This window comes from Rhizobium sp. TH2, assembly GCF_024707525.1.
Taxonomy (GTDB): domain Bacteria; phylum Pseudomonadota; class Alphaproteobacteria; order Rhizobiales; family Rhizobiaceae; genus Rhizobium_E.
Genome location: NZ_CP062231.1, coordinates 4,290,021 through 4,405,363, shown reverse-complemented (window position 1 = coordinate 4,405,363; position 115,343 = coordinate 4,290,021). Strand labels below are relative to the sequence as shown.

The following is a 115,343-nucleotide window of genomic DNA, read 5'->3' as shown; positions in this document are numbered from 1 at the left end:
TGATCTCGCCGGGCGCGATGGCCGTACTCAAGGGCAATCCGGGCGGCAAGGAAAATGCGATGAAGTTCATCGCTTCCGCGCAGGACCCGAAGAAGCAGCTCGTGATGTTCGAGAAGCTCGGACAGGGCCCGGCAAACCCGGCAGCCGATGCGCTGGTTCCGGCGGACCAGAAGCGGCTCAACCCGGTCGATCCGGAGAACATGGGCAAGCAGATCGCGCTGGATATGGCCTGGTACGAGACCAATTACGGTCCCGCGCTGGACGAGTATACGAAGATCATCGCGGCTTGATGTGATTTAAGACCCCGCCCCAAACCCCTCCCCACAAGGGGGAGGGGCTTAACCTGCGGCACCGCCTTGCCTTCACCCGACTTTTGCCACTTGCAGCAAGCGTTGGAGGAGTCGCGGAGGGGGCTATGGATTGGCCCCTCCCCCTTGTGGGGAGGGGTGCGGGGCGGGGTCTTTTTGAACCAAAAGAAAGGAGGCCAAGACATGCGATCGGACTATCTCAAGCCAGCGCTGCTGCTCGGCCCCCTGATGCTGTTCCTGCTGCTCGCCTATGCCATTCCCTTTCTCGGTGTCGTGCGCTGGAGTGTGACGCTACCCGAACTTGGTGTCTCTAACTATGGCCGGGCGGTTACCGATCCGCTGATCATCTCGGTCTTCATCCGCACCTTCCGGATCTGCTTCTTCGTCACCGTGCTCGCCGTGGCCATGGCCTACATGATCGCGCTCGTCTGGGTGCGGGGTTCGCCGACGCAGCGGCTGATCGCCGAGCTTTGCATCCTGATCCCGTTCTGGATCTCGGTCCTGACGCGCGCTTTCGGCTGGGTGGCGCTGCTTTCCAATCGCGGGTTGATCAACACCTGGTTGACGCAGCTGGGGGTGATTGCCGAGCCGCTGACCATGGTGCGCAACGAACTCGGCGTCGTGCTTGGCATGACGCATTTCCTCATTCCCTTCGCGGTGTTCCCGATCGCGTCAGCCATGCGCAGCCTCGACGAGCGCGTACTGCTCGCCGCGCGCGGCATGGGGGCATCGCGGATGCGGACGTTCTGGCAGATATTCCTGCCGATGACCGCGCCGGGCATTCTCGGCGCCGCGATCATGGTCTTCGTCTTTTCACTAGGCTTCTTCATCACGCCCGCCATTCTCGGTGGCGGCCGCAGCGTCATGGCGGCGGAACTCATCTATCTCCGGCTGTTCCAGAGCCCAGACTGGGGCCTGGGCGCTGCGATCAGCGTGCTGATGATGCTGATTGTCGGGCTGCTGCTGGCATTGCTGATGCGCTATGCCAAGCCGGGCGGGATGGTGAAATAATGGAAAAGCCGAGCCCGATCGCCATTCTGCTTGCCGCCGTGGTTGCCATCTTCCTGCTGCTGCCGCTGTTTGCCGTCATTCCGGTGTCCTTCACGCCGGCACGGTTCCTGTCGATGCCATCAGGCAACTGGTCGGTTCGCCACTATATGGCGCTGATCGAGAACCCAGCCTGGCTGCAGGCGACCTGGCTGTCGATCAGGATCGCTGTCCTGAGTTCGGCGATCTCGACGGCCTTGGCCTTGGCTTTCAGCCTGGGCATGTGGATGTACCGGCCGCTTTATCCCGGCGCCTTTTACGGTTTCGTGCTGCTGCCGATGGTGGCGCCGCCGGTGGTTTCCGCTATCACGCTGTATTTCTTCCTGACCTCGCTTTCCAAGGTCAACGACGTGATCGGCTACGACACGGTGGTCGGAGTGGCGATCGCGCATGCCGTGATGATCGCACCCTTCGCGGTGGTGCTGATCACGGTGGCGCTGGCCCAGGTCGATCGCCGGATCGATCTTGCCGCACGCGGCTTCGGCGCCAGCATGACGCAGCGGATTTTCCGGGTGATCCTGCCCAATATCAAGTTCGGGGTCTTCACCGCGGCGTTCCTCGCTTTCGTTCTCTCCTGGGAGGAGATCGGCGTGACGCTGTTCATAACCTCGGTCAATGCAGTGACGCTGCCGCGCATGATGTGGATGGGGCTGCGTGACAATATCGATCCGGCGATTGCCGCCATCTCGGTGGTGCTGATCGTGCTTGTGATCGCCGCGATCGTCGGCAAGACGGTGATTTCCACCCTGGCTTCGAAAAAGGCCTGACGCGGCGCTGGACAATTCCCAGATAAATTATACGTTTGTAGAATTAAAAGAATCGACGGGAGCGGGACGTGATCAGCACGGGCATGTATCTGACGAAATTGCTGGAAGCCTATGGCGTGGATACCGTGTTCGGTATCCCCGGCGTGCACACGGTGGAGCTCTATCGTGGGCTGGCGGGGAGCTCGATCCGCCACATCACGCCACGGCATGAGCAGGGTGCCGGGTTCATGGCGGATGGCTATGCGCGCGTGTCGGGCAAGCCGGGTGTCTGCTTCATCATCACCGGGCCGGGCATGACCAATATCGTCACGGCCATGGGCCAGGCCTATGGCGATTCGATTCCGATGCTGGTGATTTCGACCGTCAACAGCCATGGCCGCATGGGTTCGGGCGAGGGCTGGCTGCACGAGCTTCCCAACCAGCAGGCACTGGTGAGCCAGGTCTCCGCTTCCAGCTATACGGTCAACCGCCCGGAAGAACTGGCGCCGGCGCTGGCACGTGCCTTTGCCGTGTTCGACAGTGCCCGGCCGCGCCCCGTCCATATCGAACTGCCGATCAATGTGATGCTCGCCGATGCCGGGCATCTCAGCGTGCCCGAGAATCCGGCGCGAGTCGCGCTGCCGGTGCCTTCGGCGGAAGAGCTCGGGAAGGCCGCGGCGCTGCTCAATGCGGCCAAGGCTCCGATCATTCTCGTTGGCGGAGGCGCCAAATGGGCAGCCACGGAAATCGCTGAACTCGCCGAAAAACTCGATGCGCCGGTGGCGATGACCACCAACGGACGCGGCATCCTGCCGCCGGGTCATCCCTTGGGCATTTCGATCTCCCCAAGCTTCAAGGCAACACGGGAACTCATCGAGTCCTCGGACGTGGTTCTTGCCATCGGCACCGAACTTGGGCCGACGGACTACGACATGTATGAGGACGGCTTCTTCGAAATCCCCGGCAAGCTGATCCGCATCGACATCGACCCGACCCAGATCATGCGCACATGGTTGCCGGAAATCGGCGTTGCTGGCGATGCGAGGGCAAGCGCGGCCCTGCTCCTCGATCTCGTGGATCGCACCGGGCGGCGTGGCGAGGCCCGCGCCGCTAGTGCACGCGAGAAGGGCGAAACTCAGGACCTGACCGAGCAGATGCGCGGTGACCTGCACATCCTCGACATGGTGCGCGACGCGCTGCCCGGCGTGATTTTCGCCGGCGACTCGACCCAGTTGGTCTATGCCGGAAATCTCGGATTCTCGTCCGCCGCCCCTGCGCAATATTTCAATTCCGCCACCGGCTACGGCACGCTGGGCTATGGCCTGCCGGCCGGCATCGGCGCCAAGGTCGCGGCTCCGGATGCGCCCGTCGTGATCCTCGCCGGCGACGGCGGCGTGCAGTTCGCGATCGCAGAGCTTGCCTCGGCGAAGGAAGCGAAACTACCCGTCATCATGCTGCTCTTCGACAACAAGGGCTATGGCGAGATCAAGTCCTACATGGTGTCGAAGAATATCCCGCCGCTCGGCGTCGATCTCTACACGCCGGATTTCATCGGCATTGGCCGCGCTTATGGCTGGCATGCGGAGATGGTGAATGATCTCGACGGATTGCGGGCGGCGCTGCTCGAGGCGAACGAGCGCGGCGAGCCGAGCATGATCGTGTTCGGGGATTCGGTCAGGGACGAGGCGGTGAAGGTGGCGGCGGCGGGTTAGTTGTTTCTCCGATAGAATTCACCCCTCACCAACTTCGGCTAAGGGCTCGCGTAGCTCGCCCGGCCTTCGTATCCTCTCCCACAAGGGGAGAGGTAAATCGCAACAGCCGTCTCGCCCTGCTGCGGCGCCGAGGTTTTGGTGATGCGGTGCGACGTGATTACCTCGCCCCTTGTGGGAGAGGATAGCAAGTCCGCACGAAACGAAGTTGAGTGCCTGGACGCGCTTGGTGAGGGGTAAAACCCAGACGCTATTTAGCAATGAGGTTGACGCAATGTCCGAACACAATTTCAACCAGCCGCTCGGCGGCAACGAAATGCCCCGTTTCGCCGGTCCCGGTACGATGATGCGGCTGCCGACTCAGCCGACGGCCGAGGGCCTCGATGCCTGCTTTGTCGGCATCCCGCTCGATGTCGGCACGTCGAACCGGCCGGGCACACGGCTGGGGCCGCGTCAGATCCGGCAGGAAAGCTGCATGCTGCGGCCTTACAATATGGCAACGGGTGCCGCGCCATTCGATTCCATCCAGGTGGCGGATATCGGCGATGTGCCGATCAATACGTTCGATCTGAAGAAGTCGGTCGATATCATCACCGCCTTTTACAACGATATCCTCAAGCACCCCTGCATTCCGCTGACGCTCGGTGGCGATCACACACTGACCTATCCGATCCTGCGCGCGATAGCCAAGAAGCACGGGCCGGTGGCGCTGATCCATATCGATGCCCATGCCGATATCAATGACGAGATGTTCGGCGAGAAGATTGCGCATGGCACGCCGTTCCGCCGCGCCTATGACGACGGGCTGCTGCAGAACGACAAGGTGTTCCAGATCGGCCTGCGTGGCACCGGCTATTCGCCGGAGGACTTCAACTGGGCGCGCGGCAAGGGCTGGACCGTGGTGCAGGCCGAGGAGTGCTGGGGCAAATCGATGAAGCCGTTGATGGAGGAGGTGCGGGCCAGGATCGGCAACGCGCCGGTTTACCTGACCTATGACATCGACAGCCTCGATCCCGCCTTCGCGCCGGGCACCGGCACCGTCGAGATCGGTGGGCTGACGACATGGCAGGCGCTGGAAATCATTCGTGGCTGCGCGGGGCTCAATCTGGTAGGCGGCGATCTGGTCGAGGTCTCGCCGCCCTTCGACCCCTCCGGCAATACGGCACTGATCGGCGCCAACCTGCTTTACGAGATGCTCTGCGTGCTGCCCGGCGTCAAGCGCGGCTGATAGCCGGAACCCAGGAGAGGGGGTCGGCGTTCCTACGGCCATGGATGCCATTCTCGCCGACATGTTCCCCGCCAGCCGCATCGGCTATCCCGTCATCTTCGCCCGCTTCGTGGGCGCGATCCTGCTCGGCGGGATCATCGGCTTCGAGCGCGAGGCCAAAAACCGGCCGGCGGGTTTGAAAACGCACATCATGGTGGCCCTTGCCGCCGCGGTTTTCTCGATCATCTCGATCGAAGCCATTCATACGGCAGCTCTTGCCTCGGATAATTTCAAGCCCGATCCACTGCGCGTGATCGAAGCGGTGACGGCCGGCGTTGCTTTTCTCGCAGCCGGCACGATCGTGCTCTCGCGTGGGGAGATTCATGGCATCACGACGGGCGCCAGCCTATGGCTGGCGGGTGCGATCGGCCTCTGCCTCGGCTTCGGCCATTGGGTGATTGGATTTGCGGCGGTCGTCGCGGGCATTTCCATTCTGTTTCTCGTCGGCAAGATGGAGGACCGGCTCGATATGACCGGCAGCATGCCGGTGGACGACGACACGCCTCCAAAAGGCGATCCGCCGAAGGGCGAGTAGACCGCTACGTTCGGTAGTGACTGCCCAGCTTTCCGGAGTGACGCGCGGAGGAACCTCGACCCTTCTCCGACGTCGATATACGACCGTATAAAGAGCCTTTGCCCCGGTCACGAATTGGGCTAGTAAGATACGGTTCGCAATTGCCGCGGGCGCCTCTCACGCTCGTCGGAGCATTCATGTCCAAAACCGTTCTTGCCGGCGTGCTGTCCACCGTGGCAGCCTATTTCCTGTTCTCGCTGCAGGATGCATCGGTGAAATGGCTGGTCGTGTCCATCCCGGTCATCCAGATCCTGTTTGTGCGGTCGGTGACGATCCTCGCGATCTGCCTGGCGATTGGCCGAGGGCAGGTGGTGCGAGAGGCAATCCATTCGCCCATAGTGAAGCCGATGCTTCTCAGGACATTGCTGCTACTCGCGGCCTGGCTTTCTTATTACAACGCCGCGCGAACGCTGGGCCTCGCTGAACTGACGACGCTCTATTACGCAGCACCGATTCTGATCACGATTCTGGCCGTGCCGATCCTCAAGGAAGAGGTGCCGCCCGTACGCTGGATGGCCGTCGTGATCGGCTTTGTCGGGGTGCTGGTGGCGACCGACATGATCAGCACCGGGCTGAAGCTCTCCTGGCCGGTATGGCTGGCGCTACAGGCGGCTATCTTCTGGGCGATTTCCACGGTTCTATTGCGCAAGACGGCGCTGAGCGAGCGGACGATCGTGCAGATGACGATATCGAATTTCCTGCTCGGATTGTTCACCGGCATGGGGCTGGTGTTTTATTGGGTGCCGGTCACATCAGGCCAATTGCTGCTGACGTCGCTGACCGGCGTGATCGCGGCGCTCGGCCAGTTCGCGATGTTCGAGGGCATGCGGCGCGCGCCGGTGTCGATCCTGGCGCCGTTCGAATATACGTCGCTCGTCTGGGCGTTCATCCTGGGCTTCGCCATCTGGGGCGACATCCCCGATCACAATATTGTCTTCGGCGCGGCACTGATATTCGCGGCGGGCGTGACGATCGTGCTTGGCGAGCGCTTTGGCCCGCGCTCGGCCTGAACCTTAAGACGTCAGTTCGCCGGGGTGAACGGATCCGAAAGTGCTGCTTCCGGCCGGCTGACTGGATATTTCCGCGTCGAAGTCTTCGCGGAGAAGCTCTTGGCACCGTAGCGCTTGAGCTGTTCGCGGAACTGTGGATGCATGCCGCCATCGACATAGGAATGCTCGGTGATGCGGGTTTGCATCACGATCTCGCGGGTCGCGGGGACCGCGTCGGCGACCATATCGGACTGACCCACAACGGCCGGGCAGGCACCGAGCGGGCTTTCCGGGTCTTCGACAAAGTTCTTGTTGAATTGATATTTGCCGTTACAGACCGAGACGCTCGGCTCGCGCTTCGTCGATTGGAAACTGTCATAGCCCTGCTTCAGGTTCTGCCAGAAGGCCATGTTGGGGTCGCCCGCATGCTCAGCCATGTTGGCTGATGTCATGCGAAAGGGATAGGCCTGGACTTGGAAGGAGCGCTGGCCGCTCTGCATCGCCTTGAGTATGACCGGGTAGAGTTCCGCCATCTGCGCATCCGTCATGGCGTAGCAGCCCGATGACGAGCAGGCGCCATGCACCATCAGGGCTTCGCCGGTATAGCCGAGTGCGCTTTCCAGCCGGTTGGGATAGCCGAGATTGAAGCTGAGATAATATTGGGACTTCGGATTGAGCAGGCCCATATCGACCTGGTAGAAGCCCTCGGGCGCCTGGCGGTCGCCGATCTTCTTCTTGGGACCGAGCTTTCCCGACCAGCGGCAGATCGGATAGGTTTTGAACAGCGCGTACTGGCCCGACGCCTTCTTCTTCCAGACTTCGAGTTCGCTCTCTTCCTTGAAGATGCGGACCAGAACCGCGTCCTGCTGATTGAAGCCCTTGGATTTGATCTCGCGGGCGAGCTTCGGCGTGATATCCGTCGAAGGCGCGAGTGCATCGAGGCCGCCGGAGCAGCCGGCAAGCAGCACGGTCGCACTCACGAATGCGCCTAAGGACAGGCGGCTCATCGTTTTGGAAAAGTACATCAAGTTGGTGGTCATGTGCGAGGCTCTAGGGATCCCTGATGCGTGTGTCATGCGCCCGTCTCCTTGCGACACGCTTGTGTCGTCAATTTGGCGCAGGCCAAAGAGATTGAGGCTTCCGTATCACAATGCGACATCAGGGTTAAGAGAGGGTTAGAAAATCTCTCACGCCCGGCTCAATGGTCCCTTGTAGATATAGCCGTCGCTGCGCACGGTCTGGATGATGTCGGCCTCCAGGCCCTGCTTTTCCAGCTTGCGGCGCAGCCGCTCGATGCGCTTGTCGATCGAGCGGTCGATCGGGTCGGAGCCATTGCCGGGCGCGAGCTTCAGAAGTTCGTCGCGGCTCATCAGCTTGCCCTGGTTGGTGACGAAGGCGGCGACCAGGTCGATCTCGGTCGGGAAAAGCTGTATCTGCTCGCCCTTCGTGTCGAAAAGCGCCCAGCGTTTGAGATCGAGGGAGAAGGCGCCGAACGGCATGACATTGGCGCCGCGCGCGCGGCGGCGTCGGAGGATGGCTTCGATGCGGGCCGACATTTCGGCCAGTGAGAAAGGCTTGGTGACGTAGTCGTCGGCGCCGATTTCGAGTCCGACGACGCGATCGACCATTTCGCCGGCGCCGGTCAGCATGATGATGCCGATATCGGCCAACTGGCGCATGCGGCGAGCGATGCTGAAGCCATCTTCGCCCGGCAGGCTGACATCCAGAATGAGGAGTTCGGCGGGTGCAGCGGCGAACAAGGTATCGAGTTCGACGGCGCTCCCGGCGACACGAACGGAATGTCCCGACATCGTCAGGTAATCCATCAACATGCCGCTCAAGCCCTGATCGTCATCGACAACAATGAGTTCCGCCATCTGATCCCCGGACTTCTGTTCCCGCTACAAAGCCGCGAAGTGAAATATCGTCCAGACGCCTAGGAAAAGCAATGAGTTGCGCCTGATCCGGATGTCATTTCGCGGCCGGTGTCACAATTCTGCTTGCCGGCGCCCCAATTGCGCCGCGCTTGGCGACATCCTGATGAAACATTCGGCGAATAATGGGAGAAAATGATTGAATTCCGCCCCGCGCATGGAGTTGTATTGGAGAAACTTGCGACAAGCGTGCGGGAGCGTGAAGACGTCATGGCAACCAAGATCGCCGGCATCGGCCCTTCTCCTCGGCTTCTGTTCCTTTGTTTCCTGCCGCTCGCCGTCCTGATCATCGGCCTGGCGGCGGACCAATACGTTCGTCAGCGCGCAGCGCTGCTCAACGATCTCGCCGGCAAGGCCAATGAACAGCATGGGCTTGTCAGTTCCTCGCTCGAGGGTGCGGGGCCGCAACTGGCACGGCTTCGGCTTTCCATGGGGCTTGATCTGTTCAAGCCGGAGATCGGTCTCGCGGCCATTCTCGACACGCACAACAATGTCGTCAGCATCAATGGCGAGATGCACGATGAGGATCGTGTTCGCCTCAAGCAACACATCGCGAGCCTTGATGCCACGGATTTCGGATTGACCGATACGCCAGGCCTCAATTTCGAGCGGCGGGACGATTTCAGGGTGCTGACCCGCAGGTTCGGGATCACGGGCTACAAGCTTGTCTATCTGGTTCCAAACGAGGAACTGCGGATCTTCCTGCTGCCGCGCTTCGCACCGTTTCTCTTCATCCTGGCAGGCTTGGTGGCGACGGTTTTCGGCATCTTCTATTTCCTGCACCGCACCTACATTGTCCCGAGCCTGCGGCTGGCGCGCTATATCAGCGATCACGCGTCGGGCTCGCAGGCGATCCCGCCCGCCTTGCCGTCGATCTGGCGCAAGCAATTCAGCGTCGTCTCCAACGCTTTCGCCAGCAGCCGGCGGTATCAGGCGCAACTCGAGGAGAGCGAAGCTCGCTTCCTGGCGGCGACCGCGAGTCTTCGCGACGGGTTTGCCATTATCGGGCCGGACGGAAAGCTGGCCTTCTTCAACGAGGCGCTGACCTGGCACCTGTCCGAAGAGCAGCGCGAAAAGCTGTTTGTCGGGCGCGACGTGCGCGATTTCGTCGATAGCATCTGGGCCGGCAGCAATGGCGTTGATATCGAGCGGCAGCTCGACAACGGACGATGGGTCGCGGCGAGGCAGAGCGTCATGCCGGATGGCGGGCGCGTCATTCTTCTGCGCGACATCACGGATTCCAAAACCGCCGAGATGAAGCTGCGCGAGAGTGAGGAGCGCTATCGCAACGTCGTCGAAACCCAGACCGAGCTGGTGGTCCGTTATGATGGGGAGGGTTACCCGACCTTCGCCAACGATGCCTATTGCCGTTATCTCGGCGTGACGCTCGAGGAAATGCTGGACCGCAGCCGGAGCGACTTCGAACTCGTCGTGCCCGAGGACAGGGAGCGCCACCGCGCCTATATCGCGTCGCTTACGCCCGGCCATCCCTCGGAGACGATCGTGATCCGCTGCCGGACGCTGAAAAACGATGCCATTCACTGGGAGGAATGGACGGATACCGGTATTTTCGACGCTGATGGAAAGCTCGTCGAGATCCAGGCGATCGGTCGCGATGTGACCGAGAAGAGAGAGGCCCAGGAGGCACTCAGCATCAGCGAGGCACGAATGTCCGCCTTCCTGAATTATGCGCCCGTGGCGATGCTGGCCAAGGACCTGGACGGTCATTTCACCATGGCCAATCCCGAGGCCTTGAAGCGGCTCAAGAAACGGGCGGACGAGGTGATCGGCAAGAAGACGATAGACCTCTTGCCGCCGGAGGAAGCCGAAGCCATGGACCGGTCCATCGCGCGGGTGCTAGAAACTGGCACGATGCAGCTGGAAGAACAGCATCATCCCTCGCTCGATCCGTTCCTCTACAGCCTCTTCATCCGCTTTCCACTGCGCGCGCATACCGGCGAGATCACCGGGGCGGGCGTCTTCGTCGTCGACCAGACGCGCGAGAAGCTCGCCGAGCTCGAACTCGACCAGCAGCGCGGCGCGCTGCATCAAAGCGAGAAACTCGCGGCCCTTGGCTCGCTGCTGGCTGGCGTGGCGCACGAACTCAACAATCCCTTGTCGATCGTGGTCGGCTATGCCGGCATGCTCAATGAAATGGCGACCGACGAAGCGACGAAACGCAGGACGCGCGAGCTTCATTCGGCAGCCGAACGTTGCGGACGCATCGTCAAGACCTTCCTTTCCATGGCCCGGTCCAAGCCGATCGAAAAACGCAGCGTGGATATGGATACGGTCATCGACGACGTGCTGGAACTCGCGGCCTATGGCCTGCGCAGCAATGGCGTGACGGTGGTGCGGAAGAGGGCGGACAAGCTGCCGGCGACGCTCGCCGATCCCGACCAGATGCACCAGGTGTTCATGAACATCGTGCTCAATGCACAGCAGGCGATGATGGGCATAGATGGCGCCCGCACGCTCGACGTCGAAAGCCGGTTCGAAGGCGAACAGATCGCGATCGACCTCAGGGACAGCGGCCACGGTATTCCCGAGGACATCAGGAAGCGGGTGTTCGAGCCGTTCTTCACCACCAAGCCGCAGGGCGTCGGCACGGGCATCGGTCTTTCCGTCTGCCTTCGTATCGTCCAGGCACATGGCGGCACCATCTTCCTCGACAACGCCGATAGCGGCGGCACGATCTGCCGGATCCGGCTGCCCGTCACCGCTGTGGGCTTACGGCCCGATGCGGGCCTCGAAGAGGCGACGTTCCGGCTCTCGGGCAAGCTCCTCGTCGTCGATGACGAGCCTGCCATCGGCCGCTATGTCAGCGAATATCTGACGGTCGAGGGTGTCGAGGTGACGGCTGTTTCGAGCGGACGGGAGGCGCAGACCCTGTTGCGCAAGGGCACGCCTTTCGATGCCGTGCTGACCGATCTGCGCATGCCCGATGTCAGTGGCGACAAGCTCATGGCCTTCATTGCGGCAAAGCGCCCGGATCTGGCTGACCGTGTTGTGATCATGACCGGCGATGCGCTGGGCCCGGAGATCAACACCAATTCGAGCGATGTCCCGGTGATCGTCAAGCCACTGGAATTATCGGCCCTGCGTTCGGCGCTGCGGCCGATGCTGGACAAAAACGAAAGATTACTTGCTGCGGCCGAAGAGGGCGCGGCGGAAGACCAAAGAGAGAATGTGTAAATGTCAGACGTGAATATCATAGTCGTCGATGACGAGGCGGGCCTTCGCGGCATGATCGAGGACTATCTGTCCATGCAGGGTTTCGCCGTCAGTGCCGCCGAGAATGGCGCGGCGCTCGACCGGCTGCTGGTGAGTACCAGTCCGGATATCATCCTGATGGATGTGAACATGCCAGGCGAAGACGGCCTGTCGATCGTCAAGCGGCTCCGCAATGCCGGCGAGCGCATGGGAATCATCATGCTGACCGCGAATGCCGACGAAAACAGCAAGGTGAGCGGACTTTCGAACGGGGCCGACGATTACCTGTCCAAGCCTTTCGAAGTGCGGGAATTGCTGGCCCGCGTGCGCAGCGTGCTGCGCCGCATGCCGGCGAAGGTGGAGAAGCCATCCCGAACCCGGCAGGTTCTCAATCTCGGCCCGTATGAACTTGATATGGATGGCCGGCGTGTGTTCGGGCCCGAGGGGATAGAGATCGAAGTGTCCAGCATGGATTTCGACCTGCTCGAGACATTCGCCCGGCATCCAAGGCAGATCCTGTCGCGCGACCGGCTCTGCGAGCTGGCCTTCGGACGGCCCCTGTCACAGGCGGATCGCAGCCTCGACATCAGGATCGCGCGTCTGCGCAAGAAGATCGAGACCGATCCCTCCATGCCCCCGGTCCTCAAGACAGTGCGTGGCGAAGGTTACGTCTTCGAACCGGCCAACTGAAACCTGGTCTTCAAGAATGAGAAAAGGCGCGCTGGGTGCAGCGCGCCTTTTCCGTGGCCCGGTCCTTGGGAGGATGTGGCACTTTATTCTAGCGGATATATCCTGCGTCGCGGTCGGAGACCGAGGTTTCAACCGGGATCCCGTTCCCACGCACATTGTTGACGCTCGCAAAGGCGGTTTCGCTGTCATCGAATTTTACAGCAGCGGTGCGGATCGTGACGCCGCTTGCCGGAGCGGCTGGCATGGCCGCAGGGGCGATGGCGGCAGTCTCGATGAATTTGACCGACAGGCTTTCCAAGTTGACCGAACGCGTGACGATGGGATCGACGTTTGCTGCGGCGACAACGATGTTGGTGTCGGTGGTGGAGACTGTTTTTGCTTCGGACAGGAAGTCATGAGCGACAAAACCCGACAGGGTGGCTACGACGGCTACGATCTGATTTCCGATGTTGCTCATCTGATTGTCCCCGGCTAGACCGTCTCCCCGGCCGCCTTGTTGAGAACATAATTAAGAAGAGTTTGTTTCACCATGATGTCGCGAGCCGCAGCCAATTGATACAGAAACGTTCATTGATGTGGGTTTCTGTGGTTTTATGTGAGGAAAATCCCCAAGATGGCACCGTGAAGCCATGTGGTAGCGCTGCCATATAGGAATTTCACGCGCCGCTTTGGCCCGCATTTCCCGATTTTGTAACGATCGTGTCAGAAATTTGGCTCTATATGGTGAGATGTTCGCAGGTGTCAGCTACGCAGGCGGCTCTCGATCAACAGCCCGCTTTCGTCGAGAATCGGATGAGCGACCGAGACGATATGGGCATTGATGCGCTTGAGGTCGCGCAGCATGTCGAGGTGCAGCGAACTGGTCTGGAGGCTGTCGGCACGGCCGTCGCGAAGACGTTCAAGATGACGACCGGAAGATTGCTTCTCCAGCCGGCGGACATGCACCTTCACTTCCATCAGTTGACGGGCAAGGGCTTCGTCGCCGGTGACGAATATCGTCTGGGCAATGCGAAGATTGTCGATCGTCATATCGAAAAGGCTTTTCAGTTCCTGGTAGCCATCCTCGGAAAAGGTCAGCCCCTTGGAGATCTTCTTGGTGACCTGGTCGTTCAGGCCTTTTTCGATAATATCGCCGATATGTTCGAGATTGATCGCATATTCGATGATGACGATCGAGCGCCGGTCGTTGGCCTGATCGATCTTGGCGCGGCCGAGGCGCGAGAGATAGATCTTCACCTCCTGCTGCAGCCGGTCGACCTTCTTCTCCAGCGCGGCGACCTCGCGCATCGGCGCCAGATCGTTCTGCGCGAAGGACTTCTGGCACTGGATCAGCATCTTTTCGATCAGGTCGCCGATGCCGAGCACTTCGCGGGTGGCATTGGCAAGCGCCACGACGGGTGATTCGAGCGCCTGCACATCGAGAAACTTCGGGCCGTCGTCGCCCTTCGGGTCATCCGGCACAATCCGCGTCATCATCCGGCTGAGCACCGGCGACAGTGGCCAGGCGACTGCGGCCAGCAGGAGATTGAAGGCGAGATGGGCATCGACGGGCATCTTGGCCGGCGAGAACGGCAGGTCGTGAAGGAAGGTACCGAGATAGCCCGCGAGCGGAAGCGTGATCAGGCATCCGGCTGCCCTGACGATCAGATTGCCATAGGTCACGCGCCGCGTGGTGGCCGGCGCCGAGAGCGTTGAGAGAACCGGTGGCACGGCGCCACCGAGATTGGCTCCGAGAACGAGCGCCACTGTCAAGCCCGGAGACAGAGCGCCGGTTGATGCGATCGACATGATCAGGACGACCACCGCGAGGCTCGATGACGACAGCGCGGCGAGTACGGCGGCGAAGATCATCGCCACGACCCAGGCATTGTCGAGAAGCTCGATGAAGGCCGCGAGCGCCGGCGAATGGCGGATTGGGCCGGTCGCCAGGCCCAGCAGCTGCAGCGAGAGCAGCATCAGTCCTACGCCGACAAGTGCAGTGCCCATGCCTTTCTGCGCCGTCGACGAGCGCCGGTACAAGACAATGCCAACAAGAATAATGAGTGGCGACAGCCATTCGATGCCGGTGGAGACAATCCACGCCGTGACGGCGGTACCGACATTGGCGCCAAGAAGAACGATCTGCGCCATCGCCGGCGCCACCAGATCGCGCTCGACGAAGGAGGCGACCATCAGCGCGGTCGCGGTGGAACTCTGAAGTACGATCGTCGCGATGAAACCCGACGAGAATGACCGGAAACTGCCGCGTGTGCCGCTGGCGAGCCCGGTGCGCAGCCGGGCGCCGAAGGCACGCGTCGCGCCGTCTCGAACCTGGGCCAGGCCGAAGAGCAGCAGCGCAACCGCGCCGAACAGGTTGATCATGACGATCGTCGATTCCATCTGCTGGCGAATGTCTCCTCAAAATTCTGCATGCTGTCGAATCTAACCGCAAAAACAAGGTTACATTCATTCGCCGGCGAAATAAATCGGTCTATCGGCGTCAATCATCATAGAGCGATCTCGGATCGGCAATTTTCATCTGTCCCACAAGGTTTTGAAAGCGCCCTTTCCCCTCGCGCATTCGTCATTTATGACAGATTTATGACATTAACACAGTGGCCGCACCGATGATCAGCCTGTTCAAGAAACTCATGCCGCGCGAGGACAAGTTCTTCGATCTGTTCGAGCAGCATTCCCGCACGGTCAACGCTGCCGCCAACGCCATGCGTGACCTGCTTGCGGGCGAGGGCGATCTCGAAGCCCATTGCCAGACGATCATCGATCTCGAGCACAAGGCCGACGACATTACGCGCGACGTATTGTTGGCTGTTCGCCGCAGCTTCATCACGCCCTTCGATCGCGGCGACATCAAGGATCTCATCCAGTCTATGGATGATGCGATCGACATGATGCACAAGACGGTCAAGACCATTCGCCGCTTCGAACGGAAGACGTTCGACCCCGGCATGCGGGAAATGGGCGAACTGATCGCTGAAGCCGCCCGGCTGATCTCCGAGGCGATACCGCTTCTCGACAAGATGGGCGCCAATGCCACACGGCTGAGCGCGATTGCCGAAGAGGTGACGCGCGTCGAGGGCCGGTCGGACGAGCTCTATGAACAAGGACTCAAGAACCTGTTCCGCGACCATGGTGCCGGCAACGCCATGGCCTATCTCATCGGCAGCGAGATCTATTCGGAACTCGAAAAGGTGATCGACCGGTTCGAGGACGTGGCCAATGAGATCAGTGGCATCGTGATCGAGAATGTATGATGGATGCCACGCTCGCGCTTCCCCTGCTGATCGGCCTTATCGCCATCGCGCTGTTCTTCGATTTCCTGAACGGCCTGCATGATGCGGCAAATTCGATTGCGACGATCGTATCGACCCGGGTGCTGAGGCCGCAATATGCGGTGGCATGGGCGGCGTTCTTCAATTTCATCGCCTTTCTCTTCTTCGGCCTGCATGTGGCGGAAACGCTCGGTACCGGCATCATCGATCCGGCAATCGTCTCGCCGCAGGTGATTTTCGCTGCGCTGATGGGGGCAATCATCTGGAATATCGTGACCTGGATCTACGGCATTCCATCGAGTTCGTCGCATGCGCTGATCGGCGGGCTGGTGGGCGCGGGGCTTGCCAAGACGGGCGGTTCGGCCATCGTCTTCGCGGGCCTGTTCAAGACAGTCCTGGCGATCTTCATGTCGCCGATGATCGGTTTCCTGCTGGCGCTGTTCCTGGTGCTGGTCGTTTCCTGGCTGTTCGTGCGGCAGACGCCGTTCGCCGTGGACAAGACGTTCCGCGTCATGCAGTTCGTCTCCGCCTCGCTTTATTCCCTCGGTCATGGCGGCAACGATGCGCAGAAGACGATGGGAATCATCGCCGTGCTTCTGTTCTCGCAAGGTTATCTCGGCAGCACCTTCTTCGTGCCGTTCTGGGTGGTGATCACCTGCCAGACGGCGATGGCGCTTGGCACCCTGTTCGGCGGCTGGCGGATCGTGCACACGATGGGATCGAAGATCACGAAGTTGAATCCGATGCAGGGTTTCTGCGCCGAGACCGGCGGCGCGTTGACGTTGTTCGGCGCCACCTGGCTGGGCATTCCTGTCTCCACGACGCACACGATTACCGGTGCCATCGTCGGCGTGGGCGCCGCCCGCCGCGTCACCGCCGTAAGGTGGGGATTGGCGAGCAACATCCTGATCGCCTGGATCATCACGCTGCCAGCGGCGGCGATCGTCTCGGCTACGTTCTATCTGGTGACGTCGGTCTTCTAGAGGAAAGGCACGCCCATCGCGGCCTGGATGAATGTCGCGGCGACGACCAAGACACCCGCGGCGGCTCCGGCCCAGATGCCGATGCGCGCCCGACTCGGCGCAAAGCGATCGAGCAGCAGCCCGAGAATCGGCAGGCCTTGCATGATATGGGTGGCGAAGAAATGCGGCACCCGCAGATCGCCGCCGATGCGGGACCAGCCGACCAGGAACAGCCCATTGGCATCGCTGCGGATGCCGCCGACCCAGTGGCCGGGTTCGGCGATGGCGCCGCTGGACATCACGCCGGCGGTGATCACCGTCAGGACCGCTCCGATCATCAGACCCCAGGCCGCACCCGATCGCAGGCCCGCGCCCATATCGGTCCGCCCGTGGCGCCAGATCACCCAGCCGATGACGAAGGCCCCGGCCACGATGGAGACTGCGCCGACGCCCATCACCGGGTAGAGCATCGCTTCGAGAGGCGTGGCTTCGTTGAAGTGGGACGCGCGGCCGCGTGCGGCCTGGATAACGATGTACATGATCTCCAGCGTCGACGAGATGGCCATGGCGAAGCTGGCACCACGGACGGTCCGGGTCGCTCGCGCTCCTTCATCAAGCAGTGGAAGCAGCAATGCCACTGTGCCGAGCGTAAGGATGATCGACAGTTGGAACTTGACCGGCTTGCTCCAGACGCTCACGTCATTGAGCAGGCGGTCATCCGCGGCATAGGCGATCGCGCTTGGGATCAGGAAGGCGATCTGGACGCCGATTGCGAGAAGCAGCAGGTCGCGGGCGCGGTCGCTCAGGGAAGGAAACCTGTATTCCGTCCCAGCGCTGAGAGAGAAATCTGTCGAGGCAATAGTCATCGAATCAGCTCCTTGCGGTTGACGGCAGCAATGTCAGCGTCGTGCGACTGGCGAGATAGATGAGAAGGCCGATCGGCCCGAACATGAAGGTGGCGATCAGAATGGGGGCCTGAAGCAGGCGGCTCATCCCGATTCGGTCGGCTTCCTGAGCGATCCACATGCCGACGAAGAGATCGAAGGCGAGATAGTGGATCCATCCGGCCAGCAGGCCGCCGTCCGACATGAAGAGCGCACGCACCTCGCCGATCGTGTTGAAGCCACCGCCTTCGACGCGAAAGAAGAAGATCATGATGAGCACGGCGTATGCCACCGACAGCGCGCCGATGAGGCCGTAGCGCAACGCAGACACGAGGACCGGCCAACGCGGCAGGAGCAGTAGTGCGAGCCATCCCGCCATGGCGGCGGTGCTCGCGATCGAGAATCCCTGGGCGAACGACATCGGCAAACTCTCCCAATCTTGTCAGTGTCAGGATTATATGGATCTACATCTTGTCAGTGTCAAGATTTTTTTGACTTGTCGCGTATCCCGCGCTAATGAAATGCCATGGCACCCAAGAAAACCTATCATCATGGCGACCTCAGAAATGCGCTTCTCGCGGCCGCACTCGCGCTGATCGAGGAAAACGGGCTGGAAGGCTTGTCACTGCGGAAAGTCGCTGCCCGCGTCGGCGTGTCCCATGCCGCCCCCGAACACCATTTCCCGACCATGCGCCATTTGATGAACGCCATGGCCACGGCAGGGTTCGAGATGTTCGCGCGGTCCATGGCGGAGGAGCGGGCTCAAGCGCTGCCGACCCCCGTCGAGCAGATTCGTGCGGCCTTCCGGGGGTACCTTTCCTATGCGCGCCAGCATCCCGGCCTGTTCCGGCTCATGTTCACGGCAAATCTTCTCGACTGGACGGACGAGGCCCTGCGCGAGCACGCCCGTCTCGGGTACCGGCAGCTGGAAGAGATCTGCGCCCCGGCGGCGGCGTTCATGGGCCTCCAGAGCGAAGCGGAGCGACGGTCGCTGGAGAGCCTTCTCTGGTCCCAGGTTCATGGCCATGCGCATCTGGTCATCGACCAGAAACTGCCCGATGCCGCCGATGCGGATTGCCCGTTCCCGGGCAAACCGCTCGACATTGCAGGGCTGATTTTTGGTGTTGGTCGCTGTTGAGGGTGTCCGCCGCCGACGACTGGGGCATGCCCTGCCGTGCCACATCAACCTCCGTCAACGGTCGCATTGTAGGCAGGCCCTGAATATGCCACCATCGCTTCGGGAGGAGCGGTCGATGGTGTCGTCGCTTTCGCATATTCCCCGTTTGCCGCGCGCATTTCGGGATCTGAGTTTCGTCGACCCCGTGATGGAGAAGCTGCAGGCGCGCGCCGCGAAGCTCGCCGTCCTCGCGATACCATTCTCATCCAGGGCGAAACAGGAAGGGGCGGTCGAGGAGCCGCCGAACGTGCAGTGAGCAGGAGGAGAAAAGATGCTCGACCAGACCCCGACGATCCGAATTCAGGCCCTGCTCGACAAGTTCGGCAACGCCCTTGCAGCCGGCAATATCGGCGAGGCAGTCGGCATGTTCGCCGATGAGTGCTATTGGCGCGACCTCGTCGCCTTTACCTGGAACATCAAGACCGTGGAAGGCCGCGACCAGGTGCGGGATATGCTGCAAGCGCAGCTTGCGACAGCGAAGCCATCGAACTGGCGCGTCGCGGCGGGCGAAACGGCGACGGAAGCCGATGGTGTGCTCGAGAGCTGGATCTCTTTCGAAACCGGGGTCGGGCGCGGCTATGGCCTTGTTCGCTTCAAGAACGGCCTGATCTGGACCCTGCTCACCACGCTTGTCGAACTGAAAGGCCATGAGGAGAAGTCCGGCTTCACCCGGCCACTGGGTGCAAAACACGGCCAGAATCCCGGCGCCAGGACCTGGAAGGAAGAGCGCGAAGACGAGGTCAGGACGCTGGGTTACGAGACCCAGCCCTATGTCGTGATCATCGGCGGTGGCCAGGGAGGCATTGCGCTCGGTGCCCGGCTTCGGCAGCTCGGCGTACCGACGATCATTCTTGAAAAGAACGACCGGCCTGGCGATTCGTGGCGCAAGCGTTACAAGTCGCTCTGCCTACACGACCCGATCTGGTACGACCATCTGCCCTATATCGATTTCCCGAAGAACTGGCCGATCTTCTCGCCCAAGGACAAAGTTGGCGACTGGCTGGAGTTCTACACGAAGGTGATGGAGCTGAATTACTGGACCCGATCCGCCGCCAAGTCGGCGAAATGGGATGAAACCAGCCAGGAATGGGCCGTCATCGTCGATCGCGACGGCGAGGAAGTCATTCTCAAGCCGAAGCAGCTGGTATTTGCCACCGGCATGTCGGCCAAGGCGAACATGCCCGATTTCAAGGGCCGCGAAAGGTTCAAGGGCGAGCAACATCACTCCTCGCAGCATCCCGGACCGGATGGCTACAAGGACAAGAAGGTCGTGGTCATCGGCTCCAACAACTCGGCGCATGACATTTGCGCCGCGCTCTACGAAGCCGGCGTCGATGTCACGATGGTCCAGCGTTCGAGCACGCATATCGTGAAGTCCGAAACGCTGATGGATATCGGGCTGGGCTCGCTCTACTCGGAGCAGGCGCTGGCGAACGGGGTCACGACGGCCAAGGCCGATCTGATCTTTGCTTCGCTGCCCTATCGGATCCTGCACGAATTCCAGATTCCGCTCTACAATCAGATGCGGGAACGCGACGCGGATTTCTATGCCGCTCTCGAAAAGGCGGGCTTCCAGCTCGACTGGGGTGCCGACGGCTCGGGGCTGTTCATGAAATACCTGCGTCGTGGCTCGGGCTACTACATCGATATCGGCGCCTCCCAGTTGATCATCGATGGCAAGATCAAGCTCGCGGCCGGCCAGGTGGAAGAGATCACGGAGAATTCGGTCAAGCTGTCCGGCGGCAAGCAAATTCCCGCCGATGTCATCGTGTTTGCCACGGGCTACGGATCGATGAATGGTTGGGTGGCCGATCTTGTCGATCAGGCGACGGCCGACAAGGTTGGAAAATGCTGGGGGCTCGGTTCCGATACGCCGAAGGACCCGGGTCCATGGGAAGGCGAGCAACGCAACATGTGGAAGCCGACCCAGCAGCAAGCGCTGTGGTTTCACGGTGGCAACCTCCACCAGTCGCGACACTACTCGCAATTTCTCTCCCTGCAACTCAAGGCGCGGATGGAGGGCATTCCAACACCGGTCTACGGTCTCCAGACCGTGCATCACGAGCGGTGAGGCCTGTCGGCGTGAGCGCTGTGGTTCGTCCACGGAAACGAGTTCAACAAGCGAGGGGCGAAGCAATCCGCCCCGCCCGTCACATGGCTCCGTTTGGAGGCGCCAGCAATCCCGACGATCTCAGGGGGTCACCAAGCCACAGGCTGGCGTTTCAAATCGACGATTCGAGTTCCCGGCAGTTCCCGCTCATGCCCCTGCTATTTGCCCGCTTTTGAAAATCGGGCAGCAAAAAGGCGCCTCGCGGCGCCCTTGCTAAGCTTCTGTAAAAGCCTGGGGATCGAATGGTGGGCGTGACAGGGATTGAACCTGTGACCCCTACGATGTCAACAGAGGGTTTCCCCTCTCAAACCCCTGGAACTCTCGGGGATGGATCACTTCGTATCCTGGTGATTATGGAAGCAAATGACCTTTATGGTCGCCTCCCAGGTTCGGTTGAACCTGGGAGCACTACGCAAACTGGCCATAAGGTGGTCGATCAGCCAGGCTTATCAATGGCCATGGCTTCGCACCTCCCCTGATAAGAGAAGTCGAGTACCTTGACCTTCAGCGAGAACTGGCAAGGATTGGTGAGATAAATCATGACAAAGAGGGTCGCCAAGATAGCTGTGAAGGCGAAATTCACCTTCAACACAACCCAGCGACCCCAGCGGAACAATGGTTCCATGGGTGTCTCCGTGCGGTTAAGTTGAGACTGTCGTTTCGCTATCCGACGAACATCGTGGGCACTGGCCACAGGGGGCTCGTTTTGCCGGAGGTGATGGCCACCTCCCGCAGGAGGCGCGACCCCATAAGCTGGCATCACCTTATTCTATGGTATCGAGGGGGAACAAACAAGTGCCTCCACCACCCTCACGCCCTCTGCAAAAACTCAAGCGATGCGCCAAATGTAAACCTTGGTGTGGCATATTCAAGATCGAGGTGGATTATTTTCTGAGCTGGTCGTCGCGAGCGATGAGGCGTCGAGCGGGATTGCCATCGCAAGTCTGCAGCAATGATGGTTTCGTTTTACGCTGACGAACTGGTGCAACGTGAGCGTGAGCCAAAAGGCGAGGAACCGAGTGGAGGCTAGAGCACGTCCGGCTTAACCCGGGTCATAACCCGCTGCCTTGAAGTAGTTTGCGCATTCGGCTGGCGTGAAGAGTTCGACGATAGGGCCGACAGCGCTCCAGAGTGCGGCAATGGTTCTCTCGGCCTTTGCGCGCATCATCGCCTTGAGTTTGGCGAATGCGTTTTCACTGGGGTTGAAGTCTGGACTGTAGGGCGGCAGGAACAGTAGCGATGCTCTCGCCGCCTTGATGGCGTCTCGGACACCGGCGGCCTTGTGAGCGGGCAAATTGTCCATGACGACAATGTCGCCTGGTTCGAGCGTGGGAACCAGCACCTGCTCGACATAGGCAAGGAACACATTGCCGTTCATCGCGCCGTCGTACACGAAGGGCGCGGTCATGCCGGAGAGTCTGAGCGCACCGGTGAAGGTGGTAGTCTTCCAGTGTCCGTGCGGCACGCCAGCCCGGCAACGCTCTCCGCGTGGTGCGCGCCCGCGCAGGCGCGCCATCTTGGTGGACAGACCGGTTTCATCGATGAAGACCAGCTTCGCCGGATCGAGGTCGCGTTGGCCGTCGAACCAGGCGTGGCGCCGCTTCAGGATGTCGGGGCGCTCCTGCTCCAGTGCATGCGCGGACTTTTTTTAAACGTCCAGCCATGCCCGCGAAGCCAGTCGTTCAAGGTGCTCCGACCGACCCGTATCGAGCACTGAGCTTCGAGACGCTCAACCATCTCATTGAGTGTGATGTCCTTGCGGTCATCGATCATTCCGAAGACGAAGTCCGCATAACCGTCGAGGCGAGAGCCGTGCCGTCGCCCCTGCGGTCGGGGCGATAACTCACCGATCTTCGCTCGCGCAATCCACCGGATCGCGCTCGATACCCCGACGCCAAACCGTGCTGCCGCCTGACGCGCCGAGGCTCCTTCATCTGCAGCCTTCAAAACGCGAAACCGTAAATCCTCACCGAGTGCTCTGGCCATCGTCAATCTCCACCAAGGTGGATGTTGAATCAGAACAAACCCATCGCGTCACTTCACAATCGATTCATCGATAGCCGAAAGTGCTCTAGCTCACCATCGCCCGCGACGTGCTACGCGCCCGCCCCCACAGGTCGATCTCAGTTTCGCGCAACCTCCTTGCGGTAGCGTCGAGGCATATCTGGGGGATCGACATGCCTAAAAGAACATCGGAAATCGAAGCTGAAATACTCCGGGTGCTCATACGTGAGGGAGCGCTCTATCCCATGCAGATTGTTCATGCCTCACCCAAAATAAAAATTGGCTCGGTCTATGCCTATCTTGGCCGCTTGAAGAGGAAGAAGTGGGTTAGCTCGTTCGCCGAGGGGGTGTTCGCGCCCTCCGGGGTGGTGATGCATAGATATAGGGTCACCGGAATTGGTGCGAAGCGGCATAATTCCTTCAAAGACGTCGAGATAGGCTTTCCTCAGAGTTTCCATGAGACTGTGACCGCTTAGCGCCACTTCTGTTCGTCGAACCGGCCCTGCCCAGCTTCGTTTTGTTTCGCTAATTGCAGGGTGGTTTGCCGCGAGCGATTTTTCCACTCGCCGTCGTATTTGGCCTATTCGCCTCCAAAGCCGTTGAGCTTCTCGCCCGCTGTTTCGTGCGTTCATCCAAGGGGCGCGATCCGGACCAACGCTCGACTTCATACTCCTTAAGGCCAAGTTGATCCTCCCGCTGCGTTGGAACATTCTGTCACCTAGACGCTGCCAAGGTGGTTACGAGTCGACCAGTTGGGGTCTAGCAGTTGCGAAATCAGCGACCGCAAACCCTGGCAGGGATAAGAACCCGAAGCGTCGTCGCGTGCTTACAAAGATCTAGCTGAGATCGTCGTATTTGAGCCGACGATACGGTGCCAAGTCCAAAATGGGGACTCCATGGAGCGCTTCGACGCAATCGTTCTCGGTGCCGGCATTTCGGGGATGACGGCGGCCTCTGTAATCAAGGAGAAGGGTGCGAGGAGGATACTTGTCCTCGACGAATATGCTCATCTGGGCGGGAACCATGTAAGCCTCGACATAGGGCCTTACACCTATGATATCGGCAGCTTCATTTTCCACGACGACGCCCCGTTCATCCAAAAATTTCCCGGCATTCGAGAGAAGTACCATCCTTATGACGGCGCCACGGGGCGTCTCGATTTTCATGGCAACCTCGTACGATATCCATTCGATTATCAGTCGGACTTGCTAAAGGCGGGGCTCGTGGAAGTAGCCTGGACCTTGGCCTCACTGTTAAGAGGACGCCTGACTCGCAATCCGGATCGCAGCGCCCGCGATTTCGTATGCTACTGGCTGGGCGAGAGGTTCGCAAAGCGCACCGGTCTGCTCTCCTATCTGACACGCTTTTACGGCACCGGCCCCGAACGTATCGAGGGCGAGTTTGCGCGCAAGCGCATGCGGTGGATCTCGCAAAATGCGAGCTTTGCGGGGCAATTGCGGCGCCTTGTTGCTCCTCGGCGCTCGCACGCACGCTCATTGGTGAGACCGAGGGGCGGGTTCTCCGAGCTCTACGAGCCGGCGGGAGACGCACTGCGCGCCACCGGCGTGGACATACGTCTCGGCGAGCACGTTCAATCCATCCACCGCGACGGGAGTGGCGCGCTGGTCATCCAGACGGATTCCGGAATCTTCTCGAGTTCGACCGTCTTTTCGACCGTGCCACTCGATGTCGTGTCGAATTGGTGCGGGCTTCCGGCAAATCCGAGCATCCGCTATGCAACGTTGACAAGCCTATTTTACAGCTTTCGTGGCCAGCGAAACTTCCCCTTTCATATCCTCTATAACTTTTCTGACGAGGGGGGATGGAAGCGTCTGACCATGCATTCGGATTGTTACGGCCAGGCCAACGGACGGGAGTACTTTTCGGTTGAAGTCATCGCGGGCGACCCATCGCCGGGAAGCGACGTCCTTGCTGCGTCGTTTCAAGACCATGTGCGGAGGCGTGGCATCCTTCTGGGCGACTTGACGCTGGAGGGCGCGAGGGAGACTACGTCCGCCTATCCCATCTATCTCAAAGGCGCTGGGGCGGCGGCAGCGCAAGCCATCAGCGACCTGAAGGCGATCGGCATTTTGTCCTTCGGCCGCCAAGGCGGGTTCGATTATCAGCCGACATCGCATATCTCCGCGATAACTGCCGAGCATAATGTGCTGGAGTTTGAAGCAGAGCGTCGCGGGCGTTTGGAATCAAAAGCTCAATGCGCGGGCGACGCGATCGCTGAACCGGATAATACTGGCTTGATTGGTTCCTTGTCCGCGCGCACGCCGTGATCCGCCGCGCTTGCCTGATGTCCTCTCAGATGATCGGCGAGCCGCAGCGCCAGCGCAATGATCATCAGCGTCGGGTTCGCATGCCCGGCTGTCGGAAATACAGAGCTTCCCGCTATGAACAGGCCTTCGACGCCGTGCACCATACAATTGGCATCGACTACGCTGCTCTTCACATCGCTACCCATTCTCGTCGTTCCCGAGGGATGAGCCATGTCTGCGAAGGGGACCTCCTTCGTCGCTTGTTGAATGACCCAATCCGGTAACAGCGGCTCTGGTAAGCCCGCACGGCTGAATGCGATTGCTGTCAGTTCGGCAAACCGGCGGATGGAGTGCACTTCGTGATCACTGATACGCCAGTTCACTTTCGGTAGCGGCACCTGATGGGCATCCTTCGTGCGCGACAGCATCACCCGGCTTTGCGGATTTGGCCGCTGCTCGACCATCACATCGAATCGGAGCTCCGATGCCTTGCGCGGCAGGCCCCGCCGATGGACGAACCGCTCGATAAGTCCGTTTGCCAATGTGACAGGAGAACGCAATATACTGGAAAGATCTGCCAACGACGCGCGGCCTGGCGTGCTCGCCAGACGTCTGAGCGCCAGCCAGGGATCATCGTGCGAGAGCGTTTGAACGGGATAGGCCGCACAATTCAGCAGCCCCTCACGGCGCTGTACCGCCGGGCTCAACGTGAGACCGTGCAGATAGAAGTTGGTGCTATGACGATCCGCCAGTCCGTAGAATGTAAATATCTCCGAGACCCGTTGGATTGCATGGGCCGGAAAGCGCGCGAGAACGGTTCGCGGATGATCGGCCAGATAGCGCCCCACGACGCCATGATCGTTGCCCAGCCCCTTCTTGGCGATCGCGTTCGATATCAGCAGGAGACGCGCATTTTCGATGCCGCCCGAACAGAGGACCACCACGGATGGGTAGACTATAGCGTGCCCGCCTTCATCGTTGCGAACGGTGACGGAATGAACGCGCGTCCCATTGGGAACGGTGTCGATCCGCGTTGCGGTTGCATGCGTGAGGAAGTCGATATTCGGCCCATCGATCCGCCGGGCAATGCGCCGGAAGCGCATAGGCTCGCCGCGGGATCCTGGCTCGTGGCTGAACTGCCAGAAGAAGGGCCGCACCATGTCGTCGTCGGAGATGTCGAGCCTCGGCGCCGAACGCAGCAGATTGTAGAGACTTCGATCGTAGACGTTCGGACCGAGGTTGAGAAGTTCCGCCGCTCGATCGAGATGGGGCTTTAGCTCTGCAAGAGAAACAGGCCAACCCGAACCGGGAACCCAGCTTCGCTTCTCGAAGTCGATCTCGTCGAAGGCGGCGCATTTGCCAATCCAGGTCCTAGTGCTGCCACCAAGGCCCCTGTGACGCAGTTCAAATGGAGGCACATCATTGAGCCAGGTCAGCGGCCCCGAATAGCCTCGGCCGATCTTGTTGGACGAATTCGTTGCTCCGACGTTTTCGACGCGATTAAGGGTATCGAGACTGTCTTCGACCTCGAAGCCGCCGCTGTCTATCACCATGACGCGGATGCGCGTTCCCGAGAGCTCCCGGGCGATGGCCAGCCCTGCAGGCCCTCCGCCGACGATGGCGATGTCGGTGTGAAGCTCCAGCCCACGCGGCGCATTCCGCAAGTTGGTGATCGCCAAGCTTAATTCCCCGATTTCGGCTAGTGTTTTTGATACCAGATTCTCCAATGGCATCGAAATCGGTCTTTATGTGTAGCACTGGTACCATCGCTACTGCTTCGGAGTACCTGCGGCTAGTTACTAAGATACTGATGTTAAGTCACAAGTCCATTTTGAACCGCCGACGGCTCGGGGCTAGAGTGTGTCCTGTCACAATCGCCTGGATTGGCAGGAACGGAGGGGTTCAGTGGCACGTGTTGGATTGCGGGAGTGGCTCGCTTTGGCGCCCGTCATAGCTTCCGGGCGGTTGGCCCGCTACAACGGCGCCGAGGGTGGTCCCCTGGCGCGGTTCGAGGCGGCCTTTTCCAACCAGTTCGGAGTGAAGCACACGTTGACGACGAGCAACGGGACCGGCGCACTGATAGCCGCTCTTGTGGCTGCGGGGATCGGGCCTGGCGATGAGGTGCTGGTGCCCGCTTACACCTGGATCGCCACGGCGGCTGCGCCGCTTGCGGTGGGCGCGGTTCCTGTTATCGTAGATATCGACGCCACACTGACGATTTCCCCGAACGATATCCTTCGCAAGATCACACCAAACACCAAGGCCATCATTCCGGTGCATATGGCCAACAAGGTGTGCGAGATGGACACGATAATGGGCATCGCGCGCAAGCATCGGCTGCTCGTGATCGAAGATGCGTGCCAGGCTGTGGGCGTGTCCTACAAAGGGCGGCGGGTGGGGACGATCGGGGACCTGGGCGCGTTCAGTTTCAACCAGTTCAAAAACATCAGCATCGGAGAGGGCGGCGCGGTCGTTACGAACAACGACGAGTATTTCGCGCGGGCCAGAATGTACCATGACGTCGGTGCGGTGTTCCGCGGCCATCTCGACAATGCCAACATGCCTCTCATTCCGGGGGTCAACCTCAAGGCCAGCCAGATCCAGGGTGCGATGCTGAACGTTCAGTTGAAAAAGCTGGATCCGATGATTGGCAGAATGCGGCGTCGTTACGACATCATGAGCAGCATTCTTCTGAAAAGCAGGCACTTGCAGATTGGCCCGCACAATGACCTGCCGAACGCGGCTGGAATGCACGTGCTCTTCGATACGCCGGATGAGGCGGTTGCCTTTGCCCGAGAGCATAAGCGCGGCGTCCAGAGGATTTATGATTCGAGCCGCCACATCTTTTCGTTCTGGCAACCGATTTTGCAGCAGAGCGTGGTGCATCCCCGCATGAACCCCTATGACTGGGCCGCGCGCGAGATCGAATATGAACCCAATATGTGTGCCGCGTCGCTCGACATTCTCAAACGGACCTGCCGCATAAGTCTCGGCGAAAACTACCCGATGCCGCTCATGCGATACCTGACCCGGCGCATGGTCGGACCGGCTGCCACGGACATCGGACATCTGGTTCCCAACACAAGCTACCGGAACAGTTAGAATGGCTTGTGTACCGAGCGTTGGAAAAGGGATCATCGATATCTGGAGCTGGTCTCTAGACCGTTCCATTCCAGAGGTCTCCCGGCTATGGGATACCCTTTCACCGGAGGAAACCTTACGGGCCACGCGGTTCGTCAGAGAGCGTGATGCCATTCGTTTCAGCACCGCCCGCGGACTTATGCGGATGGTTCTCAGCCAATATCTGGGTGTCCAGGCGAGCGCCGTGATCCTCGTCACGAATACCCACGGCAAGCCGCAAATTGGTCCCTCGATGCAGGTACCGCTTCAGTTCAATCTCAGCCACTCCGCCGATCGTGCCGTGCTCGCCGTTTGCGATATGTTTCCCATCGGTATTGACATAGAACAGATCAGGCCGATTAACGAGGATGTCGCGGGACGGTTCTTTTCACGTCGTGAATGCGCCGCCATCAAAGGCCTGCAGCAGCAGGATTACCTGCATGCCTTCTATCGTTGCTGGACGCGAAAAGAGGCGTTCGTGAAGGCGCACGGGATGGGATTGTTGCTGCCGCTCGATTCCTTCGACGTAACCGTCGAAGACAAACTTCCGCCGCGCCTTGAACGTTTGGACGGCGATGAGCAGGCGAGCGAGAGTTGGAAGCTCTTCAACGTCGATGCGCCGCCCGGATTTGTCGGGGCCGTTGCAGCCATGACCGGAGGCGAAGCCGTCCGGCTGCGCTACCAGTCCCTTGCCAGAATATTTATCCAGGATGCTGGTCTAGTCACCTAATCGTGCATCAATGACGAACCGGCCGCCCGTCGCATCGAAATGATGACAACCCATGAGCCCCGGTTTGAAGTCCGGCACAATGGTCCTCGCACAGCGCTCTTCATAGGCGTCAAGGTTGAGACGGTCGATTTCCATGATGTTGAGGCCGTAGCCGTAGATGCCGTGCTCGTTGCGCTGGGATGGCCTGTAGAGCTTGCCATTGGTCGAGAACAGGCGCCCCGCGTTGCGCGCGGTCGTACCGTCGATAACCACCGGGTTACATCTATGTGGCACGACTTCCCTGAGCGTAGGACCATCGACCTTGAAGACATGGAGCTCGCTGCAGTGGTCCTCATAGGCATGAAAGTCCGAGAGGTTTGTAAACAGCCACCACTCGCCGGCATGCTCGATGAGTGCGCTGTCGGCAGGAGACTGACCTTCGAGCGCGGTCGAATAAAGTTCCCACTTGTGCGGGAACTCGACACATCGCCAAATCTCGATCCGCCGCGCCTGGTTGGTCTCAGGCATCATGAAAATCTGCCCGTCGTGGCGGAAGATGAAAGGATATGAGAGGTGGTGCTCCTTCTCTAGAGCAATGCCCATGGGAGTTAGTTCGTTCCCCTCCAATCGGCCCACCGCGATGTGGGCTTTGCGGGCGCCGGCGGCGTAGGCTTCATAGAACAGGTAAGTTTCGCCCTCATGGTCGAACAGGAACGGATCCGCCCGGATCTCGTCGCGTGACGACGGGATCTCGACTGCGCGACTTGGATCGAAGTTGGTGATATCACCGTCTCCGATAAACAGTGTCCAGACGGTTGATCCGATCCCGGTTCTGGCCTTGAATGCTTTCGTGAAGCGTCGCAACAGATTCGTTGCCAAACCCGCTGAATAGCGAACGATATCCATGCCGCTGGGAGGCTCCGTATCCACTTGCGGAGGTGCTTCAACGGCATGAAGGGCGCCGGTGGCGTGCAGCCGGCCGAGTTCCCGCATCAGCATCGTAACGGCCCGTTCCTTGACGAAGCCCGCGTTTCTCGCAGCTGAGAATTTCAGATTGAATGCGCCGGCCGCGATCGGAATTTCTTTGCCGGCAAGTCTCACATTCAAACTGATGGCCGTCGAGGGCTGGCGGTTCACGATGTCGCTGAACCCTGTCCAGTCTGCAGTCGGTGTCTGTTGTGCGGAGTATGAAAATGACCATTCGCCCAACGGCAGCAGAGCGACGACACTTTCCGGCAGTGGCTCTGGCACCATCCGAATAACGAGATCCAGCCCAAGTCTGGTGATCGCATTCTGGGCCAAACCTGCGTCAAAGAGTTCGTGATTGCCCGCTTGATATAGCCCTTGAACCTGGAGCGTCTTGTCGTCAAATTGAGCCGTCTCAAGCTCAGGCTCCCTTGCGAGGATGGCTCGTTCGAGCCGGCTGAGGACGCCAAACAAGCGCGGCTCGCGCCGCTGTGGAAAGCCTCGAGGGTAAACGAGTTCCGCCGCCAGCAGATATCGTGGATCGTCTCTCAGACGGTTGACTATCCTGATTTGCCAATTTTCACGGCGCGTGTCTTGCGCGAACACGATCCCAATGCGGAGGCGATGCGTCAATGCTGGCGCCTGGACGGTCCTATCGAGCATCGTCCCGAAGACCTTGGCCGCCGAGCCGGCGGGAGACGAGCGCCGCCAGTTTGCTGATGCCCCCGTGTGTCAGGGAGTCTTCATGCCACCCCTCCAGATCGCAAACTTCGGTATCGCTGGAGACGGCATCCTTCCATCCGAATAGCAGCTTTTTCGCCCGGCTGTGATTGGCCTGGCTTCGGAAGAGTGCGACCGGCGCACCGATGGTCTTCACCGTGTAACGTCGCGCCGCCTTCACCAGCATGTCCGTGACCGTCGAATTGGTCTCCTCTTCATCGGATGGCTGCGCGGCCTGGAGGCGGAGCATTCTCATCAAAGCCAGCGTGGCGTTGAACTCTTTGAGATAGGCGGCGACGCCCATGCTACCTGTCAGGAGTCTTCCGGTGAAGTAGCCCACGCGCTTCACTCTGCGCTCGGTGTTCCAGCGCATCTGGCGAAGCTTCGGAAGGGATCGGAAATAACCCGGCGCCCAGGCGTCAATGGCCGCCACCAGGCGAAGATCGACACCGCTCGCATGCAGTTGACGGCCGATTTCCATCGCCAGCACGCCGTTAACACAGAGCCCCATGATCGCCACGGGGCCGGTGTCAGGCGTTATCTTCATCGCCTCGATCGCCTGTGCGGCGAAGTCTTCGAGGGCCAGAGATTGGGATGCCTCCATTCTCGGTGCGTTGAAGAGATGGGCGTTGTAGACCGAGATGTCGTCGCGAAGTTCGCCGGCGAGGCGATAAAACAGGAAGGGATGGTTGAGCGTGTAGATCGACAACGATCCTGTCCCGGACTTGTAGGTCGTAAGTTCCCACGGATTCGGTGCAGATACCCGGGCTTCGGCCGAAGACGCGGGCGAGGCGGCTATTGGTGAGCCGAAGATTGCCTCGGCAAAGTCCTTGAGAACGGGCTTACGGAACAGAAGTTCAAGATCGGGCTTCAGGCCAAAAACTTCATGCACCTTCGAAATCATTCTCAGAGCCAGAAGGGAATGTCCGCCGGAATAGAAGAAATCGGTATCGGGCTGTGCACTTTCCACCGGAAGAATCTCGCTCCAGATGTCCGACAGCATCTTCAGCCGCTGCCCGAATGTTGCAGCAGCCGGGTCGGAGGTCGAGCTGCCGAGATCGACGCTGGATAGCGGCCGTTGCTCCGTCTCTGCGGGCTTTGACTTTCCGAGGCGGCCGGCGGACGCCGCCAGGCTCGCGAAGCCGGACAATGCTGTGCTCGGTGCGGTCAGTGCAAGTTCATAGGCATCCTGCCAGAGTTGCAGGAAGAGCTCGATCGTTTCCTGCTCGAAGAGATCCGCATTGTATTCGATCGACATGCGCCAGCCAGAGGGTCTGCCGATTATGATGAAGCTCAGATCGTAGATTACGCCCGGCGATTGCGAAGGCGCGCTGATGAGCTGGAAGCCGCCGTATTGGGTGTCCTCGAGAAAAGCCTTCTGGCAATTGAAATTGATCGATATCAGCGGGTTGCGGGAGGGATCCCGCACCGGGTTGACGACCTCGACGAGCTTGTTGAACGGCATGTTCTGATTGTTGAGCGCCTCGGTGACGATCCGGCCGGTATTCCGAAGGTGATCATTGAAACCAGTGTCGGCCCCAAGGTCGAAACGCATGACCACGTTGTTGATGAAAACGCCGATCATGTCCTCGAGTTCACTCATTTCGCGCCCGGCGACCTGGGTGCCAAACATGACCGGCGTGTTCTGGGACAATCCATGCAACATGGCGCTCGTCACCGCGGCGCCATACGCATAGAGCGAGACCTTGTTTTCCCGTGCCGCATTCTCCATGCGGTCCCCGAAATCACCGCCTTTAAGCAACGACAGGATGTTGCCACGGTTGGATTTGACCGCGCCACGCGGCTTGTCCGTGGGGATTTCGAAATAGGGTGCGTCCTTCAGCTGTTTGAGCCAGAACGCCCTCTCCGCCTCGAAGCCATAGCTTGCGAGATATTCCTCCTGCCACATGGCGAAGTCGCCGTATTGCAGCGGCAGATCCGGCAACGTGGGCTGCCGGCCGGCATCGATTGCCGCAGCGATCTCGCCCACTTCGCGGCCGAGCACCCGAATCGAATATCCATCGAAGCAGCTTTGATGCGCGGTGATCAACAGGAAGGCGCTGTCGTTGCTCACCATCAGCAGCGATACGCGAAACAGGCACGGCTTGCTGAGGTCGAAGGGCTCGCTGGCCGTTTCCTCGCCGATCTCCAGAATGCGTTGCTGACGCTGGTCGGACGGTACGTTTCTGATATCGATCACCGACATCCTGAAGTCGACATTGTCGACGACCTGCTGCCGTGGCTCTCCATTTCTCTCGACGAAAGAGGTTCTCAGAATTTCGTGCCGCTGGATGACCTTTCGCAGGGCGGCTTCAATCGTCGACGTCTTGAACGTACCTCTGATCTCCCAGCGAACAGCGACGTTGAGCGCCGGATTGCCGGGCTTGAGCTGATCGAGGATCCAGCAACGAATCTGGGTCTGCGTGCAGGGAAATTCGCCGACGATGATCTTGGCGCTCTGAGCGGTTGTCGTGTTTTCTATGCTGCTCATGAAGTCACCTCGACGCGGCGACGGGCGCCATTCCGAAAATCCTTTAGGGAAGGGACCTGATATGCTGGAGTCATGGTCTCCTCCTCCCGGTTTTCAGCGAACTCCGCCAGTTCCGCGATCGAGGGGTGACGAAGCAGGTGCTTGGCTTCTAGGGACAGCCCAGCGTCCATCATGCGGGCGGCGATGCGGAAGATGGACAGCGAATCCGCGCCCAGCGAATAGATATTGTCTTCGACGCCGATGCGGTCGATGTGAAGCACCTCTTTCCAGATCGAGGAAAGCTTTTCCTCCAGCGCCGTTCGCGGCGGCACAGAGATAAGGTCGACCTTCCGCTCCGGCATGCCGCGGTTGACGAGCGCCTTGCGGTCCAATTTGCCATTGGCCGTCTGGGGCAGTTCGCCGATCATCGTCCAGAAAGCTGGGATCATATGGGCGGGCAGATGGCCCTGGGCATACTTTGCCAGCGTCGCGGATGTCGGCTCAGTAGCGCCGGTGTCGGCGACGAAATAGCAGACCAGGGTGGTTTCGCCCCCGGCTTCACGCACCGGCACAACGGCACATTGCTTCACGCCCTCAATCTGCGAGACGACCGCCTCGATGTCCCCGAGTTCGATTCTGAAGCCGCGCAGCTTGATCTGGTTATCGCGCCGGCCCAGCAACTGCAGAGATCCGTCCGGCAAGCGGCGGCCGACGTCGCCGGTCCGGTAGAGCCGCTCTGCGGTACCAGTGCCGATGTCGCGGGAAACGAATGCCGCCTCGGTCAGGTCGGGCCGTTCGAAGTAGCCATTGGCCAAACCATCACCGCCGATGCAGAGCTCACCGATGACGCCGATGGGGGCGACATGGTCGGTATGATCGAGGATGTAGAGTTGCGTATTGGCGATGGGATGACCGATCGTGATCGGGGCATCGTCGTCGGTGATTTCTTGCATGGACGACCAGATCGTCGTCTCGGTCGGTCCGTACATGTTCCATAGTTCGCGCCCCGACTTGACGAGCGTCCGCGCCAGGTCTTTCGGCAGCGGCTCGCCACCGCAGAGCATCTTGAGGCCCTGATACCGACCGATGCCGGCTTCGACGAGGAGCTGCCAGAGCGTCGGCGTGGCCTGAAGGACGGTCGCCTTCGTCTGCTCGACCAGCTTCACGAGAGCAAAACCATCCTGCACATCGGTCCGGTTGGCGATGACGACCTGGCCGCCGGCGATGAGAGGCAGATAAAGTTCCAGCCCCGCGATGTCGAATGTGATCGTGGTGACCGCCACGAGAACGTCATCGTCGGAAAATCCGGGCTCCTTCTTCATCGACAGGAGGAAATTGAGCAGCGCGCTGTGAGAGACCTCGACGCCCTTGGGCACGCCGGTCGAACCGGATGTGAAGATGACGTAGGCATTTTTTCTCGGATCAGTCGGAAGGTCATCCAGTGTGCCGCCGCTCTGTCCATCGATAGAAGTCTGTTCGAGGTCGAAGCGGATCACGGTCCTGTTCTCTGTATCGAGGCCTGGGGTGATCGAGCCGTCTCCAAGGATAGCGACCGGCTTTGCAATCTCGAGCGTCTGCTGCAGCCGCGCCTCAGGATGGGCGGGGTCGAGCGGGACGTAGGCATGACCTGATTTCATGATCGCGATCAGCGCGACAAGCATGTCGAGCGACCGTTCGCAGAGAAGGGCGATGCGCTCTCCCGTGCCATCGACCCGTGCCTTGATGTGGCGGGCGAGGCGGTTGGATCTGGCTTCGAGATCTCCATAGGTGATCGTCTTGCCGTCGTGTGACGCGGCGACTTTCTCCGGATGTTCCACCGCCTTCCGGGCGAAAAGCGAGAACATGAACTGGTTGCGCTCGTATTCGGCCGAGGTCTCGTTCAGGTTGTCGATGATCCAGTGTCGTTCGGTTTCCGACAATAGCGAGAGCGACCGGATGGGGTGCGCCATGTCTTCCGCGAGGCTCGCCGCGAGCGTCGCGAAATGACCGATCCATCTTTCGACAGTGCGACGATCCAGGACGTCTGCATTATAGTCGACATCGATGCGGATACCCTCCGGGCTTTCGATCATGTTGAGGAACATATCGAAATTGGAGAAGAGCTTGCCGTTCGGCTCGATACGGCTGGAGAGCCCGTCGAACTGGGCGCCCGCAGCCATGCGCTCCAGGTTGAACTGGATGCCGGTCAGGGGCAGCCGCCGCGGGTCCCGCTTGAGATCAAGTTTCCGCACCAGGGTGCCGTATGTGTAGTCCTGGTGCTCGAAAGCCTGCAGCACCACCTGTTGGGTAGCCTTCAGATGGTCCGCGAAACTCGTTTCGAGTGCCACGGTTTGGCGCAGCGGAAGGAGGTTCACGCAGTGGCCGACAAGGATCTTGTCTTCCAGCAGGCTCTGACCGGCGGAGGGCACCGCGATCACGATGTCGGACTGTGCCGAGAGGCGGGCGACCAGAACCTGCAGCGTTGCCAGAAGCGTCGAAAATAGGGTGGCACCTGCCTTGGCGCCGCTCCTTTTCAGCGCTTTGTAGGTCGTGGCGTCGATCCATCCAGTGCACGTTCCACCAGCAAAGGTACGCCGATCCGGATGTTGCCGATCATAGGGCATGTCGACCGGCTCGGGCGTCTCGCGGAACTGGTCGATCCAGAACTGTTCGGTGCCGTCGCCGGGCTTCGCCTTCGGCGCATAGGACGACGCATAGTCCGCGAATGACAGGGCGGGTTCGAGAACCGGCTCATCGCCGCGTTTGAAGCTCGAATAGGCCGACGCCAGCTCTTCCATGATGATGTTCATGGAGTAGCCGTCACAAACGATGTGATGCGCGGTAAAGATCAGCACGTTCTTGGTCGCCGACAGTCGCACCAGCGTCGCCCGCGCAAGCGGACCGTCGACGAGGTCGAACGGCGTGATGGCTTCCGATGCGATGAGTTCGCGAAGCTCCGTCTCCTGTTCCGATACCTCGACGAGGTCGAGGAGATCTGGGTCGAGGCGGAAATTCGGGAGGAACGTGAAATTCTGTCCGGTCCGGTCGAAACGGATATGCAGTGCGTCATGACGGCCGATTACGAACTCCAGGGCTCGGCGGAACGCCGCTTCGTCCAGTTCGCCATCAAGTGTCAGTGAGCAGGATTCGTTGAACGAGCAGGAGGCTTCATCACCAGCCTGTGCTGCGAGCCAAATCTCGGACTGCGCCTCCGTCAGTTCGGATTTTCGCGCCGGGTCGACCGGGCTTGCGAGCGCTTGATTGCCGGACTTGGCGCCCAGCGTGATGCCGGCAGATTGCAGCATGTCGACGCTGTCACGGAAAGCTCGAGCGATCTGGCGGAAGTCATCTTCCGAATGTGCGGTGGTCAGGAAGCACGGGTAACCCTCCTGGATATAGATCCCGTTCAGGCGTAGCTGAACGTAGAGCAGGCTGCCCAAGGGATCCGCACTGCCGAAATCGGTGTAGAACCAACTCTTATAGGAATTGAGCTGCTGACTTATGCCGCGGGTGCGCAGATCCGCATTGATTTCGGCGACCAGTGCCTCGGTTCTCGCCGCTACACGGCCATAGAGCTCGGATCCCGACCCTTTGATATGCTGCAAGGTTGCGCGCACGGCCGCGAGTACCAAGGGGTGCCGCACGAACGTGCCGGCAAAGAAAGTCGGCGCAGTCATCGGCATCGAGTCATCGCCGTAATTCCAGTGGCCGCCGTCGAGAGCGTCCATGAATCTCTTGTCGCCTGCCAGGACGCCGACCGGCATTCCGCCGCCCAGGACCTTGCCGTAGGTCGCCATGTCGCCCTTGATTCCCCACACGGCCTGCATGCCGCCCGGATCGACGCGGAAGCCCGTCACGACCTCGTCGAAGACCAAGGCAAAGCCGGACTGCGTGGCAATCTCGCGGATCTCGCGCACAAAGGACATCGGGCGGATTTCGGGATGACGGCTCTGTACCGGCTCGATGATGACTGCAGCGATGCTGTCCGCGTTGTCGCGAATCCAGGCGATGCTCGAGTCGGCGCCATATTGAAGAACGATCATGTTGGCGACGGACTCGCGCGGAATACCGGAAGCAATCGGCAGGGCGACGGGATTGGCTGCGTTGTTCCGCCCCTTGACCAGCACTTCATCGAACTGGCCATGGTAGTCGTTCGCGAAGATCACGATCTTGTCGTTGCCGGTCACTGAGCGCGCGACGCGCATGGCGGCCATCACCGCCTCGGAGCCCGTATTGCAGAACGTCACACGCTCGTGGCCGATCATACCTGTCATCAGTTCGGCGACCTCGCCCGCCATCGGCGTCTGCGGCCCGATCGCAAAACCCATGTCGATCTGGGCCTTGACAGCCTCCACGACGAATTCCGGCGCATGGCCGAAGGCCGTCTGGCCGAAGCCATTGACGAGATCGATATACTCGTTGCCGTCAATGTCCCAGATCCGTGAGCCCTTGGAACGCTCGGCCACGATCGGGAAGACGATTTCCTTCAGATCCGCCCTGAAACCGGAAGCGGTACGCGGATCCGCAAGGCGCGAACGATTGGCACTCGTGAAATCCTTGGATTTCTTGTGCTTGGCCTCATAGGTCGTCACGAGATCATTGATGAACTGCCTGGTCTGTTGGGACAGCTCGACGGTCTTGGCCTGTCCGGGCTTATAGAGCTTGATACGGTCGGTGCCGATTTCGACGTCCGCGGCTGGGGCGTCAGCAATCTTGTCCACCGTGACTACAGCCGGCGCGGGAGCGGGTGCTGAAACAGCAGAGACGACGGCGCTCGGAGCGACAGGGGCTGGTTGCAGGTTGCCCGCCGTGGCGGATTGCATGATCTGGAGCTGTTGGGCGAAAAGCGTCTGGGTCATCTGGATCTGCGACTGCAGGAGCGCCTGCAGCGGTGAGAGCCCCGTCATATCCAGTTGCCGCATCGGTTGCGGCGCAATCGCGATTTGCTGCGCGATCGCAGCGGCCGGTGGTGGGACCACGACCGTTTCGGTGTTGGCCGGCGCTGCCGCTGCCGGAGCGGAGGCGACGGCTGCCGGCTCCGGCGGCATCTGAGCGTCCAGGTGGCGCGCCAGGGCCGCTATGGAGGGAATATTGCTGAGCAACTCACGGAATGAGAGCTTCACGCCATATTGCTTTTCCAGCTTCTGGGCGAACTGGCCCACGAAGAGAGAGTCGAATCCCAATTCCAGGAAGGTTGCTGTGCGCATATCAGGAGTGAGACTTTCTCCAGACATTTCGCTGAGCAGCGCGAGAAGCGCAGCCTCGAGGCTGGCGGCACGATTGGAGGTTTCCTGGGAGGTCGAGGTTGACATGGAACGAACTTCTTCTGATTGGATGACTGGAAAACTTTCAGCTATGACCGTTTGGGCCGGGGCCGGCAGCCCGGACGAGACCTGCGCCTGGCGGCGGGCGATTGGCGGGGCTTCAATCCAGTGGCGCTGGCGCTCGAAGGGATAGGTCGGCAGAGTTGCGCGCTGGTTCGTCGTCTTGGGCAATTTCGGCCAGTCGATGCTAGCGCCGGCTGCCCACAAATGGCCGTGTGCCTCGAGCAGAACTTCCACGGCTTCGGACGCCCGATTGTGTTCCGGCATGGACTGGATGATGGCCGTGGTCCCATCTCTGCCAACCGTCTGGGCGGCGAATACCGACAGCGTTCTTCCCGGTCCCACTTCCACCAGAATCGGCTTGCCCTGCGCGCAAATCGTTTGGATGCCACGCGCGAACTGGACTGGCTTGCGACAATGTGCTGCCCAATATTGCGGCGACATTCCAGCATCGTTGTCCTGCCAGTCGCCGGTGACACTGGATATATAGGGCAGGCTTGCTGTGCCGTAGGTCAACTTGGCAGCCTCGCCGCTGAGCGCCTCGATTACGGGGTCCATCATGCGAGAATGGAAGGCATGCGAGGTATGCAGGTGCGAAAAGGCGATCTCGGCGCCCTCCAGACGTTTGCAAACGGCGTCTATGCCATCGAACTGGCCGGCGATGACGCAGAGATTGGGCGCGTTGACCGCAGCGATCTCCGCGTCGTTGTGCAAATAACCTTCAATCTTCTCGGCACTTGCCCGGACCGAGACCATGCTGCCCGGCGGTTGACTCTGCATGAAGCGCCCGCGTGCAGTCACCAATCGCAGTCCGTCTTCGAATGACATGACGTTGGAAAGCGTCGCGGCGGCGAATTCTCCCACGCTGTGGCCAATCAGTCCATCGGGTCTCAATCCGTGCATCAGCCAGAGGCGCGCGAGAGCATATTCGGTCAGATAGAGGCAGGGTTGTGCAATACGGGTTTCGCGCAGTTCATGATGCATCGCCTCGCTGACATTTCCATTGTGGCAAATGTAATCGCGTGGGTCGAAGCCGTAGGACATCTTGACGATTTCGGCTCCCCGATCGATCCACCGGGCAAACTCTGGCTCGCTGTTGTATAGGCCGAAACCCATGCCGACATACTGCGCGCCCTGTCCCGGAAACATGAAGACGACAGGCGCCGAGGCATCCGCCGCGAAAGCACGGAAGCTCTCTTTTCTCAACAGGCCCGCAGCCTGCAGTGGTGAACTCGCGACGATGGAGCCACGAAAGCCAAATTCCCGTCGGCCCGTCTGCAAGGTTCGCGCCACGCTCGCCAAGGAGACATCCGGATGTTCTTCCAGATGCAATGCAAGATTGCTTCGGAGGTTGGCGAGCGCGCTTTCAGATCGCGCGGCGAGTGGCAGAATGTAATTGCGTCCTGCGGATTCGTTTTTTTCGGTGGCTCCAGAGACGCCTTCCTCCAAGACAACGTGGACGTTCGTTCCTCCAACGCCGAAGGAGCTCACGCCTGCACGGCGCGGTGCTTCGCTGGTTGGCCACTCCGTTACTTCAGTCGGAACGTAGAAGGGACTGCTTTCGAGGTCGATGTGACGATTGGGCGATGAGAAATTCGGCATCGGCGGAATCTTTGCCGACTGCAGCGCGAGTGTCGCCTTGATGAGGCCGCCAACGCCGGCTGCGGCATCCATGTGTCCGACATTGCCCTTGAGCGACCCGAGGGCACAGGTGCCCCGGCCTCCCGCCGCGCCGAAGACGCTTCTCAAGCCTTCGAACTCGATTGGGTCACCCAGCGGCGTGGCAGTGCCGTGACACTCGACATAGCCCACGGTGGCCGGATCGAATCCTGCACTCGACAGGGCTGCCGAAATGGCTTCGGCTTGGCCGTTGATGCTTGGCGCAGTGAAGCCGACTTTGTCGGCGCCGTCATTGTTGATGCCGTATCCGCAGATGACGGCGAGAACGCGATCGCCATCCCGCCGCGCATCGGCAAGGCGCTTGAGAAGCACGACGCCGGCGCCGTTCGCGAAAACCGTTCCGGATGCCTCGCTGTCGAAGGGACGGCATATGCCGTCACGCGACGCCATGCCGCCTTCCTGGTACATGTACCCACGCTTGAGCGGCAACGTTATCGACACGCCACCGGCCAGCGCCATGTCGCAGATCTGTAGCCGAAGATTATTGCAGGCCTGCGTGACGGCGAGAAGCGATGTGGAGCACGCCGACTGCAAACTGAATGCAGGGCCGCGAAGCTTGAGCTTATACGCAACACGGGTCGCGAGCGTATCGTTGATCGAACCGACCACTTCGGCAAAGGAGCCGATCTGGTAGTTGGTGGTGAGCTCTTCGACCTTAGCCCTGCTCTGCAAGACATTGTTGAGCAGGTAGCTCGGCATCGAGCAGCCGGCAAAAACACCGATCGCACCTTCGTATCGCTCCGTGTCGTAGCCTGCCTTCTCTATCGCTTCCCAGCAGATCTCAAGAAAGATGCGATGCTGCGGATCCGTAACAGCGGCCTCGCGCGGAAACATGCCGAAGAACTCCGCATCGAACATATCGACGCCGTCCATCTGCGGTCTTGCCGACACGTAATTCGATGCGGCCCGCTCCTCGTCGGTGAACGCATCGTCACTGTCGTCCTTGTCAAATCTCGAAAACGAGTTGCCGCCTCTGAGCACCAGATCCCATAACGCATCGACATCGGCTGCTCCGGGAAAACGTCCAGACATAGCGATGATGGCGATCTTATCGTGCTCATCTGCGGCGGCGGCCTTTTCTGCCCTTTCCGGTCCATTCAATTTAGTCATTAGCTTTCCCCACCCAACTCTGGAACCCTGCATTGCCCTGTTCCAGCGAACCGGTCCGGACCCATCCTTCGAACCGGTGCGCCCGTCCGGTTCCCGAGATAGCGAACGAGTTCCTGAATGGTCGTATGTTGGAAGAGTGCCAGCACATCGATGGATCGACCCAGCTCGGCCTCGAGCGCCACGTGGGCCCGCAAAAGCTGCAGTGACGTGCCGCCGAGATCAAAAAAGTTGCGATCGGCAGCTATCCGTTCAACGCCCAGTGCCTCCCGCCAGATCCTCATCACGATTTCTTCGTCTCGGCTCTGTGGCGCGACGAGTGGTGACTTGACGACGGGCGGTGGCTGCAGCTTGGAGCGCTCGACCTTGCCAGCGGTAGTAAGTGGCAACTCCTTGAGCACCACCGCCGCGCTAGGGATCATGTATGGCGGCAGGATCATCCGCAGCGCGGACATGACCAGTCGGGGAAATTCCGGATCCGTCAGATCGCTCGGCCTTTTCGGGCAGAGATAGGCGACGATATGCCTCACGCCGGGCGCCTGTTCGTGGCAAACAACGACGCCGTCCAATAGGCGATGATCTCTCCGAAGCGCTGCCTCGATCTCGTCCAGCTCAATTCGCTTGCCGTTGATCTTGACCTGCCGGTCGTGCCGTCCTTTGAAAGCAATGGTTCCGTCGTCCTTCATGACCGCCATGTCGCCTGTCAGGTAGGCACGCACGGGCCCGTCGGCGCTTCGGACGATGCGGAAGCGTTCTTCCGTCAGATCAGGTCGCTGCACATATCCATCGGCCAGCCCGTCGCCGGTTATCGCCAATTGTCCCTCGGTTCCTGCTGGGACCTCGGCGAGCTCGTCGTCGAGGATCAGAATTCCGGTGTGGGCTATCGGACGGCCTATCGGCATTTCATGCCCGTTGAAGGAGTGCGGTATTTCGAAGTAGGTGGCGATGCAGGTCGCCTCTGTCGGGCCGTAACAGTTCGTAAGGCGACAATTGGCATGGGCCCTGAGAAAGCGGCGGGCGTGCTCCGGGGAAGCGACTTCGCCACCGAACAATACATGGCGAAGGCTGGGAAGGCGGGCGTCTCCAAAGTCCGCGAAAAGGTTGAACAGGCCCGTGGTCAGCAGGGTTATCGTGATGCCGCGGTTACGGATGACGTCGCAGAGGAGCGGAACCGAGAACACCTCATCCGGCATGCCAGCGAGCGTGCATCCGTTGAGCAAAGCGCTCCATATCTCGAACGTTGTGAGATCGAACGAGAGCGATCCGCCGTGCAAGACCACATCATCGCGGCGGAAGTCGATATAGTTTTGGTCCATCACGAGGCGAAGTATGCCGCGATGCGTGACGGAAACGCCCTTTGGCCGGCCGGTCGATCCCGACGTGTACATGAGGTAGGCGGTGTCTCCCCCATCGACACGGGGACCATTGAAGACGGCATTCCTGGGAAGCTGGCCAACCAAGTGAAAGAGATCGACGAACGCGCCTCGGAGCCTCGGCACAGCTTCTATCTTTTGCCGGTTCTCCGCAGTGACGAAGACTACCTTCGGCCGACACTCTGAAATCATGTGGTCGAGAATTTCCGTCGGCAGGGCGACATCTATTGGCAGGTATGCCGCTCCCGCCTTCAGGATCGCCAATTGGGCAATCACCGTTTCCATCGACCGCGGGACGAAAAGAGCCACGATGTCGTTTTTTTGGACTCCCAGCGCAACCAGCCGTTCGGCAAGGGCATCCGACAGCTTGTCGAGATCACCATACGTCATGGACCTATCGCCGAATACCAGGGCAGTTGCGCCCGGCGATAACTCGGCCTGTTGGCGTACCACATCGTGGACGCTGCTATCCCGCTGATAGTGCAGCCTTTCAACAACTGCTCTTGCCGCAAGATGATCCGAATAGTTCATGTCGAACTCCGTAGGCAGCGTTAAGTCCAATCACGTCGGATCGGAACTCTTCATCAGTATCGCCAGGCTTCGCTATTTCCCCCCTGCGACAGCGCACAGAATTTCATGACGCCGCGAAATAAAAAGATGCTCATTGGGCTTTCCCGGCTATCCGATGGTACCGACGCCCTAATCCATTTGGCTGAACCCCTGCCGGATTGGCTCGAAAAGGCCGGGCGAGACCTCTCATCGTACTAGAGACTGTGACCTGATGGGTTCGGCACAACTCTCGAGCGAATGTTCATTATTTCAGATGGTTAACGCGTACGATGATCGTGGTTGGAACCGTCTGACATAAGGGCTATGTGCTCAGGGGCGAGCCGTGTTGTCTGCCTCAAGGGCGTAAGCGCGCACGTAGTCTACAAACATGTGGGACGGGTCTGGTGTCATGATATTACTGGTTCCGTCGACGAGCGCCAGGTTCAACAAAATGAACAATGGTTGGCGATGTTCAGGCTGCGTTGGGGTTGTCCAGACCAGTTTCCGATCGAAATACATGCGGATGAATTCCTTATCGACCTTCACACCATAGGTATGAAAGTCGGAAGGCTGGGCTTCGGCGAATACTTCGTTGCGGTTGCCCTTCGAGTAATGCTCACCATTCTTGTGCCAGACATGAACGACTGACGAATAGGCCCCCGGCTTGTCGCCGTAATATTCCAGGATGTCGATCTCAGCAGTTGCCTTGCTGCGGTCCCTGCCGACCAGCCAGAAGGCAGGCCACACGCCTGCTCCCTCGGGAAGCTGCGCCCGCATTTCGAAATAGCCATACTTTTGCGAGAAGCCTACTCCCTTCCGATCGACAGAAGCCAGCAGGCCCGATCGCCAATTGCCCGCTTCATCGCGTGTCGCCTCGATTCGCAGGATGCCGCTATCCGTAGAGAAGGGCGAGTTTTCGCCGGGATCGCCAAATCTCGCGCCGCCGTAGTCACCTGACCAGGGTGTATGCGCAATCCACCGCGTTCCCGGCCCCCAAGCCGAGACGTCCAACGTGTCGAACTCTTCACTGAACGTCAGCTTCAATTTCTCTGGATCGATGGGCGTGCCCGTGCTGTCGGCAATGACTGTCGCCGAGGAAAGTAGGCCACATATCGCAACGGCGGCACACAGTCCGAGAACGCGTTGCAGCGTTCCGGAGCTGGATAAGTGTTGCGCGCAAAATCTTGCCGAGAGGAGGTCTGAATACTGCATGCTATATTCATAACTCTACTCAGATGCGGCGTATACTGCTGAAAATGTGCTGAAATCTACCTAAAAAGACTTACCCGGGCGGTAAATACAGCAGTGCGTCGGCATGGTAGGATCAGGTGTTGGTTAGGGCTCAGTATTGAGAGTTTTCGGATGCAGATCGAGTTGATGGGTTTCGTGACGGTCGTGGTGGGTGCGGCGATCTTCCTGCTGCCCATCTCCGTCGCGTTCATCCTTTTGGTCGTTTGCACGGTGTTCGGCGCGGCGTCGGCGATCAGCCTGCCGGTTCTCGGCGGTGCCTCCATTCTCGTTCCAAATCTCTTCCTCGTGTTTTTTGTCCTGCGTTGCTTGGTCGCCCATGGTCCGGGACCTGCCATCGAGGCCATCCATGTCCATCGTGTTGGCTTCCTCCTCCTCGTAATCACCGTATTCGGATTGTGGACCGCATTCACGTATCCCTACCTGTTTCAGGGTGATGCGGAGACGATGATCGTGCAAAGGACGGCCGGTGCGCGAAACGTCATCACGCTGGCGCCCCTTAGGTTCTCATCAAACAACATTACGCAATCGGTTTATGCTTTGGGCAGCCTGCTTTGCTTCATCTTCACCTTCGCGCATTTCCTTCGTACTAATGATCAGGGACTGTTCGTCAAAGCTATGCTGGTGGTCGGAGGGATCAATCTGGCGTTCGCGCTGGCCGACATCGTAACCCATTTCACCGGCACCAATTATCTGCTCGGCTTCGTGCGGACGGCAAATTATGCGCTGCTGACGGGGGCGGAGAAGGGTGGTCTGAAACGAATTTCCGGGACATTTCCAGAGGCATCGGCATTCGCCGACTATACCGTCGCAATATTCGCCGTGACCGCTACCCTGTGGCTGGCGCGAATTCGGTCGCGCATGACCGGCATCGTCGCCGGCTTGTCCCTGGTCTTTCTTGTTCTTTCGACATCGGCAACCGCGCTGGTGTGTCTTGCGATCATCGTGCCCGTGATCCTGCTCCAATCCTTCGCGGCGAGCGCTGTCGCGCCCGGCCGCGGCAGGCCCGCGGCCTTGGTCGCGATTGCAGCCGGGCTGCCGTTCCTTGTCGTCGTCGTGATGGTAATATTTCCCGATATCGCCGCTGCCGTTTACGATTTCGTAGATGAAATCGTTCTGTCCAAGGGCGATAGCCAATCTGGTCGCGAGCGATCGGCGTGGAACAGCGTCGCCTATCAGACATACATCGACACATCCTGGCTGGGCGCCGGACTTGGTAGCGCGCGCGCCTCAAGTTACATTCTTGTCCTCTTGTCCAACATAGGCCTGCCAGGTCTTGTCTTGTTTTGCGCGTTTGTGGTCGCTCTTCTCGCAAGAACAACCGGGGCACGCCATGATCAATCCGACAGCATCGTGAGCGCCGCCAAGAATGGAATCTTCGCATTGTTGGTCACAGCGGTGATCTCGGGCACCGGATACGACCTCGGTCTCGTCTTCTATCTGCTGGCGGGGTTCATCGCATCTCAAAACATACCGACCATGAGAACGACGGCAGGACCCTACGCGGCGTTTGGCGGCACGCCGGACGAATTCGGAGCGGAGGCCTTACGCCAGTGAAGGTACTGGTTTTCAACGTCAAATATAGTGACAACCTCGGCGATGGGCTGTTGGCCCTGTGCCTCGAGAAGGCACTTGCTGGGAGCAGAGCTGACGTCAAGGTCGAGACGCTCGACATCGCCGGTCGTACCGAGTTCGGTTCCACCAATTCACGGCGAGCGGGCGTTCTTCGGGTTCTCCAGATGTTACCTGCAGCCGCTCGACGAATTGTGATCTCGGTTCTCCTGCAGCGATCGCTTCGTCGCTTGCGACAGCGGTTCGACCGATCTCTAAGGTCGGCCGATCTGGTCGTCATAGGCGGAGGCAATCTCTTTCAGGACGACGATTTGAACTTTCCTCTCAAAGTCGGACTTGTCCTCGATTGCGTGGCGCGGTCGAGCAAGCCGCTCGCCATTCACGCCGTCGGCGTCAGCGCGCATTGGTCGAAGACGGCGCTAAAACTTTTCGGCAGGATGCGCGGCGCCAATGTGATATCGGTGTCGGTCCGGGATCAGGTGTCACTAGCCAACTGGCAGTCGCATTTCCCGGCGGGGCCGTTGGCCACTATTGCACCCGATCCGGGATTGCTGGCACGAGAGTTGAGCCTTCCGGAAGTCTACCCTGCCAGCCATGCCAACACAAAGACGGTGGCGGTCTGCGTGACTGCGCCGTTCATCTTGCGGCGCCACGCAAGTATCTCCGCCTCCGCGATACCGCTGGCTGACGCCTCGCAATATGCTTGCCTCATCCAGGGCGCGGTTGATCTCGGCTTCAAGGTCAAGCTCTTCTGCAATGGCGCGCGAGAAGATCAATTCTTCCTGGCGCAGATCGCGCGGCTTCCAGAACTTTCAAATCTCATTCGCGAGGGTCGGCTTACAACGGCACCTCGGCCGAAGAGACCGGAGGAGCTCGTCCTGATACTCAAAGGCGCCTCGGTAATTCTTGCTCACAGGCTGCACGCCTGTATCGCTGCCTATTCCCTCGGAATTCCGCACGTTGGGCTCAGTTGGGATAGCAAACTACCGGGCTTTTTCGACTATACCGGACGAGGCAAATATTGTTTGAGTGGATCAGAGATTACGCAAGCTCGTATCCTTTCAGCGCTGGTTGAGGCTCACATCGAGGGGATTGAACCGCAGACGAGTTCACCCATTCTGGAGGCCGCCAGGCTCAAGGCCTCAAATCTAGTCGATCTTGCAAGTGCAATGCATGCATTGGATCCACCAGCCGCGAAAGCAGACAGCAAGAAGACTCGCATTAAACTCTACGTCGAGGCTGACGAAGCGGACTAGAATCTTAATCGCAGTGAGCCTTAGCTTTCTTCAGTTGCAAAATTAGTTTCTAATATATAATTTAATTTTTGCGAGCATAATGAATTCTTGACCATCACACGGTTGCGCAAGGAATTGTCATGACGGGTATCGAGCATACTGCGGCCGGCGAAGCGATCAGCGCCAGATCGATCGACCCGGTACTTGACGCGAAAGGGGCAGTAACTCGGCGATTTGCCGAGCGCACAACAATGTTCGAGCACGGCGATGTGGTTGGGCATGCCCTCTACATAAAGTCGGGCTGGGCAATGACATGCAAAGTATTGCCCAGTGGGACACGCATTGTTACTGATTTCCTGCTCCATGGCGACATGATTTCGATGACGGCAGCAGAAATGGGCCAAGAGGTGCTTTTGGCGCTCACCGATGTCGTTTGCTGCGAAATCCACGACCCACTGACCCATTCATCAAGTGGTGGGGCGCAGCTCGCCCATGTTCTTTATATGGAATCGCTGAAGCGCCAGGCTCGGATGTCGGAGCGGCTGGCCAATATGGGGGGCAGGGACGGCCTTGAGCGAACAGGACACTTGCTCCTCGAACTCGCGGAGCGGGCTCGACACCTTGCCAAGCCCGGCTTCGACGGCTTCATATGTCCGTTGCGGCAGGCAGATATCGGCGATGCCGTGGGCCTCTCGACAGTGCATGCCAACCGTGTCCTCAAGGAGATGAGGCTGAAGGGGCTAGTCTGGTTCCGCAACGGGATTGTCGAGTTCCTCAATCGGCAACGCTTGATAGATATTGTTGGATTTGAACCGGCCTATTTGTCGCCGTCAATTGCGCGTCAAGGCAACAGGCCTCCACTTATCAACAGCTAATTCATTATAAGTACAAGAGTTGGCCCTTGCTTACCAAGGTGCGAATCTGAGACGATGGTTTTTTTGCTTTTTTTAAGCTTTGATTAACCTGTGTTAATGCAATTGATTCAAAACATAGATAGATTTTACATGCCGGCGTAATTTCCAGTCGAACTTAAACAAAGAAGTATCGACCAATTTAACTTGGCGTCGAATATCTTGGGACAGTAGTTCGCGTCTTGATATCTGTCAGGGAGACTGACTAAATGGAAACTGTAGCAACTGAGAGAATGGCGGCTTACAATTCAATACATAGGTTTCGCCCTAGTGATATTGATGAACTTACCGAGGAAGTGACCGCAGCAGAGACAGCCGATGCAGACGAGTATGTACTTATCGTCGACCCAAGAGCACTCGACAGAGAGTGTCTGTCCAAGAGCCTTACATCGTATAATCCATCTTTGAACATCTTTACTGCCGGATCGCTGGAGGAGTGGCGGGCCAAGGGAACGGTCGCCGAACCTTCGGCAGTGATTTTGATCCTGGGCAGTCGGACACTCGCTGAGACGGGCATCAGCGAACGGATTTCGGATCTGTGCGCTTCGCTGAAAACTTGCCCGGTGATCCTCATCGCGGAAAGCGACGACTTGCATCAAGTGCTCAAGGCGGTGGAATGCGGCGTGCGGGGATACATTCCCAGCAGCGTCGGGATCAACGTCGCTGCCGAGGCAATTTCCCTCGCTCGTGCCGGCGGAGTCTTCATTCCGGCCAGCAGCATCCTGTCGATGAAGGAATTCATCAATTCGATGGCCCAGGGCAACCGGTGCTTCACCGATCTCTTCACGCCCCGTGAAATACAAATTTCGGAGGCGTTGCGGCGAGGCAAAGCCAACAAGATCATCGCCTACGAGATGGAGCTTTGCGAAAGCACCGTAAAGGTTCACATTCGCAACATCATGAAGAAGCTGCACGCAAGCAACCGTACCGAAGTCGCGTTCAAGCTTCGTGGCCTCATGAAGTAATCATGCTTCCGATAATCGATAAGTGGACTCTCATGTTATGGCATGAGAGTCCACTGAACTTAGCTGTAGGCTGAGATCTGCGCAATTAGTCTGCCGGTTCAGCGGGAATACTAACGCGCATGCGTTGGTGTGTTGATCGTCTTGGAGATGTACGGCGCTAGGTTCTAGGGATGTTTCGAGGCAAGCGGGGGCTTAGGCTACTTCCTGTGTCCTACCTCAATCTGACTAGCCTTCATCCACTAGGATCAATTGCAATTGCGGTAGGCGGCTGGCAGCTTTGGTACGGGCTGGAGTTTCCATATGTCATTGATAAGTGATCAGTTTTCTCATGAGGTGGAATCTCATCTCAAGCGCCGCAGCGCCGGACGCGGCAATTGGCACAAGCGCGCTCTGGATCTCGTCGTAGTGATTCCGGCCATCCTTTTTCTTTTCCCCGCCCTTCTGCTGATTTGCCTCGGCCTGTTGATCGCCGACGGTCGTCCGATCTTCTTCCGGCACAGACGCATCGGCAAGGACGGCAAGTCTTTCGATTGTCTCAAGTTCCGGACCATGAGGAAGAATTCTGATGAAATTCTTGCTTATATTCTGGCTACCGACCCATTGAGGGCGGCTGAATGGCAGGCAACTCAGAAGCTGCAGGGTGATCCTCGGGTACACCTTCTCGGCAAATACCTTCGCATCACGAGCGCCGACGAGTTGCCGCAGTTCCTGAATGTCCTCAAAGGGGAAATGAGCCTCGTCGGCCCACGGCCCGTAACACAAGCGGAGCTGGCGAAATATGAATCCAGCCTCAGCTGCTATCTGTCGATGAAGCCAGGCGTCACAGGTCTCTGGCAGGTGTCTCGACGGCCGGGCATGACCTACGAAGAACGGGTTGATCTCGATGTTGAGTACTTCAATACGCGCTCATTGCGCCAGGATCTGCTTATTTTATGCAAGACGGTCGGTGTCGTGCTCTTCGCCACGAATGAGGGCTAGCCGTTCTACCGAAGGAACAACAGAATGGCGCAAAACCATACGACGGCGCAAAAAACCAACAAAAGCCACCGAAGCGCATATTTGGGTTTCCGCAAGCGCCAGTTCTGCATGTTCGTTTCTTCGCTCATATCTAGGCTTCTGAAGGAGTATTCGACATATCGACCGGTTTCAAGCCTTGTGGGTCTTGTGACGATCGGACCATCTCGGCGTGCTCGCATTCGTGTGCCCGAGGGCTGTGACGATTCCATGAACGTCAGTCTCATAGCAGCTTTCGTCGAAGTTTCACCCATGCGCGTTGCGCCGGGCTTGTCGTCAGTGGCGATGAAGACTTCTCAACGTGGTCAGGTTGAGGACTTATGATAATCCTTCGTCAAGCACAGTCTCATCTCTCTCGGCCGCCCGAGCAAACGGCGCTTCGATCGGCCCTCAACGCCGGTTTGGGCGCCGGCGTCTGGACACTCACACCGAAGATCGCATCCCAGGTCGCACAACTGGCCGCATTCATTCTTGCCGCACGTGTGCTAACATCTACCGAGTTCGGCTTTTACGCATACAGTTCGGCATTCGCGCTGCTGTTCGTGGCCATCGCGGAAGGTGGCTGGGGCGAATTCGTTCTGAAATCACCGGATTATCGGGGCAAGCTTTCACAGATTGCAACCGCGGCGATGATCGCCGGCACGTTGATCACCATATTGGGATTGGCGGCGACGGCATTAATCGCTCTCTATTTCGATTGGTGGGAAGAGGCAGCGATAATTGCCTTATTCAGCTGCTGGTTCCTGCCGTCGGCGATGTCGACGGTCTACGACGCCATCCTGGTTGCCGAGGGACGCCTCCGCGACTTGGCACTCATTCGCATCGTTTCGGAACTGGTGGGGTTCGGAATCGTACTTTACGGCATACATGCGGGTTGGGGGGTCGTCTTCTTCGTCGCGGGCCGACTTGGAGCACAACTCACGAACCTTAGTTTGTCGATCGCGGTGACACGTTGGCTGCCGCGCCTTCAATTGAGTTGGGAATTCTGCAAAGAGCTTCTGGAGTTTTCTCGTCACATCGTTGCCAACAGGATCATCATCTTCTTCCGTTCGTATTCCGCCACGCTGCTGGTCGGGAGCTTTCTTGGCCTCGCCGAGGCGGGCTACTATCGCGCTGCCGAGAGGATCATTGCTGCGGTATCCGAACTGATAGGTGAGCCGGCGCGAATTCTGACATGGACCAGGCTGCGCAAAGTAGCCCATCTGGCGAGCCACGAAAGACGTGCGAAAGCCGATGTCGGCCGCTCGGCGACGACAATCATGTCCGTGCTATTGACGATTGCATTGCCGGTCTATGTAGGTCTTGCTCTCGTTTCCGAGCCTCTCGTCCGGATCGTTCTGGGCGATGCCTGGGCGCCGACTTCGATGTTGATCACGTTGCTGGCGCTGAAGCAGGTGCTATTGGTTCCGGGCTATGTAACAGAGCCGCTGCTGTCGCTGTCCGGGAACATCAGGAAAATGCCTCGGACCATCTTGCTCAACAGCCTGGTCGGTGTCGGATTTCTCCTCGTTCTTGCGCCTTTCGGCATGCTGGCCGCCGCCTATGGGCAATGCGCGGCTTCCCTCGTCTCGTTTTGCATCTCCATTCGCCTGCAGAGCGCTTATGGAGGCATGAACTGGGGGCGCGTGCTGCGAGACTGCAGCCTACCGATGATCGCACTGGCTGTCATGGTCGGTGCCGTGATCGCCTCGAGCAATCTCGCCCAGTTCTTGTCGATGAGCGGCGCGCCGTCGGTCGTTCTGCAAGTGCTGGTCGGGGCCTTGATCTACTTCATGGCGCTGGCGGCGGGACATAAGTTCGGCGGCGTTGCGTTGCCGATATTTGGCATTCCACATCGGTCGGATCCATCGTGAGATCGAATGAAAGGACGCGGGTCGAGCACGGCAGGCTGATCTGAGTGTCGGAGGGCAATATGAGTACAAGAAACCTGACAAGACAAAGTCTGATGCTTCGCAACCTCGCCGAGACGATGGTCCAGGCGTTGGCGCCACTCAAAGCTGCCAGCGGGCGCCTAAAGTATCTCTCACCGTTCCCCCGCCGTTTCAACGGCGCCTATGAAAGCTACGAGAAGGCGATGGAGGCGGCGGGTCGCACCGCCCTGGCCGGCTATGATAATGACGAAGTCACCGATGTCTCGTTCGACCAGATGTGCAAGATCGCGCCCTGGGATTATCCGGTGCTGTTCTGGTTGAACAAGCTCGAGGCCGAACTTGACGGGCTTGTCGATGCAGGCGGTCATATGGGGACCAAGTACCGTGCTTTTCGCAATCACTTGAGTCCGAAACCCTCCTTTCGATGGATCGTCTATGACGTGGCGGCCGTGGTGCGTGCCGGCCGGGCTAGGGCGCAGCGTGAAGATTGTCCCGGGCTCGAATTCGTCGACGATATTTCCCTGGCCGATGACGTGCAGCTCTTTCTCGGTTCCGGGCTGTTGCAATATCTCGACAAGCCGCTCTCGCAACTGATCAGTTCCATGAGGACCCGGCCCCGACATCTTCTTCTTAACAAGGTGGCGCTGCGTAAGGGTCCTGAAGTGGTGACGCTCGAACGTATCGGGCCGGCGCTTGTCCCCTATCGGATGCGAAACGAAGCGGCGTTCATGCGCAATGTTTGCCAACTCGGCTATAAATTGGTCGACCGATGGTCGATTCCGTCGCTCTCTCACGTCGTCGAAACGCACCCCGAGCTCGGCGCAAGCGAGAGCGCCGGCTTCTATTTCCGCCTGGACAGCTGAAATACGTCTGCGACCGCCGGTTTGGGGCTTTGCTAACCGGTCTTTTGCAGATCGGCCGATGCCAGCACGGACTGATAGAGATCCAGCAGTGCTTGGTTCCAGGTCGCCGTGGTGTGGGTGAGACTGGGACCTTCCCGAAGGCAGTTCATCGCCATCTGCCGGACGAGAGTATCGTCCGCGTGCAGTGTGCGGATCGCCTCGCTCAACGACAGGATATCCCCGCTCTTGAAGGTCAGGCCGCAATTGCGCTCGAAGATTTCTTGGCCGATCAGAGCTTCGCTCGGCATGATGACGGGAATTCCGCTGGCCACCGCCTCGACGGCCGCAAGCGAGAAAGGCTCAGGCACGCGTGAGGAGACGATCACGGCGCGCGCATCCTGAATGAGACGGGCGACTCCGTCCCGGTTTTGCCAGCCGTGAATGATCACATCAGGGAAGTCTCGCTCGAGCAACGCGCGCCCGGCGCCATCTCCGATGATTTGCAAGGGCGCGCCGGCGGCTCTCGCGGCCGAGGCCGCATCGGCGAAGCCTTTTTCAGGCTCCAGCCGTCCGATGAAGAAGAAGCTCTTTTTGAGCCACGGCGCGGTACCGGATGACGAGAACGCATCGACGGGATTCCGTATAGTGTGCGTCCGTCCGACGTTGATGCCGGACTTGACGAGATAGTCCTTCATTCTCTCGTGCACGACGACGATGTTGGGTGCCTCCGCACCGGTGGGAAACAACTGCTGGCGGATGACGTGCCTGAGCGAGCGCCATAGCTTTTCGTGATAGCCGCGCTTATCGCACTGCGTCCCAAGACACCGCGCCGACATCGGCGTCAGCGTGCAGATACTGTTGGTTCTGAAATTGGCAAAGCCTCCATTGGGACATGCCAGAAAGTAGTCATGGGCGTGAAGGATCACCCTTGAGCGCACCGGCGCGAGCGCGCGAAAGATCGAGGGCGACAAGATCTTCGACCAGCCGTGAACATGGTAGATGGTGGACGGGGTATCCTCAGCGATAAGTGTTTTCAACGCGCTGTATGCCTTGGCGTTGTAGAGCCCCCCAACAAACGCTGCGGCCTTTCCCTGAAGTGTGAGCGGTGGGCAGCCCAGATTGATTGTACGGGCTACCGGTGCGGGAGCGGTTATTTCATCGCCGGCGAAAAAGACAACGTCGACACCATGGGAGGCGAGAAATCGCGCCGAGAGGATTGCAAGATTGGATGCGCCGCCCACCATCGCGGACCGATCGTTGATGATGACTGCCCTTTGGAGCGTCGCCGACATCACGATCTACAGCTTGGTTACGTTGCTTGGTGTCAACCTGCCCAGAGACAGATCGACAATGGCTCGCATGTTTCCCTTCAATCGCCCGCGACGATCCACCCAGGGCTCGGGGCGCCACATGCGAACGAAGTTCGCGAGGATGTTCCGGCCCATCTGTGAGACCGCGTGTCTGGAGCTCATGGTGTGCTTGCGCATGAGATAGATCGGATTCGCTACTTGGGAATAGCCCAGGCGCACGCCCGGCGATCTTGCAATCTTGATGCCGAGATGCACGCCCTGCAATCCATCGGCCGAAACGATCTGGCCGAAAGCTGCCGCCAGGCGGCTGAAGTCTACGTCCTCAAGCCAGCCATAAAGCGGCAAGTTTTCGTCGAAGCGGATGTTGCCTTGTCTCACGGCTGCCATGCGAACGGCCATATTGCAGCCATAGGCATTGTAGATTGGGCGGAAACCGGTCAATTGCGACATGCCGATGTCTTTGCCGGTTTCAAGCAGGCGTTCGCCGTCCGAAACAGAAATGCCGGGACCCAGAATGCCATCCGCAAGGACCCTGCCGGTTGCGATGACGATATCGGGGTTATCGAGGAACAGTTCCTCCGTATGTGCGAGATAGGACGGCTCCATCAGGAAATCGTCATCGAGAAACACGATGACATCCGACGTCGAATTGTCGATGATATGGTTTCTCTGTCTGCAACTGCCCGGCTCAGATATCAGTACGCGCACTGGAAACGGCATGGCGGCGATGCTCGCCCATTCGAAATCCGTCTCGGAAGTCACACAAATGACGACCTCATCCGGCTGACGTGTCTGGCAGGCGATCCGGGGCAGGGCGGCGCTCAGAATCTCCTTGCGGCCCATGGTCGGGATTCCCACCGACAGATGAATTCTACCCTTGCGCATGAGCGTAGTTTCCGACTGACCCAACACCATTGCCAACAAATGAAACATGTCCTTCGATCCGCGATTGCCGATCAATAATTGCTCCGGTTTGATATCGAACCGAGTATTGTCAGCCTTGATTTGCCGAACCTGGCCAGAGCCGCAGATAGCCGTTCGATTGTCATTTTCTTCGAGCGCCCAAGAACGACGATGATGCCGTCAAGATAGTTGCAGACGGCGCGTGTATCGGCAGAATCCTCGAACGCCGACATATCGACGATCATGACCTCGTACTGCTCGCGAAGCTTTTCAATTGCATTCTTCAGGGCCGGCAAATGGCTATAGTGCTGATGAGGAATCTTTCGCTCCTTTATCTGTGCAGAGGTAAAGACGGGTACAGCGACCCCTGCTGGCCCGATGTCGAGCTTCGGCCGACTGACGGGCCGGCTCTTCTTGACTGACAGCACTTGTCCTTCCCGGACGAAATGTGGAATGTCTTCGTTGACGTGAATCGGTTCGTCCACTGAAGGCAGGCGTTCCAGTGCCAGATCCTTCGGGAAGGTAGTCGCCATCCTGCTCAGCCGGGAGCTGGCAAAATCGGCGTCGATCAGGACGACCGACCTGCCTTCGTTGCGATAGAGTTGCGCCAGATTGATCGATATCGTTGTCTTGCCCTCGCCTGGGCCGACTGACGTGATGCCGACGACCATAGGGACGCCTTCGGGGAAAGTGGAATCGATCGAGTTCTTGACGCTTCGCAGCGCTTCGGAGAACGACGAATAGGGTGCCTGCATTACGCTGCGCAATGGCGCAAGCGACTCAGGGAAGTTCGCGTCGTCCAAGACCTTGCTCTTGGGTGCCTTCCAAACCGGTACGTGACCGAGGGAGTTGATACCAAGTTCGCGACGGAGATGGCCTGCTGAGCTCGTCCGATGATTCAGGTTCTGCCTGAGCATTGCGATCGTCAGCCCGATCGCGAGACCGATCATTCCCGAGAAGGGTACGATGACCGACGTCTTTGGCCAGGTCTTGCTCATGGGAGCCATGGCCGCCGTCACCACACGCGCCTTGCCGAGCGGGAAGGACTGGGTCTGTACGGTGCCCACCAACTGCTGGAGGAGGCTTTCATAGATGCGTTTGTAAGTGTTGGCACGGCTCTCGATTTCCGAAAGCTCGGCGATCGCCTCATTCTTCTCGGCGGCCGACTTGCTGAGTACAGTAAGGCGTTCCTCCGATAGATGCTCGCGGGTCCGCGCCGCCGACAGGCTCGAGCGGCGTACGGCCTCGACGCGATCGTATTCCTGTTTGACGGCATCCTTCAGTCGCGAGATTTCCGCCTCGGCCGCGGTAATTGCTGGATTGCCTGGGTCATATCTGCTTCGCAGAATTTCCAGCCGGGACTCGGCGGCGCGCATGTCGTCCCTCAGCTTCTGGAAGGTTCCGTCCAAGCCAAGTCCGCTAAGTTCGACGCCATCACCGAGCTTCACTGCTTGCTGCAGGCTTTCCAGGCTGGCAATTTCCGACGCGGTCGCCGCGCGCGCGGCAAGAAGCTGGCTGCTGACCTCGGACAATTGCTGCTGGTCGAGCGTGAATTGATTGCTGACAATGGTGATATTGTTCTTGGCACGAAATTCCTGGGCGGAGATCGATGCCTCGCGCGCTTTTTCGCCGACCTCAAGAAGGCGGCTCTCGAGCCATTTCGCGCCACTCCTCGCCATGTCTGCGCGATCATTCATGCCCACGCGAATGTATGCCTGCGCCAGGGTGTTGGCGACGAGGGCCGCCTTCTTGGGATTCGTGGACGTGTATCCGATCTCCAGCACATAGGACTGGCCCACTCGCTGAACGGACACTCTCCCGAGAAAGGCGCCCATGGTGCGGCGCATCATCTCGGTTTCCGAGTCGACTTCTTCGTCGCGGACTGCCTCGGGCGCTGGATCGAACCACTGAGCAATGGATGCCAGGGTGCCCCTGACCAGAGAATATAAGGATCTTGACTCGAGCAATTCGGGATCTTTTGTCAGATCGAGTTTGTGTATGACCGTCTGGGCCACCATTTCGGACTTCACGATTTCAACCTGGCTCGCAATCTCCGCGGTTTCGATGATGATCGCCCCAGTGGCGGCGTCCTGCCACGAGACGCGTCCCTGCTCGGGGTCCATCACGAGCCTGGTCGTGGCTTGAAATGTCGGTTGGGTATTGACAACGTAGAGAATTCCTACGGCAACGCCGGCAATTGCGAAAATGGCAAGCGTCGGGAAGTAGCGGGTGATGAACCCCCAGACATCTCGAAAGGAGAGGTATTCACGCTCAGGTGGTTTGCGCCCGTAGTGTGGATCGCTGCTGGCGCTGTTCGGAAGCGTATGTACCACCATTGTATTTCATCCAATCGCGAATGTGGCTTGGCCTGTCAGTCGGTTGTCCCATCGAGCGATGCGGTTCGTTCGGTATCGACGGAAATCCCCAGGCGAACGTCCAGGACATCGCCTGGCTGCAAAAAGGTCGAGTCGGATACCTTGATAGCTTCGCTCCCTCCGTCGTTCCGGGTAATCCAGAACTCCATGGGCTGCACTTCGATCGCCTTGAGGTCATCGACTTTTGCCAACGACGTCCCGGTGATCTGCAGCACCTGCAGGAGGGTGTCCCGCTTCATCTTGATATCATTGATATCGGCCTCGACCGCTTGGAGGTCGCGCCTCGCTTCGATCTTGAACTGACCCTTCAACGTCAATGTGTCACGCTCGGTCTCGCTAAGCTTCTGCTGGGCTCGCATCGAGAACACGGTGAGGTCGAGCAGGCTGCTCCGCAGTTCGGCGACTATTCTTTCAGAGGTGGACTCCCTGGTCTTGGCGAGGGTCTTGGAGTTCACCAGCCCGGAGATCATCTTGAGTTCGTCCTCGGCGATCTTGACCTGTCTTTCCTGAACCGTGCGCTTCTTTTCCAGGACGTCTATTTCGCCCTTCAGCAGCCGGCCGAGCTCTGCCAGGGAATCGAGATGATGTTGGAGGGCTTCGGTGCGGGCGACGAACAATGCGCGCTCGCTCTTCAATATCTGCTTATCGACTGAGGCTGAGCCCGAAAGTACATCGGGTGTCTTGAAAGTATCCAGACCAGTTGCCTCCGCCTCGAGCCGGACGCGTCGAGCGATCAACTGTTTGAGCGAGAGTTGATAACGGTTGAGTTCACCCAGGTTCCGGACCTGGTCCGCCTCCGAGTAGCCGCCAGTCGGAATCTGGCGCCGCTCGCGGCCGCCGGCTAGTGCAACGGCCTGCAAAATGGTCAACCCTGGACGAAACTCGTATTCGCCCGACCGGTCCACGGCTCCGGTGACATAGATCATGGGATAACGCGTCACTTCGACCGTGGCGACAGGTACTTCCGCAAGGCCGGTCCGGCGCTGCAGTGCCGTTCCAATTGCGGCTTCCACTTCGCTGACGGCCTTGTCGATAACCGCGATTTCACCAACCATCGGAAGTGAGATTTTGCCTTCGGGCGTAACGACGAACTCGCCGTTGAGAGGCGTCCACTCCTTGTATTCGCCGGTTGGCCGTATCCACTCGACGACGGTGATCTTGAGCTTCGTCTGCGGCTTGATGCGATAATTGCCGGCGGCATCTTCTCCGGCATTAGCCACGGGCGCTATCAGTGCGCAGGCGACCAAAAGCAGAGTAGCCAGCGCGTGCGAAGCAAAACTGGAAGGTCCGGCGATTGGTGACATCATCTGCGGCAGCCTCGGATAAATTCACTCTGTGCTGGCGTATGCAGCGAATGCGCTCACTACCAACGTCATGATCATCCTTCGCAAACGCTTGCGGGTAAATTCACCCCCTCTAATCACGGCATACCGATTTCTGGCGCGCCATCTAAACTAAAAGCCAAGCACCCGTATCCATGATTTAGAAATGGCCGATTAGGGGGGAGAGACCCTACCCTGGCGGGGAGAGACTTAGGAATGCATCCGTCGAACTGATCCCTATACGAACGAAGCGAAAGCCATTTAATTCTGGGTCAGACCTGGAGGGAAACCATGCGCGTAGCGATCGTTCATTATTGGCTCGTGGATATGCGCGGCGGCGAAAAGGTCGTCGAGGCGCTGTGCGACATGTATCCGGATGCCGACATTTTCACGCTGGTGCATGACAAGGGCAAGGTGTCGGAGAAAATCAACCGGCACAGGATATTCACGTCGTTCCTTCAGAAACTGCCGGGGGCCGTGCGGCACTATCAGTCTTATCTGCCGCTGATGCCGTTCGCGATAGAGAGCTTCGATCTCTCCGGCTACGATCTCATAATTTCGAGTGAGTCGGGCCCGGCGAAGGGCATAATTCCGCCACCGCACGCTACGCATGTCTGCTACTGCCACTCGCCGATGCGCTATCTCTGGGATCACTATCACGGTTATCGTGCTGCTTCCGGCAGGTTGACGAGGATGGTCATGCCTCTCATCGCCCCGCTTCTTCGCTCCTGGGATGTAAGCACAAGTCTTCGTGTCGACCGGTTCGTGGCTAATTCCAGCCATGTCGCCGCACGGATATCAAAATACTACCGGCGAACGGCCACTGTGGTCTATCCCCCGGTCATCGTCGACGATTTCGCGCTATCGTCTAATGTCGGCGACTTCTACCTGTGCGCCGGACAGATCGTTCCTTACAAGCGCATCGATCTCGCCGTGCGCGTCTTCAACCGGCTGGGAAAACCGCTCGTGATCATCGGTGGAGGAAAAGAGAAAGAGATCGAAGAGCTGAAACGAATAGCCGGCCCCAACATCAAGTTTCTCGGCAAGGTTTCATTCGGAGAGCTCAAAAAGCATCTGGCGACATGCAAGGCACTGGTCTTTCCAGGAGAGGAAGACTTCGGCATGGTCCCGGTGGAGACGATGGCCAGCGGCCGCCCTGTGATCGCCTATGCGAGCGGCGGCGCACTCGAGACAGTGGTCCACGGAAAGACCGGCATCCTTTTCCGGGAACAGTCGGAGCAGTCGCTGTGCGACGCCGTTGAGAGTTTTGAAGCCGCCCAGCACGTTTTTGATCCTACGGAGATCCGTTCCCATGCTGCTGCCTTCGGCGCCCAAAGATTCCGTCAGGCGATGGAGGAGATCATCGAAGGCGAGTTGAGCCAAAGGAGAGAAACACGCCTCGACTTTGGTATCCCGCAGCCGTCATCTCGCCATGCAAATGGCAGGCCGGCGATGCCCGTGCACTGAATGGCATCGGCAACCTTGACCGGATCGCCCAGCGGGTGAGCTTCGGCCCGACGATGGGAGAGTTGACAAAATTCAAGTCCGGCAACTGGCAACCCTGACCGCACTTCGCTTCTACGCATATTGGCCGAATTGCTGGCCCTGCGCGGATTCTGTAAAAAGGCATCACATCCGGGGGTCAAGTCATGTCGTTACCGCACTCTTCGAACAAGGACACTGGACAGCGAGAAGGCGCCGATCGTAAGGACGACCAGCTCAATCAGCGTCTGAACAACCATCTGATGGCAAATGCGGTTAAGGCTCAAAGGCCTCCGGCGTATCGTCGCGTCCGGCTTGCCACCGAGGCACTCGCACTTGCCGGCGTCATCGGTCTGATGGTCGCCGCGTGGCTTCACGCAGCTCTTTTCGAGCGAGATAGAAGCAAGAATATTTAGTATTTTTCCATAGTCTAATTCATTGTATTAACGTCATTCGAGGCGTCTATTTTGGCGTTTTCCCCAGATAAAGAAGCCGATGTCGCATTCAACTTCACGAATTGGCAGTGCTAACTTCTGGTATCCTGAATACTCAAAAGGATTATACGATCGTTTGTTCTTTTGATGACGTTTATCCGAATTATGCTCCCCCATTGGACAAGTTGTTCTATTTCTGCACTCGCTGATAATCCGCTCCACCAGTTTAGCGGAGGATGCAATGGGGCTCGTTATCAGCAACGAATATCGTGTCAACACTCACACCACGAATGTACAGGATAGCGCTCAAGTCACTGTGCTTGATAACGGTGGATGGGTCGTCACCTGGCGATCCTACGCTCAGGACCATGTAAGCGGCAGCGGTGTTTATCAGCAGATCTACAATCCAGATGGCACGCCGCAGGGTGGGGAAGTCCGCGTCAACACCTTTCTCGTCGGTCATCAGTCCTTGCCGCAAATTGCAACCTTGAGCGACGGTGGCTGGATCATAACCTGGCGTTCCGATGGGCAGGATGGCAGCAGCTACGGCGTGTACCAGCAAGCGTTCAACGCCGACGGCACGCCCCAGGGCGTCGAGCAGCATGTGAGCGCTCACACCGCGAGCGATCAGAACACGCCGTCCGTGGTTGCGCTCGAAGATGGTGGCTGGGTCGTGACCTGGCAATCGAATCTGCAGGACGGAAGCGGCTACGGCATCTACCAGCAGGCCTATAACGCGGATGGTACCACGCGGGGCACCGAAACACGCGTCAATACCTATGTGACGAACAGCCAGGAACTCCAGCAGATCATCGCATTGCCGGACGGTGGCTGGGTCATCGCATGGCGTTCTGACGGCCAGGACGGCAGCAGCTACGGCGTGTATCAGCAGGTTTACAATGCAAATGGCTCGGCTCGAGGTGTGGAGACGCAAGTCAATACCTACACCAGCGGCGGTCAGGAGCAGCCCCAGTTCACGCTGCTTCCGGATGGCGGGTGGGTTGTCACCTGGCAATCCGATCTGCAGGACGGCAGCAATTACGGAATCTATCAGCAGGTTTTCAACGCCGACGGCACGAAGGACGGCGGCGAGATACAGGTCAACACCAATACCGGGAATTATCAGTACAATGCGCAGGTCACCACGTTGCTCGACGGTGGGTGGGTCGTCAGCTGGCAATCCTACACGCAGGACGGCAGCGGCAATGGTGTCTATCAGCAAGCATACAATCCGGATGGGACTCCCCAGGGAGGGGAGGTCCGGGTCAACTCCTCGATAACCGACTCGCAGGAATTGCCGCAGGTAGCAGCTCTGAGCACCGGCGGTTGGGTCGTGGCGTGGCAGTCCTACCTGCAGGATGGCAGCAATGGCGGCATTTACCTGCAGGCCTATAAGGCCGATGGAACGCCCGATGGCGTTGAGACACGTGTCAACGAGTACACGACCGGCAACCAGTACAATCCGCAGCTTACGGCTCTTTCAGATGGAGGATGGCTTGTCACCTGGTGGTCGACTGGCCAGGATGGGGATCTGGATGGCGTCTACCAGCGCTCTTACCGCACGGGTAACAATGCGCCGACGGGGTCGCCGACTGCGTCCTTGTCCAACGGTACGGAAGACACCGCCTATATCGTCAGCGCCGCCAACCTGCTGGCCGGCTTCTCTGACATCGACGGCGACACGCTCTCCGTCAGCAATCTCACCGCCAGCAATGGCGCCACCGTCGTCAACAACGGCAATGGCACCTATACGATCACGCTTGCTGCCAACTTCAACGGTACCCTGACGCTGAACTACAATGTCGTGGATGGCCACGGTGGAACGAAGGCCGCAACGCAGACAGTCAGCGTAACCCCAGTCAACGACGCCCCGGCCGGCTCGGCCTCGGCAAGCCTCGCCCACGGCACAGAGGACAGCGCCTATGTTGTCAGCGCCGCGAATTTGTTGGCCGGATTCTCCGACATCGACGGCGATACGCTGTCGGTCTCCGGCCTCTCGGCCAATGGCGGCGCCACCGTCGTCGACAACGGCAATGGCACCTACACGATCACGCCGGTGGCCAACTTCAACGGCACGGTGACGCTGAGCTACACTGTCATCGACGGCAACGGCGGCACCAAGCCGGCGACGCAGTCGGTGGTGTTCGATGCGGTCAATGACGCACCGACCGGCTCGGCCTCGGCGAGCCTCGCCCATGGCACCGAGGACACCGCCTATATCGTCAGCGCCGCAAATTTGCTGGCCGGTTTCTCCGACATCGACGGCGACACGCTGTCGGTCTCCGGCCTCTCGGCCAATGGCGGTGCGACGGTCGTCGACAATGGCGACGGCACCTATACGATCACGCCGGTGGCGAACTTCAACGGCACGGTGACGCTGAGCTACAATCTCATCGACGGCAATGGCGGCACCAAGCCGGCGACGCAGTCGGTGGTGTTCGATGCGGTCAATGACGACCCGACCGGCTCGGCCTCGGCAAGCCCGGCCCATGGCAGCGAAGACACCGCCTATATCGTCAGTGCCGCCAATCTGCTGGCCGGCTTCAGCGACATCGACGGCGATACGCTGTCGGTCTCCGGGCTCTCGGCCAATGGCGGCGCCACCGTCGTCGACAATGGCGACGGCACCTACACGATCACGCCGGCCGCCAATTCCAACGGCACGGTGACGCTGAGCTACAGCGTCATCGACGGCAATGGCGGCAGCAAGGCGGCGACGCAAGCGATCGTGTTCGATGCGGTCAACGATGCCCCGACCGGTGCGGCCTCGGCGAGCCTCGCCCATGGCACGGAGGACACCGCCTATACGGTGAGCGCTGCCGACCTCTTGGCCGGCTTCAGCGACATCGACGGCGATACGCTGTCGGTCTCAGGCCTCTCGGCCAATGGTGGTGCCACCGTCGTCGACAATGGCGACGGCACCTATACGATCACGCCGGTGGCCAACTTCAACGGCACGGTGACGCTGAGCTACACTGTCATCGACGGCAACGGCGGCACCAAGCCGGCGACGCAGTCGGTGGTGTTCGATGCGGTCAATGACGCACCGACCGGCTCGGCCTCGGCGAGCCTCGCCCATGGCACCGAGGACACCGCCTATATCGTCAGCGCCGCAAATTTGCTGGCCGGTTTCTCCGACATCGACGGCGACACGCTGTCGGTCTCCGGCCTCTCGGCCAATGGCGGTGCGACGGTCGTCGACAATGGCGACGGCACCTATACGATCACGCCGGTGGCGAACTTCAACGGCACGGTGACGCTGAGCTACAATCTCATCGACGGCAATGGCGGCACCAAGCCGGCGACGCAGTCGGTGGTGTTCGATGCGGTCAATGACGACCCGACCGGCTCGGCCTCGGCAAGCCCGGCCCATGGCAGCGAAGACACCGCCTATATCGTCAGTGCCGCCAATCTGCTGGCCGGCTTCAGCGACATCGACGGCGATACGCTGTCGGTCTCCGGGCTCTCGGCCAATGGCGGCGCCACCGTCGTCGACAATGGCGACGGCACCTACACGATCACGCCGGCCGCCAATTCCAACGGCACGGTGACGCTGAGCTACAGCGTCATCGACGGCAATGGCGGCAGCAAGGCGGCGACGCAAGCGATCGTGTTCGATGCGGTCAACGATGCCCCGACCGGCTCGGCCTCGGCAAGCCTCGCCCATGGCACGGAGGACACCGCCTATACGGTGAGCGCTGCCGACCTCTTGGCCGGCTTCAGCGACATCGACGGCGATACGCTGTCGGTCTCCGGGCTCTCGGCCAATGGTGGTGCCACCGTCGTCGACAATGGCGACGGCACCTATACGATCACGCCGGTGGCCAACTTCAACGGCACGGTGACGCTGAGCTACAATCTCATCGACGGCAACGGCGGCACCAAGCCGGCGACGCAGTCGGTGGTGTTCGATGCGGTCAATGACGCACCGACCGGCTCGGCCTCGGCGAGCCTCGCCCATGGCACCGAGGACACCGCCTATATCGTCAGCGCCGCAAATTTGCTGGCCGGTTTCTCCGACATCGACGACGACACGCTGTCGGTCTCCGGCCTCTCGGCCAATGGCGGTGCGACGGTCGTCGACAATGGCGACGGCACCTATACGATCACGCCGGTGGCGAACTTCAACGGCACGGTGACGCTGAGCTACAATGTCATCGACGGCAATGGCGGCACCAAGCCGGCGACCCAGTCGGTGGTGTTCGATGCGGTCAATGACGACCCGACCGGCTCGGCCTCGGCAAGCCCGGCCCATGGCAGCGAAGACACCGCCTATATCGTCAGCGCCGCCAACCTGCTGGCCGGCTTCTCTGACATCGACGGCGACACGCTCTCCGTCAGCAATCTCACCGCCAGCAATGGCGCCACCGTCGTCAACAACGGCAATGGCACCTATACGATCACGCTTGCTGCCAACTTCAACGGTACCCTGACGCTGAACTACAATGTCGTGGATGGCCACGGTGGAACGAAGGCCGCAACGCAGACAGTCAGCGTAACCCCAGTCAACGACGCCCCGGCCGGCTCGGCCTCGGCAAGCCTCGCCCACGGCACAGAGGACAGCGCCTATGTTGTCAGCGCCGCGAATTTGTTGGCCGGATTCTCCGACATCGACGGCGATACGCTGTCGGTCTCCGGCCTCTCGGCCAATGGCGGCGCCACCGTCGTCGACAACGGCAATGGCACCTACACGATCACGCCGGTGGCCAACTTCAACGGCACGGTGACGCTGAGCTACACTGTCATCGACGGCAACGGCGGCACCAAGCCGGCGACGCAGTCGGTGGTGTTCGATGCGGTCAATGACGACCCGACCGGCTCGGCCTCGGCAAGCCCGGCCCATGGCAGCGAAGACACCGCCTATATCGTCAGTGCCGCCAATCTGCTGGCCGGCTTCAGCGACATCGACGGCGATACGCTGTCGGTCTCCGGGCTCTCGGCCAATGGCGGCGCCACCGTCGTCGACAATGGCGACGGCACCTACACGATCACGCCGGCCGCCAATTCCAACGGCACGGTGACGCTGAGCTACAGCGTCATCGACGGCAATGGCGGCAGCAAGGCGGCGACGCAAGCGATCGTGTTCGATGCGGTCAACGATGCCCCGACCGGTGCGGCCTCGGCGAGCCTCGCCCATGGCACGGAGGACACCGCCTATACGGTGAGCGCTGCCGACCTCTTGGCCGGCTTCAGCGACATCGACGGCGATACGCTGTCGGTCTCAGGCCTCTCGGCCAATGGTGGTGCCACCGTCGTCGACAATGGCGACGGCACCTATACGATCACGCCGGTGGCCAACTTCAACGGCACGGTGACGCTGAGCTACACTGTCATCGACGGCAACGGCGGCACCAAGCCGGCGACGCAGTCGGTGGTGTTCGATGCGGTCAATGACGCACCGACCGGCTCGGCCTCGGCGAGCCTCGCCCATGGCACCGAGGACACCGCCTATATCGTCAGCGCCGCAAATTTGCTGGCCGGTTTCTCCGACATCGACGGCGACACGCTGTCGGTCTCCGGCCTCTCGGCCAATGGCGGTGCGACGGTCGTCGACAATGGCGACGGCACCTATACGATCACGCCGGTGGCGAACTTCAACGGCACGGTGACGCTGAGCTACAATCTCATCGACGGCAATGGCGGCACCAAGCCGGCGACGCAGTCGGTGGTGTTCGATGCGGTCAATGACGACCCGACCGGCTCGGCCTCGGCAAGCCCGGCCCATGGCAGCGAAGACACCGCCTATATCGTCAGTGCCGCCAATCTGCTGGCCGGCTTCAGCGACATCGACGGCGATACGCTGTCGGTCTCCGGGCTCTCGGCCAATGGCGGCGCCACCGTCGTCGACAATGGCGACGGCACCTACACGATCACGCCGGCCGCCAATTCCAACGGCACGGTGACGCTGAGCTACAGCGTCATCGACGGCAATGGCGGCAGCAAGGCGGCGACGCAAGCGATCGTGTTCGATGCGGTCAACGATGCCCCTACGGGCAGCGACAAGACGATCTCAATCCTGGAGGACACGTCCTACTCGTTCACTGTCGGCGATTTCGGCTTCACGGACATCGATGGCGATGCCTTCGCATCGATAACGATCACGTCCCTGGCGACATCAGGTGAACTTACCCTTGATGGAACGGCGGTGACGATCGGCCAGGTCGTAGATGCCGATGATCTGGCTGATCTGGTCTGGAAACCGGCCGGAAACGCGTTCGGTGACAATCTCGGTTCCTTCGCCTTCAATGTCACGGACGATGGCGGCGTCGCGGGCGGCGGCGAGGACACGGACGACGTGGCGCGCACGATCACATTCGATGTCACCGATGTCGCCGAGAACATCACCGGCACCAAACGAAAGAACAATCTTGTCGGAGGTGAAGGCAAGGATGACATATTCGGCCTGGGCGACAAGGACACCCTGACCGGCAACGGCGGGGACGACACTCTCAGTGGTGGGCGAGGGCGAGATATCTTCGTTTTCGGCAGCAATCATGGATCGGACGTCATCACCGACTTCTCGGCCAAAGGGAGCAAACACGACATGCTTGATCTTTCGGCCATTACTGACATCGATAATTGGCGCGACCTCAAGCAGAACCATATGACCGAAGTGGATGGCGACGTTGTAATCACCACCGAAGAGGGAGTGATCGTGCTTGCCGATACGATTCTCAAGCACTTGGGCCGGGATGATTTCATCCTCTGACGAGGATTTGCATTGCGGTCGGGGCCTCCGAGGCAGAACTCCAGAGCCTGCTGTGTACGCGGCAGGCTCCTACGCCCTGAGGATGTGTGTGGCTCCAAAGAGCTGCGACACGCTTTACCGGCTTCCTGCCAGCTGCACAGTTCGTCGTTACGTTTGGCGCCGATTTCTGCCAAGAACGACGCTTGATCCCACGTCGTTTATGCCGTCCGGTGATCTGGCTGCGAGTAGGTTTCCAACCCAACGGCTTTGATGGGAGCCAGACCTTTTGGGTGTGCACGTGACGTTGGAGTTTGGCGTGAGCGGCTACCGCAAACCGCCAGATCAAATCAAAGTAAAAAAGAAAACGACCGGATCTTTCGTCCGGCCGGTTCCTGCTGGCGTCCTTTATACTGGGACATAAATAATATATTCCAAGTTAACTAGGTCCTGAAATCAACTTATTGTGAAGGTGACTTCAACAGGATTTATGGTTACCACAGCCCCCGAGGTTCCGTCCTCTCAAGTCTGATTGGTGAGATGGTTCCGGGCGGCGTGGTTTGCTAGGGCTTGACCTTCGGATGTTGCGGCGTCCGAACCGCCCGGAGAACTCAAGTAGAGAGCAAATCTTTAAAGATGACCAGACAGCAGATAGGATGATCGTATACCTATAATTGTCGATTATTGAAGAAACAGTGCTTGTATAGTCGTTATGCTAACGGCTTATGCTTCTACATTTCCAAGATGACAGAACGGCGCCTGGAGCGGTTTCCATCGATAGCGGCAGGATCGACCGCCTTGATATGATACCCGCTAGGAAAAGGCGGCCGGTGAGGAGCCGGCCGTAGAGTGGGAAACCCCAGTTCGCTGGGGAGTAACCGGACTCTGTCCCCAACCGCGTATACTTGCAATTGGGCTTTCTCGGGAATGAGCCTACTGCCTTCGGAGTATGTCCCGATCCCTCGATCCTACGGCTCCGATCGATTGGAAAGTCGGGGCCGTTAATAGGAGGCAAAATGCGCGCTGAGCTTGCTGTCGCAATGGTTCAAAGTATGTAAAAATCGAGCCGTGGCGAGCAGGAGGGGTCGTCTTATGACGAGAACGACAGTTAAACAGCGTCGCATAACAATATCTTTGCCGGCCTCTGACGTAAGGGCGAGAGACAGTTTTTGTGAAGACCATGGTTTTTCATCCCGAAGCGAGGCGGTCAGGCAACTGATAACGATGGGCTTCGAAGTTGAAGCGGTGGATAATCGTAAGGTAATGTCCAAGCTTCCGGGGAACCGAGAGTAAAGCGTGTATCGGCCGGACCAATAATTCAGCGTCCCTCCTTTTGATAAGCCATACGTCTCTTTTGGCACATTGCCGAAACCATGATGGAGCGGCATGATTGTGACGCAGGGAAAGGGGGCGCTCGGAGTCTGCCCTTATGTCTCATTCGGGTAGATCAGCTGATGGTGGAAGCGAGGCCTGTTATCGGCACGTTCTTTGTCGGACATGCATCGGCATTTGACTGCCATCCATCGTCGCCTTCTCAATGGAGTTGCACATGCGAATTGTTGTTCGGAAAGGTGGAACGTCGGGGGACGATATCTTCTACGCCTCGACGAACGATGATTATATTTACCATGCGAAGGCCGGTCATGACATTGTCGTCACGCTGGATGGTAACGATCGGCTTTTCGGCGAGGGCGGCATCGATCTCCTGGGCGGGGGCAAAGGCAACGATATCCTCCGCGGCGGCGGTGGCTACGACAACCTCAAGGGTGAGGAGGGTGCCGATAGACTTTTCGGCAACGCGGGAAACGACATTCTCCACGGCAGTTTGGACGAAGACATCCTCGCCGGCGGTAAAGGTCGCGACGTGTTCATATTCATCACAAACAATGTGACGGGGCGCGGTAGCGACATTGATGTGGTGACAGATTTTGCCACCAGCGGCCGAAACGCCGACTTTCTTGGTTTGGCAGTGGCCGGTCCTGATGACGTGCGTATCGCTGCGTTGAAAGAACTCAAGCCATATATGTCGCAAGAGGGTGACGATGTGCACATCACTTTCGAAACCGGCGACACCATGATTCTGGAAAACGTCCGCCTTCGCCAACTGACCCAGCAGAACTTTCTTTTTGAGCCGGCGCTGGTCTAAGAGTTTCCAAGGGCATAGCCTGACCATTCGACTCTGCGGCTAATCAACGTGTCGCGGAGCAAACTGCACCGTTCTACTACGATAGCAGTACTATCAGCCCATCCAATCTTACTACCAATATCAGGCGTTCTATTGGCTGGCCCAGCGGGGATTATCGACTATCATTCGCCGATGGACACACGGACGCTTGAATCTCTGATAGAACCAGTATTCCTCCAGACCTTGGAAAGGACCAGGGGGCGTTTTGTGATCTCGGAATTGCGAGGCGAGTGCTTTACAGCGTTTCCGGAACTCTCGGACACTGAGATTGAAGCAGCTATCGATCAACTCGCGTTGCATTATATGATGAAGAAAGCGTCGGAGCGTCAAACGCTGCATATTCGCCGGCCCTGGATATTAATCACATCCGAATCATCATCGCCCCTGAAGTCCGGCCGTGCCAACGCTCGCCTTGGGCGCTTTGATAGGGCGATTGGTTTTTTGCAAAGAGCCTTCCGGCTATAGACCATGTTTAAAGCGAGCGTGGTCGCACCAGAGGACAGACGTACTCCGCTCTCTCAGACACCTTAGCCACGTGACATTTCCCATCGCGCCAAGTTGGCCGGCAGTCCTGTCCCAGGAAGTTTTTCATGCGTAGATCCGAGATGTTCACAAGGCGCAGATTTCTAAAAACGGCAGTCGCGGCCATCGCGGTACTTGCCGCTGCAATGGGCTATCCAACGGCGGAGGCCATGGCAGAACCGGACGTCACCACCTACCGCCTTACACCTCGCAACTGGACGCCCGGTCTGCGGCTACGGGCTGCAATCTTGTCCGATTTCCATGCAGCCGACCCCTGGATGACCGTTGAAAGAATTCGGGATACCTGCGGGCAAGCCAATCGTTTGATGCCGGACATAATACTTTTGCTTGGTGATTATTGCACTGCAATCCCCCATTTCGCGAGAGAAGTTGATCCGTACGATTGGGCGGCCGCGTTGAAAGTCTTGGCAGCGCCGCTTGGTGTTCATGCCATTTTCGGAAACCACGACTATTGGCACGACGAAGCCTTCCAGCGTGATCCGACGGTGATGCCCGTTGCGCAGAAAGCACTCATCCGAGCGGGTATAGCCACCTACGTCAACGAATCCGTCCGGCTCGAGAAGGATGGGCACCCTTTCTGGCTTGCTGGTCTAGGAGACCTTCTGGCCGTAAAGAATGGCATTGACGATCTGCCGCGCACTCTGGCGCAGGTTACCGACGGTGCACCTGTGATACTCTTGGCTCACGAGCCTGACATATTCCCGCTTGTGCCCAGCCGCGTCTCGCTTACGTTGTGCGGGCACACTCATGGTGGACAGATAAATCTCTTTGGCTGGAGACCGCTTGTCCCGTCGCAGTATGGTTCGAGATACGCTGCCGGACATATTCTTGAAGGAGGTTCGGAAATGATTATTTCACGGGGCCTTGGATGCACTGGAATCCCGATGAGATTCATGTCGTCGCCCGAAATCGTGCTGTTGGAACTCAGTTGAGCCAATATCTGTCGGTGTTAGCTCAGATCGATCACATTGTCAGGAATTGAGCGCTGTTCGCGCCGCTGCCCACTTTTGCCTGGACAATCTCTTAAGGGTGCTGACCTCGACGCTGGTGCCCGCGCAATTGTAGCAAATCAGCGCCACGACATCACCACGGTCGATGTGCCCAATGCCACTTAAAAAAGTGCGACCACAGCAATCGCACGTTCGGTCATGTTTGGAGATCGATGCAAATGCCATGCGGCTCCCCTTCTATTTGGATAAAATAGGGCCAACCTCCATTATTGGTCAATCGTTAATACAGCCTATGGTGAATGGTGCAGTAGCGCACCATTCACCAACCGAGGGTCACGACATGTGAAGAAGTCGGAGGAAGGGCTGAATGAGGGTGCTAAGTAGCTGGCTAGATACACGGATCGACCGAAACGCCCATCGCTCACTGAAGCGAAACAAGATGAAAAAACAGCCAAATGTCACGATAGTAGAAGCGGGGAAGTCCGCCAACTTCCCCGTGCTCCGCGAAGTCCTCGAAAGTAACGAAGCAGCAGGATTGTGCTCTTGACTGCATTGGACTGCAAATACTCCTTGAATAATCTAGCCTATCACCCCGGGCATTTTCATGAATCTGTGGCGCAATTGCCTCACGAAAAAACGCCTCCGCAGGCCAGCGCCGAAGTCATGGCGATCTAACGAAGCGCAGGATTTGGTTCGATACCAATCTTCATATGGATCCGTCCACAAGTCGACGATGATTTGAAACAATGCCGAGACATTGCCCGGAGCTTGAACCCATGGAAACGCGTTAGCCGATGAGCGGTGATGGACGGCTCGATCTTGCAGTAAGCAACGGGGGTACGGATACTGTCACCATCAAACTGAACGAATGGTGGCGAGCAGGCTGACGCATCGGCCCATCAGGTCAATCAACCTAGCTGTCGCGCCTATCACGCGTCAACGGTTGATCGGGTATTGCCAGCTTCTGGACATCGCCCATCTGTATCACTCAACTAAAGCAACCAATCGCGAGCTCTGACGCCACATCGCCGGGAATCGGGCGAACTAGGTGCGGGCCACCTCCGCCTGGAGAAGTATAGGATGACAGGTCAGATCTCCCGTGCAATCAAGATGCGCATTTACCTTACCCTGTACCATAAAAAAGCCGAGTTGCTTGGTAGAATTTGAGCGTCGAGTTGTATGACGAAACTCATTTACTAGGAATCGATCCACGATGAGTAAAGCCGAGCTTGACCATAAATGGGTTTTTGAAATCCGTGAGGATGCGAAAGGCCATGAAATTGAGCGCAGGGCGCTCTATAGCACCCCGAGGGCGGTCGATGCCAACGTTTGGCTGGATAGCTACACACGGACACTGGGCGCGAATGGTCCGGACGACAAGGGCCGCATGTGGGTAACAAACCCTGAAGACCCCGACATAACGCTGTTCTACGCCGTTGGCGATGACGACGGCTCGGCCGCGCGAAATCTTAGGAAGGCGATTGGGGTTCGTTGACGCGGGCGGTTTCGTTAAGGTGGTGAAGATTGGAGGGCGCGTGACAATTCCTGAAAACATCATAGAAATGGCGACAGAAGTTGCCCTGTCATGTCATCCAGCCCATGCGCACACGCCTGGCTACTTTATTGCGAAGGCGCTTTATGCGGAGCGAAGGTGATGTGCGGCAATTGCCAAGGCATTTGTCATCGAGATCGAGCATTGTTCCGCCGTTCATGGAGACGCTGAGAAGATATTTCTGGCGGTGATGGACGGCAGTCCGCCAAATTTGTAAGCACAAACTTGGGGTGCTCGTCACATTGGCCACCCTGGCGTTACTCATCTTCATTTGCAAACGCCCGGCGGCTGCTCATGTGCCATGACCGGCTACCTGGCGGAGACCTTGCTCCGACGCATGAATTCCTCGCGCTTGGCTTCTTTTGGGACCGTAATTATGAGGCCTCCTGCGTGTTAGCGATGGGATGCGGTGGAGGAACCTGGAAGAGGAGAGGCGGCCGGCGTTCTGGAGAGAATACACCGGCCGCTGCATTAGGCCGGCAATACGCTACGCAACCGGCAAGCCAATGATGCTCCAGGTCGCTTAACGCGAAGTTACCGCCGAATATATGCTGGATAATCTGAGATGGCTCGACTACTCGTCGCACTTGTGTTCGATAAAAAGCGCACCAGTGGCAAAGCAGAGCATTGAGGAGTCGGGCAACCTCGATACTCTCGTTTTTCGCCGCTCGAAGCAACCGCCGAGCCTCGAACAATCGCGAGGAGAACTCGCATCTGCCCTGGCGATAACGAGAGCCGGTCATTCCGGGATCTCGGTCGCCAGGCGGCTCCAACAATTCCTATCCGTCTTCTTCGCAGTCCAAAATCTCTTCGTTCCGCCTCGCTCGAACCACTCAGACGTCGCCGTCCACAGCCGTCCGAAAACTACGCCACCTGGCCGTGAGAATTACATTGCTTATCCTTTTGAGGTGGATAGCAATCAAATTGCCATCTGGAATTTTCTTTAGTTAAGCGCTGTAATCAACATCTCCGGGCGGAGCGGTTTACTGCCTGTTCTCCGCATAATCCTCAAGCAGCCGTCCGGAGCCAACGCATAAATTCTCATTTCAAACGAGGCGGCCGGAGCTCAATCCGGCCGTTTCCTATGCAAGGGCGAAGACGCTCCCACAGGCCCTCTGGCAGTCCTTCTACAATCCTGGCATCGTCGAGTGTCGCTGGGATGCGTAAGAGCGCCGCTGTAAATCTAACGTAAGTAATATGTAATTCTTTTCTTGCCTGTTGAATGCGTGAAGCGTAACTTTCCGCCTCGTTAGCAATGGAGGGAGCCATGCGTAAGAATTATCCGGGTCACAACTACTCTGAAGAAATTAGAGGTACCAATAACAGCGACACCATTCACGGTCTCAAAGGCAATGACAAACTTATCGGCCGGGGTGGTGATGATGAGATCTACGGTGACGAAGGCAAGGACAAGCTTTACGGGGGCCTTGGACACGACAAGCTCATAGGTGGCGAGCAACGCGACCAGTTCTTGTTCAAGGAACTCGGCGACGAACACTCGGATAAAATAGGAGATTTCAAACATGGCTCGGACCGGATCGGCCTCGACATTACCGTTTTCGATGAACTCGGGATCGGAGTGGTATCAACGGACCACTTCATCCAAGGCTTAGCCGCCCAGGATGCGGACGACTTCCTGATTTTCGATGCAGAAACCAACAACTTATATTTCGACGCTGATGGCGATGGTAGCGGCGAACAGGTGCTCCTAGCTCATCTTAAGCTTAAGGGCGAAGAGAAAGTACTCACGGCCGACGACCTATTTGTCTTCGAGCCGGGTACAGGATCATAATCGCTACTGAGAGGGCGTTCGACTCACTCCGCATGGAACGAACCGAATGCCGGGTACTCTCCGACGGCTGATGAGGGTGCAAAAACGGTCGATGATTAGCGGGATCGGTTGAAAGCCAAGATGGCGTAAGGATTTATTGGGATCTGTCCAGCACCCTTTTGACGGCTCAGCCCCTGAGCTTGACAATTAATAGCTAAGTTCAAACGAACCGCACGTTCGCCAGTGTGCCGGTTCGTTTGCTTAGGTAGTGCAGTATTTGGGATGTGAAGAACGACCCCGGAGCGACCGGGCCGGTCCACGCGAAGCATCCTTCACGGACGTGTGCAAACACTCGTGCCTCAATCTTGTTCCCAGCATGGAGTGGACTTCATTCTTCTGACGCAAACTGGGGAGTGACATGGAGTTCATTGACAAACTCAGGCTCCTTCGCGACCAGCTTCGAGAAATGCGGCTGCAGCGTGTCGGCTGATCAGCGGGGAGACGAAGTTACTGCACGGCGAAGATCAGCCTGAGCAACTCGCGTCTTCCCGCTTCCGCATGGCCCAGGCTGTGTCGGAGGCAGCAAGCGGTGACGACGTAAAGAGGGAATTTCTCGTCTGCGGCAATGCTTGCGATTCACTGCGCATCACTCGCCCCAAGCTTTGTCGATGCCGTGTTGTAGAACCCTTAGTTGGACCGCAGATTTGTGGACTCCGGCTTTGAGTTGCAGGTTAGATATGAGCCGATCTGCCGCCTAAGACCATTCAGTTTTGAGGGCAGTGGCAGCGGTAAGCATCCAGCTTGTCGATTTTTAATGATATAGCGACTTTTGCCTGCTCAGGATCGGGGTCGATGGTCCGAAAATCTCATCACCCATCTAACTAGTCTAGTAACGGCCCCATTCGAACACGCGCGGCGACTGAGACAATGTGCCGACCAAAAATATGCTCAAAAACTATCACCTCTTAAAGCAATAGTTGCAAAGAATTCGCCCTTCCATCATAGTGGCTAAAACCAAGGGGAGGATCAGCCATGCCGAAGAATGGACCCAATCCAATCGACGTCCACGTTGGCGCACGTATTCGCGTACGGCGTATGATGCTGGGGCAGTCACAAGGAAAGCTGGCCCAGGGACTAGGCATCACGTTCCAACAGGTCCAGAAATATGAAAAAGGCACGAACCGTGTTGGGGCCAGCCGGCTGCAGCACATCGCGACGCTTCTCGGTGTCCCCGTCAGCTACTTTTTCGCTGGAGAAGACAGCTCGCTCCTGGCACAGCCCAATGGCAGTGCCAGTGAGGATGCCATCATCTCGTTTCTGTCCAGCCGCCAGGGCGTTGAACTCAATACGGCATTTCTCAAACTCGACAATACGAGGGTTCGCCAGCGCGTCGTCCAGCTCGTCGCGTTGATTGCCAAAAACGAGGACGGCATTTCGGGGGGCGAGGAGGGCTTGGCTCAAGTCTGATCGCAATCCCGATGCTGCGGCTACAAACCTTCGGAGAGTTGAGACTTTCGCAAGATGGGCGTGGGGACATGCCGCTTCCCGAGAAGGCCCTCCTTTTGCTGGCCTATATGCATTTGGAAGGCGTGAGCCGGTTAACCCGCAATCAAATCGCAGGCCTCCTGTGGAGTGAAAGTGATAAGTCTGCGGCGCAGGCCAGTTTGCGCAAGATGATTGAACGCATCCGGCGTTTGTCGGCCGACGGCTGGGACGTTCCTCTCACTTTTCAGTCCGATACTATATGCCTCGGCCCGGACAGGATGGATGCGGACGTCGATTTGATCGGTGGACCGTCCAAACTCCACGATTTGAAGTCGATGTCGGGCCTACTTAAACAGGCATTTCTTCAAGCGCCCGCGTCGATTGCATTTTCGGTCTGGCGAAACAAACAGATCGACACGTTGTTTCGCAGACTCAAGACGGCCTTGTTCGAAGTGTGGGCAACGAACTCCCGGTCACGCCACCTCAACGACATTGTCGAGATCGCCTATCTGCTTCTCGAGCACTATCCGGATGAGAGCAAGATCCGCGAAATCCTCGTCGAGGCACGTCGCGAAGGGCGAGGCGAGCCCACGCCAAGTCCCCCGGATCTCCGCGTTCGGTCTTCCATATCCACCGACGGTGGTGGGCTGCCAGCGCCACCCCCGACCAATTTGCCAAGGCTGGTGCTGCTGCCGCCCATCATCAATGGCTCGGCTTTATCGTCGCTTGCATCCGCTTTGATCGAAGACATCACCATGGGTCTTTGCTCGCTCCGCTCGGTCACGGTCGTGGCTCCTTACACGGCCGAGAAGATCCGAGCGATGCCCGATAAGGCGACCCATCTCGAGAAATTCGCGATTACCTACGTGATCGACACCGCGCTTTCCGATGAAGGCCTTTTCGTCCAGATGATCTTCTTGCCGACGGACAGCATCATCTGGGCCGAGCGGTTTCCGCTACCTTATGATCACGTGACACTGCGCAGGAGCATTGCGAATTCGATTGTCAGAGCGATCGTGGCCGAACTTCGGAAGATGGAAGCCGACGTCGCGGACGTTCGTTCCAACCCGGAGGTCTACCTCACCTACCTCAAGGCGAGCCGTCATCTCAAAGGCCTTTCGCTGCCGGAAATCCGTCGAGCACGTAGCGGGTTCAAGGACACCCTGAGACTGGATGGTTCCTTCGCGCCAGCCTATGCGGCATTGGCCAGAACCTATTCCATGGAATGGGTGCTGACGGCCCGCGGCGACAGGAACCTGCTTTCATCCGCGGAAGCGAGTGCCAGGCTCGCGATCAAGGGGAACCCAGAACTCTCTTCCGCCTATCGTGAGCTCGGCGTTGCCAAACTCTATCTCGGGGACGTCGATGAAAGCCTGGAGGCGCTCGATCGAGCAGAGGCGCTCAGCCCCCACTTCGCGGACGCAATCTATAGCTATGCGGACTCGCTGGTTCACGCATCGCGTCCATCAGAAGGGTTGAGCAAGATCGAGAAGGCAATTTCGCTCAACCCGATTGCCCCTGATGATTATTTCTGGAGCGCGGCGGGCGCCAGTTACTTCCTGGGGCACTTCCAGGAGGCGATCTCCTATATCGATCGCATGGCGACCCCCGGCTCAGCGCAACGTCTGCTGGCCGCCAGCTGGGCGATGCTGGGCAACAGTCGCAAGGCACGGTTTCACCGGCGCAAGGCGCATGAACTCAATCCACATTTCGACCTCGAACTGTGGTTGTCGGTCCTTCCCGTCAAGGAGCAATGGCAGAAGGATCTTTATCGTGAAGGCCTGTCGAAGGCAGGTTTTTGAAGAGCAAGAGGGGACAAGATGTCAAAGGTTGTTGTAATCGGATTTCCTGGAAGTGATGCGGTCTGGGTGGCGGATATTGATGCAGGCACTGTGCGGCCACTCAATCCCGCGCCGTCACCGCAACTCGACGCGATCACACAGATCAGAGCTGCCGGCGGCACGGTGGTCAAGGATGTCAATCTGGCGATTGCCGTAGAGGCATCTGATTCAGCTTTCTCGGGCTTGTTCGACACCTAAGTCAGTGTATTGCGCGGTTCTGCAGCCGACCGGCTCTTCCCATCAGGCGTGACATTTGAGAGGGTGCGCCCGCATCTCGCACGCTTTGGGATCACACGTGTCGCGCGTCATACCGGGCTCGACAAGGTTGGGATTCCCGTGTGGTGTGCCTATACGCCGAATGCCAAATCCATTGTCGTCGCCCAGGGAAAGGGCGTCACTGATGATGATGCCAGAACATCGGCGACGATGGAGGCGCTCGAGCGCGCCGTAGGATGCGATCCGCAGGTGCGCATTGTCGCAACGTCCATTGCTGCTTTGGAAGGGGAGGGGCGTCGTGCCGATCCGCTCCCTCAACTCATCGCGCGCGGGCAGGATTTGCTTTCGCCCCATGAAGTCATCGACTGGGTTGCCAGTTCCGACCTTTCGACAGGCGAGACGGTGTTCGTGCCCTATGAGGCCGTGACGCTCGATCGCACGCGACCAAACAATCGCTATTGGCAATCGTCGGATGGACTTGCTTCCGCCAACACGATCGAGGAGGCGGTCTACCACGGGCTTCTGGAGCGCATAGAAAGGGATGCCCATACGCTCTGGCAGCTCCTCAAGCTACCCAAGCAACAGGCGACGTGTATTGATCCTGCTTGCCTAGGGTCTTCAGACGTGACGCGCCTACAGCAGCAGCTGGCGGCGGCCGACCTGGAACTTCGCCTTTTCGACATAACCAGCGATGTCCAGGTGCCGACATTCACCGCACTTCTCGGCCCGGCGCACGAGATCAAGGCGAACACGGCGCGGTATGTCGAAGTGACCTATGGCTGCGGAACCCATCCCGCCCCGGAACAGGCGGCGGTCAGGGCATTGACCGAAGCCGCACAGTCACGTCTCACCTATATCAGCGGCGCGAGGGACGATGTCTTTCGGGAGGTTTTCGAGCGTCCTTTGCCGAAGCGTATCCGTGCCTTGTTTGATGCGAAGCCTCGCCAGATCGCTCGGCCCCACACAAGCGAGGTCTTGGACGCAACTGGCGTTTTGAACCGGCTTCGCGCTGTAGGCGTCCACGACGTATTTGCAGTCTCACTCAACGATCCAGATCTTCCCTTCGCCGTCGTCAAGGTCTTGATCCCCGGACTTGAGAACCCAGAGGGCGCTCGGCGTCAACGCTTCGGATCCCGAGCCATCGCCAAGGCGCTCTTTGCATGAAAGTCCTGTTCGTTGGCCCCAGCCTTCCAGATGCCGCCTCGATCGTGGATCCCGGCGTAATCGTTCGCCCTCCAGCAACACAAGGCGACGTCATGGCGGCCATTGACGACGGTGCGACCATTATCGGTCTCGTCGATGGCGGCTTCGAATATACCGCGCCCGTCTGGCACAAGGAGATTCTCTACGGTCTCTCAAGGGGCGTGAAAATCCTTGGCGCGGCAAGTATGGGGGCACTCCGCGCGGCGGAATGTCATACCTACGGCATGATCGGTATTGGTCGGATCTTTGAAGAATACCGTGACGGGACCGTGATCGACGACGCGGACGTCGCGCTTCTTCATGCCCCCGCGGAGATGAACTACCTTCCCCTCACGGTGCCGATGGTGAATGTCAAGGCCACGCTGCTCCAAGCTGGAAACGACACGGTCATCACGCCCAATGAGGGAGATAGCCTCGAGCGAAGTGCAACTGACATATTCTTCAAAGAGCGAACTTGGGTCAAGATTGTCCAGAATTGCCAGGACCTTGCTCCGCCTCGGAAACTTGAACTCGGCAGATTGCTTCCAATCGCGCAGATCGACCAGAAGCGTCGCGATGCGATTGCGCTGGTGGAATGCCTGAGATATCCAGATTCGGTCGCCGCACCGGCCGTGGCCTGGACGTTCCAGACAACACCTTTTTGGCGAGAGAAGTTTGGACTATTCCATGAGTAGTGTCACGGTCGTGTCACGCGCGTGCCAATCTGGTCTGCGTTAATCTGCAGTCCTCTGATTAAGGGGGCTAAGCAAATGGATGCAATTGTACAAAGTGCAGCGAGCTGGGAATCGGAACTGACCGCCATCGCGCGTCTCGTTATTTATGCTCAGACGGCAGCACGTGACCTGGGAGCCAAGGATGTCGAACATCACCTGGCGAGCACTCTCGATGCAATCGTTCGAGAACTGCAGGGCGCCTCCGATGACGCGGATTTACCAATGGTCACATCGACTCTTCCGGTGGTCGCGACCTGCCAGTAATGGCGAGGACGAATAGCCGAGAAGTGTCACGTTAGCGTGCCGATTGGGCGTGCGCGACCAGCAGTGTTTCGTCTCGCAGTCGAGATTGCCTGCGGCAGCCCCTACGCGGCTGTAGTGCACAGTTCGCTTCAAGGTGCTATCAAACTGATTTTCCGACCATGTCAGTGTCACTAGCACGCCGCTGTCGATTATATGCTGCGCGGCAATGAGAGTTTCCTTTTTCGCTTCGGCAGGCAGATCCGGCAGAACACGGACCTCCACCAACGGGAACGGGTCGATATTTTCATCACCAAGTGTCGCCAATGGCAATATGTACATCACCTGACGAACGGCAATCCTCCCACGGAGGATCTCCGATAAGTGGGCCCTCGCTTCTATGGCGATAGTACTTGCCTCTGTGAATGTCGCGGTTCCTACCCACACAGCCCCTACGGAAAGAGGACCCGCTTGCAGAATTGGAATGAAGGCCCATCACGCTACCTCTCTGAGGGCATCATAGATTGACTCCACCACTACTTTAGAAGACGCTACTATTTCTATCTATACTTATGTTTCTTCAGTTGCCCGCCTTGTCAGGCCAGTGGGAGGCATGGGAATGGCTAAGATTAAGGCAATAACAAAGATAATGATCTTTTTGGAATGTCTTCGAATAACATCATTATTGGCTTCGGCGGTGATGACTTCATCTTCGGCGCGGCCGGAAACGACAAGATCAACGCCGGCGCCGGCGAGGACGAGGTCAACGGCGGCAAGAGGAATGACGACATCACGGGTGGCGCGGGCGTCAATCATTTGACTGGTGGGAAAGGCAACGACATTCTAATCGGTGGTGAAGGCCGCGACGTGATCACCGGCTGCGACGGCGAAGACATTTTCCGGTATCTACCGGGCCAGCTGAAGCAAAGTGGCTCACAGAACAACGAAGTAGTCACCGATTTTCAACAAATCGCGGGTGTTGGCGGCGATAAGATCCAGATTCCCGCCGGAACCTCGGTCACTTTCAACGAGGCGATCAAATTGAGCGGCGGCACGGTGGATGGTTGGTTTTTTCAGTATAGTGGCGGAGGTATTTTCGGCTGGATGGTGCTCGCTGGCTTCAGACGGCGCGCGACTGGGAGTTTGGTTAGTCCACCCCCACTGCTGCGAAGCCATTAGACCACCTCGTGACGCAACCCACGGACACCAGTTGCTTCGTTGCAAGTCACGCGCGTCCCGCTAGAGCGGTAAGGCGCGTATTCCTTTAATCTTCGACCCAACGTTCGTTCGAAAGTGCCACGATCACTTCGTTTTTATCCTTCACCCGGGACCCGGGTAACGCGAGCCGAAGGAGGACGTCATGACAGAGAATGGCAGCCACACCGGAAAATGCTTCTGCGGCTCAGTTGAGATCGAGGTGAGCGGCGACCCGGCCGCCATGGGCTTTTGTCATTGCAGTTCATGTCGGACGTGGTCGGCGGGACCCGTGAATGCCTTCACGCTTTGGCCGCCCGAGAAGGTCCGGATCGTCAAGGGCGCGGACAATCTCGTCGATTATCAGAAGACCGCCAACAGCGTGCGCAAATCGTGCAAAATCTGCGGTGGACATCTTATGACCGACCATCCGCTCTGGAGTGTCACCGACGTTTATGCAGCAATTGTTCCAACACTGCCGTTCGAACCCGCGCTCCATGTAAACTATCAGGAGACTGTGCTGCCGATGAAGGACGGATTACCCAAATATCGGGACGTTCCCACGGCTTTGGGCGGGACGGGAGAATTGATCGTGGAGTGATTCAGGCCAGCCGGTGTTGAGGGGGCGGTACACCTCCGAAGCTTGGTTCGACGGCATCAACATTTCTTCCGCCAGTCCATCAATCTGTCAACACGCTTTCCGGGTGATAGCTCGGCTTCTTGTCCATAGCCTCATTGCAGGTTGGGCTGCATGCCGGAAGGCTTGGCCGTCGTGGGGATCAGAGTATCGGATATCGACGAGATCAAGGTCAGGATTCGCAAGTTTGCAGGCTCTGATTTCGACGAAGACACCGTTCCTTTGACCGCTCTGTCGTGAAGCATTTTCCTGTTGTTCGTTCGTCCGTGCCTCGCCGGCGGGGTGAACGTGTCGCCTTGACAGGTGGTTTCAGTACTGGCAAAGCGGCCTCGTCTATTCAGGGGCTCTAATGTTTGAAATCAATATCGACGGTCGTCATAGGAATGCACATCGGGGAACAGGCTTGGATATCTTGGTCGGGACGGCTGAAGATGACGAGTTCATTTTCAACTCTGCTGCTATGCCAACGTCGCAGAACAAATCCGCAGCCAGGCCGAATCCAGATCTCGTGGAACACCCGGGGAAGATCGGTATCGGTACCTGGGACCTCGACGGGCTAGGCACAGCGTTATCCGATCTCAGGCAGTTCGATTTCAGCTGGTACACAAACTGGGGTCACCATCGTCTCTGGTCGGCCGGTGGGGCTGGCAGGAATGATGAGCGTTTCGTACCGATGATCTGGGGCAGGGATGAAATCGCGACTGCCAACTTCGAGCGGCTTGCCAGCGCCCCGTCCGGCTATCTGCTTGGATTCAACGAGCCAGACAATGCGGGTCAGTCCAATCTCAGCGTCGGAGAGGCGCTTAAGCTTTGGCCAAAGCTGATGGACAAGAACCTGGAGCTCGGCTCCCCGGCTTGCACGCAGACAGAGACGCTCGGTGACGATTCATGGCTTGGCAGGTTCATGGATAAGGCGGACCGCAAAGATTATCAGGTAGATTTTGTCGCTGTGCATTACTATTCCGACGACGGCAGCGTTGCGGATTTCAAGGCATTTCTGAAGGACGTGAGGCAGGAATATCACAAGCCTGTATGGGTGACTGAATGGGCTCTCGTCGATTGGGCGGATCGGGACCGGTTCACGGCCGACGAAGCAGCCGATTTCGCTGCCGAAGCGATCCAGATGATGGATGATCTGAAGTTCGTGAAGCGTCATGCCTGGTTCGGTGCCTATGAGGCCGCCGACGGCTGGAACTTCAACATTAACACCGAACTCATCGATGCCGCGGGCAACCTGACAGCCGTGGGTCACGTATTTCAGGAACTGACGATGTAAATCAGCCCTCCACATGCACGTCATGTCGCAGGTTCCCATCCGCTATCATCTTGAAATCCTGGGCGCCGGCTTCCCCATACTTGGCAATGCGAGTGTCCGTTTCTGACCTTTCATTTTTACGAAATGTCAGAAAGCGCGGGCAAAGAGCTGAGGCATGGAATGGCAATCTGATAGTGCAGATGCGACATGGGCTTCGATTCGAGAGCAGTCGCGCGACCCACGCCGGGCTGATTGGGACGCCCGAAGAGTGGTTTTGTTCATGGAATTGACCCAGGTCAATTATAAGTGAATCTTAATAAGACTTAAGTTAGAATTACTTGACGGAGTTTTTCCGAAAAAGTATGATGGAATCTAGGTGAGAATCAACACCACATAGCGGTGTCTACCCCTGCCGCGAATTCAGGCCGGCTCTCGCGTCGGCCTTTTGCTTTGGGCGGCCGTCGTCTACGACGCGACCGAAAACGTGTTGCTGTTAGCTGGCTCAAGCATCCGCTGAGGATACTGTGCAAGGTATAAGCAATAATCGTCACACGCGTCGGCGAGAGACAGCGCCGCCTCGCTCTCGCGCCAGCCGGCCTGGACCATCTGGACCATCAGTTGCCGCACCAGCAAAGTTGCTGCCTTACGCCTTTCCGCGTCCCTTCGTCGGTCAGACGGAGCGTATTCAGGACCGCACAATTCGATTGTAGCGCGCATGATAAAACCCCTAGCTTGTATACAGTCCCTCTAATATAAACCCCCAAAATTTAAGGGGTGTCCAGTAAAGTTTCGTTGCGAATGTAACAGGCGACCAAGCCGGCGGGCGAGCTACGGCGCGGATAATCACCCATCGGTGACATGCAAAGAAAAGCCGGCCACGAGGCCGGCTAGTGAGGGCGGGTCGGGAGAAAACCCGCAGGCGAACTTGTCGCTTTAACGCGGATGGGTGGGCGGTGGTTCCAAGGGACCGACCGGTTGGGCGATGTCCAGGTGCATAAGCAGGCGGCGTGATCGTTATGCGAGCACATACGCTTGCGATTACCCGGCAGAGTAGCGCTCCTTTGCCGGGGTCGCGCACGCGAGAAGCAGATCGGCCTCGTTGGTGTAGCCCCGTCGATATTGACGCATTATCAGATCTGACAAATCCTGCCGCGTGTCCTCGGTGTCGTAAAACCAGTCAGAGGATACCAGGGTTTCATAGACCCGCTTGATCGCCAGAAATTGCACTGGATCTGCGCTCGTTCCGGTGGGAATTGCCTGCATTTATGGCCTCCAGTGCATCATGTCGTCGAGATGACCGACTTTGGCGCCATATACTCGGAGTTGCGTGAATATTACATGAATGGAGGGCGCGCGTCGGGGCCAACCGCAAAAGGACACTTGGTACGTTTTTGACTGAGCGATGGTGACCGGGAACTGCAATGAGACAATGGCGTTTCAGGCGGTCGTGTCTAGCGTATTCGCGACAAGGCCGCGCCCAACTCGATGCCCATCGAAGAGGGCGCGGTCCCGTTTGACGATCCGCCATTAGAAAAAAGAGCCGGCCAACGGGGGCCGGCAAAGTTTTGGCAGGACGGGCTGATAATGCGGATCCCGGAAGGTTGTTCCAAGCCGCGGTGGGTGGTTGCTGATCTCGCGCCTCGGTTCGCAATCGTACTCCGGAACGTTAAACATCGCCTTGCGTTCTTGAGCTTTTCGGAGGCTGAAATGACGGAAGGTGAAAGAAACCATCGGTCATCGGGCCCAACGGAAGAGCGCCGCGAACGCATGGAAGAAATCACGGATGCTGCGATGGAAATTTTGCGGCAAGAGGCCGAAGCCCGCGACGAGAAGACCAGGCGATTGCGCGCGCTTCGTCAGGAGCGCGAAAAGGAAACCGAACATAAGTAGCGCTGTGGCGCGTTGCTCTTTCCGCGACACCCCACGCGCCACACTCTTCTCATGCCGCCCGGGTTCTCCAGGGAGATTAAACTGCTCCGGCCTCCTGGCGGGGCGTTTTCGCGCTGTTACTGATCCTTCTGGGTCTTCATGCGACCCAGTAATCCTCGACCGCTTTCGCTGCATCGGCTGCCGTCGGGCTGTATCCGGCATTAGGCATGATCGGCGTGCCGCGAAATTGCGGAGGGGGACTGCCAGACCAGCGCCAATGATCAGTCTTCAGGCTCTCTCGCTCAAGTCCAATTCTGCCGGCGTTGATGTCGTCATCGAACGCGCAATAGTCTTCGAACGGTTTGCCGTCGATGTCGGTTTCATCAGGGCACGTTCGGCGCCAGCGGTATTTTCTCTGCCAGTCTTGAGTCATTGCATCCGACCCAATCGATGTTGCTCCTTCAAGCCGGACTGATTGCCAAGACGAAAAACCCCATGGCGATCATCGCCAAGATGCACATCACCAAGATGTGTGCTTCGTTCGGACCCATGGATCTCAATCCGCGCTGTTCCGCCGGTCTCGAAAGAACCTCTCCCGGCCAATAGGCGGCAAATCAAACTTGCCGGAATGAGGTGCCTGGCTTGCGCCACGTCCGGGACTCGCGGGACGAGCCTATAGTCGCGGACAGTCCCTCCCGGCCGCAAAGCCGACATCTGCCGCACGATTAATTATCTACGCCATGAGTATATTCGAGAACCGTCGCCTGGCTGATTTGTCCACGACTGCTTTGCGCCCTCATATCGGTCATAGTCCCGCCAAGCGGGGTCTCGAAAGCGGACAATGCAGTGGACGTTCGAGGCGGCATGTGTGCGCCAATAACGGTCATTGGCGCAGTACTCCCCAGCAACACCCTCGAATTCGCATCCGACAGGCTTCCGCGGTACTTGTCCCGGATCTTCAGTGCAAGGACCAAAGGACCGACGTGCCGGCGAGCGCGCTCTTCAGACGCTCGTTGGCTTCCACGCCGTCCAGGTCCGCCGAATATTCCGGTTTCAGGCGGTCGAGGAAATACATCGTCATTTTGCCCCGGTTTTTAACCTCGAGGGCACCCCGCGCCGTGCAATCGAAATACGGCTTCACCTGTTGATACGTGCTTTCGGAAATGTTGACGTGGTCGGCTTCGTCGGTGCTCTCCATTCGCGATGCAATATTCACCGCGTCGCCCCAGACATCGTAGGTGAACTTCTTCTTTCCCACGACGCCGGACATCACGCTGCCGCTGTGCAGGCCGACGCGCAGGTGCCAGGGTCGCTCGCCGATCGCAGTCCAGCGCTGGTTCGAGCGCATCACAAAGTGCTTGATTTCGAGAGCCGCAAGGCAGCTACGGACAGCATGGTCCTTTTGGCCCAGCATCAGACCGCCAGCGCACATATAGGAGTCGCCGATGGTCTTGAGTTTTTCCAGCCCATGCCGCGCGACAATGCTGTCGAATTCCGAGAAGTACATATCGAGGTCATCGACCACCTCCCGCGGGGAGAGTTCAGCCGCGGATCGGGTGAAGTCGACGAAGTCGGTGAACAAGATCGTCGCGGAGGGATGGTGGCGAGGTTCGACCGAGCCCTTCTCGGTCAATTCCGCAGCTATGTTGCGGGGCAGGATGTTGAGGAGCAGGTCGTCGGAGCGTTGCTTCTCGGCGGCCAGGTTCTGCTGTGAGCGCATAAGCTCGGCGATCTTCAGACGCAGTTCGAGCTGGGCGGTGGTCTGGCGCGCGATGCGCCGGATGCATTCGGATGTCTCGAAGGTGAGCTCGCGCGGCGTGACATCCATGAGGCAGAGCGTTCCCAGCGCCCGGCCACCAGAATCGATCAGCGGCATGCCAGCGTAAAAGCGGATGAAGGGTTCGGTTGCGATGAAGGGCATTTCCCTGAAACGCTCGTCGGCGATCGTGTTGGGAACGACCAGCAAGTCGCTGCAGCAGACGCCGGCGCGGGGGACCTCCTCGATATCCGGAGGAACGCCGTGACGGGATTTCAGCCAGATCTTGGTGTCGCCGACGATGTTGACCATCGCAATCGGTACATTGGCGATCACCGCGGCGAGATCGGTAAGGTCGTCGAAGCCGGGTTCGGGGGCCGTGCCGTATACGTGGTAGGCCTGCACCGCGGCCAAGCGCTCGACTTCGTTTTCGGGTACGGGAAAGTCCATGCCGGCGCTCCTCCCATCGCACGAAGGCCAAAATGCCGCGACCGCTCGGGACGGTTCTGCTCCGGCCCCTCCAGATTTGAGACCTGATGTTTTTGCGGGCCTTGCCTGCTCAACCGTTCCGACCGCTCCTCCGCAGTCGGCTACCACCTGAAACATACTCCAACTTCCCCGCTTGAGCAACGGAACGGCGAGCTGCATCCGCCAACCGTCGAGCTACGCCTGCAATCGAAACAGCGGTCGTCGGTGTCCGCTTTGCGCCCTCATTTTGGTCGTTGACGGCACGCCCCGGTAGCCCAATAGCAGACATGCTGGCGTTATTCACGGCAAGGCGGCTTCGCGCCCTCATTCCCGTCGTTCGAACTGCCAGGCCATCTCCTGTAACCTGCCGTTCGCCTAACTCACACGGATGCCGAGAACGGGGAGCTCCGCAAAAGCGTTCCAACAGACTGCAGGACCGTTTAAGAGTGACGCGGTGACGTTCGGGCTAACCGCATCCGATTTTGCCAGGACCTAGGACGAGATCGCCTATCAAGGAAACCAAGTTGCACTGCTGGCGTTTCGTGGGGTTATAGGTAATGCTGACAAAGTGCATTGGTCGTGCGCTGCCGGCTCATATTCGGAGGAGGACAAGGATGAATTTTCGAAAGCAGATATTCGGCTTTGCTGCGCTGATGGCGTTGCTCGTACCGACCTCGGCAAGCTGGGCCGCTGGTTTCCCCGAGCGCACCATCAAAATGGTCGTGCCCTTCGCGGCAGGCGGCTCGACGGATCTGGTCGCCCGGCTCGTGGCCGACAAGATGTCGAACCTTCTTGGCCAGCAAATCATCGTGGAGAATGTCGGGGGTGCCGGCGGCAATATCGGCGCTGCGCAAGTCGTGCGGGCAGAGCCTGACGGTTACACCATTCTCATGGGGACCGTCGCGACACATGCCCTCAACCCGCTGATTCTGAAAACCAAGCCCTATGATCCTGAAAAGGATTTCGCGCCTGTATCGCTGCTTGTCATCGTGCCGAATGTGCTGGTAGTGAACCCTCAGTTCCCCGCCAAGGACATCAATGAGCTGATCGCACTGCTTAAGAAGAATCCTGATAAATACGTCTATGCGTCCTCGGGCAACGGAACGCCGCTCCATCTCTCCGGCGAGCTGTTCAAGACGATGACAGGCTTGACCATGGAGCACGTTCCCTACAAGGGGTCGGGACCTGCGCTCACCGATTTGCTCGGCAATCAGGTCCCCATGATGTTCGATAATCTTCCGTCGTCATCAGGGCATATCAAGAGCGGAAGCCTGAGAGCTCTGGGCGTAACGACAAAGGAGCGTGTCGCATCCTTCCCGGATGTTCCCGCCATTGCGGAGACCGTTCCTGGTTATGAAACCTACAGCTGGAACGCCCTCTTCGCACCGGCAGGTACGCCGCCGGAGGTTATTTCGACTCTTCAGCAGGCCGCCGCGAAAGCGCTGCAGGACCCTGAGGTCGTCGATCGCATGGGTGAGTTTAGTGCGACGATCGTCGGCTCGACGCCGGAACAGTTGTCGGAGCATGTCAAGGCCGAGCTCGCCAAATGGGCTCCGATCGTCAAGAGCAGCGGCATCCAGCTCGACTGAGGCATCAAGCCGCTGACATGCCGGCGTAGTCCGTGATCCTGTCAAGAACGTCGCGAAAAGCGCCCGGGCAAGGCATGATTGTTGGCGGTTAGTGGCTTGTTGCGATTGTTACATATCGAATGTGTGCAATCGGGGGCGGTAGAGAAGGATCGCCCCAGTCTGCGTTGGAACTTTTCTACATCAGACCCTGTCTGGTTTCGCGCATCCGTGCGGCTCCGCTTGATGTGCGTCCTCTTATCCTTCAAAGCAGATATAGCGGAGGAACGACAGCTTTCTGTCGCACGCTCCACAATACCGGACTTTCCTTAGTCGGCCCCTTGAATCTGGAACTTGCACGTTTTTCCAACGGCCAATGGTGGCCAAAGGAGAACTCAAATGGGTATCGCACAGTATGATCCTACTGCATTGGGTCGCCGGGCATGGAACTCCGGCCGGAAGGTCGGCTAAAGAAGCCCCTGAAGCAGCGGCAGATTTGGGCAATTCGCTTCTTCCTCGATAGAGAGGGGCGCATGCGAGACCGGGGGTTGTTCGATCTCGCGATCGACGGCAAGCTACGAGGCTGCGATCTGGTTAAGATTAAGATCGAAACCCTCGTCACAAGCCAGGAAGTCCGAACCCGCGCCTTAGTGATCCAGCAAAAAACCGGACATCCTGTCCAGTTCGAGATCACGGCTGACGTCAGGGCAAGTTTGCTTGTGTGGCTCGAACGAAGAGGCGGAACAATTGATGACTACCCCTTCCCCAACCGGGTCGATCATGCCGATCATCTCAGCACTCGCCAATATGCCCGATTGGTCGATGAGTGGGTGACTGCGATTGGGCTACGTCGTGAAGACTACGGCACGCACTCAGACGCACAAAGGCAGCGATGATTTACAAGCGACTGGCAACCTTCGTGCGATTCAGATCCTGCTCGGACATACCAAGATTGAGAACACGGTTAGGCATTTGGGCGTGGACATCGAGGATGCGCTTGAACTCGCGGAGCAAACGGAGATTTGAAAATGCGGCCCCGCCTCGAGCGGGGTCGTGCGTATCAGCTAGAGCGGCTGTGCGCCCCCATGTCGGTCGTTGAGGTGAGCTTTGCTGTTGCCCGATAACAGACGTCGCCGGCGATCGCCCTTGACATCATAGATGCGCCAGCCGGGTGCCGTCGTTTGGTCGGCGAACGTCCCCGATTTGCTTCTAATCCGGATTGCTGGCCGAAAGCGGGTTATCTCTGTTAACGACGTCTTAACAATAATGGACAAAGATTGAGATTCTGGTCGTCTTTCGCCCGTACTGCCGTCACATGTCTGGACGCAAACTGTGCGCATCAAAAATCAGATCATCGTTTCCGTGCTCGGCGCCACGGCCCTGATCGGGTTGGTTGGCGCGGCCGCCGTCTTGACGCAACAGCGCCTAGCCGAGGCGCACGCAGTGACAGAGGCGACCAACGTCTCCCGGCAATTCGCGCAAACGATCGCCTTCAGGCCGTCCGACGGCCAGAGTTCGCTGTTCGACCGACCCGAGGCGCTGCGCGAATTCGTGAAGCATCATCAGCAGAGTTCCAACCGAGATTTCATCGTCGTCGACCGCAAGAAGATCATTCTGGCCGACAGTTCGGACGAAGAGCGGGTCGTTGGCCAGCCGTTCGAGGAGGACGCAGGCAACGAGGTCGCCCTGACGATGGAGGACGGCGCTCCGCGCCATTTCCTCGAAGATAATCACCATGCCGAAACACAGCATGAGCTGATGGTCGTCCCCGTGGAATATCCAACTGGCACGGTTGTCGGCGCAGTGGCGCTCGAATACGCGCCCGTGCTGGCGGCGGTGCAGAAGAGCGCGAGCGCGATGCAGTGGATCGTAGGCCCGTTCGCTGCGGCGGCCATGTTGGCCGCGGTCGGTCTGCTATCTATACTCCTGCGCCATTTCAATTCCGGGCTATCTAGCCTCACCGCGGGAATGAAGTCGCTGGCCGAGGGCCAGGCCGGCACGCGCATCACGAACGCTTCCGACGATGAGTTCGGCGAACTGGCGAAGGGCTTCAACGCCATGGCGGCGGAGCTCGAAACATCACGCGGCGAGCTGCTGGTGCAGAAATCTTACGTCGAGGACATTGTTCAGGCCGCGGCGGAGGGCATCGTCGTCATGGATGGCGACGGAAGGGTCGTTTCGGCCAATCCGGCGGCGGCGGCGATGCTCGGTCTGCGGGCCGACCGGATCGCGGGCCAGGACTGGCGTTCCGTGATCACGATGGAGCAACCCGAGAATGGCGGCCCAGTTCGCGCCGCGTCCCTGGTCGAACTGGCGCTGACGACCGGGCGCCAGCATCAGGCCGAAGTGCGCCTGCTGCGGCCAGACCGCACCGCGATGCCCACCATTGCGAGCTGCGGCCCGCTGAGCAGCAGCGAGGGAGGCGTCGTGCTGACCTTGAGCGACATCAGTGAGCTACGCCGCGCCGAAAGGGTGGTCAGCGAGCGGGCCAATGAGCTGGCAAAACGTCAACCGCGAACTACAGGAGAAATCCGAAACGACCTCCCGCCTTGTCAAGCTGGGAGAGCTTCTGCAGGCTTGCGTCACCTTCCCCGAGGCGTTCTCGGTGGTCGGATCGGCGATGGCTGACTTCGTCGGCGGTCTCAGCGGCACCGTCCACCTGACGAGCGCATCGCGCAACCTGGTCGACGAGGTGGCGCAATGGGGCACGGTCCGTTCGAGCGTCGCGCAGTTCGCGCCGGAGGATTGCTGGGCGCTGCGGCGTGGGCAGGAGCATATCTCCGGGCCGGAGATCCTCTCCCCGCGCTGCGCTCACATCACGGAAAACGGCAATTACGGCTATGTCTGCATGCCGCTCGCCGCGCAGGGCGAAACGCTGGGCATCCTGCACCTGTGCGAGCCCAACGCAGCCGAGAAACCCCGGTGGCTTGACGAGCGGCGGCAGATCCTGCGCGGCATCGTCGACACGCTCGCTCTGGAGCTGGCAAACCTTCGCCTGCGCGAGACGCTTCGGCAGCAGTCGATCCGCGACCCCAACACCGGGCTCTTCAATCGCCGCTACCTCGAGGAAACGAGCAGCCGCGAACTCAGGCGCATGGAGCGGTCCCATCTGCCGCTGGTCATGATCATGCTCGACGTCGATCACTTCAAGCAGTTCAACGATACGTTCGGCCACGAAGCGGGCGATCTGGTACTCAAGCAAGTGGCGGCGACGATGCTCGACAACGCCAGGGAAGCCGACATCGTGTCGCGTTATGGCGGCGAAGAGTTTGCCGTAGTTATGCCCGGAGCCTCCCTGCAGGAGGGAATCGAACGCGCGGAGGCTCTGCGCGTTGCGGTAAAGCAGCTTCACGTGACGCATCGGGGCCGCACACTTGGTACCATTACCATGTCGCTTGGCGTAGCTGCTTATCCCGAACACGGGGCGAGCTGGTCCGAGCTCGCCAATGCGGCCGACCATGCCCTTTACAAGGCCAAGGAAGAGGGACGCGACCGTGCAGTAGCGTCGGGCGGCGAGGCCCAGACCGAACGCACGCCCATTCATGTGGTGCCAAGGTGAGCATGATCGTCCGCTTGGAATCCGTTAGTCGCCCGCGTCTTAGCCAATCCGTTCTGAATGGCAGTTACAGGCTGCCGGATGCTGTGGTGACAGTCTGTAGGCAGCTACGTCCGCGTTGGGTCAGTTCACGTCGATCACGCAGCCTGCCTGAAGGTCCGCTTCTGACATTCCTACCCCTCGAAGCCGCAAGTCCCCGCTAGGTTCCAAATTGGACAGTCATTCCTGCCAAGCCTATGGCGGGTTCGGGCGCTATTGAGACTAATAGGTTTGTAGCGACAGGGTCGTTGGTCAGAATCCCTTCAACGCGGCCAAGTCTTCTTTGTAGATAAAATCGGGATCAAAAGTTCAGCCGCGCGATCATCGGGCAGTGATCCGATATGCCAGGACCTGGTCTTTCCCGTTCGGAGTGCCTGCTCTGTTGCCGCCGTAGCTCCCTATGCTCAGATGCTCGACCGGGCCGTTGCTGTTGATGCCTGGTCCGACGAGGATGTGATCGAGCCCCACCGGATTGCGGCATCCGAGATAGGTGTCGGAAGAGAGCAATTGCGTTTCGGGCGTGGTCAGGTCGCGGATCTCTCCCTGGGTGCAGAGCGCCTGCCCGGCATCGCTGAGTTGGCAGTGCTCACCGAGAATCTGGAGGTTGGCAGCCGCCGGCTGACCGTCGGCGATTTCTTCTATCAGAGACCGGGACAGCACGCCCGCCGATCGCGGCGTTGAGGTCCCGCTGGCGTCGGTCCTGGCCGGTCGCTGGTCGCGCAGTTCATGCCAGAAATTACGATTGAAATCGCCGAGGAGAACGATCTTGGCTCCGTCGGCCGCCGCACTCTCGATCCAGCTTTCGAGCGGATCGACCTGCTGCTGCAGAATCGTGCAGTCCTTGGCCGTTCCCTCCAGGTTTCCGCCGTCGAAGGGCGACACGCACCTCGACTTGAGGTGGACATCCATGATGCGAAGCAGTTTGCCATCAATCTTAAGTGTGAGCGCAAGGCTCGGGCGCGGCCGCTTGTCATCGGGGTTGGCGGGCAGGCTGCATCCTCAATCGCGCAGGACACCTTGTCGCCCAACGTCTTCTTCCAGACGATGACCAGGCGCTGCACCTTGTAGCCCGTGACGGGGCAGAAATCGTAGTCGAGGCCGCCATTCGGGAGCACTTCCCTGACAGATTGTTCGCCGCTGACCTCCTGGAAGGCAATGATGTCGGCGGGTATGGACCGGGAGATGAAGCTCGCGATCTGCACCTGCCGCTTGCGGTAAGCTTCGAGATTGACGCGAACGGCGCCCCCGGCGAAGTAGACGCTGCAGACCGGATAGCGGCTAACGTCCCAACCCTCGATCTTGAAGGCGTCGATGTCCCATCCCGGCTTGAAGCCCGCCTCCTGGGACGGCTTGAATTTGCCGGTCGCGGAATCTTCAACATAGTTCTTCGAACATTCGTCGATCCAATGCTGCGCGGTCTCGAGGTCCATGTGCCAGCCGAGGTTCCAGGTGGCGATGGTAATCTGGCTCGCCAACGCCTCGGCGAATCCGAACAGCACAAAAAGGCATGCTGCCAGATATCTGACCATGGACGTCTCCCTCGCCTCAAAGTTGATCATAGGGAGTGAATTACAATCTTCTTATCTACGCAAGTGTTCTTCGAGCGCACGCGCGTCGATTTTCGAACCTAAGTGTGATAATGGAACTGGTAGCAGCTACCACCGAAGGTGCGCTATGATAGCATGCCAGATTGCGAATTTTTTTCCAGAGTTTGTGCGGGACCATTCGATGAACAACCAACTGATTTTGAAGATAAAAAGGTGGTGCCCTTCGCTCGACGTCTTTCGGTTTAGAGTCTTAGGTCGCGAACCCGAACCTAACTCGCGATCCAGATCCCAAAAGTTGGCGCCGGCGCTGTGATTTCGAACAAAACTTTTGCCAAGAATCGCTAGAATTCAGAACTTTTTTGGTTTCGATGCCTCGATCCGGGCTTTCCTACACGGGCACGCGGCCCGAGTATACTATACTCGGGGACGTCGGGACTTATCCCAGTCGGCGTATGCACATACATAGGAGTTCCAACCAACTGAGGAAAATTTATGAATACCGTAAGGTACGATTACAAAGACATTCATTTCACCGATATCGGCAATACACGGCATGTCGTGGTGCGGGACATTGCCCGCGTTTTCGACACGTCAGCAGACCAGCGACAGCCCTCTCACAGGGTGTTCGCCGCATTTTCAAAACCTTCTACCCTAAGGGTTCGAGGTTATTTCGCTCGCGATTGTAGAGAAGCTTATGCCAGTCCCTGATGAGCTCATGACACTGCTAACTAACGCACCGCCTCCAAATTCGGAGAGTTCAATTGATTTCCTCACTGTCGAGTACGGGCGACTTCTTTTCGAATTTCATTTAACTGCTCAAGACCTAATTCGGGACTTGTCAGGAGTTCTGACTAAGTTCGGCCCGGAGATGTCATCGGACGTTCTCATGACGCTGAACAATACCGTTGGCTATCTCGAAGAACTGGAACTAATGCTAGATATGAGAACCTATGACGCGTAAAGGTTGCTGCTGCTCTTGCCTTGCGTAAGCGATCGCTGCCTAACAGCGGGGATTAGTTGGGACCGGCATGATCTCGAAAAAGCTATGGGAGACCTTAGGCGCAAGTGACTTATTCCCGGACATCACCTGCGGTGGAATCGACGACCCACCGCAGGCACATCGGGCCTTTTGAATGAGCGCGCAGTTGCCGACGCCCGACGCCGTATGCGTGTCGGGCGCAAGGTCACCTCCATCTTCGGAAACCCATTCCACCGTCGAACTTTTCGACCTGAAGACGCCATTACTTAGGGACAAATACGTGATCCGTTTTTCCACCACCCATTATGTCGTCCCGTGCCAAAGAGCGCTCGGCGGCTTTGACTGTAATTGAAAACGAGGCACATGGCCCCCGCGTGATCACATGCGTCCCTGACTTCGGTCCGACAGGCCGAACAGAGTCAAGGAAACTGCGGCGTAGAGGCGGAATAGAATTCGTTCCGATCTCTGGGGTATCCACATTACACCCGACCAGCTGATCGCTCCGTAGGGTCGATCTCCACATTCGGGAAACGCAGATGGATTGGTCATTCCCGGCAGTCGGCTTCATTGGTATCACAGACCGAGGAAGGGATCGCTTCTGTGCTCCGCTTTGCGGCGTCGTGCAGTTTCCCCGCGGGGGAAGCTAGTTTCGCCGAATCGGAGGGAGGGCAGCATTTTGCTGACGAACTAAGCCAGGATGACCGGCGCGTCATGGACTGACCCGAAGTTTGACGAGAGACGGAGCACCCGAACCCGATCGAGATTTTCAGGACTTGGTCAAGGTGCAGGGTCGCTGGCCTGATTTCCAATCGGGATCGCGGTACCGGATAGGTCCCGCGGCCTCAGTGGCGTGCTGTGGCGCCTCGGCCAGCCGGACGCCCTATCATCATCCTGCCCCCTCTAAGCGACTCCTGCCCCACCTGCAGAGTCAAACAACCGCAATAGAACCGAACCCGATCTGCCGTCAGCACAACGAGGGGAGGGTCAGGCATGGATGATCTCTATAGCTGGGTGGGGTGGATTGATCCCGAATTCGACGCGGGCCATGTGTGAGTTCTCAGAAGAGGAAACAGAGCTTGAAGATCTTGATTAGGTCCTAGTTCGTGGTTTTTGTTCGACCAGTGTGGTAGCTACTAGCCGAGGTGAGTAATGTATATTCAGAAACGCTGAATCCTTAGTTAGTCATCTCATTATATATTCTTTTCTTTCTTTCTTTCTTTCACTAAATTCAGAGGAGAGTAGAAGAAGAGAATATAGTATACCTAGCTGGGATAGAAGGATAAGAACCACCCCCATTTTCGGATGCCTCCGAAACCCTGTGTGGCCCTGAGCGGCCCTCTGAGCGCGCTGGCCGTCCCCGACGCCCCATCTATCATCCGATACCCTCCGAACGACTCCAGACCCCCCTCCAGACTCAACCAGCCCTAAACGAACCCGATCCGCGAACCGCGATCTGCCGCCGACAAATGGAAATGACCATTACGAGGCGATGCCAGAAATGGAACAGATCATGGCTCGGAATGACAGATCCCGATTTCGATGAAAGACCATGGTGGCAGTTCTCGGATGAGGGACTAGGAGTGGAGATCGTGGATCAGGTTCGCGGACCTTGTTCGCCAGTGTGGGCAGGCAGTGACGAACGGCCAGTAATGTATACTGGTTTCTCATGATATCTCTGATGTAACATCTATATATTATTCTTTCTATTTTTTTGATTAAGTTAGTAAAAGACAGAATAAAAAGAGTATAGGATACTTATCTGACTAGAGAGGTAGGAACCATCCCTGTTTTCGGACGCCTCCGAAACCCTGTATGGCCCTGAGCGGCCCTCTGAGCGCGTTGGCTGCCCCGACGCCCCCATCTATCATCCCATACCCTCCTCGGGCCTCCTGCCCACCCTCACGAGTCAACCACCACTAAACGAACCCGGACCGCGAACTGCGATCTGCCGCCGGCACTTGGAGATGACCATCAGACGAGGCGATGCCAGAAATGGAACAGATCAAGGCTCGGAATGACAGATCCCGATTTCGATGAAAGACCATGGTGGGCTTTTCGGACTTGGATGAGGAACCAGGTTTGGATATCGAGGACCTTATTCGGGTTCGCGGTTCTGGTTCGGCCAGCGTGGCAGCTCCCGGAGCAGATCAGTAATGTATACTGGTTTCTCATGATGTTTGACATGTAACATATATATATTCTTTTTCTTCTTATTTTGATAAAGTTAGTAAGAGACAGAATAAAAAGAGAATACTATACTTATTTCTTTCTAGAGAGGCGATTGCCCCTGTTTCGGGGGCACACCGAAATCCTTGTGCGGCCCTACAGCGGACCACCGAGCGGCGCCAGTGCTGGCGTGGTGCATCTATCATTATAGATCACAAATCGAGCCTAGCCCGCGAACCGCGAACCGCGAACCTAGAAACCACCATCATCCTGAAATCGAACCTGATCCGCGACCCACGGACAACGGAGACGTGTTTATACACATAATCACTACTGTCCTTATCGGGCCCGGGGCTCGCGGAATCTATTATCGCATCGACTTCGAGGGCGAGACCCTCTTATTGCTCCGGTTCTATGTGTCCCCCAAGGGCGAAACGACGAAATGGCGATTGGGGGACGCGCCACGATGAAGCTGAGGACTGCGACCGGAACAGGCTCCAACGTTATCCGATCTTGCTGCCTTCCCGGATTCGAATGCCGGAATCTTGGGCGCTGAGAAACTCAATTCCTCGCTCTTCATAAATTCTCTTAATGGCGTTCACTGTTGTTGGGTTGGGGCCGCGAACACCTACATCGTCCTGCTCCACTCGATTCACCGTATTAGGTGCAACCGCTGCAAGTTGAGCAACCTGCTTTGTTGACAATCTGAGAATTGCACGCGCGGCACGGGCTTGGGCAGGTGTCATAACGAAATTCCATATCTATTTTGCGTATTCATATTGATTTTGCGTCAGAGCCACTTATTTAAGCTATGTCGATGAGCGATTCAATAACGCGCTCATCACTTAGCACCAACTTGAATCGCTCATAGGGAACTTTAAATTAATGCTTATCAATACGAACAAAATTATCGGCAGCACCACGGCGGGTTTCATTCGAAAGCTCCTACGCAAAATAAATGTTTCTATCGATGCTGCTGGGACGGCTCACATTGCCGGTTGGACAAATATGGTCAGGGCCAAGGATCTCCTGACTGAACTGGTGTCACTAGGTTACCTTGATGCCGATAACGAACGATATTCGGTGTCCGACCACGGGAAAGCCTTTCTCGCGGCAAAATTTGCGGACCAGCTCACCCGAAAGGCTGCAGAGCAGCTCCTCGATCGCGTTCACTACACTGTATATACACTCAACAATATGTCGCAAATGACTCACTACGTTCATCGGCTGGCGATTTATGGAGGCATTCTTGGCACGGACCAGGATATTAGTCGACTTGGCATCGTCATTGATCTGCAACAGCGTCTCGAACGGACGCCTGTGAGCCGGCGCGCGAAAAAGATTCAGTACGGACCGGAAGCTATTTTCCGCACTCTTCGACGCCTCGACAAGCGCCTTGATGTTATTGAGATGGCATCGCCCGCCGCAGGGAATGTACAATATGAAGAGGTCCACACAACTGAGATTATGCGTCCTGAGGACTTATCAAAACCGACTTCTGAAACCACTTGATGCATAATCGACCTACGGTCAGCCCCATCCTTCAGTGCTGGTGGGCAATTGAGATCTGGGTATCGAGATAGGATCGATTTCTCAATACCAGAGATCGACCCGTGGCGTTGTCGTGCTTCGGCGCGCTCTTGAAACCACACAGGCGGCAACGCCACCCGCCAGTGCGGGTGGTATGCATTCTACCAAATACGACTCGATCTTAATGCGTCCGGAAAGAAATTCGCGGACTGTTGCTCAGCATAAACTTCCGCTCTGCTGCCTTTTACGCATCTACTTCTTGCCGAGTATATATTACTCGCGTATTTTTGCAGTCGAAGAACTCGACCCATGGACCTATGTAGACTCATCGAAACGAGAGATGAGTGTCGCTATGATGGATGTGTTTTCCGCAGAAACACTGGCGGAGAGATGGGGATGTTCGTCACGCCAAGTTAGAAATATCTGTAATATGGGTGAAATTCGCTATTTCCGAGTCGGAAAGATGCTGAGGATCAGCCGCTCAATGGTAGAGGAATACGAACAATGCAAGAGTGGAGACTTACTCGCCTCAATGGAGAGTTCTGTGTCGCTTGGGATGAGCCCCAGCCCAACGGCGCCGCCCCCGCGAGGCGTCGCTATAGGCTCGGAACTTCCGACGCGAGAGAAGCGGAAACGCTTGCCCCGGCTAGATATTCGAAGCTTAGCCGCCCGTCAGGCACTACCGTCGCCCATCTCTGGAAGGGCTATGTTCTAGACAATGCCGGCAAGGCAGTCATCGAGACGATGGTCCACACCTGGAAGGCAATCGGTCCATACTTTGGCCAAAAGGAAGGGGCGGAACTCACTCTTGAGGAATGTCGCGCCTATACCGATCGGAGGCGCAGCACGGCATATTTCACCAGCAAGACTGGTGTCCAGAAGTTCGTGCAGGATGGCACGGTTCACACCGAGCTGGGTCATCTCCGCACGGTGCTCGTCTGGGCTAAAGATAACAAGCTAATTGCTGAAGCGCCGAGGATAGAACGCCCCTCAAAGCCGGAGCCCAAGGACTTTCACCTCACGCGAGTTGAGGTTCGTAAGCTGCTCGACGCAGCCAAGTCACCTCATATCGTCTTGGCTATCCGTCTTCTCATTGCGACAGGTGCCCGCGTAACTGCCGCTCTCGAGCTTACCTGGGACCGAGTCGATTTCGAGCGTGAGATGATCCAGCTCCGCAATCCCTTTGATCGCGCCCGGCGCAAGGGTCGAGCAACGGTACCCATGAACCAGTCGCTAAGGGTGGAACTGGAGAAGGCTGGGAAGAGGAAGATCACAAACTATGTGATCGAGTACGCCTGTACGAATGTCAAATCCATCAAAAAGGGACTCGGCAGCGCGTCGAGGGCGGCAGGGCTGACCGGCGTATCACCGCACGTTCTCAGGCACAGCGCTGCTGTTTGGCTGGCCGAGGATGGCCACGACATGGAAGAGATTGCCCAGTTCCTTGGTCATGACGACGTCAATGTGACCCGCAAAATCTACGCTCGATTCTCACCGACGTACCTAAGAAAACTGGCGAACAGTCTCGATATTTGAACTCCAAGTTTGATTGAACCCGGGAGCCACTACGCAAAAGGCCTCTTGGTTTCCCAAAAGGCCCTTTAAATCAAACTGATGGATGGTGGGCGTGACAGGGATTGAACCTGTGACCCCTACGATGTCAACGTAGTGCTCTCCCGCTGAGCTACACGCCCATCCGATCGACGCGCATAGACCAAAAAACCGTTGGCAGGTCAATAGGGTTTTTGGCGCGGTTTGGTGATTTCTTCATGCGGGTGCCGTCGCCTCAGGCGGCGGTCAGCATCTTGTTCACTTCGTCGACCAGTTCGCGCAGATGGAAGGGCTTGGAAAGCACCTTGGCATCCTTCGGCGCGTTCGAATCGGGGTTCAGCGCCACGGCCGCGAAGCCGGTGATGAACATGACCTTGAGATCCGGGTCGAGTTCGGTGGCACGCCGCGCCAGCTCTATTCCGTCCATCTCCGGCATGACGATGTCGGTCAGAAGCAGCGAGAAGGGCTCTTCGCGCAGACGGTCATAGGCGCTTGCGCCATTGTCGTAGGAGATGACGCGGTAGCCCGCTTTCTCCAGCGCTTTCACCAGAAAGCGGCGCATATCGTTATCGTCTTCGGCGAGAAGAATTTTCTGACTCATGTGGTGTCCGTTGCTGTCTATGAGCGGTATGTAAGCGCAATGGAGCGAAAGTTAACGTGCCTGCGGTAAAAATCCAGTGAACAGAACCGATATTTACCCCGATCACCCCAACGTTACAGTGTTTTAACCCTCAATAGTATGGACTTGATGGCAGGCTGCTGGCAACATGCGCAAATCATCTAATTTGCCGTGTTATGAGATGGAGCCGAATGATCTGGGATTTCAGGGAGGGGGAACTGTTCGAAATCTGGGAGCCGGAGCATCAACAGCTGCCCTTCATTCTTAATTCCCCCCATTCAGGCCGCATCTATCCCAGGGAATTCATCGAGAGTTCCCGCCTTGACCAGATCGGTATCCGCCGGTCGGAAGATCATTTCGTCGATGAACTGTTTTTCTCGGGCGTCCGCCACGGCGCGCCTATGCTGGCGGCGAATTTCCCACGCGCCTATGTCGATGTGAACCGCGAGCCCTACGAGCTCGATCCCACCATGTTCGAGGGGCGCCTGCCGCCCTATGCCAATATCGCTTCGGTGCGGGTCGCCGGCGGTCTCGGCACCGTGCCGCGCATCGTCGGCGAGAATATGGAAATCTACCGCACGAAAATGCCGGTGGAGGAGGCGCTGCTCCGCGTCGAGCACATCTACAAGCCCTATCACGCGGCGCTGAGGCGGCTGATCGCCCGCACGCATGCGCGTTTCGGCCGCGCCGTGCTGATCGACTGCCATTCCATGCCGGGCAATATCCGCATCTCGGGCAGCGGGATCAGGCCCGATTTCATCATCGGCGATCGCTACGGCACGTCGGCGTCGTCGGACCTCTCCAGGCTGGCGCTCAAGCTGCTGGAAGACCAGGGTTTTGCTGCGGTGCGCAACAAGCCTTATGCCGGGGGCTTCATCACCGAGCATTACGGGCGTCCCGCGCGCGGCCTGCATGCGCTGCAGATCGAGGTTAATCGCGGCCTCTATATCGATGAATCGACGCTCAGGAAGAAGCCCGATTTCGCCAAGGTCGCCCGGTCCATCGAGCAGTTTCTCGTGGACTTTGCGGCGGAAGTCGGCGCCAGCGGCGGCGACATGTCGTTGGCGGCCGAATAAGGCGCTCTATCTGAATATGGAAATGTGGTGGAGCTTGTGTGGTCCCAAAAAAGAACCGCGCTCAAAAGCGCGGTCAAGTCTAGGGAGGAAACACCCAAGGAGGGCATTTACAGCCGGTAAAGACTGTAAGAAAAAGCTACTGCTGCACTGCGGAAAAGTCAACACAAGTGATGAAATAATTGACACTATTTTCATCTGCGTAAAAACTGCTCAATGCTCGCCTATGGTATTGATTTTCCTGCATTCGCGAATTCGAAAACCAGAGCTTCACGTAAACTTTATCGGATGAGTCGATGTTTTTCCACCGTTTCACCGCCACCATCTTCAGGGCCATGACATGATTCCCGACCGCGCTTTCTTCGACCGGCTTGCCGATGCCGCAAAGGCCGAGACCCTGCCACGCTTTCGTTCCCAGATCGCGGTGACCGACAAGGGCGGGCAGTTCTACGATCCGGTGACCGAAGGCGACCAGATGGCCGAGGCAGCGATCGTCGCGCTGATCGAGGAGGCGTTTCCGGATCACGGCATTCTCGGCGAGGAGCACGGCTCCAAGGGGCTCGACCGCGAATATGTCTGGGTGATCGATCCGATCGATGGGACGCGCGCCTTCATATCGGGCGTGCCGGTGTGGGGAACGCTGATCGGGCTCTACCAGAATGGCCGCGCCAAGATGGGCCTGATCGACCAGCCGTTCACCGGAGAACGCTGGTTCGCGGATGGGGAGCGATCGCTCTATCGCGGACCCGGGGGCGAAAAGACGTTGCGGACGAGCGCCTGCGAGACGATCTCGAACGCGATCCTGTTCACCACCTCGCCGCATCTCTTCCAGGATGAGGACGACCGCCGCTATCGCGAGATCGAGCGGAAATCCCGCCTCTTTCGTTATGGCTGCGATTGCTACGCTTATGCCCTTCTGGCGACCGGCGAGATCGACCTCGTCGTCGAGAATTCCCTGAAGCCCTATGATGTCGGCGGCATCATTCCCGTCGTCGAACAGGCGGGCGGCATCATGACGACCTGGGACGGCGGGCGGCCGGAAATGGGCGGTTACATCATCGCCGCGGCGAACAGGAAGCTGCATGCCGAGGCGCTGGAAATCCTCAACAGTTGATTTTCATTCGCTTGAATATTGCCCGGGGTCGGCATCCGAACCAGGAATGAAGGCATCGATCGCGGCGAGCGCCTGCTGGCGGAAAATGTCGCGCTCCTGCAGAACTTCGTGCTGGGAGCCGGGGATGGTGAGAAGCTTGCCGGCGCGGAATTTGCGCGAGAGCTCCTCGAGCCTCTGATAAGGCACGATCTGGTCGTTGCTCGGCGCAATGACCAGGCAGGGCACCTCGACCTTCCTGAGATGATCCATGGTCATGACGTCCTCGATCGCGTCGATCATGACCGATATCCAGCGCGCGGTGGGTGGCCCGAGCCCAAGCTGCGGATGGGTCTGGGCGATGGCCTGGTTGCGCGCGAAGCGGGCCGGGTCCGAGGTGATCGTGTTGTCCTTGAAGGGCCGGTTGAGCAGCGTGTCGCGGGAAAACTGGATCCAGCCGAAGCCGAAGAGCGTCGCCGCATTGGCGAGCAGCTTCAAGAGCCAATTAGGTATTCCAAGGCCAGCGGCGCCGACGAAGGGCGAGACCAGCACCATGCGTTCGATGCGGTTGGCAAGGCGTGGCGCCGCCTTCAGCGCGATCAGCGCACCCATGGAATGGCCCAGGATGAAGAAAGGCAGCTTGGCATCGGGCAGCACGATCTGCTCGAGGAACAGATCGAGGTCGCGTTCGTAATCGCGGAGCCGCCTGATGTGGCCGCGGCGTGGGCTGTCTTTCAAGAGGCGCGGCGAGCCGCCCTGGCCACGCCAGTCCATCGCCGCGACCCAGAGCCCCATCGCGTTGAGATCGCGGATCGTCTCGAAATATTTCTCGATCGATTCGTTGCGGCCCGGCAGCAGGACGATCGTTCCGGATGGCACCTGCGAGCCTGAGCGGAACACGGCATAGCGCAGCTTCATGCCGTCGAACGACGTGAAATAGCCTGCGAAATGATTGGGTGGGACCGGATTGCCGGGGGATTCGAAAAGCACGTCGGTCATGGCGTCCGGAAGATGTGGAGATGCTCTAACGGCTTATCACAATTCGCGGTGGCGAGCGCAAGCAAGATGGTGAAATAATCGGTAGGGAAAAAGAACCGGAAACCGCCATGTTGAGGGGCAAGCAGCTTCCGGTTAAGAAAAGGCTGGAACGGAAGGGACTTTCGCACCAGTCAAGGGAGGTTTCGCTCCCAATGGTTCAGGTCTAGCAGCGGACGGCTGAACGCATGCCAAATCCGCCGTTCATCTGGCGTTCATCTTGCGAATTTTCGAGATTTTCCTCTTGAAATGGGTTTTGGCCCTAACCACCTGATGTGTCACGAGGCGCCAATGATGGGTCTCGTAAAGCGGAGCGGCCGGCGCCTGAAATCAGGGCCTGCAGTGCTTCAAGTGAAAATCGCAACCGTTGCTCTGAAGGAGGACACTATGCGTCACGTTGATTTTTCCCCCCTCTATCGTTCCACCGTCGGTTTCGACCGCGTCTTCTCGATGCTGGACAGCCTTGCCCAGCCCGAACAGCCCACCTATCCGCCCTACAATATCGAGCGCACCGGCGAGAACGCCTACCGCATCTCGATGGCCGTTGCCGGTTTCGATGAGAGCGAGCTCTCGATCGAACTCAACCAGCTTCTGCTCACCGTGAGGGGTGAAAAGGGCAATGAGAACGGCGAAGGCTCCGAAACCCTCTATCGCGGCATTGCCAAGCGCGCCTTCGAGCGCCGCTTCCAGCTTGCCGACCATGTGGAAGTGAAGTCCGCCCACCTCAAGAACGGCCTGCTTCATGTCGACCTCGTCAGGAACATTCCCGAGGCCATGAAGCCGCGCAAGATCGAGATCGCTGCTCCGAAGAACAGCGAGCCCAAGTCGATCGAAGCCCATGTGGTGACCGGCGAAGCCGTCAACTAGACCCGTAGCCCCAAGCTTTCGGGTTGAATGAAGCCCTTCCGGTCCCCTCTCCGGAAGGGCTTTTCGTTTGTGCTAGAAAAGCGTGATGATACGGTCGATGTCTTCCTGCTTCGTCGCGAAGCTGGTGATGAACCGGCGGATGCGCTCGCCCTTGCCGATCGAGGCTTCCATTCCGATTGGCGTATCCCAATCATAGAATTTAGCGCCGGCGGCCCTGAGTGCCTCGGCTTTTTCGTCAGTCATGACGATAAAGAGCTGGTTGCCGCCGGTTTCCCAGGCGAGGCGCGCATCGCTAGATGCACGCACGGCGTTGGCGAGCCTCTCGGCCAGGCCATTGGAGTGGCGGGCGAGGTCCAGCCAGAGATCACCCTCGAGCCAACCATCGAACTGCTGGGCGACGAAATTGGATTTCGAGAACAGGTTGGCGCCGCGTTTGCGCAGGTGGGGGATTGCGGCTGCATCCTCCTTATTGAAACAGACAATGGCTTCGGCGCACCAACAGCCGTTCTTGGTGCCGCCGAGCGACAGGATATCCACGCCGGATTTCCAGGTCATCTCGGCAGGCGAGACGCCAAGTGCCGCGACCGCGTTGGAGAAGCGGGCGCCGTCCATATGGACCTTCATGCCGGCCGATTTCGCCATATGGGCGAGTGCACGGATTTCATCCAGCGCGTAGATCGTTCCCGCCTCGGTCGCCTGGGACAGTGTCAGCGCCACCTTCTGGCCGACATGCACATCCTCGGTGGGAAAGCGGGCCATGGCCATTTCCAGCTTGTCGGGGCTAATCTTGCCCCTGGCGTCACCGCCGACGCCGACCAGCTTGCCGCCATTGGTCATCAGCTCGACTGCGCCGCCCTCGTGATGAATGACATGCGCTTCCGTGTGGCAGAAAATGACGCTCGCGGTTTTCGAGATGGAGGCAAGCGAGAGTGAATTCGCAGCCGTGCCGGTTGCGACGAAGAAGGCGGAGACCTCGCGCTCGAACATCTCTGAAAGCTTGGCTTCGACAGCCAGATCGGCATCGCTCTCGCCATAGGGCGCAGTGTAAGTGCCGGCGGCTTCAACGAGCCTCTCGGCGATGAGGGGATGGGCGCCGGCCCAGTTGTCGGAGGCAAAAATCAATTGAAAACTCCTTCTTTAGTGCGCGCGTTATAGGCGAAGGTCGCGCGCCGAAAAAGCCATGTCGCGCCAGATTCGCGGGCCATCTTACTCATGTCCATTTTCCGTCATATTTTTTGGAAAGTGACCTTGCGGGGCGTGGATGTTTATGTCATCAATTCCATGCAATAGGACAGTCATGCTGTCCTATTTTGCTGCATGGATCCTGAAGGCCGGATAACGGCCTTTAAGAAGCGGTCCGGCCTTGGAAAAACTGATGGGGAAATCAGGCCAAGGAGAAGCCGGCAGTGGCTGCAAAACCGGGTCGATCTGGCCCGGTAATTGCAGCGCGTTCAGGAAAATGCGAGGATTGAAATCGCTTGCGGCGCAAGAGCTGAAGCTCCGCGCCTGCGAACACGGAAAACAGCGCGGGCTCTCGCGCGACAGGAGGACATGACGATGACGGACCATACCGCATCACGTGCATTCGGTGAGTTTGGCGCTTTGCAGGCGACGACTTCGCTGAAAGCGCCCTCTTTCAATCCCGGCTTCCCCAAGAAACAGGGTCTTTACGACCCCCGAAACGAGCATGATGCCTGCGGCGTCGGTTTCGTCTGCCATATGAAAGGCCAGAAGTCGCACCAGATCGTCAAGGATGGTCTGTTCATGCTCGAGAACCTGACCCATCGCGGCGCCGTCGGTGCCGATCCCCTGATGGGCGATGGCGCCGGCATTCTCGTGCAGATTCCCGACCAGTTCTTCCGCGAGGAAATGGCCGAGCAGGGTGTCACGCTGCCGCCTGCCGAGCAATATGCCGTCGGTTATCTCTTCATGCCTCGGGATGAGGCAGTGCGTGCTCATATCAAGAGCATCATCGCGGAGGTCATTTCAGCCGAAGGCCAGGTCCTGCTCGGCTATCGCGAAGTGCCGGTCGACAATTCCTCGCTTTCCAAGGCGCCCCACATTGCCGCGACCGAGCCGTTCCATGTGCAGGTTTTCATCGGCGCGGGCGAAGCCGTGCAGGACAATGCCGAGTTCGAACGCCGGCTGTTCACGCTCCGCAAAGTGATCTCCAACAAGATCTATGCCGAGACGCAGGGCGAGGACAACGGCTTCTACATCGTGTCGCTCTCGACCACGACAGTCGTCTACAAGGGCATGTTCCAGGCCTTTCAGGTCGGTGCCTATTACCCGGATCTCGCCGATCCGCGCTTCCAGTCAGCGGTGGCGCTCGTGCATCAGCGCTTCTCCACCAACACCTTCCCGAGCTGGAAGCTGTCGCATCCCTATCGCATGGTCGCGCACAACGGCGAAATCAACACGCTGCGCGGCAATGTCAACTGGATGGCGGCGCGGCAGGCGTCCGTCTCCTCGCCGCTCTATGGCGACGACATTTCCAAGCTCTGGCCGATCTCCTACGAAGGCCAGTCGGACACGGCCTGTTTCGACAACGCGCTCGAATTCCTCGTGCGCGGCGGCTATTCGCTGGCCCATGCCATGATGATGCTGATCCCCGAAGCCTGGGCCGGCAACCAGTTGATGAAGGCCGAGCGCAAGGCGTTCTACGAGTACCATGCCGCGCTCATGGAGCCTTGGGACGGCCCCGCCGCCGTAGCCTTTACCGATGGCCGGCAGATCGGCGCGACGCTTGATCGCAACGGCCTTCGTCCGGCGCGTTATCTCGTGACCTCCGATGATCGTGTGATCCTCGCATCGGAAGCCGGCGTGCTGCCGGTGCCGGAGGAACTGATCGTCAAGAAGTGGCGCCTGCAGCCGGGCAAGATGCTGCTGATCGACATGGAGAAGGGCTGCATCGTCTCCGACAAGGAGGTCAAGGAAGGCCTGGCCAAGGCGCATCCTTACGAGGAATGGCTCGACCGGAGCCAGTTGATCCTGGAGGACCTTGATCCTGTCGAACCGCGTGCGCTGCGGCGTGACGTGTCGCTGCTCGATCGCCAGCAGGCCTTCGGCTACACGCTTGAAGATACCAAGCTCCTGATGTCGCCGATGGCGACCACCGGCCAGGAAGCCGTGGGCTCCATGGGTACCGACACGCCGATCTCGGCGATGTCGGACAAGTCGAAACTACTCTACACCTATTTCAAGCAGAACTTCGCCCAGGTCACCAACCCGCCGATCGATCCGATCCGCGAGGAACTCGTGATGAGCCTCGTCTCGTTCATCGGGCCGCGGCCAAACCTCCTCGACCACGAGGGCGCATCCAAGGCCAAGCGGCTGGAAGTGCGCCAGCCGATCCTGACCAATGGCGATCTCGAGAAAATCCGCTCGATCGGCCATACCGAGGATCGTTTCGACACCAAGACGCTCGACTTCACCTATGCGGTGGAGCGCGGCGCCGAAGCCATGCCTGAAATGCTCGACCGGCTCTGCGAGCGTTCGGAAGCTGCTGTCCGCAGCGGCTACAACATCATCGTGCTCTCCGACCGCCAGCTTGGACCGGACCGTATTGCGATCCCGGCGCTGCTCGCCACCGCTGCCGTCCACAACTACCTGATCCGCAAGGGTCTGCGCACCTCGGTCGGCATCGTGGTGGAATCGGGCGAGCCGCGCGAGATCCATCACTTCTGCTGCTTGGCGGGATACGGCGCCGAGGCGATCAACCCGTACCTGGCATTCGATACGCTGATCGACATGCACAAGCGGGGCGAATTCCCGAAGGAAGTCTCCGACGATGAAGTCGTCTACCGTTACATCAAGGCGGTGGGCAAGGGCATCCTCAAGGTCATGTCGAAGATGGGCATTTCGACCTACCAGTCCTATTGCGGCGCGCAGATCTTCGACGCCGTGGGCCTGTCGACCGAATTCGTCGACAAGTTCTTCTTCGGCACCGCGACGATGATCGAAGGCGTCGGCCTCGATGAAGTTGCGAGGGAAACCCTCAGCCGCCACACGTCGGCTTTCGGCCGCGATCCGATCCTGGCCAGCACGCTCGATATCGGCGGTGAATATGCCTACCGCATGCGCGGCGAGGCGCATTCGTGGACGCCCGATGTGGTGGCCGAGCTTCAGCATGCCGTGCGCGGCAATGCCGAGGATCGCTACAAGGAATTCGCGCGACTGGTGAACACCTCGTCGGTGCGGATGAACTCGCCGCGTGGCCTTTTCACCGTGAAGATGGCGGACGCGATCGGCCGCGCGCCGATCGATGTTTCCGAAGTCGAGCCGGCTGCCGACATCGTCCGTCGTTTTGCCACGGGTGCGATGTCCTTCGGTTCGATCAGCCGCGAGGCGCATACGACGCTGGCGATCGCCATGAACAAGATCGGCGGCAAATCCAACACCGGCGAGGGCGGCGAGGAATCCGAGCGCTATATGCCGAAACTCGACGGCTCGATCCCGCTCGAACGCTCGGCGATCAAGCAGGTCGCATCAGGCCGCTTCGGCGTGACGACGGAATATCTCGTCAATGCCGATGTGCTGCAGATCAAGGTTGCGCAGGGCGCCAAACCCGGCGAGGGCGGCCAGCTGCCCGGCCACAAGGTCGATGCGACGATCGCCAAGACCCGGCATTCGACGCCTGGCGTCGGCCTGATCTCGCCGCCGCCGCATCATGACATCTATTCGATCGAGGATCTGGCGCAGCTGATTTTCGACCTGAAGAACGTCAATCCGGCCGCCGATATCTCGGTCAAGCTCGTCTCGGAAGTCGGTGTCGGCACGGTTGCCGCCGGCGTCGCCAAGGCGCGCGCCGACCACATCACGATCTCCGGCTATGACGGCGGCACGGGTGCGTCGCCTCTGACGTCGCTCAAGCACGCGGGTAGCCCATGGGAAATCGGCCTCGCCGAGACCCAGCAGACGCTGGTGCTCAATGGCCTGCGCAGCCGCGTGGCGCTGCAGGTCGATGGTGGCCTGAAGACGGGCCGCGATGTCATTATCGGTGCGCTGCTCGGTGCCGACGAGTTCGGCTTCTCGACCGCGCCGCTGATCGCGGCGGGTTGCATCATGATGCGCAAGTGCCATCTCAACACCTGTCCGGTTGGCGTCGCCACCCAGGATCCGGTGCTCAGGAAGCGCTTCAAGGGCCTGCCCGAGCATGTGATCAACTACTTCTTCTTCGTCGCCAACGATGTGAGGGAAATCCTCGCGGCGATGGGCTTCAGGAGCCTCAACGAAATCGTCGGGCGCTCGGAATATCTCGAGAAGAACGAGTCGATCAGCCATTGGAAGGCCAAGGGGCTCGACTTCACGCGCCTGTTCCACAAGGTCGATGCACCGGTGGAAGCGACGCACTGGACCGAGCGCCAGAGCCATCCGATCCATGACATCCTCGACCGCGAACTGATCGCGGGCGCCATGCCGGCGCTCGAAACCAAGCAGCCCATGGTGATCGAAGCCGTGATCAAGAACGTCGATCGCTCGGCGGGCGCGATGCTGTCTGGCGAAGTCGCCAAGCGTTACGGCCAGAAGGGCCTCAAGGACGACACGATCACCGTCAAGCTCAAGGGCACGGCGGGTCAGTCCTTTGGTGCCTTCCTCGCGCGCGGCATCACCTTCGATCTCGAGGGCGACGGCAACGACTATGTCGGCAAGGGTCTTTCGGGCGGCCGTATCATCATTCGGCCGGCCGAGAATTCGAGGATCGTCGCTGAAAACTCGATCATCGTCGGCAACACCGTACTCTATGGCGCGACGACCGGCGAGTGCTACTTCCGTGGCGTGGCCGGCGAGCGTTTCGCCGTCCGCAATTCGGGCGCGGTCGCGGTCGTCGAAGGCGTCGGCGACCATGGTTGTGAGTACATGACCGGCGGAGTCGTCGTCGTGATCGGCGAGACGGGCCGCAACTTCGCGGCCGGCATGTCCGGTGGCGTGGCCTATGTGCTCGACGAGAGCGGCGATTTCGCACGCCGATGCAACATGGCGATGGTCGAATTGCAGCCGGTGCCGGAAGAGGATGAACTCCTCGAAAAACTGCACCATCACGGCGGCGACATCGCCCATATGGGCATGGTCGATGTATCCGGCGACATGACGCGGCATGACGAGGAGCGGCTGTTCCAGCTGATCTCCAATCATGCACACTATACCGGCTCCACCCGCGCCAAGGAGATCCTCGACAATTGGGTCGCCTTCCGGCCGAAATTCCGCAAGGTGATGCCGGTCGAGTACCGGCGCGCGCTTGAGGACATGGAGCGGCTGAAAATGCAGGAGGCGGCGGAGTAGATTGTCGAAAGACCATCATTGTGATATGTCAATGTCATATCACAATGATGGAGGCTGCAATGAATGAACACACGCAGATCGGTGAGGATTCGGAAGGGATTACTGTCAACGTGTTCAACAACGGTCGAAGCCGTGCAATCAGAATTCCAAAGGAGTTCGAATTTGCAAGCAAGACTGTCGTCATGAGCCAACAACCGGACGGTTCAATTCTGATGCGAGCCGGCGAGACGTCAGGCCTTGTCGATTATCTTAAGACTGCCGAGCCATGGAACGGGGAGGCTTTCCTGCCCGATGATGACGGATTGGCACCGCTGGATGAAATCGATTTGCCATGAGGTACATGCTCGATACGAATATGATCTCCGCCATTGTTTACGAGCCGCAAGGAAAGGTCTTTCTTAAGCTCGTTGAGATGGATGAAGCTAATGTTTTCACTAGCATTTTTGTCCACGCAGAGATCTGGTATGGAGTAAAGAAGAAAGGCTCCGAGGAACTCACGCAAAAAGTATCGAACGTCACGAGGCGGCTTTTTGTGGCTCCGTTCACCATGCCGGGTGATAAACACTATGGTGAGATCAGACTGGCTCTGAGACAGGGGAAGAACATCGGGCCCAACGATCTATGGATCGCCGCGCATGCTTTGGCACTTGATGCGGTACTTGTGACGGCGAATGAAGGCGAGTTCTCCCGCGTGCCGGGATTAAAAGTTGAGAATTGGTTGAAGTAGTGCCGGATTCCGGCGGTGTAGAGAACAGGCAGGGACGATGGGCAAGGTAACTGGATTTCTTGAGATCGACAGGCAGGTTGGCAAGTATCAGCCCGCCTCGGACCGGATTCGCCATTTCCGCGAATTCACCATTCCGATGTCGGATCAGGAAGTGGAGAAACAGGCCGCCCGCTGCATGGATTGCGGCATTCCCTTCTGCCATGGCCCGACCGGCTGCCCGGTGCATAACCAGATTCCCGACTGGAACGACCTGGTCTTCAACGGCAAGTGGGAAGAGGCGATCCGTAACCTGCATTCGACCAACAATTTCCCGGAATTCACCGGCCGTGTCTGTCCGGCGCCCTGCGAGGAAGCCTGCACGCTGAACCTCGAGGATAGCCCGGTCGCCATCAAGACCGTCGAGCAGGCAATTGCCGACCGGGCCTATGAGATGGGCTATATCGTGCCGCAGCCGGCGACCATCAAGACCGGCAAGTCGGTTGCCGTGATCGGCTCCGGGCCTGCCGGCATGGCGGCTGCGCAGCAATTGGCCCGCGCGGGTCACAATGTCGATGTCTATGAACGCGAGAGCCGTCCGGGTGGCCTGCTGCGCTACGGCATTCCTGATTTCAAGATGGAGAAGAACTTCATCGACCGCCGCGCCGACCAGATGCGCGGCGAGGGCGTGACATTCCATTGCGGCGTCAATGTCGGCGTCGACATGCCGATGGAAAAGCTGCTCGCCGATTACGATGCCGTGCTCTATTGCGGCGGTTCGGAAACTCCGCGCGATGCCGGCATTCCGGGCGTCGAATTCGCCGGCGTGCATGACGCCATGCCCTATCTCGTGCAGCAGAATCGCCGCCTAGGTCGCGAGAATATCGACAGCGTCGGCTGGCCTTCCGCGCCGATCGTGGCGGGCGGCAAGCACGTCGTCGTGGTCGGCGGTGGCGATACCGCATCGGACTGCGTCGGCACCGCCTTCCGTCAAGGCGCCGTGCGCGTGACCCAGCTCGACATCCGTCCGCAGCCGCCCGAGAAGGAAGACAAGCTCGCGATCTGGCCGTTCTGGGCCACCAAGATGCGCACGTCATCCTCGCAGGCAGAGGGCGCCGTGCGTGAATTCCAGGCAGCGACGCTCGAATTCGTCGGCGAAGACGGCATCCTGACGGGCGTGAAGTGCTGCCAGGTGGATGAGCGTCGCCGTCCGATCGAGGGCACGGATTTCATCATCAAGGCCGACCTCGCCTTTATCGCGATCGGCTTCCGTGGTCCGTTCACCGATAGCGTTCTCAAGGACATGGGCGACGCGCTGGCGCTCAACACGGATCGGCGCGGTTCGACCAATGTCGTCGCCAACGATGACGACTACAAGACGTCGGTGGACAAGCTGTGGACCGCAGGCGATGTGCGCCGGGGCCAGTCGCTGGTCGTCTGGGCCATCCGCGAGGGTCGCCAGGCCGCACGCGCGATCGATGAGGCGTTGATGGGTGCCACCACGCTGCCGCGATAAGTTGTCTGTCTTTCACGAATGAGTGCCCCGGTTTCCGGGGCATTTTTCGTTCAGCCCGCGGGCTTGGCGATCGGCTTCCATTTGAAGTCATCGACCCGTCCCTCGGGCGCGTCGACGGTCTCGCCCTTCTCGATCAGCTTGTCACGCGGTGTGATGCCGCTGGCCTTGGGAACCGAAGCCTGGTCCAGAAGCTGGCTGCTGCCGTCGAGTTCCGGATCGACCAAGCTGATCGGCGGCACGGCCACGATATTGGTGATCGTCGGTGACGTCGCCTTGCTGTCGATCGTCCCGGCCGGATTGAGCTGCGAAATCGCGGGCACGCCCACGCCGATCAGTTTACGGATCGATTTTTCGACATAGAAGGCGACCTTGCGCTTGCCGGCTTTGGTAAAGCTCAAACCGTCCGAGCCGCGCAGGCGAACCGGCTGCCCATTCATGTCGGAACCGGACGCGATGAACTTGCCATTCTCGTCGGCAAAACCGTCCCAGATATCGATGAATTCGCCACCTGCCGTTTCCGATTTGACGCGATAGAGATTGTTCAGGATCGCGGCATCAGCACTGAGGGATGGCGAGGAGAACGCGGGCAGGCCAACCCACAGGAACGGTGTCTTGTTCTGCTTGGCGATCTCGATAATCGCCGCGATGCGCTTCTCATATTCGGCATTCCAGGCCTCCGTCTGGTATTTCTCCTTCTTGCCGTTGACGCTCATCTGCTGGCGGTCATTGGCACCGAGCATGATGACGATCACTGCGGGCTTCACCTCTCCGACATAGGTGGTCAGCGTCTGCGGCCAGTCGAGATGGTCGGTGCGGACGAGGCCGGACGAGCCGTCGGTGCGCGTTTCGATGATGATGCCGGCATCGGGTGCGAAAGCGACTTCCAGGCCATCGGCCAGCGCGCTGCCCATGAAATCACCAATCACCATGACCTTCTTGGCTTCCGGCAGCTTGGCGATCTCGATCTCGGCGCCCGTTACGGCTGGATCGCTGGTGGTCTTGCTCTTCTTGCGGCGCGGCCGCTTCACGCGAATCACCGAGGTGTTGGCGTTGGTGACCTTCTTCCTGCGGTTGGGCCGGAAGATCATGTCGATGATCGAGCGGCGTTCGCGAACTTCCTGCGCATGGGCCACACCGGAATAGTTGAAGGCAGGGTCGAGAATGAGGAAGGCGGCCGCCAGCAGCGGCAGCAGGCATTTCGTGACAAGGCCGGCACGGTGGCTTCGCGTAACGATCAGCATCATCGGTTCCGCACTCCACGAAAAAGAAAGGGCCGGACTAATCCGGCCCGCTTCCGATTATAGATGATGACTGCTCAGCGCTGCAAGGCCTTGAGCAGAGCCTCGGACGGTTCGCCGTCCTGTTCCATGCCGAGCTGCTTCTGGATCGCCTCGATCGCCGCTTTTGAACCGGAGCCGAAGTTGCCGTCGATCTTGCCGTCGTAATAGCCGAGCGTCTTCATGCGTTCCTGAAGCTCGAACTTCTGCTTGATATCGAGCGAACCATTGGGGCGAGGCCAGGCCTGCGCCACGCCGCTGTAGCCGGCGATCTGGTCAGCCAGCATGCCGACGCCCATGGCGTAGGAATCGGCGGCATTGTACCGCTTGATGACAAAGAAGTTCTTGGTCACGAGAAAGCCGGGGCCGTTGGGGCCGGCCGGCATTTTCAGCACTGCCCGGTCCTTGCCATTTTTGAAGCCTTTGCCTGAAGGGCGGACAAATCCGAGCTTCTGCCACTCGGCGAGCGATTTGCTCTTGCCTTCGTATTTGCCTGCGGACGAAGGAAGCCTGACCTCGTAGCCCCAGGTCTTGCCCGGCTGCCAGCCGTTCCTCTTGAGAAGGTTGGCCGATGTGGCCAGCGCATCAGGGATTGAATTCCAGATGTCGCGCTTGCCGTTGCCGTCCGCGTCATAGGCGTAGATCAGGTAGCTCGTCGGGATGAACTGGGTATGGCCCATCGCGCCCGCCCACGAGCCGGTCAGCGACTTCGGTGCGACATCGCCGTGTTCGAGAATCTTGAGGGCCGCGATGA

At 58.6% G+C, this 115,343-nt stretch carries 84 protein-coding genes, 1 tRNA gene and 2 pseudogenes (2 of these 87 cut by a window edge); 58 read left to right on the top strand and 29 right to left on the bottom strand.

The features are described from left to right. The 7 genes from IHQ71_RS21690 to IHQ71_RS21660 form a co-directional block, all read left to right on the top strand. A protein-coding gene (locus tag IHQ71_RS21690; RefSeq protein ID WP_258158500.1) for an ABC transporter substrate-binding protein crosses the window boundary here: on the top strand, window positions 1-290 show its end. 826 nt of this gene lie to the left of the window's left edge; only the last 290 of its 1,116 coding nucleotides appear in the window; its start codon lies off the left edge, out of view; the stop codon is at window positions 288-290. A gap of 201 nt (window positions 291-491) precedes the next feature. Further along, window positions 492-1,319: an ABC transporter permease gene (locus IHQ71_RS21685; RefSeq protein ID WP_258158499.1), complete on the top strand. Its 828-nt coding sequence runs from the start codon at window positions 492-494 to the stop codon at window positions 1,317-1,319. After that, window positions 1,319-2,122, top strand: coding sequence for an ABC transporter permease (locus IHQ71_RS21680; RefSeq protein ID WP_258158498.1), 804 nt, complete (start codon window positions 1,319-1,321; stop codon window positions 2,120-2,122). Before IHQ71_RS21685 ends, IHQ71_RS21680 begins: the two co-directional genes overlap by 1 nt. 68 nt (window positions 2,123-2,190) lie before the next feature. Continuing rightward, complete coding sequence (locus tag IHQ71_RS21675) at window positions 2,191-3,813, top strand: 5-guanidino-2-oxopentanoate decarboxylase (protein ID WP_258158497.1); 1,623 nt, start codon at window positions 2,191-2,193, stop codon at window positions 3,811-3,813. Between the two features lie 271 nt (window positions 3,814-4,084). Next, window positions 4,085-5,038 carry an agmatinase gene (gene speB / locus IHQ71_RS21670; protein ID WP_258158496.1) on the top strand — a complete coding sequence of 318 codons (954 nt, stop codon included), beginning with the start codon at window positions 4,085-4,087 and terminating at the stop codon, window positions 5,036-5,038. A 40-nt stretch (window positions 5,039-5,078) separates the two neighbouring features. After that, complete coding sequence (locus IHQ71_RS21665; protein WP_258158495.1) at window positions 5,079-5,612, top strand: MgtC/SapB family protein; 534 nt, start codon at window positions 5,079-5,081, stop codon at window positions 5,610-5,612. 176 nt (window positions 5,613-5,788) lie between these two features. Then, window positions 5,789-6,661 (top strand): DMT family transporter, encoded by an 873-nt coding sequence (locus IHQ71_RS21660; protein WP_258158494.1) that lies wholly within the window; start codon window positions 5,789-5,791, stop codon window positions 6,659-6,661. 11 nt (window positions 6,662-6,672) lie between these two features. Here IHQ71_RS21660 and IHQ71_RS21655 read toward each other — a convergent pair whose 3' ends face one another. Then, window positions 6,673-7,680, bottom strand: a complete 1,008-nt coding sequence (locus tag IHQ71_RS21655) for a murein L,D-transpeptidase family protein (protein WP_258158493.1) — start codon at window positions 7,678-7,680, stop codon at window positions 6,673-6,675. A 147-nt stretch (window positions 7,681-7,827) separates the two neighbouring features. Further along, entirely contained in the window at window positions 7,828-8,517 is a 690-nt protein-coding gene (locus IHQ71_RS21650) for a response regulator (protein ID WP_258158492.1), read from the bottom strand. Between the two features lie 267 nt (window positions 8,518-8,784). On the opposite strand from IHQ71_RS21650, the gene IHQ71_RS21645 reads away from it, so the two are divergent. Then, window positions 8,785-11,769, top strand: a complete 2,985-nt coding sequence (locus IHQ71_RS21645) for a PAS domain S-box protein (RefSeq protein ID WP_258158491.1) — start codon at window positions 8,785-8,787, stop codon at window positions 11,767-11,769. Next, window positions 11,770-12,477: a response regulator gene (locus IHQ71_RS21640; RefSeq protein ID WP_258158490.1), complete on the top strand. Its 708-nt coding sequence runs from the start codon at window positions 11,770-11,772 to the stop codon at window positions 12,475-12,477. 88 nt (window positions 12,478-12,565) lie between these two features. On the opposite strand, the gene IHQ71_RS21635 is transcribed toward IHQ71_RS21640, so the two are convergent. Together IHQ71_RS21635 and IHQ71_RS21630 are read right to left on the bottom strand one after the other, a co-directional pair. After that, window positions 12,566-12,934: a hypothetical protein gene (locus IHQ71_RS21635; protein ID WP_258158489.1), complete on the bottom strand. Its 369-nt coding sequence runs from the start codon at window positions 12,932-12,934 to the stop codon at window positions 12,566-12,568. 284 nt (window positions 12,935-13,218) lie between these two features. Beyond that, window positions 13,219-14,856: a Na/Pi cotransporter family protein gene (locus IHQ71_RS21630; protein WP_258158488.1), complete on the bottom strand. Its 1,638-nt coding sequence runs from the start codon at window positions 14,854-14,856 to the stop codon at window positions 13,219-13,221. 227 nt (window positions 14,857-15,083) lie between these two features. Here IHQ71_RS21630 and IHQ71_RS21625 point away from each other — a divergent pair, with 227 nt between their 5' ends. Next, complete coding sequence (locus IHQ71_RS21625) at window positions 15,084-15,728, top strand: DUF47 domain-containing protein (protein ID WP_258158487.1); 645 nt, start codon at window positions 15,084-15,086, stop codon at window positions 15,726-15,728. Continuing rightward, complete coding sequence (locus IHQ71_RS21620; RefSeq protein WP_258162906.1) at window positions 15,728-16,729, top strand: inorganic phosphate transporter; 1,002 nt, start codon at window positions 15,728-15,730, stop codon at window positions 16,727-16,729. The genes IHQ71_RS21625 and IHQ71_RS21620 overlap by 1 nt, the downstream gene beginning before the upstream one ends. Here IHQ71_RS21620 and IHQ71_RS21615 read toward each other — a convergent pair. After that, window positions 16,726-17,574 carry a hypothetical protein gene (locus IHQ71_RS21615; RefSeq protein ID WP_258158486.1) on the bottom strand — a complete coding sequence of 283 codons (849 nt, stop codon included), beginning with the start codon at window positions 17,572-17,574 and terminating at the stop codon, window positions 16,726-16,728. The genes IHQ71_RS21620 and IHQ71_RS21615 overlap by 4 nt on opposite strands. A 4-nt stretch (window positions 17,575-17,578) precedes the next feature. Further along, window positions 17,579-18,013 (bottom strand): ABA4-like family protein, encoded by a 435-nt coding sequence (locus tag IHQ71_RS21610; protein ID WP_258158485.1) that lies wholly within the window; start codon window positions 18,011-18,013, stop codon window positions 17,579-17,581. 105 nt (window positions 18,014-18,118) lie between these two features. On the opposite strand from IHQ71_RS21610, the gene IHQ71_RS21605 reads away from it, so the two are divergent. The 3 genes from IHQ71_RS21605 to IHQ71_RS21595 all read left to right on the top strand — a co-directional run bounded on the left by IHQ71_RS21605 (window position 18,119) and on the right by IHQ71_RS21595 (window position 20,840). Next, window positions 18,119-18,730, top strand: a complete 612-nt coding sequence (locus IHQ71_RS21605) for a TetR/AcrR family transcriptional regulator (protein WP_258158484.1) — start codon at window positions 18,119-18,121, stop codon at window positions 18,728-18,730. Window positions 18,731-18,845: 115 nt separating this feature from the next. Continuing rightward, on the top strand, window positions 18,846-19,025 hold the full coding sequence (locus tag IHQ71_RS21600) for a hypothetical protein (RefSeq protein WP_258158483.1): 180 nt from the start codon (window positions 18,846-18,848) through the stop codon (window positions 19,023-19,025). 15 nt (window positions 19,026-19,040) lie between these two features. After that, complete coding sequence (locus tag IHQ71_RS21595) at window positions 19,041-20,840, top strand: NAD(P)/FAD-dependent oxidoreductase (RefSeq protein WP_258158482.1); 1,800 nt, start codon at window positions 19,041-19,043, stop codon at window positions 20,838-20,840. A gap of 475 nt (window positions 20,841-21,315) precedes the next feature. On the opposite strand, the gene IHQ71_RS21590 is transcribed toward IHQ71_RS21595, so the two are convergent. Continuing rightward, complete coding sequence (locus tag IHQ71_RS21590) at window positions 21,316-21,504, bottom strand: hypothetical protein (protein WP_258158481.1); 189 nt, start codon at window positions 21,502-21,504, stop codon at window positions 21,316-21,318. A 417-nt stretch (window positions 21,505-21,921) separates the two neighbouring features. Next, window positions 21,922-22,865 (bottom strand): IS630 family transposase gene (locus tag IHQ71_RS21585; RefSeq protein ID WP_374989899.1). Its coding sequence is split into 2 segments (ribosomal slippage): window positions 21,922-22,529 and window positions 22,529-22,865, totalling 945 coding nucleotides; the frame shifts between segments, so codons are not numbered across the junction. A 191-nt stretch (window positions 22,866-23,056) separates the two neighbouring features. Between IHQ71_RS21585 and IHQ71_RS21580 the strand changes: the two genes are divergently transcribed. Both IHQ71_RS21580 and IHQ71_RS21575 read left to right on the top strand, forming a co-directional pair. Beyond that, a complete protein-coding gene (locus IHQ71_RS21580) occupies window positions 23,057-23,359 on the top strand; it encodes a hypothetical protein (RefSeq protein WP_258158479.1) in 303 nt (100 codons plus the stop codon). 420 nt (window positions 23,360-23,779) lie between these two features. Then, window positions 23,780-25,171, top strand: coding sequence for an NAD(P)-binding protein (locus IHQ71_RS21575; RefSeq protein ID WP_258158478.1), 1,392 nt, complete (start codon window positions 23,780-23,782; stop codon window positions 25,169-25,171). On the opposite strand, the gene IHQ71_RS21570 is transcribed toward IHQ71_RS21575, so the two are convergent. Next, window positions 25,096-26,829, bottom strand: coding sequence for a GMC oxidoreductase (locus tag IHQ71_RS21570; protein ID WP_258158477.1), 1,734 nt, complete (start codon window positions 26,827-26,829; stop codon window positions 25,096-25,098). The two genes, IHQ71_RS21575 and IHQ71_RS21570, sit on opposite strands and share 76 nt — an antisense overlap. A 226-nt stretch (window positions 26,830-27,055) precedes the next feature. Here IHQ71_RS21570 and IHQ71_RS21565 point away from each other — a divergent pair, with 226 nt between their 5' ends. Further along, window positions 27,056-28,252, top strand: coding sequence for a DegT/DnrJ/EryC1/StrS aminotransferase family protein (locus tag IHQ71_RS21565; protein ID WP_258158476.1), 1,197 nt, complete (start codon window positions 27,056-27,058; stop codon window positions 28,250-28,252). 1 nt (window position 28,253) lies between these two features. Then, window positions 28,254-29,000: a 4'-phosphopantetheinyl transferase superfamily protein gene (locus IHQ71_RS21560; protein ID WP_258158475.1), complete on the top strand. Its 747-nt coding sequence runs from the start codon at window positions 28,254-28,256 to the stop codon at window positions 28,998-29,000. On the opposite strand, the gene IHQ71_RS21555 is transcribed toward IHQ71_RS21560, so the two are convergent. The 5 genes from IHQ71_RS21555 to IHQ71_RS21535 all read right to left on the bottom strand — a co-directional run bounded on the left by IHQ71_RS21555 (window position 28,989) and on the right by IHQ71_RS21535 (window position 44,359). Next, entirely contained in the window at window positions 28,989-30,578 is a 1,590-nt protein-coding gene (locus IHQ71_RS21555) for a hypothetical protein (protein WP_258158474.1), read from the bottom strand. The genes IHQ71_RS21560 and IHQ71_RS21555 overlap by 12 nt on opposite strands. 19 nt (window positions 30,579-30,597) lie before the next feature. Continuing rightward, window positions 30,598-33,156 carry a condensation domain-containing protein gene (locus IHQ71_RS21550; RefSeq protein WP_258158473.1) on the bottom strand — a complete coding sequence of 853 codons (2,559 nt, stop codon included), beginning with the start codon at window positions 33,154-33,156 and terminating at the stop codon, window positions 30,598-30,600. Continuing rightward, window positions 33,153-41,228, bottom strand: coding sequence for a non-ribosomal peptide synthetase/type I polyketide synthase (locus IHQ71_RS21545; protein WP_258158472.1), 8,076 nt, complete (start codon window positions 41,226-41,228; stop codon window positions 33,153-33,155). Before IHQ71_RS21545 ends, IHQ71_RS21550 begins: the two co-directional genes overlap by 4 nt. Further along, window positions 41,228-43,129: a non-ribosomal peptide synthetase gene (locus IHQ71_RS21540; protein WP_258158471.1), complete on the bottom strand. Its 1,902-nt coding sequence runs from the start codon at window positions 43,127-43,129 to the stop codon at window positions 41,228-41,230. The genes IHQ71_RS21545 and IHQ71_RS21540 overlap by 1 nt, the downstream gene beginning before the upstream one ends. Window positions 43,130-43,477: 348 nt before the next feature. After that, window positions 43,478-44,359 (bottom strand): glycoside hydrolase family 16 protein, encoded by an 882-nt coding sequence (locus IHQ71_RS21535; RefSeq protein ID WP_258158470.1) that lies wholly within the window; start codon window positions 44,357-44,359, stop codon window positions 43,478-43,480. Between the two features lie 150 nt (window positions 44,360-44,509). On the opposite strand from IHQ71_RS21535, the gene IHQ71_RS21530 reads away from it, so the two are divergent. The 7 genes from IHQ71_RS21530 to IHQ71_RS21500 all read left to right on the top strand — a co-directional run bounded on the left by IHQ71_RS21530 (window position 44,510) and on the right by IHQ71_RS21500 (window position 52,826). Then, window positions 44,510-45,952, top strand: a complete 1,443-nt coding sequence (locus tag IHQ71_RS21530) for a hypothetical protein (protein ID WP_258158469.1) — start codon at window positions 44,510-44,512, stop codon at window positions 45,950-45,952. Then, a complete protein-coding gene (locus IHQ71_RS21525) occupies window positions 45,949-47,223 on the top strand; it encodes a polysaccharide pyruvyl transferase family protein (protein ID WP_258158468.1) in 1,275 nt (424 codons plus the stop codon). The genes IHQ71_RS21530 and IHQ71_RS21525 overlap by 4 nt, the downstream gene beginning before the upstream one ends. Window positions 47,224-47,342: 119 nt before the next feature. Continuing rightward, window positions 47,343-48,077, top strand: a complete 735-nt coding sequence (locus IHQ71_RS21520; RefSeq protein ID WP_258158467.1) for a Crp/Fnr family transcriptional regulator — start codon at window positions 47,343-47,345, stop codon at window positions 48,075-48,077. A gap of 245 nt (window positions 48,078-48,322) precedes the next feature. Beyond that, entirely contained in the window at window positions 48,323-49,078 is a 756-nt protein-coding gene (locus IHQ71_RS21515) for a response regulator transcription factor (RefSeq protein ID WP_258158466.1), read from the top strand. 300 nt (window positions 49,079-49,378) lie between these two features. Next, window positions 49,379-50,056, top strand: coding sequence for a sugar transferase (locus tag IHQ71_RS21510; protein ID WP_258158465.1), 678 nt, complete (start codon window positions 49,379-49,381; stop codon window positions 50,054-50,056). A gap of 437 nt (window positions 50,057-50,493) precedes the next feature. Next, window positions 50,494-51,945 (top strand): oligosaccharide flippase family protein, encoded by a 1,452-nt coding sequence (locus IHQ71_RS21505; RefSeq protein ID WP_258158464.1) that lies wholly within the window; start codon window positions 50,494-50,496, stop codon window positions 51,943-51,945. A gap of 59 nt (window positions 51,946-52,004) precedes the next feature. After that, window positions 52,005-52,826 (top strand): methyltransferase, TIGR04325 family, encoded by an 822-nt coding sequence (locus IHQ71_RS21500; protein ID WP_258158463.1) that lies wholly within the window; start codon window positions 52,005-52,007, stop codon window positions 52,824-52,826. A gap of 32 nt (window positions 52,827-52,858) precedes the next feature. Here the strand turns inward: IHQ71_RS21500 and IHQ71_RS21495 are convergent, their stop codons facing one another. The 4 genes from IHQ71_RS21495 to IHQ71_RS21480 form a co-directional block, all read right to left on the bottom strand. Next, the gene (locus IHQ71_RS21495) at window positions 52,859-54,097 is read right to left on the bottom strand and encodes a glycosyltransferase family 4 protein (protein ID WP_258158462.1); all 1,239 of its coding nucleotides are present in this window, start codon (window positions 54,095-54,097) and stop codon (window positions 52,859-52,861) included. A 6-nt stretch (window positions 54,098-54,103) separates the two neighbouring features. After that, window positions 54,104-55,000 (bottom strand): glycosyltransferase family 2 protein, encoded by an 897-nt coding sequence (locus IHQ71_RS21490; protein WP_258158461.1) that lies wholly within the window; start codon window positions 54,998-55,000, stop codon window positions 54,104-54,106. 71 nt (window positions 55,001-55,071) lie between these two features. Beyond that, window positions 55,072-57,354, bottom strand: a complete 2,283-nt coding sequence (locus IHQ71_RS21485; RefSeq protein WP_258158460.1) for an exopolysaccharide transport family protein — start codon at window positions 57,352-57,354, stop codon at window positions 55,072-55,074. A 35-nt stretch (window positions 57,355-57,389) separates the two neighbouring features. Beyond that, a complete protein-coding gene (locus IHQ71_RS21480; protein WP_258158459.1) occupies window positions 57,390-58,700 on the bottom strand; it encodes a polysaccharide biosynthesis/export family protein in 1,311 nt (436 codons plus the stop codon). Window positions 58,701-59,006: 306 nt separating this feature from the next. Here IHQ71_RS21480 and IHQ71_RS21475 point away from each other — a divergent pair, with 306 nt between their 5' ends. From IHQ71_RS21475 to IHQ71_RS21390, 17 genes are all read left to right on the top strand, one after another. Further along, the gene (locus IHQ71_RS21475; protein ID WP_258158458.1) at window positions 59,007-60,182 is read left to right on the top strand and encodes a glycosyltransferase; all 1,176 of its coding nucleotides are present in this window, start codon (window positions 59,007-59,009) and stop codon (window positions 60,180-60,182) included. Between the two features lie 690 nt (window positions 60,183-60,872). Continuing rightward, window positions 60,873-67,340, top strand: a complete 6,468-nt coding sequence (locus IHQ71_RS21470) for a cadherin-like domain-containing protein (protein ID WP_258158457.1) — start codon at window positions 60,873-60,875, stop codon at window positions 67,338-67,340. Between the two features lie 1,068 nt (window positions 67,341-68,408). Further along, window positions 68,409-68,609 carry a ribbon-helix-helix domain-containing protein gene (locus IHQ71_RS32075; protein ID WP_374989898.1) on the top strand — a complete coding sequence of 67 codons (201 nt, stop codon included), beginning with the start codon at window positions 68,409-68,411 and terminating at the stop codon, window positions 68,607-68,609. Between the two features lie 256 nt (window positions 68,610-68,865). Beyond that, on the top strand, window positions 68,866-69,462 hold the full coding sequence (locus tag IHQ71_RS21465) for a calcium-binding protein (protein WP_258158456.1): 597 nt from the start codon (window positions 68,866-68,868) through the stop codon (window positions 69,460-69,462). 644 nt (window positions 69,463-70,106) lie between these two features. Further along, the gene (locus tag IHQ71_RS21460; protein ID WP_374990047.1) at window positions 70,107-70,976 is read left to right on the top strand and encodes a metallophosphoesterase; all 870 of its coding nucleotides are present in this window, start codon (window positions 70,107-70,109) and stop codon (window positions 70,974-70,976) included. A gap of 1,231 nt (window positions 70,977-72,207) precedes the next feature. Next, the gene (locus tag IHQ71_RS21455) at window positions 72,208-72,489 is read left to right on the top strand and encodes a hypothetical protein (RefSeq protein WP_258158454.1); all 282 of its coding nucleotides are present in this window, start codon (window positions 72,208-72,210) and stop codon (window positions 72,487-72,489) included. A 1,324-nt stretch (window positions 72,490-73,813) separates the two neighbouring features. After that, complete coding sequence (locus IHQ71_RS21445; RefSeq protein ID WP_258158453.1) at window positions 73,814-74,338, top strand: hypothetical protein; 525 nt, start codon at window positions 73,814-73,816, stop codon at window positions 74,336-74,338. Between the two features lie 1,011 nt (window positions 74,339-75,349). Next, entirely contained in the window at window positions 75,350-75,784 is a 435-nt protein-coding gene (locus tag IHQ71_RS21440; RefSeq protein ID WP_258158452.1) for a helix-turn-helix domain-containing protein, read from the top strand. 68 nt (window positions 75,785-75,852) lie between these two features. Beyond that, complete coding sequence (locus IHQ71_RS21435; RefSeq protein WP_258158451.1) at window positions 75,853-77,604, top strand: hypothetical protein; 1,752 nt, start codon at window positions 75,853-75,855, stop codon at window positions 77,602-77,604. A gap of 18 nt (window positions 77,605-77,622) precedes the next feature. Further along, window positions 77,623-77,841 (top strand): hypothetical protein, encoded by a 219-nt coding sequence (locus IHQ71_RS21430; RefSeq protein WP_258158450.1) that lies wholly within the window; start codon window positions 77,623-77,625, stop codon window positions 77,839-77,841. Between the two features lie 63 nt (window positions 77,842-77,904). Next, window positions 77,905-79,023: a YcaO-like family protein gene (locus IHQ71_RS21425; protein ID WP_258158449.1), complete on the top strand. Its 1,119-nt coding sequence runs from the start codon at window positions 77,905-77,907 to the stop codon at window positions 79,021-79,023. After that, the gene (locus IHQ71_RS21420) at window positions 79,020-79,736 is read left to right on the top strand and encodes a TfuA-like protein (RefSeq protein WP_258158448.1); all 717 of its coding nucleotides are present in this window, start codon (window positions 79,020-79,022) and stop codon (window positions 79,734-79,736) included. The genes IHQ71_RS21425 and IHQ71_RS21420 overlap by 4 nt, the downstream gene beginning before the upstream one ends. A 75-nt stretch (window positions 79,737-79,811) precedes the next feature. Then, window positions 79,812-80,039 (top strand): hypothetical protein, encoded by a 228-nt coding sequence (locus IHQ71_RS21415; RefSeq protein WP_258158447.1) that lies wholly within the window; start codon window positions 79,812-79,814, stop codon window positions 80,037-80,039. Between the two features lie 639 nt (window positions 80,040-80,678). Then, window positions 80,679-81,194 carry a M10 family metallopeptidase C-terminal domain-containing protein gene (locus IHQ71_RS21405; protein WP_374989897.1) on the top strand — a complete coding sequence of 172 codons (516 nt, stop codon included), beginning with the start codon at window positions 80,679-80,681 and terminating at the stop codon, window positions 81,192-81,194. 181 nt (window positions 81,195-81,375) lie between these two features. After that, window positions 81,376-81,810, top strand: coding sequence for a GFA family protein (locus IHQ71_RS21400; RefSeq protein ID WP_258158446.1), 435 nt, complete (start codon window positions 81,376-81,378; stop codon window positions 81,808-81,810). Window positions 81,811-81,960: 150 nt separating this feature from the next. Further along, on the top strand, window positions 81,961-82,086 hold the full coding sequence (locus IHQ71_RS21395) for a hypothetical protein (RefSeq protein ID WP_258158445.1): 126 nt from the start codon (window positions 81,961-81,963) through the stop codon (window positions 82,084-82,086). 109 nt (window positions 82,087-82,195) lie between these two features. Continuing rightward, a complete protein-coding gene (locus IHQ71_RS21390) occupies window positions 82,196-83,122 on the top strand; it encodes a glycoside hydrolase family protein (protein ID WP_258158444.1) in 927 nt (308 codons plus the stop codon). Window positions 83,123-84,139: 1,017 nt separating this feature from the next. Here the strand turns inward: IHQ71_RS21390 and IHQ71_RS21385 are convergent. Further along, complete coding sequence (locus IHQ71_RS21385) at window positions 84,140-84,364, bottom strand: hypothetical protein (RefSeq protein ID WP_258158443.1); 225 nt, start codon at window positions 84,362-84,364, stop codon at window positions 84,140-84,142. A gap of 222 nt (window positions 84,365-84,586) precedes the next feature. Between IHQ71_RS21385 and IHQ71_RS21380 the strand changes: the two genes are divergently transcribed. Beyond that, the gene (locus tag IHQ71_RS21380) at window positions 84,587-84,991 is read left to right on the top strand and encodes a hypothetical protein (protein WP_258158442.1); all 405 of its coding nucleotides are present in this window, start codon (window positions 84,587-84,589) and stop codon (window positions 84,989-84,991) included. Window positions 84,992-85,127: 136 nt separating this feature from the next. Here the strand turns inward: IHQ71_RS21380 and IHQ71_RS21375 are convergent, their stop codons facing one another. Both IHQ71_RS21375 and IHQ71_RS21370 read right to left on the bottom strand, forming a co-directional pair. Then, window positions 85,128-85,403 carry a hypothetical protein gene (locus IHQ71_RS21375; RefSeq protein WP_258158441.1) on the bottom strand — a complete coding sequence of 92 codons (276 nt, stop codon included), beginning with the start codon at window positions 85,401-85,403 and terminating at the stop codon, window positions 85,128-85,130. A 525-nt stretch (window positions 85,404-85,928) separates the two neighbouring features. Next, entirely contained in the window at window positions 85,929-87,374 is a 1,446-nt protein-coding gene (locus IHQ71_RS21370; RefSeq protein ID WP_258158440.1) for an adenylate/guanylate cyclase domain-containing protein, read from the bottom strand. A 434-nt stretch (window positions 87,375-87,808) separates the two neighbouring features. Here IHQ71_RS21370 and IHQ71_RS21365 point away from each other — a divergent pair, with 434 nt between their 5' ends. From IHQ71_RS21365 to IHQ71_RS21350, 4 genes and pseudogenes are all read left to right on the top strand, one after another. Continuing rightward, entirely contained in the window at window positions 87,809-88,783 is a 975-nt protein-coding gene (locus IHQ71_RS21365; protein WP_374989896.1) for a Bug family tripartite tricarboxylate transporter substrate binding protein, read from the top strand. Window positions 88,784-89,158: 375 nt separating this feature from the next. After that, window positions 89,159-89,785, top strand: a pseudogene (locus tag IHQ71_RS21360) (tyrosine-type recombinase/integrase). A gap of 306 nt (window positions 89,786-90,091) precedes the next feature. Next, complete coding sequence (locus tag IHQ71_RS21355; protein ID WP_258158439.1) at window positions 90,092-91,387, top strand: PAS domain-containing protein; 1,296 nt, start codon at window positions 90,092-90,094, stop codon at window positions 91,385-91,387. After that, on the top strand, window positions 91,380-92,318 hold the full coding sequence (locus IHQ71_RS21350; protein ID WP_258158438.1) for a sensor domain-containing diguanylate cyclase: 939 nt from the start codon (window positions 91,380-91,382) through the stop codon (window positions 92,316-92,318). The genes IHQ71_RS21355 and IHQ71_RS21350 overlap by 8 nt, the downstream gene beginning before the upstream one ends. A gap of 357 nt (window positions 92,319-92,675) precedes the next feature. Here the strand turns inward: IHQ71_RS21350 and IHQ71_RS21345 are convergent, their stop codons facing one another. Next, entirely contained in the window at window positions 92,676-93,263 is a 588-nt protein-coding gene (locus tag IHQ71_RS21345; RefSeq protein WP_258158437.1) for a hypothetical protein, read from the bottom strand. A gap of 218 nt (window positions 93,264-93,481) precedes the next feature. Here IHQ71_RS21345 and IHQ71_RS21340 point away from each other — a divergent pair, with 218 nt between their 5' ends. After that, window positions 93,482-93,922 (top strand): hypothetical protein, encoded by a 441-nt coding sequence (locus IHQ71_RS21340; protein WP_258158436.1) that lies wholly within the window; start codon window positions 93,482-93,484, stop codon window positions 93,920-93,922. Between the two features lie 3,627 nt (window positions 93,923-97,549). Here IHQ71_RS21340 and IHQ71_RS21335 read toward each other — a convergent pair. Next, entirely contained in the window at window positions 97,550-97,792 is a 243-nt protein-coding gene (locus IHQ71_RS21335) for an XRE family transcriptional regulator (RefSeq protein ID WP_258158435.1), read from the bottom strand. 139 nt (window positions 97,793-97,931) lie between these two features. On the opposite strand from IHQ71_RS21335, the gene IHQ71_RS21330 reads away from it, so the two are divergent. From IHQ71_RS21330 to IHQ71_RS21325, 3 genes and pseudogenes are all read left to right on the top strand, one after another. Then, the gene (locus IHQ71_RS21330; RefSeq protein ID WP_258158434.1) at window positions 97,932-98,558 is read left to right on the top strand and encodes a hypothetical protein; all 627 of its coding nucleotides are present in this window, start codon (window positions 97,932-97,934) and stop codon (window positions 98,556-98,558) included. Between the two features lie 172 nt (window positions 98,559-98,730). Continuing rightward, window positions 98,731-99,015: pseudogene (locus tag IHQ71_RS32070) on the top strand (hypothetical protein); the annotation flags it as partial. A 65-nt stretch (window positions 99,016-99,080) separates the two neighbouring features. Beyond that, complete coding sequence (locus IHQ71_RS21325) at window positions 99,081-100,112, top strand: site-specific integrase (RefSeq protein WP_258158433.1); 1,032 nt, start codon at window positions 99,081-99,083, stop codon at window positions 100,110-100,112. An 83-nt stretch (window positions 100,113-100,195) separates the two neighbouring features. Here the strand turns inward: IHQ71_RS21325 and IHQ71_RS21320 are convergent. Continuing rightward, a tRNA-Val gene (locus IHQ71_RS21320) sits at window positions 100,196-100,270 on the bottom strand. 92 nt (window positions 100,271-100,362) lie between these two features. Next, on the bottom strand, window positions 100,363-100,728 hold the full coding sequence (gene cpdR / locus IHQ71_RS21315) for a cell cycle two-component system response regulator CpdR (protein WP_258158432.1): 366 nt from the start codon (window positions 100,726-100,728) through the stop codon (window positions 100,363-100,365). 209 nt (window positions 100,729-100,937) lie between these two features. Between cpdR and IHQ71_RS21310 the strand changes: the two genes are divergently transcribed. Continuing rightward, window positions 100,938-101,822, top strand: coding sequence for an N-formylglutamate amidohydrolase (locus tag IHQ71_RS21310; protein ID WP_374989895.1), 885 nt, complete (start codon window positions 100,938-100,940; stop codon window positions 101,820-101,822). A 337-nt stretch (window positions 101,823-102,159) separates the two neighbouring features. Next, window positions 102,160-102,933 carry a histidinol-phosphatase gene (gene hisN / locus IHQ71_RS21305; protein WP_258158431.1) on the top strand — a complete coding sequence of 258 codons (774 nt, stop codon included), beginning with the start codon at window positions 102,160-102,162 and terminating at the stop codon, window positions 102,931-102,933. A gap of 3 nt (window positions 102,934-102,936) precedes the next feature. On the opposite strand, the gene IHQ71_RS21300 is transcribed toward hisN, so the two are convergent. Continuing rightward, window positions 102,937-103,908 (bottom strand): alpha/beta fold hydrolase, encoded by a 972-nt coding sequence (locus tag IHQ71_RS21300; RefSeq protein WP_258158430.1) that lies wholly within the window; start codon window positions 103,906-103,908, stop codon window positions 102,937-102,939. Between the two features lie 423 nt (window positions 103,909-104,331). On the opposite strand from IHQ71_RS21300, the gene IHQ71_RS21295 reads away from it, so the two are divergent. Further along, complete coding sequence (locus IHQ71_RS21295) at window positions 104,332-104,811, top strand: Hsp20 family protein (protein ID WP_258158429.1); 480 nt, start codon at window positions 104,332-104,334, stop codon at window positions 104,809-104,811. A 72-nt stretch (window positions 104,812-104,883) separates the two neighbouring features. On the opposite strand, the gene IHQ71_RS21290 is transcribed toward IHQ71_RS21295, so the two are convergent. Beyond that, a complete protein-coding gene (locus IHQ71_RS21290; protein WP_258158428.1) occupies window positions 104,884-105,933 on the bottom strand; it encodes a low specificity L-threonine aldolase in 1,050 nt (349 codons plus the stop codon). Between the two features lie 435 nt (window positions 105,934-106,368). Here IHQ71_RS21290 and gltB point away from each other — a divergent pair, with 435 nt between their 5' ends. Genes gltB through IHQ71_RS21270 form a run of 4 tightly spaced genes read left to right on the top strand, consistent with a single transcriptional unit; the run spans window position 106,369 to window position 113,312 of the window. Next, complete coding sequence (gltB, locus tag IHQ71_RS21285) at window positions 106,369-111,093, top strand: glutamate synthase large subunit (protein ID WP_258158427.1); 4,725 nt, start codon at window positions 106,369-106,371, stop codon at window positions 111,091-111,093. Window positions 111,094-111,152: 59 nt separating this feature from the next. After that, entirely contained in the window at window positions 111,153-111,428 is a 276-nt protein-coding gene (locus IHQ71_RS21280) for an antitoxin (RefSeq protein WP_258158426.1), read from the top strand. 5 nt (window positions 111,429-111,433) lie between these two features. Beyond that, window positions 111,434-111,820, top strand: a complete 387-nt coding sequence (locus tag IHQ71_RS21275) for a type II toxin-antitoxin system VapC family toxin (RefSeq protein ID WP_308737868.1) — start codon at window positions 111,434-111,436, stop codon at window positions 111,818-111,820. A 37-nt stretch (window positions 111,821-111,857) separates the two neighbouring features. Beyond that, entirely contained in the window at window positions 111,858-113,312 is a 1,455-nt protein-coding gene (locus IHQ71_RS21270; protein ID WP_258158424.1) for a glutamate synthase subunit beta, read from the top strand. Between the two features lie 50 nt (window positions 113,313-113,362). Here the strand turns inward: IHQ71_RS21270 and IHQ71_RS21265 are convergent, their stop codons facing one another. Beyond that, window positions 113,363-114,556, bottom strand: coding sequence for a DUF459 domain-containing protein (locus tag IHQ71_RS21265; protein ID WP_258158423.1), 1,194 nt, complete (start codon window positions 114,554-114,556; stop codon window positions 113,363-113,365). Between the two features lie 71 nt (window positions 114,557-114,627). Further along, window positions 114,628-115,343, bottom strand: partial view of a lytic murein transglycosylase gene (locus tag IHQ71_RS21260; RefSeq protein WP_258158422.1) — the 3' portion only. The gene runs 505 nt beyond the window's last position; the window shows 716 of its 1,221 coding nt (coding positions 506-1,221); the start codon falls outside the window, past its right edge; it ends in the stop codon at window positions 114,628-114,630.

Coding starts and splice junctions, on each gene's coding strand:
- IHQ71_RS21685 (WP_258158499.1), top strand. CDS start 492: ATGCGATCGGACTATCTCAAGCCAGCGCTGCTGCTCGGCCCCCTGATG.
- IHQ71_RS21680 (WP_258158498.1), top strand. CDS start 1,319: ATGGAAAAGCCGAGCCCGATCGCCATTCTGCTTGCCGCCGTGGTTGCC.
- speB (WP_258158496.1), top strand. CDS start 4,085: ATGTCCGAACACAATTTCAACCAGCCGCTCGGCGGCAACGAAATGCCC.
- IHQ71_RS21665 (WP_258158495.1), top strand. CDS start 5,079: ATGGATGCCATTCTCGCCGACATGTTCCCCGCCAGCCGCATCGGCTAT.
- IHQ71_RS21660 (WP_258158494.1), top strand. CDS start 5,789: ATGTCCAAAACCGTTCTTGCCGGCGTGCTGTCCACCGTGGCAGCCTAT.
- IHQ71_RS21655 (WP_258158493.1), bottom strand. CDS start 7,680: ATGACCACCAACTTGATGTACTTTTCCAAAACGATGAGCCGCCTGTCC.
- IHQ71_RS21650 (WP_258158492.1), bottom strand. CDS start 8,517: ATGGCGGAACTCATTGTTGTCGATGACGATCAGGGCTTGAGCGGCATG.
- IHQ71_RS21645 (WP_258158491.1), top strand. CDS start 8,785: ATGGCAACCAAGATCGCCGGCATCGGCCCTTCTCCTCGGCTTCTGTTC.
- IHQ71_RS21640 (WP_258158490.1), top strand. CDS start 11,770: ATGTCAGACGTGAATATCATAGTCGTCGATGACGAGGCGGGCCTTCGC.
- IHQ71_RS21635 (WP_258158489.1), bottom strand. CDS start 12,934: ATGAGCAACATCGGAAATCAGATCGTAGCCGTCGTAGCCACCCTGTCG.
- IHQ71_RS21630 (WP_258158488.1), bottom strand. CDS start 14,856: ATGGAATCGACGATCGTCATGATCAACCTGTTCGGCGCGGTTGCGCTG.
- IHQ71_RS21625 (WP_258158487.1), top strand. CDS start 15,084: ATGATCAGCCTGTTCAAGAAACTCATGCCGCGCGAGGACAAGTTCTTC.
- IHQ71_RS21620 (WP_258162906.1), top strand. CDS start 15,728: ATGGATGCCACGCTCGCGCTTCCCCTGCTGATCGGCCTTATCGCCATC.
- IHQ71_RS21615 (WP_258158486.1), bottom strand. CDS start 17,574: ATGACTATTGCCTCGACAGATTTCTCTCTCAGCGCTGGGACGGAATAC.
- IHQ71_RS21610 (WP_258158485.1), bottom strand. CDS start 18,013: ATGTCGTTCGCCCAGGGATTCTCGATCGCGAGCACCGCCGCCATGGCG.
- IHQ71_RS21605 (WP_258158484.1), top strand. CDS start 18,119: ATGGCACCCAAGAAAACCTATCATCATGGCGACCTCAGAAATGCGCTT.
- IHQ71_RS21600 (WP_258158483.1), top strand. CDS start 18,846: ATGGTGTCGTCGCTTTCGCATATTCCCCGTTTGCCGCGCGCATTTCGG.
- IHQ71_RS21595 (WP_258158482.1), top strand. CDS start 19,041: ATGCTCGACCAGACCCCGACGATCCGAATTCAGGCCCTGCTCGACAAG.
- IHQ71_RS21590 (WP_258158481.1), bottom strand. CDS start 21,504: ATGGAACCATTGTTCCGCTGGGGTCGCTGGGTTGTGTTGAAGGTGAAT.
- IHQ71_RS21580 (WP_258158479.1), top strand. CDS start 23,057: ATGCCTAAAAGAACATCGGAAATCGAAGCTGAAATACTCCGGGTGCTC.
- IHQ71_RS21575 (WP_258158478.1), top strand. CDS start 23,780: ATGGAGCGCTTCGACGCAATCGTTCTCGGTGCCGGCATTTCGGGGATG.
- IHQ71_RS21560 (WP_258158475.1), top strand. CDS start 28,254: ATGGCTTGTGTACCGAGCGTTGGAAAAGGGATCATCGATATCTGGAGC.
- IHQ71_RS21550 (WP_258158473.1), bottom strand. CDS start 33,156: ATGAGCAGCATAGAAAACACGACAACCGCTCAGAGCGCCAAGATCATC.
- IHQ71_RS21545 (WP_258158472.1), bottom strand. CDS start 41,228: ATGACTAAATTGAATGGACCGGAAAGGGCAGAAAAGGCCGCCGCCGCA.
- IHQ71_RS21540 (WP_258158471.1), bottom strand. CDS start 43,129: ATGAACTATTCGGATCATCTTGCGGCAAGAGCAGTTGTTGAAAGGCTG.
- IHQ71_RS21535 (WP_258158470.1), bottom strand. CDS start 44,359: ATGCAGTATTCAGACCTCCTCTCGGCAAGATTTTGCGCGCAACACTTA.
- IHQ71_RS21530 (WP_258158469.1), top strand. CDS start 44,510: ATGCAGATCGAGTTGATGGGTTTCGTGACGGTCGTGGTGGGTGCGGCG.
- IHQ71_RS21520 (WP_258158467.1), top strand. CDS start 47,343: ATGACGGGTATCGAGCATACTGCGGCCGGCGAAGCGATCAGCGCCAGA.
- IHQ71_RS21515 (WP_258158466.1), top strand. CDS start 48,323: ATGGAAACTGTAGCAACTGAGAGAATGGCGGCTTACAATTCAATACAT.
- IHQ71_RS21510 (WP_258158465.1), top strand. CDS start 49,379: ATGTCATTGATAAGTGATCAGTTTTCTCATGAGGTGGAATCTCATCTC.
- IHQ71_RS21500 (WP_258158463.1), top strand. CDS start 52,005: ATGAGTACAAGAAACCTGACAAGACAAAGTCTGATGCTTCGCAACCTC.
- IHQ71_RS21495 (WP_258158462.1), bottom strand. CDS start 54,097: ATGTCGGCGACGCTCCAAAGGGCAGTCATCATCAACGATCGGTCCGCG.
- IHQ71_RS21490 (WP_258158461.1), bottom strand. CDS start 55,000: ATGCGCAAGGGTAGAATTCATCTGTCGGTGGGAATCCCGACCATGGGC.
- IHQ71_RS21485 (WP_258158460.1), bottom strand. CDS start 57,354: ATGGTGGTACATACGCTTCCGAACAGCGCCAGCAGCGATCCACACTAC.
- IHQ71_RS21480 (WP_258158459.1), bottom strand. CDS start 58,700: ATGATGTCACCAATCGCCGGACCTTCCAGTTTTGCTTCGCACGCGCTG.
- IHQ71_RS21475 (WP_258158458.1), top strand. CDS start 59,007: ATGCGCGTAGCGATCGTTCATTATTGGCTCGTGGATATGCGCGGCGGC.
- IHQ71_RS21470 (WP_258158457.1), top strand. CDS start 60,873: ATGGGGCTCGTTATCAGCAACGAATATCGTGTCAACACTCACACCACG.
- IHQ71_RS32075 (WP_374989898.1), top strand. CDS start 68,409: ATGACGAGAACGACAGTTAAACAGCGTCGCATAACAATATCTTTGCCG.
- IHQ71_RS21465 (WP_258158456.1), top strand. CDS start 68,866: ATGCGAATTGTTGTTCGGAAAGGTGGAACGTCGGGGGACGATATCTTC.
- IHQ71_RS21460 (WP_374990047.1), top strand. CDS start 70,107: ATGTTCACAAGGCGCAGATTTCTAAAAACGGCAGTCGCGGCCATCGCG.
- IHQ71_RS21455 (WP_258158454.1), top strand. CDS start 72,208: ATGAGTAAAGCCGAGCTTGACCATAAATGGGTTTTTGAAATCCGTGAG.
- IHQ71_RS21445 (WP_258158453.1), top strand. CDS start 73,814: ATGCGTAAGAATTATCCGGGTCACAACTACTCTGAAGAAATTAGAGGT.
- IHQ71_RS21440 (WP_258158452.1), top strand. CDS start 75,350: ATGCCGAAGAATGGACCCAATCCAATCGACGTCCACGTTGGCGCACGT.
- IHQ71_RS21435 (WP_258158451.1), top strand. CDS start 75,853: ATGCCGCTTCCCGAGAAGGCCCTCCTTTTGCTGGCCTATATGCATTTG.
- IHQ71_RS21430 (WP_258158450.1), top strand. CDS start 77,623: ATGTCAAAGGTTGTTGTAATCGGATTTCCTGGAAGTGATGCGGTCTGG.
- IHQ71_RS21420 (WP_258158448.1), top strand. CDS start 79,020: ATGAAAGTCCTGTTCGTTGGCCCCAGCCTTCCAGATGCCGCCTCGATC.
- IHQ71_RS21415 (WP_258158447.1), top strand. CDS start 79,812: ATGGATGCAATTGTACAAAGTGCAGCGAGCTGGGAATCGGAACTGACC.
- IHQ71_RS21405 (WP_374989897.1), top strand. CDS start 80,679: ATGTCTTCGAATAACATCATTATTGGCTTCGGCGGTGATGACTTCATC.
- IHQ71_RS21400 (WP_258158446.1), top strand. CDS start 81,376: ATGACAGAGAATGGCAGCCACACCGGAAAATGCTTCTGCGGCTCAGTT.
- IHQ71_RS21395 (WP_258158445.1), top strand. CDS start 81,961: ATGCCGGAAGGCTTGGCCGTCGTGGGGATCAGAGTATCGGATATCGAC.
- IHQ71_RS21390 (WP_258158444.1), top strand. CDS start 82,196: ATGTTTGAAATCAATATCGACGGTCGTCATAGGAATGCACATCGGGGA.
- IHQ71_RS21385 (WP_258158443.1), bottom strand. CDS start 84,364: ATGCAGGCAATTCCCACCGGAACGAGCGCAGATCCAGTGCAATTTCTG.
- IHQ71_RS21380 (WP_258158442.1), top strand. CDS start 84,587: ATGCCCATCGAAGAGGGCGCGGTCCCGTTTGACGATCCGCCATTAGAA.
- IHQ71_RS21375 (WP_258158441.1), bottom strand. CDS start 85,403: ATGACTCAAGACTGGCAGAGAAAATACCGCTGGCGCCGAACGTGCCCT.
- IHQ71_RS21370 (WP_258158440.1), bottom strand. CDS start 87,374: ATGCAGCTCGCCGTTCCGTTGCTCAAGCGGGGAAGTTGGAGTATGTTT.
- IHQ71_RS21365 (WP_374989896.1), top strand. CDS start 87,809: ATGAATTTTCGAAAGCAGATATTCGGCTTTGCTGCGCTGATGGCGTTG.
- IHQ71_RS21350 (WP_258158438.1), top strand. CDS start 91,380: ATGGCTGACTTCGTCGGCGGTCTCAGCGGCACCGTCCACCTGACGAGC.
- IHQ71_RS21345 (WP_258158437.1), bottom strand. CDS start 93,263: ATGGATGTCCACCTCAAGTCGAGGTGCGTGTCGCCCTTCGACGGCGGA.
- IHQ71_RS21335 (WP_258158435.1), bottom strand. CDS start 97,792: ATGACACCTGCCCAAGCCCGTGCCGCGCGTGCAATTCTCAGATTGTCA.
- IHQ71_RS21330 (WP_258158434.1), top strand. CDS start 97,932: ATGCTTATCAATACGAACAAAATTATCGGCAGCACCACGGCGGGTTTC.
- IHQ71_RS21325 (WP_258158433.1), top strand. CDS start 99,081: ATGCAAGAGTGGAGACTTACTCGCCTCAATGGAGAGTTCTGTGTCGCT.
- cpdR (WP_258158432.1), bottom strand. CDS start 100,728: ATGAGTCAGAAAATTCTTCTCGCCGAAGACGATAACGATATGCGCCGC.
- IHQ71_RS21310 (WP_374989895.1), top strand. CDS start 100,938: ATGATCTGGGATTTCAGGGAGGGGGAACTGTTCGAAATCTGGGAGCCG.
- hisN (WP_258158431.1), top strand. CDS start 102,160: ATGATTCCCGACCGCGCTTTCTTCGACCGGCTTGCCGATGCCGCAAAG.
- IHQ71_RS21300 (WP_258158430.1), bottom strand. CDS start 103,908: ATGACCGACGTGCTTTTCGAATCCCCCGGCAATCCGGTCCCACCCAAT.
- IHQ71_RS21295 (WP_258158429.1), top strand. CDS start 104,332: ATGCGTCACGTTGATTTTTCCCCCCTCTATCGTTCCACCGTCGGTTTC.
- gltB (WP_258158427.1), top strand. CDS start 106,369: ATGACGGACCATACCGCATCACGTGCATTCGGTGAGTTTGGCGCTTTG.
- IHQ71_RS21280 (WP_258158426.1), top strand. CDS start 111,153: ATGAATGAACACACGCAGATCGGTGAGGATTCGGAAGGGATTACTGTC.
- IHQ71_RS21275 (WP_308737868.1), top strand. CDS start 111,434: ATGCTCGATACGAATATGATCTCCGCCATTGTTTACGAGCCGCAAGGA.
- IHQ71_RS21270 (WP_258158424.1), top strand. CDS start 111,858: ATGGGCAAGGTAACTGGATTTCTTGAGATCGACAGGCAGGTTGGCAAG.
- IHQ71_RS21265 (WP_258158423.1), bottom strand. CDS start 114,556: ATGATGCTGATCGTTACGCGAAGCCACCGTGCCGGCCTTGTCACGAAA.